101 protein-coding genes, 1 pseudogene, 1 riboswitch and 1 other annotated feature (2 of these 104 cut by a window edge) are annotated in these 115,343 nt (G+C 53.2%); of the genes and pseudogenes, 86 read left to right on the plus strand and 16 right to left on the minus strand.

The genetic code is table 11. The features are described from left to right. The 3 genes from MKY58_RS10865 to MKY58_RS10875 form a co-directional block, all read left to right on the plus strand. Positions 1-212, plus strand: the final stretch of a protein-coding gene (locus MKY58_RS10865; RefSeq protein WP_339324529.1) for a dihydrofolate reductase. Its footprint begins 274 nt before the window's first position; 212 of the gene's 486 nt are visible here — the last part of the coding sequence; the start codon falls outside the window, past its left edge; the stop codon is at positions 210-212. A gap of 175 nt (positions 213-387) precedes the next feature. Next, positions 388-1,875 (plus strand): glutamate synthase subunit beta, encoded by a 1,488-nt coding sequence (locus tag MKY58_RS10870; RefSeq protein WP_212948515.1) that lies wholly within the window; start codon positions 388-390, stop codon positions 1,873-1,875. Between the two features lie 377 nt (positions 1,876-2,252). Further along, the gene (locus MKY58_RS10875) at positions 2,253-4,595 is read left to right on the plus strand and encodes a DNA topoisomerase 3 (protein ID WP_339324530.1); all 2,343 of its coding nucleotides are present in this window, start codon (positions 2,253-2,255) and stop codon (positions 4,593-4,595) included. A 27-nt stretch (positions 4,596-4,622) separates the two neighbouring features. On the opposite strand, the gene MKY58_RS10880 is transcribed toward MKY58_RS10875, so the two are convergent. Then, positions 4,623-5,390, minus strand: coding sequence for an HAD family hydrolase (locus MKY58_RS10880; RefSeq protein WP_339324531.1), 768 nt, complete (start codon positions 5,388-5,390; stop codon positions 4,623-4,625). 13 nt (positions 5,391-5,403) lie between these two features. Beyond that, complete coding sequence (locus MKY58_RS10885) at positions 5,404-6,321, minus strand: ArsR family transcriptional regulator (protein ID WP_036711973.1); 918 nt, start codon at positions 6,319-6,321, stop codon at positions 5,404-5,406. 168 nt (positions 6,322-6,489) lie between these two features. Between MKY58_RS10885 and MKY58_RS10890 the strand changes: the two genes are divergently transcribed. The 5 genes from MKY58_RS10890 to MKY58_RS10910 are packed head-to-tail and all read left to right on the plus strand — an operon-like array spanning position 6,490 to position 11,949. Then, on the plus strand, positions 6,490-7,641 hold the full coding sequence (locus tag MKY58_RS10890; protein ID WP_339325117.1) for an MFS transporter: 1,152 nt from the start codon (positions 6,490-6,492) through the stop codon (positions 7,639-7,641). Positions 7,642-7,695: 54 nt separating this feature from the next. Further along, positions 7,696-8,421: an ATP-binding cassette domain-containing protein gene (locus MKY58_RS10895; RefSeq protein ID WP_339324532.1), complete on the plus strand. Its 726-nt coding sequence runs from the start codon at positions 7,696-7,698 to the stop codon at positions 8,419-8,421. 42 nt (positions 8,422-8,463) lie between these two features. After that, positions 8,464-9,810, plus strand: a complete 1,347-nt coding sequence (locus MKY58_RS10900) for a hypothetical protein (protein WP_339324533.1) — start codon at positions 8,464-8,466, stop codon at positions 9,808-9,810. Next, positions 9,803-10,501, plus strand: a complete 699-nt coding sequence (locus MKY58_RS10905) for a response regulator transcription factor (protein ID WP_036711982.1) — start codon at positions 9,803-9,805, stop codon at positions 10,499-10,501. Before MKY58_RS10900 ends, MKY58_RS10905 begins: the two co-directional genes overlap by 8 nt. Continuing rightward, positions 10,498-11,949, plus strand: a complete 1,452-nt coding sequence (locus tag MKY58_RS10910; RefSeq protein WP_339324534.1) for a HAMP domain-containing sensor histidine kinase — start codon at positions 10,498-10,500, stop codon at positions 11,947-11,949. The genes MKY58_RS10905 and MKY58_RS10910 overlap by 4 nt, the downstream gene beginning before the upstream one ends. Positions 11,950-12,058: 109 nt before the next feature. Here the strand turns inward: MKY58_RS10910 and MKY58_RS10915 are convergent, their stop codons facing one another. After that, complete coding sequence (locus MKY58_RS10915; protein WP_339324535.1) at positions 12,059-13,279, minus strand: glucose-1-phosphate adenylyltransferase; 1,221 nt, start codon at positions 13,277-13,279, stop codon at positions 12,059-12,061. Positions 13,280-13,488: 209 nt separating this feature from the next. Here MKY58_RS10915 and glgB point away from each other — a divergent pair, with 209 nt between their 5' ends. Next, a complete protein-coding gene (glgB, locus tag MKY58_RS10920; RefSeq protein WP_339325118.1) occupies positions 13,489-15,528 on the plus strand; it encodes a 1,4-alpha-glucan branching protein GlgB in 2,040 nt (679 codons plus the stop codon). After that, a complete protein-coding gene (gene glgA / locus MKY58_RS10925) occupies positions 15,525-16,961 on the plus strand; it encodes a glycogen synthase GlgA (RefSeq protein ID WP_339324536.1) in 1,437 nt (478 codons plus the stop codon). Before glgB ends, glgA begins: the two co-directional genes overlap by 4 nt. A gap of 74 nt (positions 16,962-17,035) precedes the next feature. On the opposite strand, the gene MKY58_RS10930 is transcribed toward glgA, so the two are convergent. After that, entirely contained in the window at positions 17,036-18,787 is a 1,752-nt protein-coding gene (locus MKY58_RS10930) for an alpha-glycosidase (RefSeq protein WP_339324537.1), read from the minus strand. Between the two features lie 313 nt (positions 18,788-19,100). Between MKY58_RS10930 and MKY58_RS10935 the strand changes: the two genes are divergently transcribed. The 4 genes and pseudogenes from MKY58_RS10935 to MKY58_RS10950 all read left to right on the plus strand — a co-directional run bounded on the left by MKY58_RS10935 (position 19,101) and on the right by MKY58_RS10950 (position 22,437). After that, on the plus strand, positions 19,101-19,907 hold the full coding sequence (locus MKY58_RS10935; RefSeq protein ID WP_339324538.1) for a transporter substrate-binding domain-containing protein: 807 nt from the start codon (positions 19,101-19,103) through the stop codon (positions 19,905-19,907). Between the two features lie 166 nt (positions 19,908-20,073). Continuing rightward, a pseudogene (locus MKY58_RS10940) lies at positions 20,074-20,727 on the plus strand (amino acid ABC transporter permease); the annotation flags it as partial. Next, positions 20,714-21,436: an amino acid ABC transporter ATP-binding protein gene (locus MKY58_RS10945; RefSeq protein ID WP_339324539.1), complete on the plus strand. Its 723-nt coding sequence runs from the start codon at positions 20,714-20,716 to the stop codon at positions 21,434-21,436. The pseudogene MKY58_RS10940 and the gene MKY58_RS10945, both read left to right, overlap by 14 nt. 182 nt (positions 21,437-21,618) lie before the next feature. Further along, positions 21,619-21,773: riboswitch (cyclic di-AMP (ydaO/yuaA leader) on the plus strand. 28 nt (positions 21,774-21,801) lie between these two features. Continuing rightward, the gene (locus MKY58_RS10950) at positions 21,802-22,437 is read left to right on the plus strand and encodes a 3D domain-containing protein (RefSeq protein WP_339325119.1); all 636 of its coding nucleotides are present in this window, start codon (positions 21,802-21,804) and stop codon (positions 22,435-22,437) included. A gap of 87 nt (positions 22,438-22,524) precedes the next feature. Here the strand turns inward: MKY58_RS10950 and MKY58_RS10955 are convergent, their stop codons facing one another. After that, positions 22,525-23,346, minus strand: a complete 822-nt coding sequence (locus tag MKY58_RS10955) for a polysaccharide deacetylase family protein (protein WP_339324540.1) — start codon at positions 23,344-23,346, stop codon at positions 22,525-22,527. A 217-nt stretch (positions 23,347-23,563) separates the two neighbouring features. Between MKY58_RS10955 and MKY58_RS10960 the strand changes: the two genes are divergently transcribed. From MKY58_RS10960 to mobB, 7 genes are all read left to right on the plus strand, one after another. After that, positions 23,564-24,586, plus strand: coding sequence for an NADH:flavin oxidoreductase/NADH oxidase (locus MKY58_RS10960; RefSeq protein ID WP_339324541.1), 1,023 nt, complete (start codon positions 23,564-23,566; stop codon positions 24,584-24,586). A 102-nt stretch (positions 24,587-24,688) separates the two neighbouring features. Beyond that, a complete protein-coding gene (locus tag MKY58_RS10965) occupies positions 24,689-25,357 on the plus strand; it encodes a PspA/IM30 family protein (protein ID WP_036711989.1) in 669 nt (222 codons plus the stop codon). Positions 25,358-25,478: 121 nt separating this feature from the next. Then, positions 25,479-25,883 carry a DUF350 domain-containing protein gene (locus MKY58_RS10970; RefSeq protein WP_339324542.1) on the plus strand — a complete coding sequence of 135 codons (405 nt, stop codon included), beginning with the start codon at positions 25,479-25,481 and terminating at the stop codon, positions 25,881-25,883. Between the two features lie 50 nt (positions 25,884-25,933). After that, positions 25,934-26,440 carry a DUF4178 domain-containing protein gene (locus MKY58_RS10975; RefSeq protein ID WP_339324543.1) on the plus strand — a complete coding sequence of 169 codons (507 nt, stop codon included), beginning with the start codon at positions 25,934-25,936 and terminating at the stop codon, positions 26,438-26,440. A 10-nt stretch (positions 26,441-26,450) separates the two neighbouring features. After that, on the plus strand, positions 26,451-27,215 hold the full coding sequence (locus MKY58_RS10980; RefSeq protein WP_339324544.1) for a DUF4247 domain-containing protein: 765 nt from the start codon (positions 26,451-26,453) through the stop codon (positions 27,213-27,215). A 101-nt stretch (positions 27,216-27,316) separates the two neighbouring features. Further along, positions 27,317-28,594 (plus strand): gephyrin-like molybdotransferase Glp, encoded by a 1,278-nt coding sequence (glp, locus tag MKY58_RS10985; RefSeq protein ID WP_339324545.1) that lies wholly within the window; start codon positions 27,317-27,319, stop codon positions 28,592-28,594. Then, positions 28,591-29,109 carry a molybdopterin-guanine dinucleotide biosynthesis protein B gene (gene mobB / locus MKY58_RS10990; RefSeq protein WP_339324546.1) on the plus strand — a complete coding sequence of 173 codons (519 nt, stop codon included), beginning with the start codon at positions 28,591-28,593 and terminating at the stop codon, positions 29,107-29,109. Before glp ends, mobB begins: the two co-directional genes overlap by 4 nt. Before the next feature lie 134 nt (positions 29,110-29,243). Here the strand turns inward: mobB and xerS are convergent, their stop codons facing one another. Next, entirely contained in the window at positions 29,244-30,326 is a 1,083-nt protein-coding gene (xerS, locus tag MKY58_RS10995) for a tyrosine recombinase XerS (RefSeq protein ID WP_339324547.1), read from the minus strand. Positions 30,327-30,564: 238 nt separating this feature from the next. Between xerS and MKY58_RS11000 the strand changes: the two genes are divergently transcribed. From MKY58_RS11000 to MKY58_RS11020, 5 genes are all read left to right on the plus strand, one after another. Next, the gene (locus MKY58_RS11000) at positions 30,565-31,014 is read left to right on the plus strand and encodes a GNAT family N-acetyltransferase (protein ID WP_339325120.1); all 450 of its coding nucleotides are present in this window, start codon (positions 30,565-30,567) and stop codon (positions 31,012-31,014) included. A 32-nt stretch (positions 31,015-31,046) separates the two neighbouring features. After that, positions 31,047-31,820 carry a glucose 1-dehydrogenase gene (locus tag MKY58_RS11005; RefSeq protein ID WP_339324548.1) on the plus strand — a complete coding sequence of 258 codons (774 nt, stop codon included), beginning with the start codon at positions 31,047-31,049 and terminating at the stop codon, positions 31,818-31,820. A 90-nt stretch (positions 31,821-31,910) separates the two neighbouring features. Next, positions 31,911-32,801 (plus strand): aldo/keto reductase, encoded by an 891-nt coding sequence (locus tag MKY58_RS11010; RefSeq protein WP_339324549.1) that lies wholly within the window; start codon positions 31,911-31,913, stop codon positions 32,799-32,801. Positions 32,802-32,962: 161 nt separating this feature from the next. Further along, complete coding sequence (locus tag MKY58_RS11015; protein WP_339324550.1) at positions 32,963-34,567, plus strand: amidohydrolase; 1,605 nt, start codon at positions 32,963-32,965, stop codon at positions 34,565-34,567. Between the two features lie 287 nt (positions 34,568-34,854). Next, positions 34,855-35,205: a hypothetical protein gene (locus tag MKY58_RS11020; RefSeq protein ID WP_339324551.1), complete on the plus strand. Its 351-nt coding sequence runs from the start codon at positions 34,855-34,857 to the stop codon at positions 35,203-35,205. 57 nt (positions 35,206-35,262) lie between these two features. On the opposite strand, the gene MKY58_RS11025 is transcribed toward MKY58_RS11020, so the two are convergent. Further along, the gene (locus MKY58_RS11025; protein WP_339324552.1) at positions 35,263-40,104 is read right to left on the minus strand and encodes a S8 family serine peptidase; all 4,842 of its coding nucleotides are present in this window, start codon (positions 40,102-40,104) and stop codon (positions 35,263-35,265) included. 437 nt (positions 40,105-40,541) lie between these two features. On the opposite strand from MKY58_RS11025, the gene MKY58_RS11030 reads away from it, so the two are divergent. The 3 genes from MKY58_RS11030 (at position 40,542) to MKY58_RS11040 (ending at position 43,787) form a co-directional block, all read left to right on the plus strand. Further along, positions 40,542-41,960, plus strand: a complete 1,419-nt coding sequence (locus MKY58_RS11030; RefSeq protein ID WP_339324553.1) for an ABC transporter substrate-binding protein — start codon at positions 40,542-40,544, stop codon at positions 41,958-41,960. A gap of 90 nt (positions 41,961-42,050) precedes the next feature. Continuing rightward, positions 42,051-42,941, plus strand: coding sequence for a sugar ABC transporter permease (locus MKY58_RS11035; protein ID WP_339324554.1), 891 nt, complete (start codon positions 42,051-42,053; stop codon positions 42,939-42,941). A gap of 12 nt (positions 42,942-42,953) precedes the next feature. Then, the gene (locus MKY58_RS11040) at positions 42,954-43,787 is read left to right on the plus strand and encodes a carbohydrate ABC transporter permease (RefSeq protein WP_339324555.1); all 834 of its coding nucleotides are present in this window, start codon (positions 42,954-42,956) and stop codon (positions 43,785-43,787) included. Positions 43,788-43,895: 108 nt separating this feature from the next. Here MKY58_RS11040 and MKY58_RS11045 read toward each other — a convergent pair whose 3' ends face one another. After that, positions 43,896-44,438: a DUF1697 domain-containing protein gene (locus tag MKY58_RS11045; RefSeq protein WP_339324556.1), complete on the minus strand. Its 543-nt coding sequence runs from the start codon at positions 44,436-44,438 to the stop codon at positions 43,896-43,898. 203 nt (positions 44,439-44,641) lie between these two features. Between MKY58_RS11045 and MKY58_RS11050 the strand changes: the two genes are divergently transcribed. The 3 genes from MKY58_RS11050 to MKY58_RS11060 all read left to right on the plus strand — a co-directional run bounded on the left by MKY58_RS11050 (position 44,642) and on the right by MKY58_RS11060 (position 47,291). Next, the gene (locus tag MKY58_RS11050; RefSeq protein WP_339324557.1) at positions 44,642-45,442 is read left to right on the plus strand and encodes an alpha/beta hydrolase; all 801 of its coding nucleotides are present in this window, start codon (positions 44,642-44,644) and stop codon (positions 45,440-45,442) included. 301 nt (positions 45,443-45,743) lie between these two features. Beyond that, the gene (gene vat(I) / locus MKY58_RS11055) at positions 45,744-46,376 is read left to right on the plus strand and encodes a streptogramin A O-acetyltransferase Vat(I) (protein WP_339324558.1); all 633 of its coding nucleotides are present in this window, start codon (positions 45,744-45,746) and stop codon (positions 46,374-46,376) included. Between the two features lie 24 nt (positions 46,377-46,400). Then, positions 46,401-47,291: a Virginiamycin B lyase gene (locus tag MKY58_RS11060; RefSeq protein WP_339324559.1), complete on the plus strand. Its 891-nt coding sequence runs from the start codon at positions 46,401-46,403 to the stop codon at positions 47,289-47,291. 19 nt (positions 47,292-47,310) lie between these two features. Here the strand turns inward: MKY58_RS11060 and MKY58_RS11065 are convergent, their stop codons facing one another. After that, positions 47,311-47,577, minus strand: coding sequence for a LysR family transcriptional regulator substrate-binding protein (locus MKY58_RS11065; protein ID WP_339324560.1), 267 nt, complete (start codon positions 47,575-47,577; stop codon positions 47,311-47,313). Between the two features lie 104 nt (positions 47,578-47,681). On the opposite strand from MKY58_RS11065, the gene MKY58_RS11070 reads away from it, so the two are divergent. The 15 genes from MKY58_RS11070 to MKY58_RS11140 all read left to right on the plus strand — a co-directional run bounded on the left by MKY58_RS11070 (position 47,682) and on the right by MKY58_RS11140 (position 65,456). Next, positions 47,682-48,359, plus strand: coding sequence for an SOS response-associated peptidase (locus MKY58_RS11070; RefSeq protein WP_212948564.1), 678 nt, complete (start codon positions 47,682-47,684; stop codon positions 48,357-48,359). A 274-nt stretch (positions 48,360-48,633) separates the two neighbouring features. Next, positions 48,634-49,923, plus strand: coding sequence for a hypothetical protein (locus MKY58_RS11075; RefSeq protein WP_339324561.1), 1,290 nt, complete (start codon positions 48,634-48,636; stop codon positions 49,921-49,923). A 211-nt stretch (positions 49,924-50,134) separates the two neighbouring features. Further along, positions 50,135-50,572: a DUF2500 domain-containing protein gene (locus MKY58_RS11080; RefSeq protein ID WP_339324562.1), complete on the plus strand. Its 438-nt coding sequence runs from the start codon at positions 50,135-50,137 to the stop codon at positions 50,570-50,572. 144 nt (positions 50,573-50,716) lie between these two features. Further along, positions 50,717-51,466: a glucose 1-dehydrogenase gene (locus MKY58_RS11085; protein WP_339324563.1), complete on the plus strand. Its 750-nt coding sequence runs from the start codon at positions 50,717-50,719 to the stop codon at positions 51,464-51,466. A 233-nt stretch (positions 51,467-51,699) separates the two neighbouring features. Further along, positions 51,700-53,472 carry a hypothetical protein gene (locus MKY58_RS11090; RefSeq protein WP_339324564.1) on the plus strand — a complete coding sequence of 591 codons (1,773 nt, stop codon included), beginning with the start codon at positions 51,700-51,702 and terminating at the stop codon, positions 53,470-53,472. Between the two features lie 196 nt (positions 53,473-53,668). Then, the gene (locus MKY58_RS11095; RefSeq protein ID WP_339324565.1) at positions 53,669-54,763 is read left to right on the plus strand and encodes a hypothetical protein; all 1,095 of its coding nucleotides are present in this window, start codon (positions 53,669-53,671) and stop codon (positions 54,761-54,763) included. A 256-nt stretch (positions 54,764-55,019) separates the two neighbouring features. After that, positions 55,020-55,442, plus strand: a complete 423-nt coding sequence (locus MKY58_RS11100) for a cell wall hydrolase (protein WP_339324566.1) — start codon at positions 55,020-55,022, stop codon at positions 55,440-55,442. Between the two features lie 95 nt (positions 55,443-55,537). Then, complete coding sequence (gene gerQ / locus MKY58_RS11105; RefSeq protein ID WP_339325121.1) at positions 55,538-55,957, plus strand: spore coat protein GerQ; 420 nt, start codon at positions 55,538-55,540, stop codon at positions 55,955-55,957. Between the two features lie 396 nt (positions 55,958-56,353). Further along, a complete protein-coding gene (locus MKY58_RS11110) occupies positions 56,354-57,670 on the plus strand; it encodes a hemolysin family protein (RefSeq protein ID WP_036715662.1) in 1,317 nt (438 codons plus the stop codon). 325 nt (positions 57,671-57,995) lie between these two features. Beyond that, positions 57,996-58,910, plus strand: coding sequence for a winged helix-turn-helix domain-containing protein (locus tag MKY58_RS11115; RefSeq protein WP_339324567.1), 915 nt, complete (start codon positions 57,996-57,998; stop codon positions 58,908-58,910). Between the two features lie 861 nt (positions 58,911-59,771). Next, the gene (locus MKY58_RS11120; protein WP_339324568.1) at positions 59,772-61,520 is read left to right on the plus strand and encodes an ABC transporter substrate-binding protein; all 1,749 of its coding nucleotides are present in this window, start codon (positions 59,772-59,774) and stop codon (positions 61,518-61,520) included. Between the two features lie 79 nt (positions 61,521-61,599). Further along, positions 61,600-62,556: an ABC transporter permease gene (locus MKY58_RS11125; RefSeq protein ID WP_339324569.1), complete on the plus strand. Its 957-nt coding sequence runs from the start codon at positions 61,600-61,602 to the stop codon at positions 62,554-62,556. 14 nt (positions 62,557-62,570) lie between these two features. After that, on the plus strand, positions 62,571-63,500 hold the full coding sequence (gene opp4C / locus MKY58_RS11130) for an oligopeptide ABC transporter permease (RefSeq protein WP_339324570.1): 930 nt from the start codon (positions 62,571-62,573) through the stop codon (positions 63,498-63,500). 14 nt (positions 63,501-63,514) lie between these two features. Further along, complete coding sequence (locus MKY58_RS11135; protein ID WP_339324571.1) at positions 63,515-64,498, plus strand: ABC transporter ATP-binding protein; 984 nt, start codon at positions 63,515-63,517, stop codon at positions 64,496-64,498. Continuing rightward, complete coding sequence (locus MKY58_RS11140; protein WP_339324572.1) at positions 64,491-65,456, plus strand: ABC transporter ATP-binding protein; 966 nt, start codon at positions 64,491-64,493, stop codon at positions 65,454-65,456. The genes MKY58_RS11135 and MKY58_RS11140 overlap by 8 nt, the downstream gene beginning before the upstream one ends. A gap of 79 nt (positions 65,457-65,535) precedes the next feature. On the opposite strand, the gene MKY58_RS11145 is transcribed toward MKY58_RS11140, so the two are convergent. Beyond that, complete coding sequence (locus MKY58_RS11145; RefSeq protein ID WP_339324573.1) at positions 65,536-66,111, minus strand: nucleotidyltransferase family protein; 576 nt, start codon at positions 66,109-66,111, stop codon at positions 65,536-65,538. A 210-nt stretch (positions 66,112-66,321) separates the two neighbouring features. Between MKY58_RS11145 and MKY58_RS11150 the strand changes: the two genes are divergently transcribed. Both MKY58_RS11150 and MKY58_RS11155 read left to right on the plus strand, forming a co-directional pair. Continuing rightward, positions 66,322-66,834: a hypothetical protein gene (locus tag MKY58_RS11150; RefSeq protein ID WP_156124737.1), complete on the plus strand. Its 513-nt coding sequence runs from the start codon at positions 66,322-66,324 to the stop codon at positions 66,832-66,834. Between the two features lie 330 nt (positions 66,835-67,164). Beyond that, a complete protein-coding gene (locus MKY58_RS11155; RefSeq protein ID WP_339324574.1) occupies positions 67,165-68,718 on the plus strand; it encodes a glycosyl hydrolase family 18 protein in 1,554 nt (517 codons plus the stop codon). Positions 68,719-68,875: 157 nt separating this feature from the next. Here MKY58_RS11155 and MKY58_RS11160 read toward each other — a convergent pair whose 3' ends face one another. Beyond that, the gene (locus MKY58_RS11160; RefSeq protein ID WP_036715116.1) at positions 68,876-69,415 is read right to left on the minus strand and encodes an NAD(P)H-dependent oxidoreductase; all 540 of its coding nucleotides are present in this window, start codon (positions 69,413-69,415) and stop codon (positions 68,876-68,878) included. Between the two features lie 416 nt (positions 69,416-69,831). On the opposite strand from MKY58_RS11160, the gene MKY58_RS11165 reads away from it, so the two are divergent. The 14 genes from MKY58_RS11165 (at position 69,832) to asd (ending at position 85,944) form a co-directional block, all read left to right on the plus strand. After that, the gene (locus MKY58_RS11165) at positions 69,832-71,634 is read left to right on the plus strand and encodes a glycoside hydrolase (RefSeq protein WP_339324575.1); all 1,803 of its coding nucleotides are present in this window, start codon (positions 69,832-69,834) and stop codon (positions 71,632-71,634) included. A gap of 148 nt (positions 71,635-71,782) precedes the next feature. Continuing rightward, positions 71,783-74,071 carry a 5-methyltetrahydropteroyltriglutamate--homocysteine S-methyltransferase gene (metE, locus tag MKY58_RS11170; RefSeq protein WP_339324576.1) on the plus strand — a complete coding sequence of 763 codons (2,289 nt, stop codon included), beginning with the start codon at positions 71,783-71,785 and terminating at the stop codon, positions 74,069-74,071. Positions 74,072-74,404: 333 nt separating this feature from the next. Continuing rightward, positions 74,405-75,352, plus strand: coding sequence for a bifunctional riboflavin kinase/FAD synthetase (locus MKY58_RS11175; RefSeq protein ID WP_339324577.1), 948 nt, complete (start codon positions 74,405-74,407; stop codon positions 75,350-75,352). Positions 75,353-75,390: 38 nt separating this feature from the next. After that, complete coding sequence (locus MKY58_RS11180; RefSeq protein WP_339324578.1) at positions 75,391-75,642, plus strand: DUF1450 domain-containing protein; 252 nt, start codon at positions 75,391-75,393, stop codon at positions 75,640-75,642. Positions 75,643-75,845: 203 nt separating this feature from the next. Further along, the gene (locus MKY58_RS11185) at positions 75,846-76,781 is read left to right on the plus strand and encodes a cation diffusion facilitator family transporter (RefSeq protein ID WP_339324579.1); all 936 of its coding nucleotides are present in this window, start codon (positions 75,846-75,848) and stop codon (positions 76,779-76,781) included. A gap of 269 nt (positions 76,782-77,050) precedes the next feature. After that, a complete protein-coding gene (locus MKY58_RS11190) occupies positions 77,051-77,875 on the plus strand; it encodes an N-acetyltransferase (protein ID WP_339324580.1) in 825 nt (274 codons plus the stop codon). Between the two features lie 223 nt (positions 77,876-78,098). Further along, positions 78,099-79,403, plus strand: a complete 1,305-nt coding sequence (locus MKY58_RS11195; protein WP_339324581.1) for a discoidin domain-containing protein — start codon at positions 78,099-78,101, stop codon at positions 79,401-79,403. 197 nt (positions 79,404-79,600) lie between these two features. Beyond that, complete coding sequence (locus MKY58_RS11200) at positions 79,601-80,839, plus strand: MFS transporter (RefSeq protein WP_339324582.1); 1,239 nt, start codon at positions 79,601-79,603, stop codon at positions 80,837-80,839. Positions 80,840-81,000: 161 nt separating this feature from the next. Continuing rightward, positions 81,001-81,348: a metalloregulator ArsR/SmtB family transcription factor gene (locus tag MKY58_RS11205; protein WP_339324583.1), complete on the plus strand. Its 348-nt coding sequence runs from the start codon at positions 81,001-81,003 to the stop codon at positions 81,346-81,348. A gap of 15 nt (positions 81,349-81,363) precedes the next feature. Beyond that, entirely contained in the window at positions 81,364-82,659 is a 1,296-nt protein-coding gene (locus MKY58_RS11210) for an arsenic transporter (RefSeq protein WP_339324584.1), read from the plus strand. A 25-nt stretch (positions 82,660-82,684) separates the two neighbouring features. Then, the gene (gene arsC / locus MKY58_RS11215; RefSeq protein ID WP_339324585.1) at positions 82,685-83,104 is read left to right on the plus strand and encodes an arsenate reductase (thioredoxin); all 420 of its coding nucleotides are present in this window, start codon (positions 82,685-82,687) and stop codon (positions 83,102-83,104) included. Between the two features lie 164 nt (positions 83,105-83,268). Further along, a complete protein-coding gene (locus MKY58_RS11220) occupies positions 83,269-83,604 on the plus strand; it encodes a metalloregulator ArsR/SmtB family transcription factor (RefSeq protein WP_339324586.1) in 336 nt (111 codons plus the stop codon). 203 nt (positions 83,605-83,807) lie between these two features. After that, the gene (locus MKY58_RS11225; protein ID WP_339324587.1) at positions 83,808-84,278 is read left to right on the plus strand and encodes a pyridoxamine 5'-phosphate oxidase family protein; all 471 of its coding nucleotides are present in this window, start codon (positions 83,808-83,810) and stop codon (positions 84,276-84,278) included. A gap of 130 nt (positions 84,279-84,408) precedes the next feature. Further along, positions 84,409-84,670: a binding site (T-box leader), on the plus strand. Between the two features lie 188 nt (positions 84,671-84,858). Further along, a complete protein-coding gene (gene asd, locus MKY58_RS11230; RefSeq protein ID WP_339324588.1) occupies positions 84,859-85,944 on the plus strand; it encodes an aspartate-semialdehyde dehydrogenase in 1,086 nt (361 codons plus the stop codon). A gap of 49 nt (positions 85,945-85,993) precedes the next feature. Here asd and MKY58_RS11235 read toward each other — a convergent pair whose 3' ends face one another. Next, positions 85,994-86,926 (minus strand): VanZ family protein, encoded by a 933-nt coding sequence (locus tag MKY58_RS11235; protein WP_339324589.1) that lies wholly within the window; start codon positions 86,924-86,926, stop codon positions 85,994-85,996. 414 nt (positions 86,927-87,340) lie between these two features. Between MKY58_RS11235 and MKY58_RS11240 the strand changes: the two genes are divergently transcribed. From MKY58_RS11240 to MKY58_RS11270, 7 genes are all read left to right on the plus strand, one after another. Next, a complete protein-coding gene (locus MKY58_RS11240) occupies positions 87,341-87,823 on the plus strand; it encodes a DUF2975 domain-containing protein (RefSeq protein WP_339324590.1) in 483 nt (160 codons plus the stop codon). 10 nt (positions 87,824-87,833) lie between these two features. After that, positions 87,834-88,073, plus strand: coding sequence for a helix-turn-helix transcriptional regulator (locus MKY58_RS11245; RefSeq protein WP_036713996.1), 240 nt, complete (start codon positions 87,834-87,836; stop codon positions 88,071-88,073). 23 nt (positions 88,074-88,096) lie between these two features. Next, on the plus strand, positions 88,097-88,924 hold the full coding sequence (locus tag MKY58_RS11250; RefSeq protein ID WP_339324591.1) for a DUF817 domain-containing protein: 828 nt from the start codon (positions 88,097-88,099) through the stop codon (positions 88,922-88,924). A gap of 97 nt (positions 88,925-89,021) precedes the next feature. Further along, the gene (locus MKY58_RS11255) at positions 89,022-89,816 is read left to right on the plus strand and encodes a carbohydrate-binding protein (RefSeq protein WP_339325122.1); all 795 of its coding nucleotides are present in this window, start codon (positions 89,022-89,024) and stop codon (positions 89,814-89,816) included. Between the two features lie 59 nt (positions 89,817-89,875). Then, complete coding sequence (locus MKY58_RS11260; RefSeq protein WP_339324592.1) at positions 89,876-90,070, plus strand: small acid-soluble spore protein H; 195 nt, start codon at positions 89,876-89,878, stop codon at positions 90,068-90,070. Between the two features lie 269 nt (positions 90,071-90,339). Next, positions 90,340-91,473, plus strand: a complete 1,134-nt coding sequence (locus tag MKY58_RS11265) for a DUF2264 domain-containing protein (RefSeq protein ID WP_339325123.1) — start codon at positions 90,340-90,342, stop codon at positions 91,471-91,473. Positions 91,474-91,499: 26 nt separating this feature from the next. After that, positions 91,500-93,029, plus strand: coding sequence for a glycoside hydrolase family 31 protein (locus MKY58_RS11270; protein WP_339324593.1), 1,530 nt, complete (start codon positions 91,500-91,502; stop codon positions 93,027-93,029). Positions 93,030-93,132: 103 nt separating this feature from the next. On the opposite strand, the gene MKY58_RS11275 is transcribed toward MKY58_RS11270, so the two are convergent. After that, complete coding sequence (locus tag MKY58_RS11275) at positions 93,133-94,314, minus strand: multidrug effflux MFS transporter (RefSeq protein WP_339324594.1); 1,182 nt, start codon at positions 94,312-94,314, stop codon at positions 93,133-93,135. A 355-nt stretch (positions 94,315-94,669) separates the two neighbouring features. Here MKY58_RS11275 and MKY58_RS11280 point away from each other — a divergent pair, with 355 nt between their 5' ends. Beyond that, a complete protein-coding gene (locus MKY58_RS11280; RefSeq protein WP_339324595.1) occupies positions 94,670-95,653 on the plus strand; it encodes an NAD(P)H-quinone oxidoreductase in 984 nt (327 codons plus the stop codon). Positions 95,654-95,741: 88 nt separating this feature from the next. Here the strand turns inward: MKY58_RS11280 and MKY58_RS11285 are convergent, their stop codons facing one another. Then, positions 95,742-96,638 carry a LysR family transcriptional regulator gene (locus MKY58_RS11285; protein ID WP_339324596.1) on the minus strand — a complete coding sequence of 299 codons (897 nt, stop codon included), beginning with the start codon at positions 96,636-96,638 and terminating at the stop codon, positions 95,742-95,744. A gap of 108 nt (positions 96,639-96,746) precedes the next feature. On the opposite strand from MKY58_RS11285, the gene aroC reads away from it, so the two are divergent. After that, a complete protein-coding gene (gene aroC, locus MKY58_RS11290; RefSeq protein WP_212950705.1) occupies positions 96,747-97,805 on the plus strand; it encodes a chorismate synthase in 1,059 nt (352 codons plus the stop codon). Between the two features lie 76 nt (positions 97,806-97,881). After that, on the plus strand, positions 97,882-98,382 hold the full coding sequence (locus MKY58_RS11295) for a GNAT family N-acetyltransferase (RefSeq protein WP_339324597.1): 501 nt from the start codon (positions 97,882-97,884) through the stop codon (positions 98,380-98,382). Positions 98,383-98,452: 70 nt separating this feature from the next. Here MKY58_RS11295 and MKY58_RS11300 read toward each other — a convergent pair whose 3' ends face one another. Next, a complete protein-coding gene (locus tag MKY58_RS11300; protein ID WP_339324598.1) occupies positions 98,453-100,414 on the minus strand; it encodes a translation factor GTPase family protein in 1,962 nt (653 codons plus the stop codon). A 332-nt stretch (positions 100,415-100,746) separates the two neighbouring features. Between MKY58_RS11300 and MKY58_RS11305 the strand changes: the two genes are divergently transcribed. The 7 genes from MKY58_RS11305 to MKY58_RS11335 all read left to right on the plus strand — a co-directional run bounded on the left by MKY58_RS11305 (position 100,747) and on the right by MKY58_RS11335 (position 107,562). Next, entirely contained in the window at positions 100,747-100,914 is a 168-nt protein-coding gene (locus MKY58_RS11305) for a hypothetical protein (RefSeq protein ID WP_339324599.1), read from the plus strand. Positions 100,915-101,144: 230 nt separating this feature from the next. Next, positions 101,145-102,524: an amidase gene (locus MKY58_RS11310; protein ID WP_339324600.1), complete on the plus strand. Its 1,380-nt coding sequence runs from the start codon at positions 101,145-101,147 to the stop codon at positions 102,522-102,524. A gap of 242 nt (positions 102,525-102,766) precedes the next feature. After that, the gene (locus MKY58_RS11315) at positions 102,767-104,266 is read left to right on the plus strand and encodes a spore germination protein (protein WP_339324601.1); all 1,500 of its coding nucleotides are present in this window, start codon (positions 102,767-102,769) and stop codon (positions 104,264-104,266) included. Beyond that, positions 104,263-105,441: a Ger(x)C family spore germination protein gene (locus MKY58_RS11320; protein WP_339324602.1), complete on the plus strand. Its 1,179-nt coding sequence runs from the start codon at positions 104,263-104,265 to the stop codon at positions 105,439-105,441. Before MKY58_RS11315 ends, MKY58_RS11320 begins: the two co-directional genes overlap by 4 nt. Before the next feature lie 11 nt (positions 105,442-105,452). Further along, positions 105,453-105,686, plus strand: coding sequence for a hypothetical protein (locus tag MKY58_RS11325; protein ID WP_339324603.1), 234 nt, complete (start codon positions 105,453-105,455; stop codon positions 105,684-105,686). Between the two features lie 15 nt (positions 105,687-105,701). Further along, a complete protein-coding gene (locus MKY58_RS11330; protein ID WP_339324604.1) occupies positions 105,702-106,787 on the plus strand; it encodes an endospore germination permease in 1,086 nt (361 codons plus the stop codon). 208 nt (positions 106,788-106,995) lie between these two features. Then, positions 106,996-107,562 (plus strand): SMI1/KNR4 family protein, encoded by a 567-nt coding sequence (locus MKY58_RS11335; protein WP_339324605.1) that lies wholly within the window; start codon positions 106,996-106,998, stop codon positions 107,560-107,562. A gap of 46 nt (positions 107,563-107,608) precedes the next feature. On the opposite strand, the gene MKY58_RS11340 is transcribed toward MKY58_RS11335, so the two are convergent. Next, a complete protein-coding gene (locus tag MKY58_RS11340; RefSeq protein ID WP_339324606.1) occupies positions 107,609-108,172 on the minus strand; it encodes a hypothetical protein in 564 nt (187 codons plus the stop codon). Between the two features lie 163 nt (positions 108,173-108,335). Between MKY58_RS11340 and MKY58_RS11345 the strand changes: the two genes are divergently transcribed. The 6 genes from MKY58_RS11345 to MKY58_RS11370 form a co-directional block, all read left to right on the plus strand. Beyond that, positions 108,336-109,217 (plus strand): class I SAM-dependent methyltransferase, encoded by an 882-nt coding sequence (locus MKY58_RS11345; protein ID WP_339324607.1) that lies wholly within the window; start codon positions 108,336-108,338, stop codon positions 109,215-109,217. A 110-nt stretch (positions 109,218-109,327) separates the two neighbouring features. Continuing rightward, positions 109,328-110,437, plus strand: a complete 1,110-nt coding sequence (locus MKY58_RS11350; RefSeq protein ID WP_339324608.1) for an aminoglycoside phosphotransferase family protein — start codon at positions 109,328-109,330, stop codon at positions 110,435-110,437. 441 nt (positions 110,438-110,878) lie between these two features. Next, a complete protein-coding gene (locus MKY58_RS11355) occupies positions 110,879-111,793 on the plus strand; it encodes an ABC transporter permease subunit (RefSeq protein WP_339324609.1) in 915 nt (304 codons plus the stop codon). 16 nt (positions 111,794-111,809) lie between these two features. Beyond that, positions 111,810-112,688, plus strand: a complete 879-nt coding sequence (locus tag MKY58_RS11360; protein WP_339324610.1) for a carbohydrate ABC transporter permease — start codon at positions 111,810-111,812, stop codon at positions 112,686-112,688. Between the two features lie 67 nt (positions 112,689-112,755). Beyond that, the gene (locus MKY58_RS11365) at positions 112,756-114,315 is read left to right on the plus strand and encodes an ABC transporter substrate-binding protein (protein WP_339324611.1); all 1,560 of its coding nucleotides are present in this window, start codon (positions 112,756-112,758) and stop codon (positions 114,313-114,315) included. Between the two features lie 45 nt (positions 114,316-114,360). After that, positions 114,361-115,343 carry the 5' portion of a discoidin domain-containing protein gene (locus MKY58_RS11370; protein WP_339324612.1) on the plus strand. The gene runs 4,666 nt beyond the window's last position, so the window shows 983 of its 5,649 coding nt (coding positions 1-983); the start codon lies at positions 114,361-114,363; its stop codon lies off the right edge, out of view.

A 115,343-nucleotide genomic window follows, 5' to 3' on the forward strand; every position in this document is an offset into this window, starting at 1 on the left:
AAGTGATGGTCATCGGCGGCGAGGAGATTTACCGGCTGCTGATGCCCTACGCCGACCGCCTGCTCATTACGGAAATCGACGAGACGTTCGAGGGGGATACGTTCTTTCCGGAACTCGACGAAAACGAATGGGAATGTATTCAGGAAGTACAAGGAATCCGTGACGAAAAAAATCCGTATGATTACCGTTTTTGCACGTATGAGCGACGGTAGCCTCGACGCATAACTGGCATCGCAATGTAAACAGCATGTTAATTAGTACAAATAATTATTCGGATAATCCATTTAATATTCAAAGAATGGGATGCTACTATAATTGAAATATCATTGCGTCGTTCTCATAGATGCGTAGAATCAACAGGAAAAGAACGGATGGGGGAAACACGTCATGTCTACACCTACTGGATTTATGGAATACAGCCGCCAGCTGCCGGCCGACCGCGAACCGGCTGAACGCATAAAAGACTGGGAAGAATTCCACAAGCATTTGTCCGAAGAAGAGCTGCGTACGCAAGGCGCGCGCTGCATGGATTGCGGCACGCCGTACTGCCATACAGGAATCGACATGGCCGGAGGCACTTCGGGATGTCCGGTAAACAACCTGATTCCGGAATGGAACAACTTGGTTTACCGCGGATTGTGGAAGGAAGCGCTCGACCGTCTGCTAAAAACCAACAACTTTCCGGAATTTACCGGCCGCATTTGCCCGGCTCCGTGCGAAGGCTCTTGCACCGTGGGCCTGATCGGCCAGCCGGTAACGATCAAAACGATCGAGCAGGCGATCATCGACAAAGGTTTTGAAGAAGGCTGGATCGTTCCGACCCCGCCGGAAAAACGGACCGGCAAACGCGTGGCCGTCGTCGGCTCGGGCCCTGCGGGGCTGGCCGCCGCAGCCCAGTTGAACAAGGCCGGCCATCACGTGACCGTCTATGAACGCGCCGACCGGATCGGCGGACTCCTGATGTACGGCATTCCGTCCATGAAGCTGGACAAAGCGGTCGTGCAGCGCCGTGTCGACCTTATGGCTGCCGAAGGCATCCGCTTTGTGACGAATACCGAAATCGGCAAGGATATTTCTTCGCAGCAGCTGGTGGACGATTACGATGCTGTCGTGCTTTGCGGCGGCGCAACCAAGCCGCGTGAATTCAATATCGAAGGCAGCGATCTGAACGGCGTCCACTACGCGATGACTTATTTGAACGGCACCATCAAAAGCCTGCTGGATTCCGGGTTATCCGACGGCAAGTACATTTCCGCGGAAGGCAAAGACGTCATCGTCATCGGCGGCGGCGATACCGGCTCCGACTGCGTGGCGACGGCGCTCCGCCATGGCTGCCGCAGCGTAACCCAGTTCGGTACGCATCCGATGGCCCCGCTCGAACGCGATCCGATCAACAACCCGTGGCCGCAGTTCCCGAACGTGTATACGCTCGATTATGCACAGGAGGAAGCCAAGGCGGTATATGGCAAAGATCCTCGGGAGTTTTCCATCATGACGACCAAATTCGTCGGCGACGACAACGGCAACCTCAAGGAGCTGCATACCGTGCAAATCGAGCGGATCGTGGACGAAAACGGACGTAAAATCTACCAGCCGATTCCCGGCACGGAAAAAGTGTTCCCGGCGCAAATGGCGCTGATTGCCATCGGGTTCGACGGACCGGAGCAAACGATCGTGAACCAGCTTGGTTTGGAAACCGACCGCAGATCGAACGTCAAAGCCGCTTACGGCAAATATCAGACGAACGTCGATAAGGTGTTCGCCGCAGGCGATATGCGCCGCGGTCAAAGTTTGGTCGTTTGGGCGATCAACGAAGGCCGTCAGGCTGCGCGCGAGGTCGATAAATACCTGATGGGCGCAACGGTCCTCGTATAAATCCAAATCCATGTATTCCTTATCGAGAGAAGACTTCCCTATTTTTCAGGGAGGTCTTTTTCTGTTTCAACGGATGGAAACCACCGCTAAAGACATAAAAAGAATGGCCTGTAAGACGTGCCTCCAGCCATCCGTTTGGAATGGCGAGCCGGCGGGCTTCATTGAAAAAAAGACGATTTTATGCTATTCTATGACTATTCGAATCTATCAAATGAACGATCCGCGGCCCGAGGAAACTCCCTTTTCTGGGCCTTTTGCATTCATAATAGCCTATTTTACCGGAGCCCCGGAAAGAAGCCTGCTTGCGCAAGCTTGAGCTTCCATTTGCGGGGGTATTGCCGTGGAAACGGAACGTCCACATGAGGAGAGACGGTAGTTTGAAAACACTTGTAATTGCAGAAAAACCCGACATGGGGCGCAACATCGCGGCCGTAATCGAACCGAAGGCAAAAAATGCCCGCACGTACATCGAAGGGGAAAAGTACATCATTACCTGGGCGATCGGGCATCTGATCGGTCTGGCCGAACCGGACGCTTACGACGACAAGTATAAAAAATGGAACATCCAGGACCTGCCGATCATTCCCGAACAATTCAAGCTGAAGCCCAATCCGAAAACGAAGGATCAGCTCAAGGTGATCGCCGAACTTGCCAAACGAAGCGATTTGCTGATCAACGCATGCGACGCAGGAAGGGAAGGGCAGCATATTTTTTGCCTGATCCAGCAGCATTTGAAGCTGCGGCAGCCCGTCAAGCGGCTCTGGATTTCGGACCTTACGCCCGAAACGATACGGAAGGGGTTCGAAGAGCTGAAGGACGGAAGCGAATACGAAAACCTGTCCAAAGCGGCGCGGGCAAGAAGCGAAGCGGACTGGCTGATCGGCATGAACGGCTCGCGCGCCTTTACGACGAAACATAACGTGCTGCTGTCGGTGGGCAGGGTGCAGACGCCCGTGCTTGCGCTGGTCTATGACCGGCAAAAGGAAATCGACGCGTTCAGCTCGGCCAAGTTTTACGACGTGGAGGCGACATTCAAGCAGGGAGATACCGAATACAAAGGTTTGTGGCAGGGCGAACGGATTCAGGACGAAGAAAAAGCAAAGGCGATTGCCGCCAAAGTCCAGGGGAAAGACGGCATCATCCAGAGCTATGAAGTGAAAGATACGAGAGAATATCCGTTTAAGCTGTACGACCTTACGCTCCTTCAACGGGAGGCAAACGCCAAATTCGGTTTTTCCGCCAAAAAAACGCTGGACCTGGCCCAAGCGCTGTACGAAAAACATAAGGTCATCAGTTATCCGAGAACGACTTCGAACTATGTGACCGAGCAAAACATTCCGCAGATGCACAAATCCCTGGATCAGCTCCGGGGGACGGATTATGCGAAATTCGCGGAGCAGGCCGACAAAAAAATCGTACATAAAAACAACAAGTCGGTGTGCAATCCAGCCAAGGTGGAGGATCACCACGCGATTTTGCCGACCAACAAAACGGCTCGGAACCTTGCTCCGGACGAGGCCAAAATTTATGATCTGATCGTACGGCGTTTTTTGTCCCATTTTTATCCTCCGGCCGAATACAAGGTTCACACCGTCATGACGGAAGTGGAGAAGGAATCGTTTAAGACGACGGTAAAACAGCTGTTGTCCGAGGGCTGGAAGGTGATTTATGCCGATCAGAAGAAAGACGGCAAAAAAAGCCGGTCCAAAAAAGACAAGGATGACGAGGACGAATCGCAAGCGGAAGAAGAGGTTACGACGCCTTTTCACCTGAATGCCAAAGAAGGCGTCCGCTGCCTCCGCAGCAAAGCGAAAGAAAAAGAAACGCAGCCGCCCAAGCCATACACCGAAGGAACGCTCCTGAAAGCGATGGAAAGCGCAGGCAAACAGATCGAAGACGAGGAGCTCCGGGATGCGATGAAGGACTCGGGGCTCGGTACGCCGGCAACGCGCGCCGCCATCATCGAACGGCTGAAGCAGGTCGGTTATATCGTGATGAAAGGCAAGCGGATCGTCATTACGCAAAAAGGCAAAATGGCCGTCGAGGTTATTCGCGGGGCAGGGGTCGACCTGCTGACTTCGCCGGAAATGACGGGACAATGGGAACGCCGGCTGAACGAAATCGCCAAAGGTTCGGCTTCGGACGAAGCGTTTATGGCCAACGTGAAAAAGTTTGCGACCATGATCATCAGCAAAGTGAAAATGCAGTCCAGAGTCGCGAAAGAATCCTTTGAGGAAAAGCCCGCAGGGGAGACCAAACCATCCCGGAGCCGTAAAAAAACAACGGGAAATGACGGGGACGGCGCATCCGGCGGCAAAACCAAAACCGCAAACCAAGCGGCTCCGAAAAAAGCCGCAGACCCAAAAGCTGCAGGCAAACAAGCCGAATCCGCGTCGGAAGCGGCGAAAAATACAGGACCGAAACCACCTGCGCCGGAGGTCCGAACGGTTTCCGGAATCGCCCCTTGCCCAAGACCCGGCTGCCAAGGCACGCTGATCATGGGCCGGCGGGGATATGGCTGCTCCCATTACAAAACGGGCTGCACGTTCGTCATTTGGAAGGATCAATTCGGCGTCTCGCTCGAACCGGAAGACATTGCGTCGCTGGCGTTGAAGGGGAAAACCGCAAGGAGTTTTCGGATCGAAGACGACGGAGGGCCGCGTCAAGCCGCTTTCGTGCTGCTGGATCGGGAGAAGGGCGAAATTTCCGTGGAGGAATAATGCGTACCCAAAAAAAACAACGGACTCTTAGTTTAGAGCCCGTTGTTTGCGTTCCTCGCTGAGTTTGCGCTCGATGATGCCCGGCACTTCCCCGATCGAGGAGATGGTGTAAAAGGAACTGTCGGGTTTGTGACGCAGTTCCACCATATTATATACCCACTCGTTGGACTGTTTGATGTAAATGCTGTTCAGTCCGGCGGAAAGCGCAGGCATGACATCGGTTCGCAGCGAATTTCCGATCATCCAGGTGCGGGAGCGGTCAAACGCGCCGGCCTGCAAAATATGTTCTAGCGTCGCTTCGTTTTTATGCTGCGTGATGTAAATCCGGTCGTCGAAGTAGTCGCTGAGCTTCATTTGATCGATTTTACGCTGCTGGATCGCGGTCTCCCCTCCGGTGTACAGGTAAAGCCGATGTCCTTCGTTCTGCAGCGTTTCCAGCGTTTCGACCATGCCGGGATAAGGCTCCACTTCGCGTTCGTATACGCTCAGCCCGAGCTTGTTCAGTTCTTGTTCTTCATCCAGGCGGATGGGACGGCCCAATTTGCGGCAGAAAAACCGGTAGGTTTCGATCAGGGATTTGGGGAAGTTGCCGCTGCTGAAGCCGGTGCGTTTTACCTGTTCGACGTCGATGTCGATTTGTTTCTGCCGGATTTCGTCGGTCGTAAGCGTCTGGGCTCCGAACCAGTGATGCATCATTTCATAGAATTCGCCCAACACAAGGCCGAAATATTTATTGCAATGGATGAGCGTGTCATCCAGGTCGAACAAAATATGCTGTTTGAATGTCTGACTCAAAGCGGTTCACTCCTTATAGACGCATGTAAGATTCCAGGAACATTTGGAGCTCCGATGCACCGTCCGGACGGATGCTGAATTTTTCCTTCTCCTCCACGCCGAGATGAATCCGGAGAAGCCCGGCCACCCGCAAAATCATCAAATGGTGCTTAAGCAGTTCCTCGGATTGATCCAGGTCCCGGATCATTTCTTTGAGGGAATGCGGTTTTTCCGCCACATAGCGGAGCAGGCGCAGCCGTTTCGGATCGGAAAGCGCGTGGGTCATCCGCAGCAGGCAGGTTGGCGGCTCGTCCTCGTCTTCTTCCGGCACGTCGACGGGATATTGGATCAGCATCATTTTTTTATAATAGCAATAGGCGTTAATCGGCCGATTATGAACGGTCGGGAAGAGCACAATCGTTTGCACTTCGGGCGCGTTTTCGATGACCAGTCCGCCCGAAGCGTATTCGACGAGGCTCAGCGGGTCCATTTTGGTGAGCAGGATCCGTTTCTCTTTGGCATCTTCTTCGATGAGCGGGATAATGTCGGGTTCGATGTTCTTAAAATAATGCTCATACCATAATTCTAACAGTGGCGTATATTGATCGCGGATCCGCCGGGCTTCCTCGACCGTCAGGTCCGGAAGGTACGGGGACGCCGCCTTGTGGAGCACATCGTCGGGCGTTTCGTATAAGCATTCCAGGAAGCAAGGAACGGAATCGCCGTTGTTCCGGTGGATCGCCCAGGCATAAAGCACGTCGTAATCGTCGAAAGGCCAAGCCGACGCTTGCGACAGGGCGGCCGACACGTCCGGCGGGAGCTTGCTTGCGACTTCGCTGATCCATTCCGGCCCGATGTCCAGATTGCGGACCCATTTCTTCGATATATATACCATGAAACTGCCCAGCAGCTCATATATGGGTGAAACGTCTACTTTCACTTCATAGTTCATGAAACTGACAACCTCCTATGAAATCAGTGCACCTTCTTCATTATGGCTTGTTGAGTAGCGGGTTGTCCACTATAATGTTCAAGTAGTTTGCCCGGAAGTATAGAAGGAGGAAGTATATTCGTGTCACGATCCAACAGCAGGAAACGCAGCTCGTCATCTTTAAATTACATGATTTTGCTTACCGTTATCGTTGCGGCAGGGGTCAGCCAAGGGCTGCTTTTGCCGCTTTTGGCGATTTTTCTCGAACGGATGGGGGTATCGTCCTCCATGAACGGATTGAATGCGGCAGCCCTGTACGTAGGCTCCTTTGCCATGACGCTCATCGCCGAGCGGACGCTTGGGAAGCTCGGCTTTAAAAAGCTTGCGAGCGCAGGGCTCGTGCTCGTGCTGGTTTCCGTCATATTGTTCCCTCTTGTGCCAAACGTCACGTTCTGGTTCGTTCTCCGGCTGCTGGTCGGCATCGGAGACAGCGCGGTCCATTACACGGCGCAGCTTTGGGTATTGATGGTGACGCCGGAAGAGAAACGGGGGAGAAACCTTTCCATTTACGGCATGTCCTATGGCCTCGGTTTCAGCCTGGGGCCGCTCGGCATTCCGCTGCTTCAGCTCGGCGACAACGCGCCGTTCATCGTGCTTGCCGTGCTTGTCCTGTTGGTGCTGGTGCTGGTGCTTGTCAAACTCCCGGATCTGCGCGCCGAAAAACTGGATGCGGAGGACCGTCCGGTCAAACGGTTCCGCCGCAGCTATGCGTTGGCATGGTACGCGCTGATCCCTGCCTTGCTTTATGGTTACATGGAATCGGGAATCAACAGCAACTTTCCGGTATACGGCCTGCGCGTCGGGCTAAGCGAGCAGCAGATCGCCTTTTTGCTGCCGTTTATCGGGGTGGGAGGTTTGATCCTTCAGCTCCCGCTGGGCATGCTCAGCGACCGTTTCGAACGTAAACGGATCCTCATGATCACCGGCATCCTTGGCGGCCTGGCGTTTATGCTCGTGCCGCTTGCGGGAACGTCGACGGCCGCGATTTTGGCGCTGCTTCTTCTTGCCGGCGGCATGATCGGTTCCTTTTTTTCGCTTGGGCTTGCTTATGCGGCCGACATTCTTCCGAAAGCGCTCCTGCCCGCCGCGAACGTGGTCGCGTCATTTCATTTCAACGCCGGCAGCATCGCCGGGCCAAACGTCGGGGGCACGCTGATGCAGTACGGCTGGAACGGGGGGCTGTTTTTCGCGCTCGGCCTGGGTTTTGTCCTCTTCGGATTCCTCGGTTTCGCTTTCAGGAAAAGGCCGGATTCCGAATCCGGCGTATCGCTGTACTCCTGAATGCGAATGCATTATGATAGAAGAAAGAGAACGAGAGACAAGAGGAGAAATGTCATGATCAGAATCCAGCATTTAACCAAGTCCGTCGGAGTCGATAAAATTCCCGTTTTAAAAGGCGTCTCTCTCGATTTTCAGCGTGGGGAAATGATTGCGCTCGTAGGAGCAAGCGGAAGCGGCAAAAGCACCCTCCTGCGCTGTCTGGCGCTGAAGGAAAAATGGGATCAGGGCAGCTTCGTCGTCGACGGCACCGACATTTTGAAAGATCCGCTTGCCGGAAAAAGAAAAATCAGGCGGGAATGGGCATACTTAGAACAGAATCCGCAATTGAACCTGAAACGGACCGCTTTGAAAAACGTTCTGATCGGACAGGCCGGCCAAACGCCGCTGTGGCGGATGGCGACAGGCATGGTGAGGTCGGACGATTACATGGGCGCCATGGACGTCATCGAGCAGCTTGGCCTGTTGGAGAAGGCGCATGACAAATGCGAAAAGCTGAGCGGCGGCGAACGCCAGCGCATCGCAATCGCGCGCGCATTGGTGCATGGGGCCAAGGTGATCCTGGCGGATGAGCCCGTCATCGGACTGGATCCTAAATCGCAGGAGAGCGTCATGGAGACGTTGAAAAAGCTCTGCGAAGAAGAGCGGGCGACCGTGCTCACCGTCATCCCGATCGAACTTGCCGAACGTTACGCGACGCGGATCGTCGCTTTATCCGGCGGCGAAATCGCCTTCGATATTTCCGGGCGCCGGCTGACGGTTCGCGAACGAAATATGCTATAAAGCCTGTTAAGCATGGCTTTGGATAGAAAAGAGTGATCATGTTTGGTAAAACGCAATTGGTTTTATATTCCCGCTGCTTTGCTGCTGGTGATGATGCTTAGCGGCTGCTCGTTTATCACCGACCCGGTGCAGCTGATGAAAACGCCGGAGCTTTCGGCTGAAAAGGAATCATTGCGCTCGATTATCGAGGCGAACCGTCCGGAAAACTCCACCCTGATTCGTGCCAACGCGGAAGAGGATACTAATATTATCCATTTCGTGGATTTGGATAATGACGGCGTAAACGAAGCCGTCGTATTTTACGAGACATCGGAGCAAAATATCGGCATTCACGGCATGATTTTCAAAAAAATCGGCGACGCTTGGGAAAAACAAACCACGTTTGACGGCGAAGGCAAGGTGCTCGAGTCTTTATATTTCAAAGACATGACCAATGACGGCCATATGGACATCGTCGCCGGTTTTTCCGGGAAAAGCGACAACGAAACCGAAGAGGACCTGCAAAACGGACTCATCATTTACAGCTACAACGGCAAAAACGTCGAACGGATTCTCGAGCTTCCGTACACCAATTACGTCATCAGCGACATGAACCGGGATCACCTGTATGACTTGACCGTCGTCAACCTGAAACGCGGGGAAAGCAACTTCATAACGACGTATCAATATAAGGACGGCAGTTTTATCGAACTGGATAAGCTTGAGATGAAGCCGTACATTTACAATTACTACAACGTTGCCGCAGGCAAGGTGTACGCCGATCAAGAAGGAAACAGCGTGGAAGGCATCGTGCTGGACGCTTCGCTTTCCCCGGTCGGAGAATCCTCGATTACGAGCATTATCGTGATGGAAGACGGCAAACTGAAATCGGTGCTTCCGAAAGAGGATCAAACCTTGCGAATGTACCGGGTGTACAGCGAGGACATCAACGGCGACGGGATCATCGAAATTCCGCTGCTGGAGCCGCCTGTCGGCTGGTCGTATTTTAAGAATCAGGATGATGTTCCGTATTTTTACGCGTATTATCAATGGGACGGCAAAAGCGGACTGAAGTTCGTGGCCGAAAAATTCCACGATTTCAAAAATGATTTCGATTTCGGATATTTCCCTCCGCAGCTTCATAACAAAATTACGGTGGACACCAAGTCGCAGCTGGGCAAATATTTGCGGTTCGTGGCGACGGACACCGGAAAAACGATTGCGGAGATCAAATATTTCACGCAAAGCGAATGGGATAAGCAGAGCGATGACTGGAAGTACCTGTACCGGACGAACGGCAAAGTCATCGGTTACAAGAAAAACTTCGACTTTGACGTCATGAACAACAACAAAAACAAGTCCAAGGACGAAGTACCGCCAATAGAAAGGAAGGACAGGCAAAGTGAGTAAAGTTTTAATTTTGGAAGACGAAGATTCGATCCGCGGGTTTACCGTGATCAACTTGAAACGCAACGGATTTGAAGTGCTTGAAGCGACAAACGGCAACGAAGCGCTGGATATTTTGCTGAATACGCCGGACATCGATATTGCCTTGCTAGACGTCATGGTGCCGGGAATCGACGGGTTTGAGGTCTGCCGCCGGATCCGCGAAACCAATCAGCGCCTCGGCATCATTTTCCTGACGGCCAAAGTGCAGGAGCAGGACAAGGTATACGCGCTGTCGGTAGGGGCGGACGACCATGTCAGCAAGCCGTTCAGCCCGACGGAACTGATTGCAAGAATCCAATCGCTGCTGCGCAGGGTGAACATTCACCGCGAAACGTCCGCGAAGGTGACTTTCCAATCCGGGCCGTTTTCGCTGGATTTGATTTCGAAGCAGTTTCGGAAAAACGGGCATACGATCGAACTTACGCCGACGGAATTTTCATTGGTACAATTTTTCCTGGAAAAAGAAAATACCCCGCTCAGCCGGGATGTGCTGTTGGATCACGTTTGGGGCAAGGATTACATGGGCGATCCGAAAATCGTGGACGTCAACATCCGCCGTCTTCGCCAGAAGATCGAGGATAATCCTTCCGAACCCGAATTCCTCCAGACCGTTTGGGGTCACGGGTATAAATGGAAGGGTCAGGGACAATGATCAAAAAAGGCATTCGCCGGCAGATCGTGATGCACTACTTCATCGTGGTGTTTTCGACGCTGCTCCTGGCCGAAGTCATTTTTTTGCTTGCGATACGAAGCTATTATTATGACAGCATATACAGCCATATTAAGCAGCATATAACGTTGATGGAGGAATACCAGAAATTCATCACGACGTCGGATGACGGCAGGACCGATTTGACCAATCTGCTCTCCAACTATAAATTGAAATTCACGGAGCTGCAGATTTTGAATACGCAGGGAGAGGTCCTCATCAACTCCTCGGAGTTTCAGCCCGACGTGTCGATCAAAACAAGCGACATTTCCCAAGCCCAATCGGGCAATATCGGGCGATGGGTCGGCCGCCAGCCGATTACGGGCGAAGACGTCATGGCCGTGTCGAAAATGGAGCAGACGAACGGGCAGGACGCGTACATCGTCCGATACGTCACTTCGCTGGAAAGAGTGAACGAGAAACTGCTGAACGTCACGCTCCTCGCCACCGGCGTGGCCGCCGCGGTCCTTGCGCTCGTTCTTGCCTTCAGCCTGGGGCTTGCCAACTCGATCGTCAAGCCGTTGAATACGATCACCGCGATTTCGGCGCAGATGGCCAAAGGCAAATTCAACGTCCGCATCAAAGGCGACTACAAATACGAATTGGGCGAACTCGCTTCGACGTTGAACTACATGGCGCAGGAGATCGTGCGCAGCAACCAGGTAAAAGACGATTTCATCTCCTCGATTTCCCATGAGCTGCGAACGCCGCTCACCAGCATCAAGGGCTGGAGCGAAACGATCAATTCCGGCGGATACGATCCGGAGGAAACGAAAATCGGGATGGAAATCATCACGAAAGAAACCGAGCGCCTGATCGGCCTCGTCGAAGAAATCCTCGATTTCTCGAAGCTGCAGCAAAACGAGATGAAGGTCGTGTTCGGCCGCGTGGATTTGAAGGAGCTTCTCCAGGAGATCATGCTGAATTTGTGGACCAAAGCGGAAAAACGTTCCATTCAGCTTCGGCTCGATTCGGTTGACAAACCACTCGTGGAAGGGGACGCCAACCGGCTTAAGCAGGTATTTTTGAACCTGGTGGACAACGCCATCAAGTTTTCGCACGAAAATTCGTTTATCGATTTGCAGGTTACGTTCGAAGGCAACAACGTCGTCGTTCAAGTCCATGATACGGGGATCGGCATCAGCGAAGACCACTTGGTGAAGGTCAAGGACCGGTTTTTCCAGGTCGATCCGCTGAATGGCGGTACGGGCCTGGGGCTGGCCATCTCGCAGCAGCTGGTCGAGCTGCATCACGGCATTCTGCTGATCCAAAGCGAGCTGGGCGTGGGCACGACGATTGTCGTCCGTTTGCCGAGATTGCTTGAGGAGGAGACTGCGGTCCAAGCGGAGGAAACGCAGACGCAGCTTCCGGAAGGCTCCCGGAACGAATAAAAACCGCAAAGAGCGAAATCCATTTCCATGGATCTCGCTCTTTTTGCTTTTTCTCCTTGTTTGCAGCTTCGCGAAAATTAGTAAACAAGCTTTGGGCTTTGCTTGAATATTATGAAGATAAGCCTCCCGCACGCAGTCGCCCGGTTTTTTCGTATACTTCCTGCAAAAGGCGGGCAGGCTGTGTACGAATCGTCGGTTTGGGCAGCACCGTTTCGTGGGGACCTACCACAAGCACCTGATCCGGAGAGCCTTTGAGTATGGTGCCGTCCTTGATGACGGCGCCTTCCCCGATAATGGCGCGTTCGATGTAGACGTTCCGTCCGATTCTTACGTTCGGCATCACGATGCTGTCCTTGATTTCCGAATATTTTCCGATTTCGACGCCGCAAAAAATAACGGATTGATGGGCCGTGCCGTCGATGGAGGAAGCTTCGGACACGAGGCAGTTCGCCGCCGCTCCGGCCCGCATGCGATGCCCTGCCGATTTTGCGGCCCAAGGGCGGGTGTACATCGGCCAATCGCTGTTGTGGAGCTTCCATGCGTTATCGTCCGACAATAAGTCCATGTGCGCTTCCCACAGGCTGTGAACGGTTCCGACATCCTTCCAATACCCGTCAAAACGGTAAGCGAACAACCGGTTCTGTTCGGCAAGCATTTTCGGGATGACGTCTTTGCCGAAGTCATGGCTGGAATGGGCATCCTCGGCATCTTCGATCAAATGGCGGCGGAGGTAATCCCATTGAAACAGATAGATGCCCATCGAAGCCAAATTGCTTTGCGGCACGGCCGGCTTTTCGGCAAATTCGGAAATGCGGTGATTTCCGTCCACGCTCATGACACCGAAGCGGCTCGCTTCCTCCCAAGGCACCTCCATGACCGAAATGGTCGCTTCGGAACGCTGCTCTTTATGGAACCGGAGCATTTTTTTGTAATCCATATGGTAAATATGATCACCCGAAAGGACGAGGACATGTTCGGGCTTTTGGCGATCAATGTATTCCAGATTTTTGTAAATCGCGTCTGCCGTCCCTAAGTATGTCGCAGAGCTTGCACTGGATGCAGGCAGAAGCGTGATGCCGTCTTCTCCGCTGCGTTTCAGGCCCCAAGGTTCGCCTTCTCCAATGTGGTTGTGAAGCGATTCCGCCTCATATTGCGTGAGAACACCGATCGTGTCAATCCCCGAATTCACGCAGTTGCTGAGAGGAAAGTCGATGATACGGTAACGGCCGCCAAAAGGAACGGCTGGCTTTGCCTGTTTGGATGTCAAAGGAGCCAGCCTGCGGCCCTCGCCCCCGGCAAGCAACATGGCGATGCATTCTTTCTTTTTCATGTCGTTTCCCTCCCAAAAATTTGTCAAGGTAATTACTGCTTAAACGGGGCCTCGCCCATCTGAAACAATTGTATTGAAAAAAATTTGGAAAATTACGAATTTATTTTTCAAAAGTCATTTTTATGTTTAATCTGGCTACAATGGGGTAATGGTACACGTCCACTCTTTTTAATAAAAGAAGGTGATCTTGATTGGCAAAAACGAATGGGATGCCCGGGGCTGCGCCTACAGAAAAAGACATATACTTATTCCATGAAGGGACCTCCTACCACAGTTACAGAATATTGGGCGCTCATCCTGCTGTGGAAGATGGTCTGGAAGGCGTCCGGTTTACCGTCTGGGCTCCGCATGCGCGGCATGTCGGTCTGGCTTCCGACTTCAACGGTTGGAACGGAGCGAAGGATTCATTACATAAGATACCCGATTCGGGCATTTGGACTCGTTTTTTTCCGGGGATCGGGACAGGTACTTTTTACAAATTCGATATCGAGGGACCGCATCGCGAACGTTTTCTCAAAGCGGATCCGTATGCTTTTCAGGCGGAGCTTCGTCCCGCAACGGCTTCCGTCGTCACGGACCTCAGCGGGTATGAATGGGGCGATGCGGCATGGCGGCGGAAAAAAAGAGGGCCGTACGCCAAGCCCGTCAACATTTACGAGATGCACCTGGGAACCTGGCGGCGGAAGGAAGACGGATCGCTGTATTCGTACAGGGAAATCGCCGATCTGCTGATCCCTTATTTGAAACGGATGAACTATACGCACGTGGAATTTATGCCGCTGGCCGAACATCCTTACGACTTGTCATGGGGGTATCAATGCACGGGGTATTACGCGGTGACGAGCCGTTTTGGTTCGCCGCATGATTTTATGTATCTCGTCGATGCCTGCCATCAGGCCGATATCGGGGTCATTTTGGACTGGGTTCCCGCCCACTTCACGAAAGACGCCCACGGGCTGCGCATGTTCGACGGCACGCCGTTGTTTGAATACGCCGATCCTTTAAAGGCCGAAAAACCCGGCTGGGGGACGCTCAGCTTCGATTACGGCAAACCAGAGGTCCGTTCTTTTTTGATTTCCAATGCGTTGTTTTGGCTCGACGTATTCCATATCGACGGACTCCGCGTGGATGCCGTGACCAGCATGATCCGGCTTGATTTCGAAAAAAAGGAAGGCCAGTTTCCGCTCAACGAACGCGGCGGCGTGGAAAATTTGGAGGCCATCCGTTTTTTGCAGCAGCTGAACACAACCGTGTTTGCCTATTTTCCCCACACGCTCATGATGGCCGAAGAGTCCAGCGCCTGGCCGGGCGTCACGGCCCCGGTCAGCGAAAACGGGCTCGGGTTCAACTACAAATGGAATATGGGCTGGATGAACGACACGCTCGATTACGTCGAGGCCCCCTTTGAGCAAAGGCCGTCGAAGCATAACCTGCTGACGTTCCCGATCGCCTACGCCTATTCGGAAAATTTTGCTTTACCGCTGAGCCATGACGAAGTCGTCCACGGCAAAAAATCGCTGCTTGGCCGAATGCCCGGCAGTTATGACCAGCAGTTCGCCGGACTTCGCATTTTGCTCGGGTATCAAATGACGCATCCGGGAAAAAAGCTGCTGTTCATGGGCGGCGAATTCGGCCAATTCATCGAATGGCGCGACCAGCATGAGCTGGATTGGCTGCTGCTGGAGTACGAAAGACACCGTCAGCTGCAGCAATACGCGGCCGACTTGAACCGGCTTTATCTCCAGGAGAAGGCGCTGTGGGAGCTGGATCATGAGCCCGAAGGATATCGGTGGATCAGTCCGCACGATTTTTCGCAAAGCGTCATTTCCTTTATGAGAAAAGGGAAAAAACAAGCCGACACGCTCATCGTCCTCATTAATTTTCTTCCCGTACGTCGCGAGCATTACCGGATTGGCGTGCCTCGTCCCGGGACTTATGTTCCGTTGTTCCAAAGCGAAGATCAAACGTACGGGGGGCAGGGCGTATCGGTCAACGGCCCGATCCGGTCGGAAGGAATCCCCTGGCATGATGAGCCAAACAGCTTGGAGCTGACGCTTGCACCGCTGAGCCTGATCATTCTGAAGCGGGCACCGGCCGCCAAGAAAGACAGGAACATCCCATCCAAGAGAAGGCGGCAAAACCGCCGCGCTGAGGCCGCCAGGCCGATTCCAGAGCCCGAAACCGGCAAAAAAGGAAGCCGGACCCTTGTCGAGAGTTTAATGGCAGAGGAAGGAGACAACGAAGCATGAACGTATTATTTGCTGCCGCGGAAGCCGTCCCGTTCATCAAAACCGGGGGGTTGGCCGACGTGATCGGAGCATTGCCCCAAGCGCTTGCGGCAAACGGGGTGGATGTCCGCGTCGTGCTTCCGAAATACCGGGGCATCCCGGAACAATACAGGGAACAAATGGAGCATGTCGGCGAGATTTACGTTCCGGTCGGCTGGCGAAGCCAATATTGCGGCATCGAAACGTTAAATCACGACGGCATCACCTATTATTTCGTGGACAACGAATATTACTTCGGCCGCGACGCCGTATACGGCTACATGGATGACGGGGAGAGGTTCGCTTTTTTGAACCGGGCGGTGTTGCAGCTGCTGCAGGCGATCGATTTCCGGCCCGACGTCATTCACTGCCATGACTGGCATACGGCGCTCATTCCCGTCCTGCTGCATGCCCATTACAGGCATGACCCCCTTTACGAAGGCATCCGGACGGTATATACGATCCACAATCTGCTTTACCAGGGCATTTTTCCGTATGAAGTACTGGGAGAGCTGCTGGAGCTGGATGACCGGTATTTTACGATGGATGGACTCGAATATTACGGAAAAGTCAATTACATGAAAGGCGGCATCGTGTATTCGGATCATGTGACGACGGTCAGCCCGACGTATGCCCGGGAAATCCAAACCGCGTATTACGGTTACGGTTTGGATGGGCTTCTGCGCGCATTGGGACCGAAGCTTAGCGGGATCGTGAACGGGATCGATACGAAAAGCTATAATCCGGCAACCGATCCGCATATCGCCAAGCAATACCGTTCAAGCCTTGCCAAGAAAAAAGAAAATAAAATCCGGCTTCAACAAGAGCTGGATTTGCCGGTATCGGCCGATACGCCCCTCATCGCCATGGTGACCCGTTTGGTGGAACCGAAAGGCCTGGAGCTGGTGATCCGGGTGCTGGATGAAATGCTCACTTTCGATGACATCCAGTTCGTGATCCTGGGCACCGGAGACGGCAAATATGAGCATTGGTTCAAGGAGGCGGAGCGGCGCCACCCCCAAAAGATGTCCGCCCGGATTACGTTCAGCGAGGCGCTATCGCGCAAATTTTACGCCTCCAGCGACATGTTCCTGATGCCGTCGAGTTTTGAGCCGTGCGGGATCAGCCAACTGCTCGCGCTGCGGTACGGAAGCATTCCGATCGTCCGGGAAACGGGCGGACTGAATGACACGGTGCAGGCCTACAATGAATATACGGGGGAAGGGAACGGCTTCAGCTTCGCCCATATCAACGCCCATGACATGATGCACACGATCCGCCGGGCGGTGTCGTTTTACCGGCAGCCCCGGCACTGGAGCCAAATCGTCAAAAACGCCGTCAGCGGCGATTACAGCTGGAACGTATCGGCCCGGGCTTACCAGGAAATCTACGATCGCGTGACGATCGGAACTTAGGTCGGCCGGATAAAAAAAGGAGCGCTCAAAGTCTTGATCCAAGACTTCGAGCGCTTCTTTTTCGTTCAGCCGAATTACTTTTTGGCGATGCGCCGGTATAAAATGCGGTACCCGTAAGGATCCAGGGCCACGTTCATGACGCCGTTTTCGGGCGAGACCTTTTCCCCGCTTAACGCGTCCTGCCAATCCGTGGCCTCCATCGGATGCGACAGCGTTTGCTTTTGCGCCGTATTGTTCATCCAGATCGTGAAATGATCCTGGTCGTCGGCGCGTTCGTAGATGATGCACGGGTTTCCCGGCTCGGCTTTGAGGAACCGGAATCTGCCTTCGCGCAGCGCCTTATGGGTTTTGCGGAGACCGATCATCAATTTGTAAAAATCGTATAGGTCGCGGTCCTGCTTGTCCTTTTCCCAAATCATGCATTTGCGGCAGTCCGGATCTCCGTCGCCGGCAAGGCCGACTTCATCGCCGTAAAAGATGCAGGGCGTCCCCATATACGTAAAAAGAAACACGACGGAAAGCTTCATTTTTCGTTTGTCCCCGCCGAGCCGGGTTAATAAACGCGGCGTGTCATGGCTGCACAGCATGTTAAAAACGACCTCGTTCGTCTGCTGGGGATAACGCATCAGAAGCGAACTCATGCGATCGGAAAAAGCCGCGCCGTCCATGCCGCCGTTAAAAAATTCGAGCACTTTGTCGGCAAACGGGTAATTCATCACCGAATCGAATTGGTCGCCCATAAGCCAAGCGAGCGAATCGCTCCATACTTCTCCAACGATATACGCCTCCGGATTCGCTTTTTTGACCACGTTTCGGAAATCGCGCCAGAAATGATGGTCGATTTCGTTTGCGACGTCCAGGCGCCAGCCGTCCAGGTTGATTTCTTTGATCCAATATTCGGCCACGTCGAGCAAATAGGCTTTGACTTCGGGATTGGCCGTGTTGAATTTCGGCATGTTCCCGAAAAAGCCGAAGGTATCGTACGTCGCGATTCCGTTTTCGACCCGGACCGGAAATTTGTTGATATGGAACCAGTCCTTATATTTCGATTTTTCCCCGTTTCGGATCACGTCCTGGAACGGCGGGAACTGCTCGCTGCAATGATTGAACACGGCGTCGAGCATGACCCGGATGCCTTTGGCGTGGCATGCGTCGACCACCCGCTTGAGCAGCTCATTGTCCCCAAAGTGCGGGTCGACCTGCTTATAATCGACGATGTCGTATTTGTGGTTGGACGGCGACTTGAACAGCGGCGTAAAATAAATGGCGTTAATGCCCAGGTCCGCCAGATCGTCCAGATGGTCCAGCACCCCTTGGAGGTCTCCACCGAAGTAGTTGTCCGTTTTCGGCTTGCCGCCCCAGGCTTCGGTTCCCGGCGGATCGTTGCGCGGGTCGCCGTTCGCGAACCGTTCGGGCATGATTTGATAGAACACGGCATCCTTGGCCCAATCCGGCACTTTGAACACATCGATTTCATGTATGTACGGGAATTCGTAATATCCACCCGGCGGAGGCGGACAATTGCGGTAAATGCCGCTGTCGACCATGTACACCGTTTCGGAGCCGGCCGAAATGCGGAACCCGTAAGATAAACGTTTGTATTTGGGTTTGACCGCCGCCTCCCAATAATCGAACATTTCGTCGGAGGCCGCCTTGTCCATCGTAATTTCAAAATAGGTGGCCTTCCAGTCGTATTTGTCCCCGGTCATTGCGACGACCGAAGTCACGTCGTTTTTTTTCGTTCGGAATCTCAAATGAATGGTCCGCGGATCGTAAGCATAAGCCCACTTGTTGCGGGGCACGTGGTATAAAGCCTCCAATAGCATGACACTGCACCTCCAATAAATCCTCTATATGCTGCCAATCATGCGGTCGGTCGTAACGGTAGTATGCTCCGAAGCATGATTCGGCAATGTATCATGTAGGTTAATTACCAATCTAAAGTCGAAATGAAACGGATAGGTCCAAGTGTCTGGAAATATATTGTAATTAGATGAAATTACGTGAAAATACATTGCATAAAAATGCAGTTTGTTGTACGATAAAACATGTTTTCTGAAAGCTGATTGCGACATGCCATCAAGTCCATACTAGCGTTAATCCAATCAAACAAAGACAAAGAACAAGGGGAGATAGATCATGAAAAAATGGGGTATTTTAACGGTATGCCTGGTGTTGGCGGGAAGTTTGATCGCCGGCTGCGGCAATAAATCGTCCGAGCAGGACGCCGGCCAAACCGGCAGCAAAACGGAAGGGAAAACGATCGTTCTCGGAACAAGCGCCGATTTTCCGCCTTACGAATTCCACAAAATGATTGACGGCAAAGACCAGATCGTCGGTTTCGACATCGAAATCGCCAAAGAAATCGCCTCCGACATGGGCGCGACGCTGGAAGTGAAGGACATGGATTTCAAAGCGCTGCTCGGCGAATTGTCCACGGGCCGCGTCGATTTCGTCATTTCCGGGATGACCCCGGACGAAACCCGCAGAAAACAGGTGGATTTCTCCAACAACTATTATAAAGCGCAGCAAGCCGTCGTCGTCCGCGAAGCAGACAAAGACAAATACAAAACGATGGACTCGCTTAAGGGCGTATCCTTCGGCATCCAGACCGGTTCGATCCAGGAAGATATCGCCAAATCCATTCCTGGGGCCCAAATCACCGGCCTCGGCAAAATCAACGACATCATCATGCAGCTGAACTCCGGCCGCGTCGACGCGTCTATCATGGAAAAGCCGGTTGCGGAAGCTTTCATTAAAAACGTCAAAGGTCTGACGATTGCCGAAGCCGTGCCGGAATACGAAGAAGACGGTTATGCCATCGGCGTGAAAAAAGGCAACAAAGAGCTTCTCGACCAGATCAACAAAACGCTGGACCGCCTGAAATCGGAAAACAAAATCGATCAATTCGTATCCGAGGCAAGCGACCTCGCCGCGCAAAAATAAATTCGGCGACATAATAAATAGGCACGGAGGAAAAATATGCGGAAGCCATTTCCGCTATTTTTTCTGCCCCGGGGTGCCGGCGGCATGTCGAATCTATGAGGGATTCCGTGCTGCTTAATAGGCTCCGGTCCCAGTAATATAAGGAGGAACAGACCGTTACATGGACATTTTTAATATTTTTTGGACGTATCGCTCCTATTTCTTCACGGGAGTTCAATACACGCTGCTGCTTGCGGTCATCGGCGTTTTTTGCGGTTTTATACTCGGCATGCTGGTTTCGCTGCTGCGGATGTCCCGGATTCGGGTTCTTCGCTTCATCGGATCCATCTGGGTTGAGTTTTTGAGGGGAACGCCGATGCTCGTGCAGCTGTTCATCATCCATTACGGGCTCGTCTCGTTCGGCATCAAATTTTCAGCCATTGAGTCGGGCGCGATTACGTTAACGATCAACAGCTCCGCTTATTTGGCGGAAATTTTTCGGGCGGGCATTCAAGGCGTCGACAAAGGGCAGGCCGAAGCCGCCCGTTCGCTCGGGATGAGCAAAGCCATGACGATGAGGCATATCGTCCTTCCACAAGCTGTTAAAAGCGTGCTGCCGGCGATCGGCAACGAATTCATTACCATTATCAAAGAATCTTCGATCGTGTCCTTTATCGGGGTCGGCGATTTGATGTATCAAGCCGGGGCCGTCAACACCATCACGTATGATTACCTTAAACCGCTGCTGATCATCGCCGTGATTTATTTCATCATGACGTTTTTGCTTTCCAAGCTGCTTGGTTTGTTCGAAAGGAGGTTGAGAACGGATGATCACCGTTAAAGATCTGCATAAATCGTACGGAAAACTGGAGATTTTGAAGGGCGTCGACATCGAAATCGCGAAGGGGGAGGTCGTCGTCGTCATCGGCCCGAGCGGATCGGGGAAAAGCACCTTCCTCCGCTGCCTGAACTTGCTGGAAGTTCCCACGAGCGGCGAAATCATGTTTGAAGGCGAGTCGATCACCGGAAAACGGCATAACATCAACCTGACCCGCGAAAAAATGGGCATGGTGTTCCAGCAGTTTAACCTGTTCCCGCATAAAACGGTGCTGCAAAACATTACGCTGGCTCCGGTCAAAGTGAAAAAGATGCCGCAGGGCGAAGCTGAAAAAATCGCGATGGACCTGCTGCGGACCGTCGGGCTGGAAGACAAAAAGGATGCTTATCCTTCCCAGCTTTCCGGAGGGCAGAAGCAGCGGATCGCCATCGCGCGGGCGCTGGCCATGCAGCCTCACGTGATGCTGTTCGACGAACCGACGTCGGCGCTGGATCCCGAGATGGTCGGCGAGGTGCTCGAGGTCATGAAAAAGCTTGCCGAAGGCGGCATGACGATGGTCATCGTGACGCACGAGATGGGCTTCGCCAGAGAGGTCGGGGACCGCATTATCTTTATGGACGGCGGTAAAATCATGGAAGAAGGAACGCCTGCCGAGGTGTTCAACAATCCGCAAAATCCGCGAACCAAAGACTTTTTGAGCAAGGTACTATAGAGATCCCATATTTTCAAGCTTCGGGCTTCGTTTGCTGCCCGGGGCTTTTTTTGTGCGATTGTAACTTTTGCTTCATTTTTTTCGAAATCTTTTTGCGCGAAAACGCCTTGATAATGGCACTTTTTTGGTGGGAGATTGCAATTTGGTAACATTTTCATGCGCACAGGTTACAAAATTGTGATATATTGAATGAGCCAAAACTTTGGAACGAAAAGTGCGGGGGACCATTTCCACCGTGAATCACCATGTTCACTTGGGGTGAATCGTATTCGATCGTAGGGTTGTCTCCTCAATCCGAACCCGACAGCTAACCTCGCAGGCATGAAGGATTTTAAGGAGGAACTATGAAAAAGAGATTTATGAAAATGAAGTTTTTTGCAGCGGCGCTGGGCATTGCATTGGCGGTACAGGCCGTGCCGGTCCATGCGGATTCCGTCCATGTAGCCAAGGAAGGCGACACTTACTATACGCTTTCGAAACAATACGGCGTGAACCTGAACCAATTGATGAACGCAAATCCGAACATACCGGCAACCAACATTTACGCCGGATTGAAGCTGAACATACCTGCAAGCGAAACGATGAAAGCCTATGCCGATCCTGCTCCGGTGGCGATTTCAGCATCGCTTAACGTCGATTCCGGCGAAAAAGTCGTCGAAGCTTGGGGCAAGACCTTCGCTTACAACAAAACGCTGAAAGTCAAAGCGACGGCATATTCCTCGGCCGCCAGCGAAAACGGCAAATGGGGAGCCGTCGACTATTTCGGGAACCCCTTGGAGCTCGGCACGATCGCGGTCGACCCGTCCGTCATTCCGCTCGGCACGAAAGTGCTCGTAACGGGGCACAGCTTCCCGGGCCTTCCGAAAAAAGCATTCGTGGCGACAGCCAGCGATACCGGCAGCGCGATCAAAGGCAACCGCATCGACATTTTCGTGCCGGGAAGCCCTCAGTCGGTCAGCAACTTCGGTTTCCAGGACGTCGAACTGTATTTCATTAAATAAGATGGCATCCCGTCATCTGCCAATATACCGGAACGCTAAAACAGCCTCTGCGATGAATTCGCGGAGGCTGTTTTGCGGTTGAAGCCGTCATTTGTCTTTTTGGATTTTCAGCAGCTTCGGCACGGTCACGAACGTGTATCCCTTTTGCTTCAGTTCTCGAATGACTTCCGGCAAGGCTTCGATTGTTCCGGTCAAATCGGAAGTGCTTCCGCCTCCGGCATGCTGCAGGATGATGGAGCCTTGCCCGGCCGCGGTCATGATGTTTTTTTTGACGGTGTTTTTGCCGATGCCTTTCCAATCCAGCGAATCCACGTTCCAGTTCACGATCTTGTATCCTTCCCGCTTGGCCCAGCGCAGCTGGCTTTCGGTAATGTCCCCGTAAGGCGGCCGGATGAGCTTCGGCTTGTAGCCGGTCAGGCCGTACAAAATGTTTTCCGTTCGGATGATTTGGTCCATGTATTCGGACATGGTCAACTTGTGGAACTGGGGATGGTTGTAGGAATGATTTCCGATGACATGTCCCTCCCGCACGATGCGGGCGACAAGGTCGGGGTGTTTTTTGGCCCGGCTGCCGACGACAAAAAACGTCGCTTTCACTTTGTTTTCGGACAAGATGCGGAGCACCTGCGGCGTAAACCGGGGATCCGGGACGTCGTCGAACGTGAGGGCGATTTGCTTGACGCGGGGGCCGTGGATTTTGAACGTATCCGGATATTTTTTGATCAGCTGACCCAAGGTCAGCGTCTGGTTCTCCTGTCCTTTTTCCGCCCGGCTGGTTGCGCCGGTTTCCTTGGCGGGATGGGAGGGAGAGGGTTCTGTCAGCTTTGCCGCTTGAAGGCCGGGGTCTGGGCAAAGGAGGCTGATCAGAAGCAGCCCCAAACAGGCTTTGCCGAGATAGGCGTTTCTCATAACGGTAATCGGCTCCTTTCGGCGGTGTGCTCATAAATGAAACGGTCTCTACTGTTATGTCCCGAATTGGAAGGAATTATGATGGATGGGCCAAATCCATGCCGCATATTGCCAACATTCCGGGCCGAAGGTGTATAATAATGTGTGCAAACTTGTCCTGTTGAGCAAGATATAGGCATAACCACAAGACTAAAGCTCGCTGAAAGGAGACTTAAGCATGGCGGATTTATTTACACCTTACGTATTAAAGGGATTGTCATTAAAAAATCGGATCGTGATGCCTCCGATGTGCCAATATTCGGTACAGGCTGAAGATGGCGTTCCTAACAACTGGCATTTTGTGCATTATGTTTCCAGGGCGGTCGGCGGAACAGGACTGATCATCGTCGAGATGACGGCAGTGCATCCGGATGGGCGCATCACGAACCGGGATACGGGAATTTGGAGCGACGAGCAGATCCCCGCATACCGCAAAATCGTAAACGAAGTACATACGTACGGCACGCGGATCGGCATTCAGCTGGGGCACGCCGGACGAAAAGCCGAAGACGCGAACCCGCCGGTAGCGCCTTCCGCGATCCGTTTTGACGAGAAATACCGCACCCCCCGAGCGCTGACCACCGAAGAAGTAAAGGAACTTGTGCAGGCTTATAAGGAAGCTGCGAGAAGGGCCGTGGAAGCGGGCTTCGACACGGTTGAAATCCACGGCGCGCACGGGTATCTGATCCATCAATTCCATTCCCCGCTGACGAACCGGCGCGATGATGCCTACGGGCAGGATTTGCCCCTTTTTGGCGAAGAGGTCGTCAAAGCCGTCAAGGAGGCGGTGCCCGAAGAGATGCCCGTCATTATGCGCGTTTCTGCGCAGGAGTACGTCGACGGGGGATACGGCATAGAATACATTGCCGAAGTATGCCGCCGTTACCGGGATGCGGGAGTGGATATTTTTCACGTGTCGTCCGGTGGGGAAGGTCCGGTCGGTTCCAACGGAGGGCCGAAATCCGGTCCCGGTTACCAAGTGAATCTGGCCGAACAGCTGAAGGAAAAGCTGAACGTGCCGGTCATTGCCGTCGGACGGCTTGAAGGTTTCGAGGATGCCCAGAACGTGGTGCTGAACGGGCAGGCGGATTTGGTCGCGGTCGGACGCGGCATGCTGAAGGACCCTTATTGGGCGTTGCATGCTTCGCAGGCGCTGGAGGGCAGCGCCAAAATTCCGAAACAGTACCTTCGCGGTTTCTGAGCAGCGAAAAAAATTTTTTCGATTTTTGAAACGACTTCGGTTTTGCGCCGTAAAAGAATATCATAAAGAACAAACTCAAACCTTTTAGGAGGAAATGACACGATGGCAATTTTTAAAAGATTACGCGACCTGACGATGTCCAACATTAACGCTATTATCGATAAAGCGGAAGATCCGGTGAAAATGACCGACCAATACATCCGCGATATGACGGAAGATCTTGAGGATGCGGAGAAAGCGGTAGCCGCGCAAATCGCGATCGAGAAAAAATTCAAGCAGCTCTACGAAGAACAACAAGCGCTCGTCGAAAAGCGCACCCAGCAAGCCCATACGGCCGCACAGGCCCAAAACGTGGAACTGGCGCGCCGCGCCCTGGAAGAAAAGAAAGCCGCGGAACAAAAAATGGCGGAATACAAAGCAAGCTACGACCAAAACAAAGCTGCTGCCGACAACCTTCGGAACAAGCTGGACGAAATGCGCAAACAGCTGACCGAAATGAAAAACAAGCGCGAGACGCTGGTAGCCCGTTATAACGCAGCGAAAGCGCAAACCGAAATCAACAAAGCGATGCAGGGCTTCAGCACGGACAGCGCTACAAGCGGCATGAAGCGCATGGAAGAAAAAATGCTGCAAATGGAGGCGCAAGCCGAAGCAAGCAACGAAATGTCCTCCAAAGGCAAATCCCTTGACGACGAGTTCGAACAGCTCGGCAAAGACAAAGCCGTGGAAGACGAGCTTGCCGCTCTGATGAAACAATACGAAAACAAGTAATACCGTCCGTAATTGAAGCGTAAGTTTGTAAAAGCAGCGAAGGGGATTGTGCACCATCCATGTCCCCCTTCGCTGCTCTGTTGTAACAACGAAAAAAGCTGACCTGTGGAGGCACGTGTCAATGGATTTTAACACGATTATGGCGATCCTCGTTTGGACAGGATCCGGAGCCCTGCTCCTGTTTATTCTTATGTTTGTGGACTCGCTGTTCACGAGATACAAGGACTTTGAGGAAGTCAAGGCGGGCAACATGGCGGTGACGACAAGACTTGTGCTAAAGCTGCTTGCGCAAGGTTACATTTTGTCCGCATCCATTAGCACATCCAACAATTTGCTGGATGCCATCATGGTTTCCATCATTTCGTTCCTGATCTTGCTTGTATTGGAGGCCATCGTCCGGGTGCTTCTCCGGGTATGGGCCAAACTGGAGCTGGACGTCGGCACGCAGCAGGGAAAGATCGGTTACGGCTTGTTTGCAGGTTCGCTCCATCTGGTGGGGGCGTTAATTATTACCGCCTGCCTATAATTTAGAGTTTCGTCGCAGACTAAGTATGGAACGTAAGGAGTTATCACATTATGAGCGTATTTAAACGTATCGGCAACCTGTTTGCCAAACCCGAGCCGCCGAAAGCGGAAAAAAGCATGCTTTCCCTGATGCCGGGGGATATTTGCGAAGTGTCCCTGGTGACGTACGAAGTGACGGGAAGGGTCCATAACCGCGGACGCAACGCCGTTGTTCTTACGCTTCAGGACGGCAACACCATCATGTATTTGCACATCGAAGAGCGCGAAACGCTGCAGTATGCGCTGTACAGTCCGCTCGACGGACGGCTCGACAATCCGAGCGAGGTTCCGACCGAGCTGGAATTGGACGACAACGTTTTTTATCTGGAAGAAGAATACGAAGGCCATGTCATGATCAGCGGCAAAACGCCGTTTACCCAAAGCGGAGCGCAACACGTCTGGCAGTACCAATCGGACGATTACCGGCTGGTGCGGATCGAATGGCAGAACGGGCGTTTCATGCTTTACGAAGGAGAGAAAGTGCTGCCGGGAGACGTAAGGGTCATCCGGGCCAATTAGGAGTGATCGTATGAAAGGACGACACGGGCGGTCGCTGCTCAGCTTGAAAATCCTGCTTGTCATCAGCCTTGTCATGTCGCTTTTGACCGGGTGCGGAATCGGCGCTCCGAACGTGAAGGAAACGTATCCTTTGGAATCGGTGAACCGAAGCGGCAATGCGACCTCGTACGTATACCGCGCAGCGGATAAAACCGTCCCGGAAGTAGCGAAGGAACTATCGGACGAGAAAACGCCGGACCAAATGTCCAAAGAGGACGCCGAGCACATGTTTCTCGTTTACGGCCATGATTATTATCATCTGCAAAAGGATCCCAAAAAGGCAACCGACACGCTGATCGAAGTGGATTCCCAGGAATACGTCCAGAAAAACTACGATTCAAGCTTCCTGCAGGGCTATCTGACGGCAGCGCTCATCGGGCACCTATTCGACTCGTTCGGCGGGGGCGGCGGATACCGGGGGTATTCCAGCCGCGACATTTACCAGCCGAAGCAAGGGACGTACCACGCCCCGACTTCCAGCGACAAAAAGGTAGCGCCTCCGCTGACGGTGGAGAAAAAGGGTTCGATCTTCCGCCGGGGTTCGAGCGGAGGGGATTCGAGCGTCGGCTCGGGGGGCAGCATCTTTGACCGCAAACCGGATTCGACCACCCCATCGAGGGGGAAAATATCCCGTGGAGGCGGGTCGGGCGGCTTGTTCGAATCACCGAAAAAGTCGTACACCAAGCCGAAAACGAGGGTCGGTTCGGGAAAAATAACGCGAAGGTCGCGGAGATGACGGGAAAAGCAACGCACGAAGCATGGATTCGTGCGTTTTTTTGTGTCATGATAGAGGCATGAGTGTATTGGGTGAACGAGAAGAGGAAGGTGTTTTACGACATGAACATGCAAACGAAAGACGAACGCGATAAATTCCATCGCAAACCGCTGCAAGTCAAGGCCGCCCAGCAATTGCTCGCGGCGTACGGGAAACCCGGTCCCATCGAAACGGTTCCTTTGGAAGAAAGCGATGGCCGGTATTTGGCGGAGGAAATCCGGGCCCCGCATCCGTTTCCGCGTTTCCGCCGTTCCGGCATGGACGGGTACGCCGTCCGATCGGAGGATACGGCAAGCGCCGGCTCGGATCGAATGGTCTGGCTGGACGTCATCGACGAGATCCCTTGCGGCTCCGTCTCCGGGAAAACGATCACGCCGGGAACCGCGGCCCGCATCATGACGGGAGCCCAGGTGCCGGAAGGCGCGGATGCGGTGGTGATGCTGGAAATGACCGAGCTTCGCGAACATGGGGGACGGGTGCAAATGGGACTCAAGCGAAGCATCGAACCCGGGAAAAATGTGACGCCGATCGGCTTTGAAGTGCAGGAAGGGGAGATCCTGCTCCGACCCGGACGCCGGATCCAGGCCGGCGAAATTTCGGTGCTCGCTTCGTTTGGCGTTCACCGGGTGCCCGTCTATCGGAAACCGCGCATCGCCATTTTTTCGACCGGCTCCGAACTCTTAACCGTGGACGAGCCGCTTCAGCCGGGAAAAATCCGCAACAGCAATACGTATATGTTAGCCTCCCAAGTGCGCGAGGCCGGTGGCGAGCCGTTTATATTGGAAGCCGTCATGGACGAGCTCCCGCTTGCCAAAGCCAAGGTGGAAAAAGCGCTGCAGGAATATGACGCGGTCGTGACAAGCGGCGGCGTGTCCGTCGGCGACTACGATATCATGGGCGACTTCGTGCGGAGCGGCAGCGTGGACATGCTGTATAACAAAATCGCGATGCGTCCCGGAAGCGTCACGACGGCTGCGGTGAAAAACGGAAAGCTTTTGTTTGCCCTATCCGGCAATCCCGGGGCGTGTTTCGTCGGCTTTGAGCTGTTTGTGCGGCCATTCATCCAGCAGGCGCTGGGAAGCGAGCAGCCTTATCTTACGGAATGGACGGCGGTGCTGGACCGCGACTATACGAAAGTGAACGCTTTTACGCGTTACGTTCGGGGGAGAGTTGAAGCCAGGGACGGCGTGTTGTACGCCATACCGGCAGCGGTCGACGAATCGAGCGTCATGGTGACGATCAAGGACAGCGATTGCCTTATCGTCGTTCCGCCGGCCAAAGAGGCGACGCCTGCCGGCTCGAAGGTGAACATATTGATGCTGAAAGGAAACAGGCTGTGAAAAAACCGTTTGTGTGCCAAATCGTCGGCTACAAAAACAGCGGCAAAACGACGCTCGTCTGCGCGCTGGTCGAAAGGCTGAAGGCGGAGGGCCGCCGCGTGGCGGTCATCAAACATGACGCCCATGATTTCGAAATGGATCATCCGGGCACCGATTCCTACCGCCACCGGGCCGCGGGGGCAGCGGCGATCGCGCTCGTGTCCCCGCGGCAAACGGCGGTCATCCGCGAAGAAGAAACGTCTTTGGAGAAGCTCATCGAAGATTTTGGCGGCTATGAGGTCATTCTGGTGGAAGGCTTCAAGAAGGAGCGTTATCCCAAGCTTGTCATGGTAAGAAGAGCCGAAGATACGGAGCTGATTTGGGAGTTGGAAAACGTAGCGGGCGTCGTCAGTTGGCTGCCGGAGGCGCAGGTATTCCCGGCCGGGGAACCTCGCGAACATCTTGTGCGGTTTGGCAAAGACGATCATGAGGGGATCGCCGATTGGGTTATCCGGCAGGTCACCGATCCGGCTTGATTGCCGATTCGTTGGTTGGTGTGGGGGTATCCAAACTAGATATCGGGCAGTGGGCTCGTTCATTCACGAGGTATTTGGCTAGCTGAAAAAGGGAAAACCTGTTGTTAAGGTTCTCCCTTTTTTTGATATACGGATCAAGCATCCACGCGCCGTTCAATGGCTTCGGACATCGTTTTGTCGGTCAGATGGGCGTATACTTCGGTCGTTTCGGTCGAAGCGTGCCCGAGCTGTTCTTTCGTTTTATAAATGTCGTTTTGCAAGTAATAGTCCGTGGCAAAAGAATGGCGGAGCTTATGGACCGTTAAATAAGGTTTGCCGAACCGTTTGGCGTATTTGATGATCATCGCCTGGATCGCCCGTTTCGTCATGCGTCTGCCTTCGTTTTGGCCGTTGGCGAGAGCGAGGAACAGCGCTTTTTCTTTTTTTGGCGCCTTATAGCGGGTTTGCCGCAGATTCAGGTAGGCCATCAAATCGTCTTTGGCTTGCTCCCGGAAATAAACCGGGGTTTTGAAGGTTTCGTCGTTGTTGCCCTTGCGGTAAACGTACAGCATTTTGTTGTTCAAATCGATATCGTCCACGTTCAAGTTCACGACCTCGGACACCCGCAGGCCGGAATTCAAAATGAGGCTCGTAATGCTGGCATCCCGTTCTTTGTTCAGCTCATGGGCATACAGCGCCTGTTTATTGTTTTCGACGTCCTTGGCGTAGCCTTCGAGAATGTAGCCGATAAACTCGAGCAGCTCGTCTTCTTCGAGAATTTTGCCTTTCAGCTTGGCGGCGGTATCTTTCGGTTTGTGGATCCGTTTGATTTCGATTTTTGCCATGATGTTTCGTTTCAGCAAAGGATAAAACTCCTCGTCCTCCGCAATTTGGCTTAAATAATGAAACAACGATCGGAGGGAGGAAAGCTTCCGGGACACGGTTATGCGGGAATTGGCCCCTTCCCGTTTGGTCGCGAGAAAAATCCGGTAGCTGGTGACGTTCTCCATCCGGAGCACTTCCAGCTCCTGCAGCGTGACGCCTTTGTTGTCCGATGCGCTCGAAAGCCCTTCGGAACGCAACCAGCCAAAAAACGTTTCATAGTCCCTCACATATTCGAGAAGCGTGGAGGGGGACAGATCCGGCAGCTTGTAGTCGATAAACTGCTGGACAAACCACGGCATGCCCAGTACTTTTTCGTCAAGCTTGATCCGGTCGATTTCTTTTTGTACGTTCATGCGGGCATCACCTCGAGTCTAGTTGGTCTTCACAAGATTATTTTACCATAGGATCCGTTCGGGCGGCTCGCAAGACCTTTGAATGATCGGCAAAAATGGTTCACCTTGCTCCGCGGCGGCCAAAGTTATATATTGGATATGATACGATCTACATACCTGCATGATAAAAAGAGGTGAATTCGTGGATTTCAGATTGGATCTCGTGCCCGCGCGGCGAAAACAGGTCATTGCCGGCCTGATGCAGCTGTATTTATATGATTTCACCCTTTATACGGATTTGGAAGTGAACCAGGACGGCGTGTTTCCCGGCTATCCGGGCCTGGACGACTATTGGAGAAGGGGGACGGGGAAATATCCTTTTCTGATGACGCATGGGGGACATCCCGCCGGCTTTGCGCTCGTGGACCGTTTAACCGAACCGGAGGAAGGCGACTATTACATGACCGAATTTTTCGTTATGCAAAAATACCGCCGCTGCGGATTGGGAAGCTGGGCTGCATGCGAGCTCTTCGACCGCTTCCAGGGACGGTGGAAAGTGACCCAGGTGAAAAAAAACCTGCCCGCCCAGGCATTTTGGCGGAAAGTGATCGGCGGATATACGGATCAGCAATTCGAGGAGAAAATCCATCCGTCGAGCGGGAACGTCAGCCAATATTTTACGTCGCACAAAGTTCATGCCATAAATTAAAACAGGACAGGATGGAGAGGAGCGTTTACAGCATGTATTTGCCATCGTTTAAGCTGGAAGGAAAAACGGCGCTCGTGACGGGCGCGGGACGCGGCATCGGCCGCGCGCTTGCGGTCGGGCTGGCGGAATCGGGATGCGACGTCGCTTTGGTGTCGCGGACGGCAGCCGATTTGGAGGAAACGGCGGAACTCATCCGCAAACATACGAATGCAAAGCCTTATGTCATTCCTGCGGACATTACGGTGCGGGAGGAAATCGAAGGCGCTTTTGACAAGCTGATCGCCGAAGCCGGACGACTCGATATTTTGGTGAACAATGCGGGAATGAACATCCGCACGCCGGCGCTGGAGGTGACGGACGACGAATGGGAGACGATCATGCAGACGAATCTGAAGTCCGCGTTTATCGCGTCGCAGACGGCGGGACGTTACATGAAAGACCATGGCGGCGGCAAAATCATCAACATTTCGTCCGTCGGGGGCCATACTGCGCTTCGCACCGGCGTGGTGTACGGCTCAACCAAGGCGGCGCTGATCCATATGACGAAAATTTTGGCGCTGGAATGGGGAAAGTACGGGATTTTGGTCAATGCCGTCGGACCGTGGTATTTCCGGACGCCGCTGACCGAAAAGCTTTTAAGCGACGAACAATATTTGCAGGACATTCTGGACCGCACGCCGCTCAATCGGGTGGGACAGCTGGAGGAGGTCGTCGGGCCCGTCGTGTTCCTGGCTTCGGACGCGGCCAACTACATGACCGGGCAAACCCTCCTTGTCGATGGAGGCATGAGCATATACGGTTTTTAACGAATGGATGCTGCAGGATTGATCAGCAAGACGCTCTCGCCGGAAGGATACCTGGTTCACATCACGTATGATGAATAAGGAGGCTGGAAGATGGAAAAGCGTATTTTTGGCAAAACGGGGATGGAAGTCAGCATTCTTGGCTTCGGCGGCTCGGAAATCGGGTCCGAAACCGACTTGGCCAAGGTTGAAAAGCTGCTGAACGAAGCGCTGGACGCCGGACTGAACGTCATTGACACGGCGGAATGCTACGGCGACAGCGAGGAACTGATCGGCAAGGCGTTATCCCGCCGCAGGGACGATTATTATTTGTTCACGAAATGCGGCCATTCGGCCGGTTTCGAAGACGAGGACTGGAACCCCGCGATGCTGGAAAAAAGCATTGACCGCAGCCTGAAGCGACTCCGCACGGATTACGTGGACGTCATCCACCTGCACAGCTGCTCGGAAAAAATACTGCGCCAAGGCGCGGTGATCGAGGTGCTGCAAAAGGCGAAGCAGCAGGGGAAAACGCGGTTTATCGGCTACAGCGGCGACCGGACCGATGCCCGTTACGCGGTGCAAACCGGCTTGTTCGACAGCTTGATGATATCGCTCAACATTGCCGACCAGGAAGGGATCGATTTGGTGCTGCCGGAGGCCGTGGAGCGGCAAATGGGCGTGGTCGCGAAAAGGCCCGTGGCCAATGTCGCCTGGACATACGAGACGTTGTCCGAAAAAGCATATCCTTACGTCTACTGGCAACGGCTGAAAGAGCTCGGATATGACTTCCTGGCGGATCATGATCGGGCCGTCGCAACGGCGCTTCGTTTTGCTTTGACCGTACCCGGCGTGCATACGGCGGTGGTCGGCACGCAAAAGCCGGGAAGATGGGCGGAAAACGCGGAGCTGCTGCGCACGAGCACGTTGTCCGGCCCGGAATACGAAAACATACGTGCCCGCTGGAAGCAGGTCGCCGGAGAAGATTGGGTGGGTAAAACCTGATCGGCCGGCGGGCTGACGAATGCGCAAAAAAGCGGCCCTAACAGGCCGCTTTTTTGTTTGCAGGCGGGGCATACGGACACGGGGGCCGGTCCTTTGATTAATATTTCAACATATGAAAAATTCACAATAGTTAAAAGAGATCAGAGCAAAGGAGGAATACGATGGGGACGTTGTGGAAGGGCGGCACCATCTACACGATGTTGCGGGAATCCCATACGGTGGAAGCGGTGTACACCGAAGGCGGAGCGATCCGGGATGCCGGGCGGTTGGACGAGCTGGAAAGAACATATCGCGGAAAGATCGATGAGGTTCGGGATTTGGGAGGCGCGGCGATGTTCCCGGGGTTCGTGGACAGCCATATGCATTTGATCGGTCACGGCGAAACCTTCCTCAAGCTCCAGCTGGGAGGCTGCCGCAGCCGAGACGATGTGCTCGAAGCCGTTAAGAAACAGGCGTCGGTGCTCCCGAAAGGGATGTGGATCCTGGGCGAAGGCTGGAACGAAAACGAATGGGATGACTCCGGAAAGCCGGAGAGGGGACTTTTGGACGCCGCGGCTCCCGAGCATCCCGTGCTGCTGCGCAGGGTGTGCAGGCATATGATGGCCGCCAATACGGCGGCTTTGCAGGCAGCAGGCATCGACGATGACCTGCCGGATCCGGCGGGAGGCGTGCTGGAAAGGGATGCGCACGGACGGCTGAACGGTATTTTGAAGGAGTCCGCCCAGGATCTTGTCCTGCGTGCCGTGCCGGGCCCGACGGATGAATATTTGGAAGCGGCGCTTGCGGCAGCCATCGAAGATTGCTGGGCCAAGGGGCTGACGGGCGGCCATACGGAGGATTTAAGTTATTATGGCAGCTGCAGCCGGACCATGCGCGCATTCGACACGGTGATTCATGGGCGGCAAAAACATTTCAGGGCCCATCTGCTCGTTCATCATTTGGCATTGGACGAATGGCTCGCCGCGGGACGGGGGGAGCAGATCCGGTCGCCGCTGCTCGAGTTCGGGGCCATGAAGCTGTTTGCCGACGGGGCGTTGGGCGGCAGAACCGCGCTGCTCAGCCGGCCGTATGCGGATGACCCGTCGACTTCGGGCGTCGCCGTTCATGCGGAGCCTGAGCTGGATCGCTTGGTCATGAAAGCAAGAGCTCACGGCATGGCGGTTGCCGCGCATGCGATCGGGGATGGGGCGGCGGAATTGGTGCTCGCGCATTTGGAGAAACACCCTTGCCCGGACGGGAAAAGGGATCGCCTGATTCACGGCCAAATATTGCGCCCCGGGTTGGTGGCGCGGATGAAACGGCTGCCGGTCATCACGGACATTCAGCCGAGTTTTGTCGCGTCCGACTTTCCATGGGTCATGGAACGGATCGGCGATCCCGGGGAGAGGCTGGTGTATGCCTGGCGGACGCTGCTGGAGCAGGGCATCCCATGTGCCGGAGGTTCCGACGCGCCCATCGAAAAGGTGTCCCCGCTCGAAGGCATCCATGCGGCCGTCACCCGCACCAAACCGTTTCAGGATACCGTTTATGGCGAAAATGAGCGGTTAAGCATGTACGAGGCGATTGCGTTGTATACGAGAGGGAGCGCGTATGCTGGCGGCCATGAATCGGATCGGGGGATGATCGAAAAAGGATATGCGGCGGATTTCACGATTTTGCGCCGCGATCCGTTTCATGAAGATCCGGATGTGCTGCTGCAGGATATCGTCCAAATGACGGTAGTGAACGGAAACGTCGTGTACGAGGGCCGAGGCGGGGCGGAATAAAGGAAACATCCGAATCTCGTCCGGATCGGTTTAGCTTGTGGCAACAACAGTTAGCCATATATGATAAAATATCATCATATGAAAAATTCACAATAGAAAAACATCGTATCTGCCCATACCTTGACCATTCGATCACATCCTGCTTTTTCATAGTCTCTATCTACAGCTCAAGGGTCTAAAAAAGGAGGGCAGATCTACCGCAAGATTTATAGGCGAGCCGCGCCAGGCGTCCTAATCCGTGCCTTTTGCTGCATACACATGTAGTAGAAGGGGAGAGTGATCAGGACATGGAAAAGATCGTCAAAAGGTATTTTCAGCTGAAACAGCAGCAAAAAGAAACCGAGCAGGAGCTTAAAGAGCTTCGCGATGAAATCATCGGCTATTGCAGGGAACAAGGGACGGCGGACTTCATCTCCGGGCCTTACCGGGTCAAACTGGTCTCGCAAACGCGCAAGGAATACGACGACGAGAAATTGTTCGAAGCGCTTCCGGATCTGGAAGTGTGGAAGCTGCTCTCCAAATCCGACCCCGGCAAAATCGCCGGACTGGTCAAGCTGGGGGTCGTCAAAGAAGAAGCGCTCCAAGACACGTATGAATGCAAAGAGATCACGTTGCTGCAGGTGGATCGGGTAAAATGAAAAAACGGCGGGCGTTGCGGAGAATCCTCTCCGCTGCCTGCCGTTTTTAGCGTGGTTTTATTTGGATTGCAGCTCTTGAAGAATGCGGTACAAGATGATACCGGCTTCAGCCCGGGTCAATTTGCCTTTCGGATTGAAGGTTCCGTTCGGATTGCCTTTCAAATACCCTTTTTCAACGGCATAGGAAACGGCTCCTTTGGCGGAATCCCGGATATCGTCCCCATCCTTGAAGGCAAGATCAGAGCCTCCCCCGGTCGAACCGGCGCCTAATGCTTGAGCAAGCAATGCGGCGAGCTCCTCCCGGCTTAACGGATGGCTGGAACCTGTCTCGGCCGCGCGGTCGCTCCATGTTTTGCCCGTGCCAAGAAGCCGGTCAAGCAGGGACAGGAATTCCGCTTGCGTCACGGGGTCATTCGGTTTATAAGTATCCGTTGCGTCCTTGCCGTTCGCCAGGTAATGGGAAGCGATCACTTCGATTTCGTTTTTGGCCCAATGATGGACGATGTCGTTAAAGGTTTTGAGGGCTTCAACCGCGCTGAACGCGCCAAGTTTGGATGTTTGGAACGTGACAAATCCGGTTTGGTTATTGCCCGAAGCGGCATAGGTCCATACGCCTTCCTTGTTTTTCGTGAAGATGCCGACTTTGCCGCGGTTTTTCACCTTCCCGGCATCGAGCGCCAGCGTAATGGACAACGGGGAAGTCAGGGCCGTCGCCGGATCGTTGATCGTCAGGGCGCCTGAAACGAAACCTGCGCTGCCTCCGGCCGGGGCTTGAATCGTTCCTGCAGCGGTACCGCTAAAGCTGAACGAGACGGAAAGCCCGTCTTTCGCCACGAAGCTTTTGAGGGTGCCGGCCGGAACGTGGATCTCAAAACCTTTGCCTTTGATGATCAATGGCTTGCCCGATTTCAGCAGCTGCTCCGTCAGCGTACTGCTGATCTTCAGGGTGAACGGATGATAGGAATCGAACGATGCGTCGCTAAGGTCTACCGTCACGTTTTTGCTGTCCGATTTGTTGAGCTGTCCTATCAGATATGAGGCATCAACGTTCAGTTCGGCTGTTTTTTGCTCGCCGGTACCTTTTTCAGTCAACACGCCGGCAGCCAGTTTCGTGCCGGGTGGCGTGCTTGGCGTTTGGGATGCCGATCCTCCGCCGGACCATGAACCGCCTCCGCTACCGCCTCCGTTACCGCCTCCGTTCCCGCTGCCTGGATTCGGATCGGGATCCGGGCTGCCTGGATTCGGGTTAGGTTTCGAGCAAGGCATTCGGTTCGGCACCGGTTTTTCGGATGTTTCCACGGATGGAGCCGATTGGAATTTCTCTCTGGTGACCTGCAAGGAGCCAGATGTTTGGTTGTCCTTGGAAGGTTCAGCGGACGGGTTGCCGCCCGGCTGTTCCGATCCCTTGTCAGGCTCGGTCACCGGATTGTTTTGGTCAGGATTCTGAGAATCATCCGAAACGTTCCGGTCGGTTACTTTAACTTGGATCCCGGTTAACGTCGATGCAGCAACTTCTTTTTGTTCGGCATTCCACAATTTTACATTACTGAGATCCAGCGAGAAAATTCCAGGTTCGGATGGCGTAAACGTGAAATGGGCCAACGTGCCGGTTTTCGCCGGTTGGTCCAGCTCGAAGCCGAAAGTCACGGTTTTTTTGCCGTCGGCATGGCCGGCTGCGGCGACGTTTTGCTGCGATTCGACTTGAATGTCTTTGGCGCCCGGCGTTACTTGATTCAGTTTCAGTTCGGCATCGTACGTGACGTCGACGGTCATGCGTTGAACGTCTTCGGCACCCTCGAAATGAACGTTAACGTCAAAAGGTTCGTTCGTATACACGCTTTCTTGGACCGTAGCGAGTCCAACGGCCGTACTGCCGTCTTTTAATGCGTACTCATAGGTTTTGGCCGGCACGGCCGAACCGTTTCCGGCATCGTCGTAGACGAAGAGCTGGATTTTGTTCGATCCCTGCGTTAACGGGAACTTGACGGTAAAGTTGTCTTTAGCATCGATCGTGCCCGCAAATTCCTGGTTATTGGCCGTATCCACGACCGCTTTCACATGGACGTATTCTTGGGCGGTACCGAGATATTGCAGCAACAAGTCGTCTTCAATGCTGCCTTGCAATATGCCTTCATTTGGTTTCTCGGCATTTACCGTCACTTTCTCGGGAAGCACGGCTGTAGGCGCCGTATTGTCCAAAAGGAATTCCTTGAGCGAGTCCTCCAACAGAATCGGTTCCTCTTCGCCCGCTTGGAAGACGACCGGAACCAGGGCATAAATCCCGTCAGGGTTGGCGTCCTTGTTCAACTTCGTCTCTTTTCCGTTCAAACCGATGATCGTCCCATCCCAATCAAACGAATAGTAGAACGGATCGAGTTTATTTTGGAAATCCTCTCTGTAAATTAGGCCAAGCAGCGATAAGTTATCGTCGTTCGCGGTTGGGCCAAATAGGTAGAAGCCATAATCCTCGACCTTCTCATTCAACGAGTAATACACCGTAGCCATCCCATTGCCGCCTTCGGCCGTAGAGAGATAAATCGGATCCACTTCTACGGATGTCATGGCTGGCTGTTCGAAGGTTTCGCCGACGTATACGCTGAAAGGCACATGGAGCTGATGTCCGGTTTTCATCTGCGTGAACTGGATATGACCTTGATAGATGCCTTCCGGCGTTCCTTCCGGAATGGTTAGCGTAACCGGCAGGTCATATGAAGACTCGTTGGCCTTCAGATGGATATCGCACAGCTCGGGGATCAGCTGCAGACCGCTGTTGCTCGCCCAATCGACGTATACGGCGTAGTGCTGGTTGCTGCCTGCGATATTATCGATGCTCAGCTTCCGTGTCACCGTCGATCCAGCATTTAGCAGGCCGAAGGAGAGGCTGCCGGAATAGGAAGTTTGGTGCGTTTCGTCCTGAAGCGGAACCGGCAACGGCTCTTCGACTTTGACGATCGCTTGGGCATCGGCGGTATGTTTCAAATCGACGCGGCCGGCGCCTTGTTCGTTTACGCCGTATGGGTTGCCTTGACGGTCTTTCATCAGCACCGCGTTGTTCGTCAACCACGCTTTGATTTGATCCGGCTTCAAGCTGAGGCCGTCTTTGCGGCTTTTCTCGAGCAAGAGCGCGGCCGAACCGGCTACGTGAGGCGTTGCCATACTGGTTCCCTGCAATTCCTCATACGCATTGGCATAGTCTCCGTCAAACGCCGGAATGGAAGATTTGATGCCGACGCCCGGGGCGGCGATGTCCGGTTTGATGCCGTAATGCGGCAGGGAAGGGCCTCTTGAGCTTAAGTCGGCGAGCAAATCCTGCTCCTTCTTGTAATTGAAGGCGACCTGATTATCTCCCTTTTCGACGGCCGCTTTCAGCTTCAGTCCGCTGTCCTGGGAAATGGTATAGGTTGGCACGGATTGTTTGGCGCCTGCGATCGTGGCGTTGATTTCCCCCGCCGTATTGTTATAAATGATGAGTGCTTTTGCGCCGTTTTTGGCGGCGTTTTCGGATTTTTCGGCAAAAGAGATTTCGCCTCGGGAGACGAGAACCGTTTTTCCGGCGACATTCACGTTTTTGTAATCATCCGCTTTGCCGAGTCCCGCGTTTACCAGCTCCAGCTTTTCATCCGTATTGTCCAGTTTGGCCGAACCGGCCGCCAGTTGGGCGAAGACCGTGCCTAAGCTGTCCGATATGAAAATAGGCGTGTTGAGCGGCGGCGTCGAAGCGCCGACCGAAATCGCCAGCTGGGCGGAAGCCGGGCTGCCCACGGTTTCGGCTCCGGGACCGTCGTTGCCGTTGGCCACGACGACGGTGACGCCGGCTAATGCCGCATTATCCACGGCGATCGAATCCGGCGTATACGGATTGTTCTGGGAGGATCCCAGCGACAGGTTGATGACATCCACGCCGTCGCTGACCGCTTTTTCGATCCCCGCGATGACGTTTTCCGTGCTGCCCGAGCCGTAAGGGCCGAGAACGCGGTAGGCGTACAGGTCGGAAGCGGGAGCTACCCCGCGGACCCAACCTTTGCCCGTATCGGGATGTTCCGGGTTTCCGCGGCCGGCAATGGTGCCGGATACGTGTGTACCGTGGGAGGTATCGTAAGGTTTGCCGTTTTTAACCGGTTTGCTGGGATCCGGCAGCGTCTCCATCGGATCGGCATCGTTGTCCACAAAATCGTATCCGCCTTTGTAGGCATCCTTCAAGCTGGGATGGTTGTAATCGATGCCCGTATCGATAACGGCTACTTTAATCCCCTTGCCGTCATATCCCGAGTCCCACATTTCGTTTGCGCCGATGAGCGGGGCGCTTTCGTCCATGTAAGGAGTCATTTCCGGCTTCTCTTCGATCGGGAGCGCATGGACCTCCTCGTTCGGGAACACCGCCTTGACTCCGGGCAGCGCCAACAGCTGGTCGACCTGATTGGCCGGCAGGGTGACGGCGTAACCGTTGAACACTTTCGAATATTCCTTGGTGAATTGGGCGGAAGTTTTGGCAAGCGCCGCGGATTTGAACTTCAGGTGCTCCTGGTTCAGTTGTGCCTGATAGCTGCCGATCGAAGAGCGTGCACGGGTCGACGGTTTGACTTCGTATACTTTCAGCGGATCGTTCTGCAGCTGAACGATGACCGAAATGGGCTCGCTGCTGTCCGATTCCTCCACCAAATTAAGAGGCTGCTTCGATGCAGAAAATGCACGAAGATCCGGCGCTTTCTGTTTTAGCAAATCCTTTGCCGTTTGCCCTTGCTTCAGCAGGGAGTCGAGACTGATTTGGGTTTGTTCCGGAAGCTTTAACCGATCCGGCGATGCGAAGACCGCGCTGGGGGAGGTGATTCCTACCGCAAGCACGGTGCTCAGCGCAAGCATGGAATAGCTGCGAACTTTAGACGGCTTTTTTCTGCTCAATTCATATCCTCCTTAGAATCGATAATGAAATGCTGCGAATGCGGCCCTCCTTTGCTCCTTGCGATAATTGAACACTAGTAAAATACATTTACATTTTACAATTTTTACATTTCTCTGGTATGAGACCGAAGAGGGACAGCCTTTAGAATCAGGCCTGGCGAACGCCGTCGTTTTCGAGGTGTCGAAATCGGTTGCCTATCTTCCTCTGCGGGGACGAACGCTCCGAACCGTCCGTTGTTTCGTCTTTTCATCTCTTCCTGTCGTTCGGGATAGGTTTCAGGACATGGGGGAGGGCGAAAACGATCCTGCAAAAATCGGCCGGATTCTCCAGAGATCGTTCTCTGAACTTTTGCGGCCTGCCTGAATATTTGCGGACAAAGCGCAATAAAGATGAATTACGGAATCGCTTTCAAAGCGAACGAAGGAGGGATATGAAGATGCTCGCAAAAAGTAAATGGGCGCTGATGTCGTCGGCCTTGCTGCTTGCGGTGACGGTGGGCTGCTCAAACTCGGGTTCAAGCTCGGCCCCTCAAGCACAAGGGAATGATCCTGCCCCATCCCAGGGCGGCGGGGATAAAGCCGCGACCGAAAAGAAAACGATTACGATCACTTACCGCGACGACGGCACCGGGGAAAAAGGAACGTTATACAAATGGATCAAAGAGGTGTCCGCGTCCTATCCGAATAAAAACGTCGAAATCAAGCCGACGCCGATTCAGGCTTCGGAAGGGGATTATTTTGCCAAAATCGCACTGGCTCTCAAATCGAAAGACACCGCACCGGACATCGTGACCGAAGATACGTTCATGCTGAATTCGGATGCCAGCGCCGGCTTCCTGGAGCCGCTGGACGACAGGCTGAAAGGTTGGGAGGACTGGAGCAACGGCTCGTTCATCGAAGCCATGAAAAAAGGCGTGACCGCCAGCGACGGCAAAGTATACGGCGTGCCGTACAATACGGACTCGAGGGGGCTTTGGTACAACAAAGAGATTTTCAAGAAGGCAGGCCTTCCCGAAGACTGGAAGCCGAAATCGTGGGATGAGGTGCTCGCCGCGGCCAGAACGATCAAGGAAAAAGCAGGCAGCGACGTCGTTCCGATCTGGATGAACCTTGGCAAGGCAACGGGGGAAGCCACCTCGATGCAGACCTACGAAATGCTGCTGTACGGAACGGGCGAACGCCTCTACGATGACGCCAGCAAAAAATGGATCGTCAAAAGCCAAGGCATCAACGATGCGCTTGCTTTTATCGAGACGGTCGCGAAGGAAAAGCTGGGCCCGCCGCTCTCCAAAGTGTTGAACGGGCAGGCCGGCAATACGGCGACGCGCGAATATCTCCCCAAAGGAAAGCTGGCGATTTCGCTCGACGGTTCCTGGATTACGGGCAATTACCTGGAAGGCGGGGCTTCCCCGTGGCCCGAGTACAAAGACGTGCTCGGTTTTGCCCCGATGCCGACCAGCAAAGGCCAGGCGCCGGGAACGATCACGCTGGCGGGCGGCTGGGCGCTCTCCATTCCGAGCAACGCGAAGAACAAAGACGAGGCATGGGATTTTATCAAATTCGCTTTGAATAAGGAAAACACGCAAAAGCTCGTCATGTCGTCCGGCAACATCACGGTGCGCGCCGATGTCGCCAAAGATCCGGAATACACCCAAATGCCGTTTAACGAAATCGCGACCGAATATTTGAAAAACGCCGAATTCCGGCCGGCCCAGGACAAATATCCCGAAGTGTCGACGCAAATCCAAACGATGGTCGAATCGGTCGCCACGGGCACATCCGCGGCCGATGCCGCCAACAAGTACGCGCAGGACGTCACCCGCATCGTCGGGCAGGATCATGCAATAGAAAAATAAACGGCACCGCATGCCTGCGCTGAACCGTCATCCGGTGCGAAGCGCGGGCATGCGGTGTTCGCATTCATCCGAGAAAGGAGAGGCTTCAACATGGGAGGGATTTCGGCATCATCCCCGCAGCTTCAAAAAAGAAACTGGACTTGGCTCTATTTCCTGCTGCCGTCCATCGTCATCATGCTGCTGTTTTTTATCTATCCGATCCTGCTGACGTTTTTTTATTCCTTTACGAATTTGGCATTGACCGGTGAAGCGGCCAAAGAGCTGAAATTTGTCGGTTTGGACAATTATACCCGGATGTTTCAAGACCCGACGGTCCGGATCAGCATATGGAACACGCTTGTCTTTTTGATCGGATCGGCCGTGATCGGCCAGCAGGTGCTCGGTTTTCTGATCGCCCTGCTAATGAAGCATAAAAACAAGACGTTCCGGCGCGTCATCGGCACCGTCGTATTGGCCGGATGGGTCACGCCCGAGATCGTGTGCGCCTTATGCTTGTACAGCTTTTTTGGGGACGAAGGCACGCTGAACGCGATCATATCGTTTTTTGGCATCTCTCCGGTCACCTGGCTGTTTACCGTTCCGATGCTGACCGTCATCCTTGCGAACATATGGCACGGTACCGCTTTTTCCATGCTCGTTTTTCAGGCGGCGCTGGATGACGTGCCAAGCGAAATCGAAGAGGCCGCCGTCGTGGACGGCGCGTCCAAGCTGCAAATCTTGCTGCGCATCACCATCCCTTACATCCGCGAAACGATCACGACCAACGCGATGCTCGTCACGCTGCAAACGCTGGGCGTGTTCGGTCTCATCTATGCCATGACGGGCGGCGGTCCGGGCACCAAAACGACGACGCTCCCGATTTTTATGTACAACCAGGCTTTCGTGAACTACCAGCTCGGTTACGGCACGGCCATTTCGCTTCTCCTGCTGCTGCTCGGCATCGTGCTCAGCTTGTTTTATATCCGTTCGTTCAAAAAGTAAAGGAGATTTCGTATGAACGCCAAACAGCGCAAAATTATCTATCGAATCCTTCCTTATGTCGTCTTGTCGCTCATCGGGATTTGTTTTCTGCTGCCGCTATTGTGGGTGCTCGTGGCTTCCGTCGATCCGAATGCGATGCAATCGCTCAAAATGCCCAAGCAGGTAACCCCTGGGAACTACGTGGATGTGCTGACGAACCGCGAAAACCAGCGGGCGTTTGCCATCGGCCTGTTGATGTCGCTCGGGCAAGCGGTGATCGTCGTTCTTCTGGCGCTGCTGGCGGCCTATCCGTTGTCCCGCTATCAGTTGAAGTTCAAAAAACCGTTCATGCTGACCATTCTGTTTATGACCTCGCTGCCGATCACCGCGGTGATGGTCCCCGTCTATCAGCTGTTTTTGACCTTAAAGCTGTACGATAACGTGGTCGGCGTCGTGCTTTTTTACGTGGCTTCGTCCATGCCTTACGGCATTTGGATGATCAAAAACTTTATGGACTCCGTTCCCGAAGATTTGGAGGAGGCGGCATGGGTGGACGGCGCTTCGGTGTTTACGGGCATCCGGAAAATCGTGGCGCCCCTGATGGTGCCGGGGATTTGCACGGTGGCGATTTTTACGTTCTCCGGCAGCTGGGGCAACTTTTTTGTCCCTTACATTTTGCTGCAAAGCCCGGAAAATTTCCCCGCTTCCTTGAAGTTATACCAGTTCTTCGGCCAATACGGCATGGTGGACTACGGCAGGCTGGCGGCGTTTTCGGTGCTTTACGCGATTCCGTCGATCGTGCTGTACATTCTTTCGCAGCGGTTTATGTCCAAAGGATTCAGCATGCAGGGAGGAACGAAGGGATAGAGGAGTTTCATTTCAACGGTGTGGCTGACGGGTTAGCCCTGCAGGAAAAACCTAAAAAAGCGAAGGAACGCCAGGCGATCCGCCCGTTGAATTCCTTCGCTTTTTTTATTACGGCTGCAGCTCTTGAACCATGCTCTCCAGCTTTCGTATCGTCTTCCAATTCCTCACCGTGCCGGGGGTGCCCAACTTGCCCAAACTGTCCGCCAGCTTGGATTCGTTGAATTTGTTGCGGACGAACATGTAGAGTTCGGTGCCGATGATCGTATATTCGTCGATGCCGCGATCCACCGCCGCCAGCTTTTCCATGCCTTCAGCCGAGGGGATGCCTGAAAGCATCGATACATGGAGCGTTTCTCCTTCCTGCAGCGAGGCGTCGTCATAAGGACAATTTTTTATCATCGCTTCAAACTCTTCCTTGCTGCGGATGATCACTTGAACGTTAAGGCCGAACGCGGCGTTGATTTCCCTTTCGATCAGCTCTCGCAAAGACGTTCCGTCCAGCCCGGAGGCCAACACCACGTTTCCGCTTTGGATATAAGTCCGTACCTGCCGGCAGCCCGCTTTTTCGAGAACTTCCCGAAGCTCGGCCATCTTGATTTTGTTATGTCCGCCGACGTTGATGCCCCGGAGCAAAACGACATAAATGGTCATGCTCTGCAATTCATCTCCCGTCAAAAATAGGTTTATGGAAATGGTACAATCTGTATGTATGGATTTTACAGAATCTTTATTAACGTTGCAATAAAAATGGCTTTGGAAGCATCCAATCGTTCACAAAGTTCAAGCGGCCTGCAATGGGCGCTAGTAGTTTTCTCACCCGCCAGCAGCTCCAATTCATGCTGAGGAGAGATATGATGAATAAGATCATTTCAAAAGACGGTACGGAAATCGCATTCGAGCAATCGGGAAGAGGGGACGCGGTGATTATCGTCCCAGGTGCGCTGGGTACGCGTCACCACCCGCAATGGATCCAGCTGGCCGGACTGCTGTCAGGGCATTTCACCGTGATAAACTACGATCGGAGGGGACGCGGGGATAGCGGCGATACGCTTCCTTATACGGTGCAGCGGGAAATCGAAGATATCGAGGCGTTGATTGATTCAGCAGGCGGGTCCGCATACGTTTACGGAATTTCTTCGGGAGCGATCCTGGCGCTCGAGGCTGCCGACCGCCTTGCGGGCAAAGTGCGGAAACTGGCTTTGTATGAGCCTCCGCTTATTTTGGATGACAGCCGTCCACCGCTGCCGGAAGATTATGTCGAGCAAATCCAGGCTGCCATCGGCGCGGGGAACCGGGGAAAAGCCATCGAGGTATTTATGACGCAAGCGCTGCTCATTCCCGAAGAATACCTGGCTCCAATGAAAGCGGACCCGATGTGGCAGGAGATGGAGGAAACGGCGCATACGCTGACCTATGACGGCATGATCTCCCGGGAGGTCATGGCGGGCAAACCTTTGCCGGCCGGTAAATGGTCTTCCATAACCGCTGCCACGCTGGCGATCCACGGCGACCAAAGCGAACCGATGTTTCGCGATGCGGCACAAGCCGTTGCGGATCGCGTCAAACATGCCGAATATACGGCTTTGACAGGTCAAGGACACGATGTATCCCCTGATGCGATTGCCCCCGTGTTGGCGGATTTTTTCAAAGCGTAGTTGATTCCTTTTCAAGCGTGTGATATGGTTAATCCAACCAGTATTGAAAGGGTGAACCCAAGACCAATGATCTACTAATCCTATTCCAGCGAAAAATCGAGATCGACGATCATTTTTCCGGATAGGATTAGTGCGGGCTTTTATAGATATGGACGTGCAGCGAGACGTTCCCTTTGAGGGAACGAACCGCGGCTTGCGTCTGCCTGCCCCTGTCCGGATGTCCGGAACAGGGGCTTTTTTTATGATTGGTTGTCCCTGGGTCGGGCGGTTTTCATCTATTATGACGGAGGATGATTGTTCAATGACAGGACCGAACCCCAGCGAAAAATACCCGATTCCCGGATACCGCAATGTGCAGTTTATTAAAAATACGATTACGAAGCCCAACATCATCGCAGGCGATTATTCTTATTACGATTCGGCGAACGGCGAGTCCTTTGAGGACCAAGTCCTGTACCATTACGAAGTGATCGGGACCAAGCTGATCATCGGCAAGTTTTGCTCCATTGCCCCGGAAACGCGGTTTATGATGGATGGCGGCAATCACAGGATGGATGGTTCGACCTATCCGTTTAACCTCTTTGGCCACGGATGGGAGCAATACGCGCCGACGTTGGAGCAGCTGAGGATCAAAGGCGATACGATCGTCGGCAACGATGTATGGATCGGCAGGCGGGCAACGATTATGCCGGGCGTGCGGATCGGCGACGGGGCGGTCATCGGGGCGGAAGCCGTCGTCACGAAGGATGTTGCGCCGTACACGATTGTAGGTGGGAATCCGGCAAAGGAAATACGGAAGCGCTTTTCGCCGGAGATCATAGAAGAGCTGCTTGACCTGAGATGGTGGGACTTGGAGATCGCCGTCATCCAAAAGTTCATGGGTGCGATCGTCAGCGGAGATATCGAGACGATGCGTACCATGAAGCAGCAATGATGAACTTCTAAGGAGGGTAATCCCATGAAAACGACCTTTGTTGAATATGCGGTTTCGAAACCCGAATCGGGCCCGTACGGCATCGCCTGCGGCAAAGACGGTGCCTTATGGTTCACGGAGCAAAAAGGAAACCGGATCGGGCGAATCACGGACGGCGGCGAGATGTCATCGTTTGAAGTCCCGACCCCGCAAGCGGGCGTGATGTCGATCATTTCGGATGTTCGGGGGGACATATGGTTCACCGAATATCATGCGAATCGCATCGGGAAATTGCAGGCGAACGGTTCCTTGAAGGAGTACACGCTTCCGGGAGCCAACGCGGCGCCTTTCGGAATCGCGGAAGGACCGGACGGAGCCGTATGGTTCACGGAGATGAATGCAGGCAAAATCGGCAAAATCACTTCGTCGGGGGAGATCACGGAATACGAACTGCCCGATGCCAAAGCATATCCTTCCTTTATCACCCAAGGGCCGGACGGAGCGCTCTGGTTTTCGGAAAACCAGGGAAATAAAATCGGCAGGATCACCACGGCAGGCGAAATAACCGAATATGACATTCCGACGCCACAATCCGGCCCGGTTGGACTTGCATGCGGACCCGACGGAGCGATCTGGTTCGTGGAGATTATGGGAAATAAAATCGGGAAAATGACCCCCGGCGGCGCGATCACGGAATATGACATCCCGACGCCGAATGCGCGCCCGCACGCCATCGCGCCGGGAATACGGGGGGATTTCTGGTTTACCGAGTGGGCGGGCAATAAAATCGGCAGGATCACGATCGATGGAAAAATCACGGAATATGCGATCCCAACCGCGAAAGCGGAACCGCATGGCATTGCGGTATCCGCCGGCGGGGACGTCTGGTTCGCCGAGGAATGCGACCGGATCGGGCGACTGATGGTTGCCGAATGAACCGGGAAATACATCGGACTTATGGCAAGGATTGAATAAAATGTTTCGAAGCCGCCGAAAGCAGGACTCCCTTCAGGGTCGCTATGCCGACATGGCGCTCGGGGATGGGCGGCACCAGCGGCACTTCGACCAGTTTGCCCGAGGCGAGTTCCTCCGTGATAAAATGGCGCGCGATGATCGTAAGCCCAAAGCCGCTTGGGGTGAATTGGATCAAATTCCGGTCTGCGCCGCCTACGAGCTGCAGGACGGACCGGTTTCCGGTAAGCGCCGAGCTGGAGCATGCCAAACCGGTCATCCAGACGTTCAGGTTTAACGACGTTTTCTCATGGAATCATGCATAATTTTCCTCTTTTGGCGGAAACTAACGTCCAAAGAGGAGGGTGATGCTGCATGTGCCAGCGTTATTCAATGGCTGCCGACCTGCCGATGATCATGGATCATTTTCAGGTTGACCGCGTGATGTATTACTACAAAAACCGATACAACGTCAGTCCGACCCAGTTCACGCCGGTCATACTTCAGCAAAACGGCGAACGCGTCCTGGACGAATTCCGCTGGGGCTTCATTCCCTATTGGGGGAAGGATGCGGTCAATGCCGATCTGCATACGGTAAAGGAAAATCCCACGTACCGCAAAATGATCGAAAAACAGCGGTGCGTCATTCCGTGCAACGGCTTTTATTATTGGAAAAAGGAAGGCAAAAAAGCTTACCCCGTCCGCGTCGTGCTGAAAAACCGCGGGATGTTCGGAGTCGCCGGCTTGTATGAAATCTGGAAGGACCATCACGGCGAGCCGCTGCGGACGTTCACGCTGGTCATGACCGGGGCTAACGGACTGATCGGGGACTTCGAGGAATCCCGCATGCCCGCCATTTTGCCGGAGGAAGCGATGAAGGACTGGCTGAATGAAGAAAACACGGCTTTTCATTCGTTAAGCTCGCTCCTGCAAACCTATTCCGACGAAGAGATGGAGGCATATCCGGTTACGCCGCTCATCGGCAACGACGGGCATGACAGCGAAGAATGCATCCGCGAGATGGATTTGCGTACCGCCTGGGTGAAGCAATAGGCCGAAGCACTCCTTAAAATTCAGCGATCGAAGCGGTCAAACAGCTGACCATAGTTTACGTTTTACGTGACAAGCGTCTACATCCCGACCGGGAAGTTTAGGCGCTTTTTACGTTTGCTTCCAGACGCCTCCGAATCCTTTTTTTGGGATTGCGTATCTGATGGTCCTGCCGACGACCCGCCGGAATTGGCTCAACTCTGCCGATATGTTATATTAATTGAGTTGGGGGCTTCTTTGAAAGGACAGGCTGTCCTCAGGAGAGGAGGAACTTAGGATGAAGTGGGGCAGACAACTCGTTGGCATCGCTTTGCTATGCAGCCTATTGTTAAGCGCATGTTCTTCCGAGGAGGGACAGACCGCGGAGCCGGCGTCGGCTCCCGCATTGCAGGATTCCGCCGAATCGGCGGCCGGTGACGGCCAGACCCTAACGGTGGTGGCGCCGAGCGAAGCGAACAAGGTAAACCATGATGCAGGCAAATATAAAATTCATACCAAACTTACGGAATTCCAGCTTCTAAGCGAAACTCAAGGCATTGCCTGGGGATTAACCCGCAATGAACTTCGCATGTATTTGACCGAGGACAACGGCCGGACCTGGGTTAACATTTCGCCGTCGGCGAACGTGCAGTTCGCAGCGAATCCCAGGTATGGAAAGGACGTCTATTTTACGGATCCGCAAAACGGCTGGATCGTCCGCGATCCCGCAGGCATGTCGGAGACGATCGTGCTTCATACGAGCGACGGGGGAGAAAATTGGAACATCTCCTCGATCCCCCAAAAAAACAAGGTTTCCGCGATCCATTTCAATTCGCCGCAGCACGGCTGGCTCATGACGACGGAAGAGTCGTCGACGGGCAAGGAGCTCAAGGTGCTTTACCGCACCGATGACGGCGGGGCCGTCTGGAATATCGCGATGCAGAACACGGTGTACGATCCGGGAAGATCCGACACCGGCGCCCCGATCCCTCATCTGGGTTATACGGTAGGCATAAACTTTACCGACTCCATGAACGGATACGCCATGATTCAGGAATTGGGGGAACCCAAGCTCTACCGGACGAAGGACGGGGGCAAAAAATGGACTTCGGGCCCGGCGTTTTTTGACCGGGAAAAGCTGAAGCCGTGCATTTCCTATGCGGCCGGCAACCTTCAATTTTTCGGGTCGCATAAGGACGGATGGATTCCGATCGGCTGCAAGCTTGGAGACAGTACGAAATACAACGGTTATTTCACGGAAGACGGCGGCGACACGTGGAAATTCGTCAACTTCGGCCTTCCCTCGAGCGAAGGATTGAACCAATCCCTGCGGCCTACTTTCATCAATCCCGCTGAAGGCTGGGCGCTTGTCGGCAGTACGCTGTACCATACGGTGGACCAGGGCAAGACTTGGCTTGCAATCACGAAGAACGAGGTGCTGCAGCAAAAGCTTCAGGAGTATCCCGAAGTCGTGAAGCTGCAATTTACGTCGCCGCATGTAGGCTGGCTTTTGATCGGAAACAGCGAGCAGCGGAGCTCGAGGCTTTTGCAAACGACGGACGGCGGTGCAACGTGGAGAGTGTTGTAAGTTGTAAAAGGAAGCGAAGAACGGTGGTTCTTCGCTTTTTTGCGTTCGGCAGGGAAACGGTTGTCCGGTTCGAATACCAGGGAAAAAGTTCGGGAAAGGCTTGTCTGACAAGGACTAGTGGTTTTTTTGTCATATCCCCCGCATATACTTGTTATGAACAGGCCCGCTAGAGGAGCATCGCTCAGCCTAAAGTCGAAAAGGAGGGGGAAGCATGCCAGGAGATTCGTCATTTTGGATGTTCGACTTCTTCGGAAAAGTCATGCCGATCTTTTTTGTCGCCGTGATCGGTATCATTGCCGTGTCTGTCGGCAGAGGATTGCTGCAGTGGGGGCGGAACAACAAACAGCCTGTTCTCACGGTCGACTCCCGGATCGTCAGCAAACGGACCGAAATCAACCAGCGCCATACGCATGAGCCGAATGATCAGATGACCAGCCATACGAATACGGTCTACTATATTACGTTCGAAGTGGAAAGCGGGGACCGCATGGAGTTTCCCGTCAGCGGAAAACAGTTCGGATTATGCGCGGAAGGGGATACGGGAAGGCTTACGTTTCAAGGCACCCGGTTCAAAGGTTTTGAGCGCCGTATGCGGTTTGCCGGCGAAGCCGAGACGGGGGCGCGTTATCGGAATTATGAGCGTTTATGACGCGTACCGATGGCAAAATCAAATGAGTGGACTGCATCTTCCAAAGGATGTGGTCTTTTTGTTTTTGCTAATATGCTTGAATGGGAAGACAATTGAATCTAAAGTAGAAGCATCGGGTAAGGTTAGACTAAAGGAGGAATCCATATGACATTTCAAAATATCGTCGTGGTTGTCACCGGTGCGGCCCAAGGCATCGGCTTCGGCGTCGCCAAAGCATTTGCCGAGCAAGGCGCCAAACTCGTCATGGCGGATCTGAACGAAGATCAAGGCGCAGCAGCTGCGGCTGCGATCCGCAACGAAGGCAGACAAGCCATCTTCGTGCCATGCGATGTGCGCAAAGAAGAGGATATCCGGCAGCTGATGAAAGCCGCGGAGGACGAATACGGCAGAATCGATGTGCTGATCAACAACGCCGGGGTGTCCCGCTGGAAATCCCCGCTTGAGCTGTCCGTCGGCGAATGGGACGACGTGCTGAACACGAACGTGCGAAGCTGCTTTCTGGCGACCCGCGAAGCGGCCCGCTCCATGAAAAGGAACGGCGTATCGGGAGCCGTCGTCAACATCGCATCCACGCGCGCGCTGATGTCGGAACCGAATTCGGAGGCATATGCCGCTTCGAAAGGGGCCATCGTAGCCCTGACCCATGCCATGGCCGTTTCCCTCGGACCGGACCATATCCGCGTCAATTGCGTAAGCCCCGGCTGGATTGAAACGCAAAACTACAACTCGCTAAAACCGGCCGATCATGAACAACATCCGGCAGGCAGGGTAGGCAGACCGGAGGATATCGCCAAGGCTTGCCTCTATTTGGCAGACCCGGACAATTCCTTCGTAACCGGGACTCATTTGGTGATCGACGGGGGCATGACGCGGAAAATGATCTATGAACCGTAACTTTTCTCCTGCGCAGTTGGCCCTAATGCCTTCCAGTATTTCTCTTTCTCCGACCATTCCGGGCCGTCTTCCGCGGCCGGCATAGTTCCTTTTAGGCATTTTTGATTTTGCGCGACTTGCATGAGCCCGTTCTTTAAGGACTTGGGCTCATCTTTTTTTGGGGGATCAATGCTATAATTACTCCGTTTACTACATGAGGATTGCAAGTCCTCGCATAGGAATGGAGGGAAATTATGTTTGTCAAAAATTCTCGATGGCTCACTGCCCTGCTGTTTCTGGCGGCGATCCTGCTTACGGGATTCAGCGCCCCGTCGAAGGACGTCAAGGCCACTTGGGTATGGCAGACGGAACTGATCGAGGATGGCGGAGAAAAATTGCTAGAGTTTGCCCGCAACGAAGGCATTAATCTGATTTACCTGCAAATCAACCGGGATTTGCCTAAAAAGACCTATGAAACGTTCGTGCAGCACGCGCATGAGGAACGCGTCGCCGTCCATGCGCTCGGCGGCGATCCGGGATGGGCCCTGACGGAACATCGGGACCGCATGTTAGGACTTGCCGAATGGACGATGGAGTATAATGCCGGCGCTTCGCCCGAAAGCCGGTTCGATGGAATCCATCTCGATATAGAACCTTATGTTCTTCCCCAGTGGGCAGCGGATCATGATGCAGTCATCCAAACGTGGGAGAGCAACCTGTCGGCTTTTCTCGGCAAAACCTCCGGCTCGGGGCTCGAACTCGGAATCGACATTCCCTTCTGGTTTGACGGTTACAGCGCCTCCGGGGGCGAAGCGCTCAATGAATGGCTGATGCGGCAATTCGATCATGTCACGGTGCTGGCTTACCGGAATGACGTCGATTCGGAACATGGCATTATCGCTTTGTCCCAAGACGAGCTCAACCTAGCCGACCGACTCGGCAAAAAAGTGCTGATCGGCGTCAACACGAAGGAAATGCCGGGCGAAAGCTACACGACCTTTTACGGGCAGCAAAAAGAGCAGATGAACCAGTCCTTATCTGATCTGACGGGCCGGTTGGACGCTCATTCCTCTTTTGCGGGACTGGCCATCCATGACTTCCGTTATTGGGAAAACATGCCTAGCGGCGGCGGGGGCGGCGATCAGCCGGGACCCGGCCCGGACCCCGAACCAGTCCCGGACCCCGGCCCGGAAGGCAACGTTCCCGATGCGGACCCGGTCGTTCGGGATTCCATGGTAAGGGGCACCTATATTTGGGAAGCAAACCAGGTGCTTCAGAACGGTCAGGAGATCATCGGCTTCGCCAAAGAGAAAAAGCTGAACTGGCTTTACGTCAGGTTGGATTTGCAGCAGCCTTTCAGCGCGTATCAAGCTTTCGTCAAACAGGCTTCGGCCGCAGGCATTGAAGTGCACGCCATGGGGGGGCACCCGATTTGGGCGCTGCAGGAAAGCCGTCCCAAAATGATGAAGCTGGTCAAATACGTCAAGGACTACAACCGCTCGGTTCAGGGAGATGAACGTTTCCATGGCATCCATTTGGATATCGAGCCCTACGTGCTTCCGGAATGGAGGTCCGACACGCAGCGGGTCCTTTCGGAATGGACCTCCAACCTGGATGCGTTCGTCACGGAGCTGAAAAAGGACTCCCGTTTGCAAGCGAGCATGGATTTGGCGGTTTGGCTCGACAAATATAAAGTCCCGGGCGAGGACATATCGATCAGCAAATGGATGATCCGGCGCATGGACCATGTGTCATTGATGGCTTTTCGGGATTCCGCTGCCGGTTCGAACGGCATCGTTAACGTCGCCAAAGAGGAAATCGGTTTTGCGGACGAATTGGGCAAGCCGATCCTCCTTTCGGTCGAAATGAAAGAAAGCCATGAAGGCAACCACATTACCTTCTTCGAGGAAGGGGCGGAATACATGGAGGGAGAGCTGGCGAAGCTGCCCGGTTTGTTGAAAGATTCCCCCTCCTACGCAGGCAACGTGGTGCACGCTTACGATTATTGGAGGAACGCAAAACCTTGAACTTGAATCGCTAATGAGCAAAATGTTCTGCTTGCGCCGAATAGGCGGCAAGCAGATTTTTTTATTCGGGCCGGCATCCCCCGTGAGGGCGAGCCGAGGGCATACCGGCCGGCGGGCTGGGCATTCACACAGAAACGGCTGCCGGCATACCATAAGGTGTTGGCAACGCGAGTGAGATAAAGGAGCGTGAACGAAAATGGCAGGTCTGGAAAAGCATTATTTCGGGCGCGGCAATACGGCGGCGGGGTTGTACACGTTGTACGATTCCATTTTAAACGGACTGGACACCGTATTTGTCATCGACGGACGGATCGGATCGGGGACTTCGCAGGTGTTTGCGGAGCTGGCGGAAACATGGAAAGATAATGACTGGACGAAGCACTTTATACATGAAACGTTGGACAGTGATCGGCTGGAGGGCATCATTTTGGAGGAAGCTCGGATCGGCATCATTGACGGGAACGCCTGGAGCGCCGATCCCGTTCTGGAGGGTACGGAAATTCGGGTCATTGACGCTGCTGCGGCGTTGCGAAGCGGTTTCATCGACGATGTGGAAGCGCGGACGAAAGATCGGGAGCAGGAAATCGCCTCGCTTTACGCGAAGGCCTTCGACTCCTTTTTAAAAACGCTGCGCATCCATGACGAATGGGAGAAATTTTACATCGACAATTTAGACCGCGAACGGGCCAATCAAATCACGGCGGATTTTGCCGACGAATATTTGGTTCCATTCCGCTCGAAGAAAGCGAACGTCACCCGCCGGTTTCTCGGCGCTGCTACGTGGCAAGGAGCCCTCGATTACGTTCCGAACTTGACGGAAAACCTTCGCACGCGGATTTTCGTCAAGGGCCGCCCGGGCTCCGGAAAATCCACCATGTTCAAAAAATTGGCCAAAGAAGCGGAAGCGCGGGGAATCGACACCGAAATCTACCACTGCGGGTTTGATCCGAACAGTCTCGATATGCTTATCTTTCCTGAGCTTAGCCTGGGCATCTTCGACAGTACGGCACCGCATGAGCATTTTCCGAGCCGGGAAGGGGACAGCATCCTCGACGTTTACGAACTGGCCATTAAGGAAGGCACGGACGAGGCGTTCGCCGAGGAAATCGCCGAGATTCGCAGCAGATATACGGCTTCCATGAAACATTCAATTTCCATCCTGGCGGACATTAAGCGGATACGGGACGAGGTATGGTCGGTGTATGACGCTGCGGTCGATCCGGAGGCGTTGCGCGCCGTCGCAACCCAAGTCGTCCGCCAAATAGACGCATTGACGAACTCCTCCGTATAACCGAACTACCCCATGCCCGAAAATTAGACGCAATCCCAGTTTTTTGCGTAAGCGCCTTTTTCGCAAACGAATGCGGAATGGCGCTTATTTTGTTGTTTTCCCTATGAACACGCATTCCCGTTTGGATCGAAACAAGGCGTCAAACGAACCGCGTCCATGTCGCAATAGGGTACAAGTTGTAAAGATTTGTTGTCACTCAACTGGGCGAATGCACATACACTTATAAGGAAAATCATTCATGCAGGGAGGTAGACACTTGGCTGTTATCAAAACGAACACGGAGCAAACAAGACTGCTCGCTCGTTTGATGAGGGCTGAAGCTGAAGGTGAAGGGAGTCTCGGCATGCTGATGGTCGGCAACGTCGGCGTGAACAGGATTCTGGGAAATTGTCTGGATTTCAACAATATCCGCAGCATCAGGGATATGGTTTACCAAAGCCCAGGCGGTTTTGAAGCCCCGCAGAAGTCGTATTTTTATCAAAGGGCCAGAGAACAGGATATCAGGCTTGCGCAACGCGCCATTAACGGCGAACGGTTTTGGCCGGCTTCGAATGCTTTATGGTTTTTTCGCCCCACGGGCGGCTGTCCGGCAACTTGGTTCAATCAATCGAATACGGGACGATACAAAAGCCATTGCTTCTTCAGTCCCTCCAGCGCGGATTGTCCTAACGTGTTTTGATTGGGCAAAAAACAGAATGAAACATGATTTCGTACTTAATTGAAGGAGGATTTGAAAGTATGGTGCCTCAGTTTTTTCGTCCATCGCCTTATCAAATGGGGGGTTATCCAGGAGTGTCGGGAAGCGGCACGGGAACTCCCGGCAGCATGGGAACGCCCGGAAGCATGGGCGCAGTTCCGCCCCAAGTCACGAGCGGCAGTCCGATGACTCCGACGGGAGCGGTGATCCAAGCTCCGCAGCAGCAATTCGAGCAATCGTACGTGGAGAACATTTTGCGTTTGAATTTGGGGAAAACGGGAACCTTTTACATGACGTACGAAAACAATTCCCAATGGAACGCCAAAATATTTACCGGCGTCATCGAAGCCGCAGGCCGGGACCATATCATTATCTCCGAACGTTCCACCGGACAGCGAATCCTCCTGCTGACGCTTAATCTGGATTACATCGTATTCAACGAACCTCTGGTTTACCAATATCCCGGCGTCGTCGGCAATCCGCCTCAAGGCCGGTAACAAAACGCTGACGAACTCAACATTTAGAGGTTTGCAGCCTTTTTAACTCCATATTTTGATTTCAACGCCGAAAAGACCGCCTTTCATGTCATAAATGACAAAAGGCGGCTCTTTTTGCCTGTATATCGGAGTTTTGCTTGCAATAACAACGGGTCCCTTTCGTATGCAGTCATACCCGATGGTTTGACTGTATAGTGTATAATTATATAATTAAAGATATATTCCAAAATCATACACAAGCTGATTTTGCAAAAAATCTTGACTTAAGATAGGAGATGGATCCATTGGGAAGTTGACGGCAAACGCGATTTTTATGCATCACAGGACTCATGATCTCAAAATACGAAGGAGGTGTACCTATTTGCCGGTCAAGACGTACGGTGAATAGGAAAAAGATTGACTGACCCCTTACCGAGTTTGATCAATTTGATTTGGGTAGTAATACTCGTTTTATTGAACGGGTTTTTCGTTTCCGCGGAGTTTGCCATGGTGAAAATCAGAAGCAGCCGCGTGGAAACGCTGGTTGACGAAGGCCGCAAAGGCGCGGTGTTCGCCCGCAGCATCGTCAACAATTTGGACGCTTATTTGTCCGCCTGCCAGCTTGGCATCACGTTGGCATCACTGGGGCTTGGATGGCTCGGGGAACCGGCCGTAGCAACCCTCGTCAGACCTCTGATTCACGCCTTGGGCTTCGGAGAAGCCGCTGTTCACGGGATCGCCGTGGCCATCGCGTTTCTCATCATTACCATTCTTCATATCGTGCTTGGTGAATTGGCGCCGAAATCGATGGCGATCCGCAAGTCGGAATCCGTCGCGCTGATGTCGGCCGCTCCCATGGTTTATTTTAATAAGCTGATGTATCCTTTCATCTGGGTATTAAACGGGCTTGCCAATGCGTTGCTGCGCCTTTTCGGGATCGCCCCGGCATCGGAATCCGAATCCGCCCATACGGAGGAAGAAATACGGATTTTGATGAAGGAAAGCAACAAAAACGGCTTGATCGACAATACGGAACTTGCGCTGGTGGACAATATTTTCGATTTTGCGGAAACGACCGGACGGGAAATCATGATTCCCCGGACGGAAATGATCTGCCTGAACACGCAGCTTTCCCGAGAAGAAAATCTTGAAATTGCTTACGAAGGCATGAGAACAAGATACCCGGTTTGCGATGGTGACAAGGATCATATTATCGGATTCATTCATATTAAGGACTTATTGCGTTCTACGGCTACCGAATATAATACTTTAATTCGTCCGATCCTGGCTGTACCGGAATCCATTCAGATCAGCGCATTGCTGAAGCTGATGCAGCGGGGAAAGACCCAGATCGCCATTTTGATCGATGAATACGGCGGCACATCCGGGCTCGTAACCCTGGAAGACATTATGGAAGAAATCGTCGGTGAAATTCAGGATGAATTCGACGAGGAACGTCCCGGCATCGAAAAAATTCAGGAACATGAATATTCGATTGACGGCTTGATGCTCATTGAAGAAATCAACGACCGATTCGGGCTTGATTTGGATACGACCGACTACGACACCGTAGGCGGCTGGCTGTATTCCCATATCGAGACGATCCCGCCGCATAAGGGGCAATCGGCCGAAGTCGACGGGCATGTTTTCATAGTGGAGGAAACGGATCATAAGCGCATCTCAAGGATTAAGCTTCTGGTTCCGCAGGTGATGGCGGAGGAAGCGGGCGCATAAAGTGTGAAATAGATGAAAGGCACGGGGCATCCGCCCCGTGTCTTTTTGTTGTTAAGATGGGGAAAACGCAAAGTTCTGAATCGAAATTGGGGGCTTAAAAGGCCCGGCGTTCGGCGTTGCGGGATGTTTTTGGATTGTTGAAGGGGCGGCGGAATATCTGGTATGATGGCAACGGTCTTCATCCAACCGCCAAAAGGATGCATGCTTTTGCATAAAAATGTTATGCATTCCTAAGTTATACGATGGAAATAGTGGATTGCTTTAAAGTGTTCACGTTATAATGAAGTCAATTTCGTTTCGTAAAATGGGAGGGAGGAGAGAGAAGTTGGCGTTTGATTTAGAAATTGCGTTCGAGCCCGTTCACGAGTTTATGAATAGCTTGCATTCCTACATATGTCGAAAGTCGCACAAAAAGATAGATCTTGCCCCATGCTGGGCACAAGAAACAAAGGAGCGGCTCACCCCTGAATTCGCCCGCCTGCTGGATGACATGCTCGTTAACGGAGACTGGGGATTCGCGTATTTGACCGCTTTCGTTGCTCCCGAAGGGTTGGGGGTCGACGGCTTTCTCGATTGGTTCGGGCAATTGAGCACCCATGATTTGATCGAGCTTTTCGCCGCCAACGGCAATGAATTTCCGGAGGAAGACATCGAGGTTTTCCATGAAAAAACGATTCACCTGTTCCGGCAGTGGCATGAGCAATATTTCGAACATGTCGATCCGGCCATCCTGCTCGCTTTAGAGCAAGAAAAACAAGACCGGCTTCGGCGTTTGACCGAAATCGATGGCGAAGAATTCGTCGACGAAACGACCAACGGCATGCTTTTCAAGCCGCTTCCCGAAATCGAGAAGCTCGTGCTTGTGCCGCAATATCATTTTCAACCGCTGAATATGGTGGCCCAATACGGGAGCATGCTCGTCTGCCATTATAATGCGCGCATCTATTTGGGGGATGAGGACCTCATTCCGACGCATGATCTCCGTTTGCTGCGCAGCCTGGGCGAAAAAAACCGGATGAAAATTTTGAAATTCTTGAACCAGGGACCGCGCACGTTCACGGAAATCGTCAGCCATCTGAAGCTTTCCAAAGGCATCACGCATGACCATATCTCGAAACTCCGCAGCGCCGGCGTGCTTTACGCGCATTTCGAAGGCGAAAACCTGACGGAGTACAGCTTGAGAAGACGGGCTTTGGATCAGCTTCAAGAGCGGATCTACCGTTATATTGAAGAGGGATAAGTTCCGGGACCTCCTTATTTGCCTGGCGGGCAGTAAGGAGGTTTTTTGATCGTTCGATAGGTAGTGATAACGCATGTTTGGTATCAGCTAGTCATAATTATTTGCTTATTCGAACATTATCGGACTTAATAATATCGCTCCCTCTTACCTTTCTCTATAGTAATAGTTCAAAAATATAAAAAGTAAAAAATCGCATTTGACAACATAATAATATCCTAATATACTAAATTTTGTATTACAAATATTTTACATAGGAGGTAATAGTTTGAGAAAATCCTTCAAAGCTCTTCTGGCGCTTTCTTTGGTAATTGGAACCTCTCCCCTTCTGCCAACTACCTCTAAAGCTTATGATTATTATGACCCTTGCCGTCCGATTAGAAATTGCGATTCGTACGGAGACCCTAAACCAATTTGTGTCACATTACCAAGTGGGCGTAAAGTCTGCGAACCAGGATATGATCCTTGGAGTTAATTCACTACACGCCTGTTAAGCTTTGACTTAGTAGAAATCTTAACTCTAATTTATTGTAAGTTATGATTTTCAACTTCGAGTAATTTAGGAAAAAATAAAATAAGCCACACTAGTATTAACCGAGCAGGCCCTTATCTTAATATCGACTTGGATTTTGTCTTTCAGTTTTTAGGCCGAATTTCCAGTGAAACTCTGTGTTTGCATTCAGGCAAATACAGAGTTTTTATTTTTCGGTTTCTAATAAAATGAACTATTCAAATAAAAATTTCAGTTCTCTATTTACAGAACTCGGTTTGCTTCCTATAATAGACAATAATTAATGGAATCTTAATTCATACTTATCTTATAGGAATGATCGAGATGGGTACAAAACGGGAGGTTAGAGTTTCATGAAAAAAGGTGTCATTTTATTAACGTCGCTCATGCTCGTCGGTTCGCTGCTGATGTCGGCGTGCTCGAACAACAACGATGCGGGGCAGGCTCCAAGCGGCAATGCCGCGCAAACCGATCAAGGCGCGAAAGAGCATACGACAGCGCCGGGCGGCGAATCCGGGTTAACGGAACCTTACACGGCAGCGGACATGTCCAAACTTCCGGCGGTCGCCAAGCAGCGAACCGATACGATTATCGTCGGGCTCACCGATCCGAGCGGCGCGTTTACGCCATACTTTACCCAAAGCGGATACGACGGCAACGTCAATTCCCTGTTGTTCAGCTCTTTGGTAACCGTTGATGATAAAGGGCTGCCAATTCCTGATTTGGCCGAAAAATGGGACGTATCGGACGATCAGCTCACTTATACATACCATTTGCGCAAAGACTTGAAATTCAGCGACGGATCGCCGCTGACGGCGGACGATGTCGCGTTTACGTGGACGATTCAGTTTGACAAAGCGTACGACGGGGATTCCATGGTTCCGACACTCGCCGTCAAAGGGGCGCAGGCTTATAAGGAAGGCAAAGCGCAAAGCATCGAAGGAATCAAAGTCATCGATCCGCAGACGATTTCTGTGACGCTCGAGAAGCCGAACGCCACCGCGCTCTTTATGTTGGGAGGACAGGTTTTGTCCAAAGCTTATTACGGCAAAGACTACAAATTCGGACAATTGGATTACATCAAAAAACTTCATTCGAACCCGGTCGGCAGCGGTCCGTACAAGCTGGAAAAATTCATTCCGGGACAGGAAGTCCGCTTCGTGGCCAACGAAAATTATTACAAAGGCAAACCGAAAACGGAACGTTTTATTTATAAAACGTCCGAAGGCGACACTTGGCAGTACCTCGAAACCGGCGAAGTCGACTACGCTTCGTTCAGCGCCACGACGGAAAACATCGAGAAGCTGAAAAGCCTGGGTTTCGTAAACATCATCCCTTACACGCCTAGTTCCTATGGATACCTTCAGGTTAACCTGGAGCACGATGTGCTTAAGGACAAAAAAGTGCGGCAAGCGCTCACGTACGGTTTGGACCGCCAAAGCATCTATGTGGACGCCAACCAGGGAGCAGGTTCGGTTGCAAACATTCCGGCTTCCCCGATCTCCTGGGCGTACACGGAAGAAGGCATCAACCCGTATAAATTCGATACGGAAAAAGCGAAGCAGCTTCTGGACGAAGCCGGATGGAAGGAAGGAGCGGATGGTATCCGTGAAAAAGACGGCAAACCGCTAACTATCCATTATTTAGGGTCCAAAAACAAGCAGACCGACATTTTCATCGCGGTGGCGAAGGAAAACTTCCAGGCATTGGGCGTAAAATTCGAGCCGGAAGTGTTCGCGGACTTCAACTCGCTCGAATCGAAAGTGGAGAGCGGAGACTACGATCTCGTGTCCTTCTCCACGCCGATGCTGGCCGATCCTTCAGACGGTATCGTGCAGTTCATGAACGGCGAGATCAAAGGCTACGACAATCCGAAATTCAAAGAATTGTATGAAAAAGGTTTGGCGACGACCGACATCGAGCAGCGGAAACAGGTTTACAAAGAAATCTTCCAGCTGCTGAACGACGAACTGCCGATCATCTTCACGAGCTACAAAAAAACCGTCTATGGATACAATGGAAGAATCGACAATCTTTCCGTTAGCCCGTTCGTCGGGTTGGCCAACAGTCTTCCGGACTGGACGCTGAAACCGGCGCAATAATCCGTAACAACCATCCCGTCCCTCGCTTATCGCGGCATGATCGCCGCGGGCGGGGGACCATGCGATTAGGAGGCTAATGATGAGTGCGTATTTAACGAAACGGATCAGCTACATGGTGATCATTTTGCTGGCCGCGTCGCTGTTGATTTTTTGCCTGTATGCGCTGACGCCCGGGGATTTCATCAGCAGCAATATCAAATTGAGCCCCGAGCGCAAGGCCGAGCTGCGAGAAATTTACGGGCTCAACAAACCGCTGCTCGAGCGATACGGCATTTGGATGGAAAACGCGCTGCACGGCGATTTCGGGTTCTCGCTGGCGCAGCAGAAGCCGGTGTTGACGCTGTTTAACGAGTACATATGGAACTCCTTCCTGCTTGCGGCCGTGTCGACGTTTTTTACCTGGCTGATCGCCGTCATCATCGGCGTTGTTTCCGCGTACAAGCAGTATTCCTGGTTCGACACGCTCGTGATGGTTTTGATTTTTGCGGCCATGTCGCTACCGTCGTTTTTTATCGGTTTGTTCCTGATCAAAATATGCGCCGTCGACCTGAAGTGGCTGCCGCCGGGCGGCATGCTGACGACGGGCAGCAACGCGACGGGGCTGGCGTACGTCAAGGAAGTCATTCATCATATGACGCTCCCTGTCATTGTCATGACGCTGCTGGGCGTCGGTTCCTTGACCCGTTATTTCCGCAGCAACATGATTGACGTCATCAAGCAGGATTATATCCGCACGGCGCGGGCCAAAGGATTGAAGGAAAACAAGGTGCTGTTCAGACACGCGCTTCGAAATGCGCTCCTGCCGGCCATTACGCTGGTGGGGTTCGAACTTCCTTCCTTGTTCGGCGGATCGCTGATCATTGAGAAAATTTTTAACTGGCCGGGGATCGGGCAGCTGTACATCCAGTCCTTTGGGATGCGGGATTACCCGCTGCTCATGGGCTTTACGATGTTGCTGGCGGTGCTAACCGTCATCGGGACGCTGCTATCCGACATTTTGTACCATATCGCCGATCCGCGCGTCCGGCTGCATTAGAGGGGGGACCAGACATGTCACTGAACAGCACTCCGCTACCGGAGGCGGTCGGGGCGAAAAACGCTCCTGCCAAATCATCATCCCTTTTCAAGCAATCGATGCGCAGGCTGATGAAAAACAAGCTCGCGGTTTCGGGGCTCGTCGTTGTCGTTATTATGTTTTTGGCTTGTTTCATCGGGCCGTTTTTCTCGCCTTATACGGACAATAAAGTCAACATGGCCTTAATGAATAAACCGCCGAGCCTCAAGCATTGGCTGGGAACGGACGCCCTTGGCCGGGATGTCCTCACCCGCGTGCTCCAGGCCGGGCGCATTTCGTTGACCGTCGGCCTGGCCTCCATGGTTCTGTCCGTTTTTATCGGTTCGCTTCTTGGAGCGATCGCAGGGTATTACAGGGGCATCGTCGACCAAATCATCATGCGGATCGCCGATTTGCTGCTGACGATTCCGGGACTGCCGCTGCTGTTTATTTTCGGGGCGCTGCTTTCCGATTGGAAGGTACCGACCGAGTACCGGATGTACATCGTCATGGTGATGCTCGGTTTGGTCAACTGGCCGGGCCTTGCCCGGATGGTACGGGGCCAGATGTTGAGCCTGCGGGAGCGGGAATTCATGCAGGCCGCCGTCGTGCTCGGGCTCCGGGACCGTCGCAAACTGTTCAACCATTTGCTGCCGAACATCGTCCCGTTATTGATCGTAATCGCGACCCTGAACATCGGCGGATCGATTCTCAGCGAATCGGCGCTCAGCTTCTTCGGGCTTGGGGTCATGGCGCCGACGCCGACATGGGGGAACATGATCGACGCGGCAAACAACCTGATCGATTTTCAGGAGCATCCATGGCTGTGGGTTCCTCCGGGCTTTTCAATTTTCGCCACCGTCATCGCGATCAACATTTTCGGGGACGGCCTCAGAGACGTTCTTGATCCTAAACAGAAGAGGTAGGTGGGGAACTTCCGATGAAAGATTTAATGAAAATAAATCATCTCAGCACGCATTTTAATACCGAAAACGGCACGGTCAAAGCCGTCAACGATGTCAGCTTCCGCGTTCGCGAGGGCGAAACGGTATGCATCGTGGGGGAATCCGGCTGCGGAAAAAGCGTGACCGCCATGTCGATCATGGGTTTGGTCGAGGAGCCCGGCGGCAAAGTCGTGGACGGCCAAATCGAATTTGAGGGCCGGGATCTTTTGAAATTGAGCAAAAACGAGCTGCGCTCCCTTCGCGGCAACGAAATATCGATGATTTTTCAGGAGCCGATGTCTTCGCTTAATCCCGTCCTGAAGATCGGCCAGCAAATCATGGAGCCGCTGCTCGTCCATCAGAAGCTGAGCAAAAAGGAAGCGCGGAAACGGGCGATCGAACTGATCGAAAAAGTCGGCATTTCGCGCGCGGAGCAAATTGCGGATTCTTACCCGCATGAGCTGAGCGGAGGCATGCTCCAGCGGATCATGATCGCAATCGCGATTTCGGGCAATCCGAAGCTGCTGATCGCCGACGAACCGACGACCGCGCTCGATGTAACGATCCAGGCGCAAATCCTGGATATTCTCCGCCAGTTCAAAGAACAAAACAACATGTCCATCATGCTGATCACCCACGACCTCGGCGTCGTGGCCGAAATGGCGGATTACGTCATCGTCATGTACGCGGGCAAAATCGTGGAAGAAGGCGAAGTCGTCCAGCTGTTCCAATCGCCGAAACACCCGTATACCCAAGGGTTGCTGAAATCCAAGCCGATCATCAACCAGCGCACGGATGAGCTGTATTCGATTCCGGGCCAGGTCCCGAATCCTCTGGAGTTGACGGAATCCTGCTATTTCCATGACCGCTGCCAGCACTGCATGGACATTTGCAGAACGAAGCAGCCTGTATTGAAAGAAGTCGGCGAGCAGCAGAAGGCTGCCTGCTGGTTGTACGAGGAGGCGCTGCTCCATGCCTGAGGCATTGCTTGAAGTCAATCACTTAAAAAAATATTTCCCCATACAAAAAGGGCTGCTGAACCGGACGGTCGGGCACGTGAAAGCCGTCGACGACATCAGCTTGACGATTCAGAAAGGGGAAACCTTCGGCCTCGTCGGCGAATCCGGAAGCGGGAAAAGCACGGTCGGGAAAACGATCATCCGCCTTACCGAGAAAACCGACGGCGAAGTGAAGTTCAAAGGCATCGACCTGTACGGTTTGTCTTCGGATGAGCTCCGCAAAATCCGTCCGAGCATGCAGCTTATCTTCCAGGATCCGTACAGCTCGCTGAATCCGCGAATCCGCGTCGGAGACGCCATCGGCGAGGCGCTGCTGGACCACGGCCTCGTGCCCAAGGATGAAATCCGCGACCGGGTGCTTGAAGTATTGCAATCCTGCGGCTTGTCGTCCTATCACATCGACCGCTTTCCGCACGAGTTTTCGGGAGGGCAGCGCCAGCGGATCGGGATTGCGCGGGCGCTCATTCTGAACCCGGACCTGATCATTGCGGACGAACCGGTATCCGCGCTGGACGTGTCGATCCAGGCCCAGATCATCAATCTGTTCCGGAAGCTGCAGGAGACGCGGGGGCTGACGTACCTGTTCATCTCCCATGACCTTAGCGTGGTCGAGCATTTGTGCACCCGGATCGGGGTGATGTATTTGGGTTCGATGATGGAAACCGCATCGCGGGACGAACTTTTCAAAAATCCGCTTCATCCGTATACCAAAGCGCTGCTGTCGGCGGTGCCGATTCCGATTCCGAAGCTGAAACGCGAGCGGATCGTCCTGAAAGGGGACATCCCCAATCCGGCGGACCCGCCGGCCGGGTGCAAATTCCATACGCGTTGCCCGTTTGCCGTGGCCCGCTGCAAAGAAGAGGTGCCGGAGTTCCGCGACGCAGGCGGCGGCCATTTCGTGGCTTGCCATCTGGCGTAGGTTTGAATCTTGAATATGAAAAAGGCATGGCTCCTTCGGGAACCATGCCTTTTTAGCGAAAACATCCAGGGGGAATACGTTAAACCATCCGAATATGCTCGATCACGACGCGGTGCCAGGTCTCGCTCCACCGTTTTTTCGAGACGCGGTTCTCGTAGATTCGTGCCCGATCCGGAGATTGCATGTAATAGGGAGTCGGCCGAACGACCAGGTTGACGGCGTCCTCTATGCCGTGCGGAGCCGTCAGCCGAACGCGGTCCTGTTCGTCCAACGTCAGGCCAAGAGCCGTCGCGGTTTCCGTGAAATTCGCAATGGCGTCGGTGGACGAGATAAAAGGGGGCATTTGGTTGATCATGTGCATTCTGGCTTCGTTTTTGACCGACCACGGGACGTTCGGACGGATGGCATATAGCTTGCGCTCCAGTTCTTTTTCGGCAGCCTCGTCCAGGTGACCCGGGTCAAAATAGACCACGTCGACATCGGGTAAGGGCGTTCTTTCGGCAAAGCCGTGCAACACGTCCCATATTTTCGAGCGGACGAAGCCGGCGCAAACCCACCAGTCGGGCAGATGCAGCGTTTTGGCGGCATGAAGAATGTCCATCATCCAGTCGTCCTGCTGCACGAGGCGGATCAGATCTTGTTCGGATTGGATCATGTTTTCCCTCCTTGATCGAACATAACCGTATAAAATAGCCACTTCGCGAAACGAAACCCTATTATACTACACGAACAGACGGCGAAATCGAAAAAGAAGCAAATTTCACAAAATTTCACAAAAAAATTCGCGTAACAGCGAAACTTGTCCACGTTTCAAACGTTATACATATTGTATTCCAATATTAACCATTTAAGGACAGGTGAGAGTATGAAGAAATCCAATGTTCGCAAGCTATTAACCATGACCGTTGCCGTCTCTGCGCTCAGCATGCTGCTGGCGACCGGGGCGGGAGCCGAATCGTACGCAGCCGACAATACCGCTACTTCTTCTGCAGTGACCGAGCCGGGCGCTCTCACACCACCACCTCCGGAAACATTGAATAGCTTGAGCATTAACGGCAATTATTTGTATCTGGCTGGCGGGAATGCAAACATTTCTGCCATCGGCAACGGGAAGTTAAGCGTGAACGCCGATACGACCGCTACCACGGTGGTTGATGTCATTAAAGCCGACGTAACCCTGCAGCGGTTCACGGGAACCGGTTGGGTGAACGTCAATTCCACCCTGTTCTCCAAAAATTCGTCCGATTTCGTTGTTGGAGATGCCGTCTTTACCGGAGTGAAAGGCTTTTATTACCGCGTTGCTTGCATTCATTCGATCAATAAAAACGGTGTTTTCGAACAAAGCATTGAATATACATCCAGCGTGTTGGCCTATTAATCGTCATCGTCAAGCGGCAAACCGACTCCGGTTTGCCGTTTGTCGCGTTTATTGCGCGACAAAACCGAAAAGGCGAGAACTCCAATCCGTGCCCCTATTTCTGCGGACTACCCTTTTAAAAATACATAAAATGGGAATTTACCCCTTTATATAGTATATTATCCCTTCTGCTCGGCATCCCTTTTCCTGATAATGGAGAGGTAAGCAATCGCTCAAAGGAGATGGCCGGTAAACGCCTCGGGAGAAGGGAGGGGCAGCCAGGCGGTTCAAGCCGAGAACCATCCTTTGGAAGCGGTATCATTCATTCCATGACAAGGAGGAATATGCCCGATGATCCTCAAACGTATCGCGTTCCGGAAAACGTGGAGCATGGTCTTGATTGCATTGACGTTTTGCTTTTTGATCCAAGGATTCGGGGCAGCCGTACCCAAAGCCCATGCGGCCGTAGGGAGCAAAACGATGGTAGGGTATTGGCACAACTTCGACAACGGCTCCGGATTTATCAGGCTCCGCGACGTTTCGCCCAAGTTTGACGTCGTCAACGTCGCTTTCGCGGAACCAGCCGCCGGGGCGACCAACGGGACGATCGGTTTTACGCCCTACAATTACACGGAAGCGGATTTTAAGGCGGACGTTGCCTATCTGCAGAGCCAAGGGAAAAAGGTCCTCATTTCCATCGGAGGCGCGAACGGGCAGGTGCAGCTTGCAAGCGCGCAAGCCCGCGATAATTTCGTGGCTTCCGTCACGGCGATCATCGAAAAATACGGCTTTGACGGATTGGACGTCGATTTTGAAGGCCATTCGCTTTATTTGAATGCAGGGGACACCGATTTTAAGCATCCGACAACGCCGGTCATCGTCAACCTGATCTCGGCGCTGCGCACGATCAACGATCATTTCGGGACGGAGTCGTTTTATTTGACGATGGCGCCCGAGACTTTTTTCGTGCAGCTGGGGTATTCGTTTTACGGGGGGAGCTGCATCAGCTGCGACAACCGCGCGGGTGCTTATTTGCCGGTCATTGACGCGACGCGGGATGTACTCGACTGGCTCCAAGTGCAGAACTATAATTCGGGGCCGATCACAGGATTGGATGATCAGTTTCACAATATGGGAACGGCGGATTTTCATGTCGCGATGGCGGACATGGTGCTGACCGGTTTTCCGGTTGCGAAAAATCCGAACCGCTTCTTTTCGGGGCTGCGTCCGGATCAGGTGGTGTTGGGGCTGCCGGCGAACGCGAATGCGGGAGGGGGATTCACATCCGTCAGCGAAGTCCATAAAGCGCTCGATGCCTTGATCAAAGGGGTTCAGCTGCCCGGTTATACGATGCGGGGGAATGCCGGAGGATATCCGGATTTCCGGGGGATGATGACATGGTCCATCAACTGGGACCGCTTCAACCAGTTCGAATTTTCGAACAGCCACCGCGCCTATCTGGACGGGTTAAGTCCGCCGATGCCGGATTCCGTGCCGCCTACGGCTCCTTCGAACGTCATCGTCACGTCCCAAACGGCAACCAGCGTATCGTTGAGCTGGACCGCTTCGACGGATAACGTCGGCGTTGCCGGTTATACCGTATCCTATGGAACGGGGAGCGTTACCGTAAGCGGGACCAGCGCCGTCATCGGCGGTTTGACGCCAAATACAAGCTACAGGTTTACGGTGACCGCAAGGGATGCGGCAGGTAACCTGTCGCCAGGCACCGTGATTGCCGTCACGACGGATGCACAGGGCGGCGCTCAAGCTTGGGCCCCGAATGTCGGCTATACATCCGGCGACGAAGTTACTTACGGAGGGAAAACCTATGTCTGCCGCCAGCCCCATACCTCGTTGACGGGGTGGGAGCCGCCGAACGTACCGGCCCTTTGGCAGATGAAATAAACGACACCCTTAAGCGGCATGCCTGCACGGGAAAACGAAGCCCGGCGGCGCCGCTTTTTTTTGATGATGACACCGAGTTTGGCGTCGGCAAAAGGCATATAAAAAACCGCCCCTTTCGGCATCTTTCGATGACCGATCAGGACGGTTTCCGCATTGTTTATCGCAACGTCTTCAAAGCGCCGCTCCATGCCAGCACTTGATCCAACATTCCGTTCAGGTTCGTCAGATGCAGGTCGGCAGGTTTGAAGGTGGAGAAATTTTCGAAGTCGGTGAACAGCGAAAGCGCCGGGTGAACGCGAACGTCCGCCACGGACAATTCGCCCAAAATGCCGCGCAGATGCTCGGCCGCACGGGCGCCGCCCACGGAACCGTAGCTCACGATGCCCGCTGCTTTATTAAACCAGGCGTCGCGCGCGTAATCCAGTGCGTTTTTCAGGGAAGCCGAGATGCTGTGGTTGTACTCTTGCACGATAAACACGAAGCCGTCCAGGCTGAAAAGCTTTTGGTTCCATGCTTCGGCTTGCTCGGCAGCGTCTGCTTCACCCAAAAGTGGCAGTTTGTAGTCCGCGATGTCCACGATTTCGTAGTTTGCGTCGCCGCGCTCATCCGCGATTTTTTTGACCCATTCCCCAACCTGCGGGCTCAAACGTCCTTCGCGGGTGCTTCCCAAAATAATGCCGATGTTCAATTTGGACATATTGTTTTCTCTCCTTATCATTCGTTTTTATTCGTCACTTATGAGGTATGCATGATCAGTTGTCAGTATCATAAACTCTGTGCATATATTTTGTCAAGCCACTTACAAAAAGTTTGTGAGTTAAATTTTTTTGGCTTGGCTTCGGTTCCATGACCCTATTTTGTTATATGAAAGGGGAGCGCGAAAAAGTCACGGGAATGTTAGAAACAGGTCATGATCGTGGTAGCGGCCTTCAAGGAGGATGGATATAATCTAGATGCAAGCGCTTACATTATTTTGGGCGGGAAGGAGGATGGAAGGACGGAGATAAGACAACGAGCTCGGCACAAGGAGCAGCAGCGTGGTTTTGCGAGCATGATACCGCATACGTTTTGTTTTTTAGGATTTCATGACAACGATTCGAAAGGTGGTTTGTTATGAGGACAACATTCGCCAAAAAACTGATGGGCTTGACGATGAGCGTGATGCTGACGGCTTTCGCGGCCGTACCTTTTACCGCGCATGCAGCATCGGACGTTACGATCAACTGGAATGACGTTAAGCAGGAAATCGACGGCTTCGGGGTGTCGCAGGCTGGCTGGTCCGACGCCATCTATGATTTGCAGGAGCCCGTCCGCAGCGAGATCATGGATCTGCTGTTCAAACCGGACACCGGCATCGGCATTTCGATTTTCCGCGGCGCGTTGTTCCCGCAGTTTAATCCTGCCCCGGGACAATACGATTTCAACGCCAGACCGGACCAGGTTTGGGTGATGCAGCAGGCGAAAGCAAGAGGCGTGGATAAGCTGATCGCCAGCACGTGGAGCCCGCCGGCATGGATGAAAACGAACAACTCCACGACGCACGGCGGGTACCTGAAGCAGGAAAATTACGGCGACTACGCGCTGCTCATGTCCAAATTCATCAAAGAATACAAACGGCAATTCGGTCTTGACCTCTACGCCGTCTCCATTGCCAACGAGCCGAACTCCATGACGTTCCTGACCTGGGATTCGAGCGAATGGAATTCGACGAACTTCCAGGTGTTCCTGAAGGATTATTTGAAGCAAGCGATGATCAACGAAGGCGTGGCATCGACCAAAGTCATCGCCGGCGAATCGTCCTGGTGGTCGGAGGATCTGATCAAGGACTCCCTGAACGACCCGGCTTCCGCCGAAAGGCTGGACATCGTGGCCGGACATAACTACCCCGTGCCGATCATCAATGCGGAGTTGCCGACAACCCCGTTTACGACCGCCCAATCCAAAGGGAAAAAGGTATGGATGACGGAAGTGTCCAAAGTCGACTCTTACGATCCGGGCATGGGTTCCGGCCTCAAGTTCGCGAAGCAGACCCATAATTTCATGACCAAGGCGGGCGTCAACGCTTGGATGTATTGGACGGGCGCGATCCCGGGCAATAACGACGAAGGTTTGATCAACGTCGACAAAGCCGCCAACACCTACGCGCTGACGAAACGCTACTTTACCTTCGGCAACTTCAGCAAATTCATCAAACCCGGCTACGTGAGGATCGGAGCCCCTGACAATCCCCAGTCCGGCGTATACACCTCGGCTTACAAAGATCCGGCAACCGGAAAGTTCGCCATCGTCGCCATCAACGATACCGATGCCACGGCAGAGCTTGGCTTTGTGCCCAACGGCTTCACGGCTGGACGGCTCACTCCCTACACCACCAACGATAACCTCAATTTAGCCGAAGGCCCCGCCGTTCCTTTGCAAAACGGGAAATTCAACGTCTCCCTTCCTCCAAAAAGCGTCGTGACCTACACGGGGGAAAACGGCTCGCCGTCCCTTCAGGAGCAAACCTTGACGGACGACCTGAACGATTGGTCCAAAACCTTTTCCCATACAAGCGGCCTGGTCATGGATTCCTCCAACAGCGGATATTTTAACGGCGATACGTCCCGCGTGAAACGGAGCAGCGGCACGACCGAAAACTTCGTTTATCGCGTTCCCAACATCACGAATTTTAAAGCGGACTTGTATCAATTCAGCGTGTGGGACGGCGTCGCGTTTTATGCGTCGGCCGACAATCAGCATTGGACCCCAGTCGCGCACACGAGCACGCCGGGAAGTTATACCGGAAGCAAATGGTACAAAAAAACGTACACGCCGCTGCAAGTCCCCGCAGGAACGCAGTACCTGAAAATCGAGTTGTCCGGCAGCGACTCCTGGGAAAAGCAAGTATCCAGAGTGGTTATTAACTCTTTATTATAATCTAAAATCGGCATCCTTGTAATATAGCTTTTGGCTATAACTGGATATAGGATAATACAGTTACACTATATCGCTGAATCCGTGATATCTTTCTTGTAACCATTTGGATTGGAATTTTCGCAATATCCATGATTAGGAGTGTTACAAGATGACAAAAAGCAGTATTTTGGGATATCCGCGTATCGGCGATAACCGCGAATGGAAAAAAGCGCTTGAGGCGTTTTGGGCGGGAAAGATCGAAGAATCGGAATTTCAGAGCCGGATGCAGGACATTCGGTTGAACCATTTGCGCAAGCTTCAGGAAAAGGGCATCGATCTGATCCCGGTGAACGATTTCAGCTATTACGATCACGTCCTGGATACGGCCGCGATGTTCGGCATCGTTCCGAAACGGTTTCCTTATGATGGAGGACCCGTGCCGCTCTCCGTTTATTACGGAGTCGCGCGGGGAACGACGGATGCGGCGGCAAGCGAAATGACGAAGTGGTTCAATACCAATTACCACTACATCGTCCCTGAATTGGACGGAGCGGAGCCCGCCGTTACGGAAAACAAGCCTTTGGCTGCCTACCGCGAAGCGAAGGAACGCCTTGGCATCGAAGGAAAGCCGGTCATTCTCGGGCCGCTCACCTTCCTTAAATTGTCCAAAGGTTATGCCGAATCCGAAACGGATGCCTGGCTGGAGCGCCTTGTTCCGCTTTACGTCCGGATTCTTCGGGAACTGGCCCTGGAAGGCGCGGAGTGGGTGCAAATCGACGAGCCGATTCTGGTTACCGGCCTAAGCGATGCCGACATCCGGCGGTTACACAGCATCTACGGCACGTTTGCCGCAGAGGTCCCAACCCTCAACATCATGCTGCAAACCTATTTTGAAGCCGTCGAAAGCTACAGCGACATCGTCTCCCTTCCGGTCAAAGGGATCGGCCTCGATTTTGTCCATGGTTATGCGGGTAATATCCGGTCGATCCAGGCATCGGGATTCCCGCAAGACAAAGTGTTGGGGGCGGGCGTCGTGGATGGGCGCGGCATTTGGAAGGCATCGCTCCGAGAGAAGGCCGCGCTGCTGGAGACGCTTCAATCCTTCGTTCCGGCGGACCGGATCATCGTGCAGTCTTCGTGCAGTTTGCTGCATGTCCCGGTGACCGCGAGCAGCGAAACGAAGCTATTGCCGGAATTAAAGGGGGCGCTTGCATTTGCCGACGAAAAGCTGGACGAACTGGTTCTTTTGACGAAGGCCGTCTCTTCGGGAACGGACGCGATCGGTAAAGAACTGGACGAATGCGACCTTGCCATCCGCGCGCTGGAGCGGTCCAAGGAACGCAACCGGAACGACGTCCAGCAGGCCGTTGCCGCCATCAGCAAGCAAGACGCCAAACGCAGCCTTCCTTTTGCCGAGCGCCACGCCGTGCAACAGAAAAAATGGCAGCTCCCGGTGCTGCCGACGACGACCATCGGAAGTTTCCCTCAATCCGTAGAAGTGCGCAAAGCAAGGCAGCTGTGGAGAAAAGGGGAATGGAGCGGCGAGCAGTATGCCGGCTTCATCCGGGAACAGATCGACACCTGGATCGGTTTACAGGAGGAAATCGGGCTGGACGTCCTCGTGCACGGCGAATTCGAGCGGACGGACATGGTGGAGTTTTTCGGGGAGAAGCTTGCGGGGTTTGCCTTTACCCAGTATGGCTGGGTACAGTCGTACGGCTCCCGGTGCGTCAAACCGCCGATCATTTTCGGGGACGTCGCGTTCGAAAAGCCGATGACCGTCGAGGAAACGCAATATGCCCAGTCGAAAACGACCCGGCCCGTCAAAGGGATGCTTACCGGTCCGATCACGATCATGAACTGGTCGTTCGTCCGCGAGGATATTTCGCGCGAGCAGATCGCTTATCAATTGGCTTATGCTTTGAGGCAAGAAGTAGAAGCATTGGAGAAGGCCGGCATCGGCATGATCCAGGTGGACGAACCTGCCGTCCGCGAAGGGCTTCCCCTGAAAGAAAAAGATCAGGCCGAATATCTGGCATGGGCCGTCAAAGCGTTCCGCCTGACCACCTGCACGGTGCAGGATACGACGCAAATTCACACGCATATGTGTTATTGCGAGTTCCATGACATGATCGATTCGATTTCGGCGATGGACGCGGACGTCATTTCGATCGAAACCTCCCGCAGTCACGGCGAGCTGATCCATAGCTTTGAAGAGAACACTTACGGGCTCGGCATCGGACTTGGCGTGTACGATATCCACAGCCCGCGCGTTCCCGGCGTCGAGGAAATGACAGGCATGATCGACCGCGCGCTGCGGGTCCTCGATCCGAAGCTGTTCTGGATCAATCCGGACTGCGGACTGAAAACCCGAGGCATGGAAGAAACGGTGGCCTCCTTGCGCAACATGGTGGAAGCGACCAAGATCGCACGAGAAAAATATGCCGTACAAGTGTGATTTCATATGCAACGCCCATGGACCCGCAGGATTGCGGGTCTCTTTTTTTTTCGGGCGAAAAGTTCGGTACTTTAGTTTTCCCCGGTTTGTTAGTATAATTAAATAAGCAGCTAACGAAACGTATGTTTGATGCACCGCAACGCGGATCACCATGGCCCTATGCGCACGGTCCGTATTGAAAATAAGCGATTGATTTTTTCAATCCATTATGTTCTAATGAAATCACCAATTTTTTATACATTCTACTATACTAAGTGTAGTATGTTTTCTTGAATACGATATTCGCTTTTTAGAAACAATCCATCATATTAAAGGATAAAGCGGGGTATTTTCATGGAAGTCATCGACATCGCGTCACAACCTCCTTATGATTCCATGCCGATCGTGCTGATGATCGGAAAATTCGACGGAATCCATAAAGGACATCAGGCGATCCTCCAAACGGCCAACGAACTGAAAAGGGAAGGGGAAGCGCTCGCCGTCATGAGTTTTTCGGAGCATCCGTTGTGGGTGTTGAAGCAGGATGAAGCGTTCAAGCGAAAAATAACGCCTGAGGACGAGAAAATTCGCATCCTTGGGCAATTTGGCGTCGAGCGTTATTACCGGATCCGTTTTTCGAAGGAATACGCCCAAATCTCGGCGGAAGAATTCGTCATGGAGCATCTTTCAAGGCTGAACGTCAAGCGCATCGTGGTCGGCGAAGGTTTTCATTTCGGGCACGGGCAAGGGGGAGGCACGAAGGAACTCGGCGAGCTATGTGCCCGCATCGGCGCGGAAGTGACGGTGATTCCGCTCGTGACCGATAGCGGGGTAAAAATCGGCAGCTCGGAGATCCGAACCGACATTTCCGAAGGCCGCGTGGAAACGGCGTTTTCGCTTTTAGGCCGGCCTTATTCGGTTACCGGAATCGTCATACACGGCCAGAAGCTGGGCAGAAAGCTGGGTTTTCCTACTATTAATATGGGCGGGGTGGACGACTATGTTTTCCCGAAGCCCGGCGTTTACGTGGGGACGGCCGATATCCATGGCGAACCGGAAGGGAAAAGCCGGTATCACGTCCTGATCAGCGCAGGGTACCGGCCCACCGTCGATGGTCAGGGGTATTTGATCGAAGGTTACCTGCTGGATTTCTCCGGAGATTTGTATGATCGGACGGTGACGCTGACTTTCATGCATTATTTGCGCGGCGAAATCAAATTTACGGGTCTGGATGCGCTGATCGAGCAAATGAAACAGGATGAAGTGAATGCCAGAAGGTTGCTTAGCGTCGCTCCCGCCTGAATCGGCGGATCGGCCTGCTTGAAGGGAGGCGAAGCGGCATGGGGATCATAATCGTCGAAATTTGCGACGGCAGCCTGATTCAAGAGATCGAGATCGAACAAATTTTGGAGGCCGAATATCCGGAAGTGGCCGTGCTTGAAAGTACCTGCCTTTCGTTTTGCGGGATATGCGCGAGAAGGCCTTATGCGATCGTCAACGGCAAGCGGATCTTTGCCGAAACGGCCGCCGAATGCCTAGATCTCATCAGGCAGCGTATCGACCTGGAATTAGCCGTCTACGCATCCATTTAGCCATGACAATATCATTTTCGGAGATCTTAAAGCAAAGCTGTGCGAGACAAAATCTCGGCAGCTTTTTTTGCGTTTTGCGGCCATGAACATCCTCCGTGGTATCCATTAAAAGTTCAATTGACGGGAGACACAAAAACGGGTATATTATTTATATAAATTATCAGATTAGAATAATTCTAATTAAGATACAGGAGGACGCAGACATGAAAAATTACGACTATCACCACCTCGACCACGTGAAAGAACAGCAAACCTCGAAAAAAACGCTTTGGATCACCCTGCTGCTTACGTTGTTTTTTACCATCGTCGAAGTCGCCGGAGGTTTGATCTCCCATTCCTTGGCCTTGTTATCCGATTCGGCGCATATGATCTCCGACGTCTTGGCCTTGGGGTTAAGCATGGCGGCCATTTACATGGCCACGCGTAAACCGAACCGGAAATATACGTTTGGTTTTCTCCGTTTCGAGATCATCGCGTCGTTTCTGAACGGCCTGGCATTGGCCGTCATTGCATTGGGCATTTTTGTGGAAGGCATTCAGCGCATGATCCATCCGGTGGAAGTGAAGCTGCCTACGATGCTGACCATCGCGGTGATCGGTCTCATCGTCAACGTCGTCCTTACGATTGTTCTGAGCCGCAGCATGAAGGAAGAAGAGAATCTTAACGTCAAAAGCGCGCTTTGGCATTTTATCGGGGACCTGTTAAGCTCCGTCGGGATTATCGTGTCGGCCGTGCTGATTTATTTTACCGGTTATCACTTTTTGGATCCGCTCATCAGTATGGTCATCGGGGGAATCATTTTTACCGGCGGGGCCAAAATTATCCGCGAGTCTTACCTGGTGCTGATGGAATCCGTGCCCGACCAATTCGATTTGGACGCCATTCGCAGCGATATCCGCGCCCTGGAAGGCATCAATGACGTGCACGAGCTCCATTTATGGGCCGTATCCACCGATCATTATTCGCTTACTGCGCATGTGTTCATCCGGAAAGACATGCAGGCGTTCCAGGTGATCTCGGCGATCAATCAACTCCTCCTAGAAAAATACGGCATCGCACATTCGACCATTCAAATCGAACATCCGTCGATCCATGACCATGGGGAATACGGAAAGCAGTTTTTGTTGAAGCACGCGTGAGGGAAACGAATGGAGCCTAAAAAATAGATTGACGTTAAAAATGCAACGAAATACAATATAGGAAAATATGTGAAATCGCAGCTTATTATTTTTATCCCGGGTGTTTGACCGATGTCTAAAGCCGTAGATGGGCCGTTGTTCATCTGCGGCTTTTTGGTTCCCGGTCGTTCGATGATTTTTTCATGGCGCCTGACAAGCGATGATTGAAGTACCCCTTTGGGATGGAATGTCTTCAAAATGGATGACATAAAAAAAGCGGGAGGGATCGCATGCAAGCATTACCGGTAATCCGTGAAGCATTGGCCAAGCGAATCCGGCAGTCGGAAATCGACTTCACGACTTCGCGGATCCGCTCGATTGGCGAACAAGAAGGCAACCCGCAAGGGGTCGAAATCCATACCTTCGGAAATGCGGTGTCCTATTATATCCGGACGATGCCGTGGGGCGTATTTAATTCCGTCAAGGGTTTGACCGATGAGGACATGGACCGCGTGGCAGAAATCATTCAATTTTACCGCGAACGGGACCGCGCGTTCGGGTTGGATATCGATCCGGTAGGGACAAGCCCGGAGCTGCTCCGCCATTTAACCGAAAACGGGCTTGCCCATCAACATTTCCATTCCGTTTTGTACGGGCTGCCAGCCCCGGAAGCGCCTGATCTGCCTTCGGGCATTACGATCCGTCCGGTCGAAAACGAGGCGGATTTTGACGTTTACGCAGGCATTCATTGCGTCGGCTCCGGCATGGATATCGCGCATAAACATCATTTCATCCAAAACAACATCGGCTTGCTGAACCGCCCCGGCTGGAAATTGTTTATGGCGTCATGGCACGGCCGGCCTGCGGCCGTCGGCGTCATGCATTTCAGCGGCCGGACGGCCTCGTTGACCTTGGCGGCAACGCATCCCGAGTTCAGGAACAACGGACTCCAGACGTCGCTGTTGAAGTGGCGTTTGCATGAAGCCTATAAGGCCGAATGCGAGCTGGTTGCCGCCCAAGCCGCTTTCGGAAGCTCGAGCCAAAACAACATGGAGCGGGCAGGGCTGCGGATCGCATGGACGCGGGCCGTTTGGGCGCCGATCGCGGGACGCTGAATTTCAGCTTATCGATAAGCCAATCTGGGCGGATGACCATGCTTTCAAAGGCCAAGCGAATCGCTTTGATCAAGGAGTCCCGCCTTTTTGCCGGCTGATTTTGTAAAAAAGTGAAAATTTGTGCAAGCGGTACGATTCTAAAAACCGGGAACTGACACATATCGTTAGATAGTTTCAGTTCTGCATGCACAGAACATTTTTACAAATCCCCGGAGGTGAATCGATGAAAAGAAAACCGTTTTATTGGCTGCTAAGCTGCCTGATGATGATCGGGTTGTTTCCGGCGGGCGCATCGGCCCAAACGGAACCGGAATCCGTCATTTACGGGGGAGGCCCGTTTTATTCCGGCGGAACGCAGACGATGGACATCCTGAAGCAATCCGGCTTCACGACCGTCATGTTATGGACGATCCATGTTCACGGCAATGGAGATCTCTACTACAATGATCAGCTCGTCGTTTCGAACGGAGCTTACGTGGGCGATTCGGCCTGGCCGGCCCAACTCGCCACGCTCAAGCAAGCCCCGACTTCGGTGAAACGCTTGGAGATCAGCGTCGGTTCCTGGGGCGTCAGCGATTTCCAGAACATCAAAAACCTGATTGCCGCCCAGGGCACCGGTACGAACAGCATTCTGTATAAAAACTTTGCGGCCCTGAAAACCGCAACCATGGCGGATGCCGTCAGCTTCGACAACGAGGATTTGTACGACGTCAGTTCATCGGTATCGTTTGGCAGCATGCTGGCCGGCCTCGGATACAAAATCACCTTATGCCCTTATACCAACGTCAGCTACTGGAAAAGCGTCAAATCCCAGCTCGGGGCTAACGTGGACCGCATTTACTTGCAGGTGTATGACGGCGGAGCGGGGAATGATCCAGCGTACTGGAACAGCCAAATGGGCATGACCGTCATGCCGGGACTTGACAGCAAAACGTCCGGCGGCGGCCATACCCCGGGCCAAGTCGCCTCCCGCATGGCCGAATGGAAGGCGCAAGCGGGCATTCAAGGCGGATTCATCTGGTATTATGACGCGATTTTGAACAACCCAAGCGCCGGGTCGGCGGCCGATTATGCCGCTGCCATCAACAATGCGCTGTCTTCGCCTAATGCCGGGTCGTTGACGACTGGCGGAACGGTTGCGGCGAGTTCTTCCAACAGCCCGTCCGGGGAAGGGAAGGAAAAAGCGTTTGACGGCAGCAGCGCAACGAAATGGCTGATTTTCGCGAATTCCGGATGGATTCAGTACCAGTTCGGAAACAACGTTTCCCATGCAGCCGCAACGTATTCGATCACGTCCGCCAACGACTTTCCGTCAAGAGACCCGAAAAATTGGACGCTCCTCGGTTCCAACGACGGGACGAATTGGACGACGCTCGATACCCGTTCGAACGAAGCTTTCGCCAGCCGGTTTTTGACCAAAACCTATGCCATTAACCAGCCGTCCGCCTTTAAATATTACCGGCTCCACGTCACGGCGAACAACGGCGGGGCGGAGCTTCAAATCGCGGAAATCGGTTTGTATCCTTAAAATGCGCATACTCCGGCGGGACTGCTGCGGCATTCCGCCGGAGTTTTTATTGAGGCTCGAACGTAGTTCGATATATTTGTTATATCTTATATTTACATATGGCCGCTTTTCTTTTATCATTAGTCCATTATTGCATGTATGCCGTTCCCGTTTTCAGAGTGCGGCCGCTCGCGCAATCGGCTTGGAGGTTAAGCGGAGTGGAGAAACGTTTGAAAAAAACGAATAGCAGGTATGTCATTCAATTGGTGACCATTTTTTTAGGTTTTATTATCTTTGGATTTTCGGAAAACATCAAAGGGCCGGCCATTCCCCGGATTCAGATCGACTTTATGCTGGACGAATCCCAGATCGGCACTTTGTTGTCGCTGAACGCGCTTGGATATTTGATCGCCTGTTCGTTTACTAATGCGTTGACGCGATGGTGGGGGATTAAAATCGTCAGCAGCCTTTCCTTTGGCGCGATGATTCTTTCAGGCGTATTCATTTATTTGTCCCGCAGTTACCCGGCCTTTTCGGCTTCGTATTTCTTCATGTATATCGGCAACGGCATGCTTGAGATTGCGCTGGCCATTCTGGGGGCGAGAATTTTCGTGAAAAACACTGGAACGATGATGAATTTGGCTCACGGATTTTATGGGCTCAGCTCGACCGTGGCTCCCATGATCGCAACCGGTTTCATGTCGGCAAGCCTTTTCGGCCATCCCCTGGATTGGCGCGGCATGTATCTCTTTATGCTGTCGCTTTCCGTTTTGCCGATGATATTTGCTTTGTGCGGGACGTTTCCCGGCGATCAGCTGTCCCATGAGGACCGGGTTCCGTTAAAAACGCTGCTGCGGGACCGGGTGTTATGGTTCACGGTGCTGATCCTTTCGTTTGGCGTCGTCTCGGAGCTGGCGGTCGGCGGCTGGCTGGTCAATTTTCTTGAGAAGGCATACGGCTGGGAGCCGGTCAAAGCCTCGGGCATGCTGTCCGGGTTCTTTTTATGTTTTACGCTGGCGAGGCTGCTTTTGGGACCGGTTACCGATAAAATCGGCTTCACGTTATCGCTGGTTATTTTTCCGGCGTTTTCGGCCGTTTGCACGTTTGCGGCGATCGCGGGCGGGGAGTCTTTTGCGTTTTTGTTCGCCGCGGCGGGCATTGGGGTGGCGATGATTTATCCAACGGTGATGGCTTTTATCGCCAAGAGGTTTCCGGGAGGCAGCGATACCGCAATTACCTTTACGGTTACGCTGATGGGCATCGGCAGCGTGATCGGCAATTACCTGATCGGAGGCGTGATCGAAAGCGCCAAAGCGATCTTTGGAGGCGAAACCGAAACCGGATTGTTGCGCGGTTTGCAGGCCGGATACGGGTTTATCGGGCTGTGCGCGGCCGTCTGCGCCGTTTGCAGCGCAGTTTTGTATCGGTTTTTAAAGAAAAGAAACGAGCTGATTTAATGCAGGCAGTTGTCCCCGAGATTCCGGGGGCTTTTTTCGTACCGGCCCGTCCATGGGTGCCAAGCGTCTCTTTCCGCTAACAGGCGCAACAAGTCTATTGTCTATATAAGCATATGCTTATATAATGATGAAGTTCATCAATGAATCGAGGATGTGAGGAGATGCCAAAAACAGTGTCCGACGAAGCGGGCGGGATCGCCCAAATTCTGAAGCTGCTGGGTGATCCGACCCGGCTTACGATCATCAAACTGCTTCAATACAGGGAATGCTGCGTATGCGAGCTGGTCGAATTTTTTGAAGTGAGCCAGCCTGCGATCAGCCAGCATCTAAGGAAATTAAAGGATGCGGGGCTTTTAAAGGAAAGAAAGGCAGGGCAGTGGGTCCACTACGCTTGGAATCCCCAAAGCAGGCATCATGCGCTTGTTGCGGACATCATGGCCCATGTGCCGGCTCAAGACCAGGAATTCAAGGCGTTAGAAGATCAAGGGATCACGCCTAATTGTTGTTAATTGGAGGGTATACTTTTGCTATCAGTCATTCTAGCCGTCATCATTTTTCTCATTACGCTTACGTTTGTCATTTGGCAGCCCAAAAATCTGTCCATCGGCTGGTCGGCCTGCGGCGGGGCGGTTTTGGCGCTGCTTTTTGGCGTAGTCACGTTCGGGGACGTGTGGGACGTCACCCAGATCGTCTGGAACGCGACGCTGACGTTTATCGCGATCATCATTATTTCGCTGGTTCTGGACAGCATCGGTTTTTTCGAGTGGGCTGCGCTGCATATGGCGCGGGCCGCCCGAGGCAACGGCATTCGGATGTTCGTATACGTGACCGTTCTCGGAGCCGTCGTATCGGCATTTTTCGCCAATGACGGAGCCGCCCTGATCCTTACGCCGATCGTTCTTGCGATGGTCCGGGCGCTTCGTTTCGACGAGAAAAAAGTGTTTCCGTTTATCATCGCCTGCGGCTTCATTGCGGATACGACCTCGTTGCCGCTTGTCGTCAGCAATCTGGTCAATATCGTGTCGGCGGATTTTTTCGGAATCACGTTTATGGAATATGCCGGCCGCATGATCGTTCCGGACCTGTTTGCGCTGGGCGCCAGCATGCTGGTGCTGTATTTGTTTTTCCGGAGAAGCATCCCCAAGAAGTATGATTTGGCATATGTTAAAACGCCATCCGACGCGATCAAGGATCCGGTGATGTTCCGATGGTCGTGGATCGTGTTGGGCGTGCTGCTCGTCGGTTATTTTGTCAGCGAATTTTTGGACATGCCGGTATGCATCATTGCGGGAATCATTGCGGTATTCTTTTTGCTGATGGCGCGGAAAAGCCCGATGGTTCCCGTAAAGGACGTCATCAAAGGGGCGCCGTGGGCCATCGTGTTTTTTTCGATCGGGATGTACGTCGTCGTTTACGGACTCAGAAACGCCGGGTTGACCGATTGGCTTGCCGAATTGATCCGGGCTGCGGCCAACCAAGGCATGTTTGTCTCGACGATCTCGATGGGATTCCTATCGGCATTTCTGTCCTCGGTGATGAACAATTTGCCGACGGTCATGATCGACGCGTTGGCCATCCATGCGGTTCACGCCACGGACGCGGTCAAAGAAGCGCTGGTATACGCGAACGTCATCGGTTCGGATCTCGGACCGAAAATCACGCCGATCGGCTCGCTGGCTACGCTGCTGTGGCTTCACGTGCTCGGCACCAAAGGCGTTAAAATCTCTTGGGGGACCTACTTCAAAACGGGGATTATCCTGACCATCCCGACCTTATTCATCACGCTTGTCGGGCTTTATCTGTGGTTGATGGTGGTTTAAATCCATTCAAAAAGGAGAAAACATGATGAGGAAAAAATCCATTTATTTTTTATGCACCGGCAATTCATGCCGAAGCCAGATGGCGGAGGGTTGGGCCAAAACCTATTTGGGGGACAAGTGGCAGGTCAGCAGCGCCGGCATTGAGGCACATGGCCTTAACCCGCTAGCAGTCAAAGCCATGATGGAAGTGGGTATCGATATCTCGGGTCAAACCTCGAATGTTATCGATCCCGTACGTTTGAAGGAAGCGGACCTGGTGGTTACCTTATGTGGCGATGCTTTTGATCGCTGCCCGGTGACGCCGCCTCATGTTCGACGCGAACATTGGGGATTTGATGATCCTGCCAAAGCTCAGGGGACGGATCAAGAAAAATGGGCCGTATTTCAGCGAGTACGCGACCAGATTGGGGAACGCATCAAAACATTCTCTGAGACCGGGGAATGAGGACTTAAGAAACACCGGCCGATGCCATCAAGCGGAACGCCGGAAACATTCCCGCGGTCGAAAAAAGGAAGAAAGACATTTGGCATTTAATATTCCCTTGAAGGAATATTCCCGTTGTGATACATTAAGTTCAGAGAATGTTGCAAAGAAAGGAAGCGGGTTCAGTGAACAACACGAATGTATTCAGCGCACTAGCCGAACCCAACCGGTTTCAAATCGTCGAACTGCTCCGGCGCGGCCCCTTGACCGTCGGGGAGATCAGCGAACGTCTTGCCATACGGCAGCCGCAAGCCTCGAAGCACCTCCGCGTGCTTCTTGAAGCAGGGGTCGTCGAAGTCCATGCGGAAGCGAACCGCCGGTTTTACGGTTTGCGCCGGGAGCCCTTTCAAGAGATGGAGGATTGGCTGAAATCGATCACCGAGGTCTGGGAGGAACGGTTGGATCGGCTGGAGCAATATTTGCAGGTCATGAAGGAGAATCAGAAACAACGTCCCGAATAGGGAACACCTGAGACAATGGAGGATTGGGCTAACGGGGTGGAAACGGAGCACACGTACAGGACCGGGAAATCGCATTCAACCGCACTTATGATGCGCCGCGCGAATTGGTGTGGCAGGCATGGACGGTAACCGGGCATCTGGTTTGCTGGTGGGGCCCTGTCCCGTTGGTCGGTTGACTTCGTTTTTTGAAAGGATGTAGGGAAATGCAGCATGGGAACGGTTCCGAGCTTTCGGATGACCTTTTCGAGCTTTTAAACGGCGAACATCTCGAACGGAAACAGCACGAGGCGATGTTTTTGATGACCGTAACCGAAGACGGATGGCCGCACAACGCCATGGTCAGCGTCGGCGAAGTCGTCGCCATTGATAAAAAAACGCTGCGGATCGCATTGTGGCCGGAAACGAACACGACCCAAAATTGCATCCGGCGCGGCAAGGCCGTTCTCGTCGCCGTCTATAAAGGCAAGGTGAATTACGTAAGGCTTTCGCTTCATCACATCGGCATATTGGAAGGCGCAAAACATCCGTTGGAACGGTTTTCGGCCGCCGTCGAATCGTTTAAAGAGGATCAGGCCAAATATGCGGACATTACCTCGGGCATTCAAATCCGGTTGAAGCATGAAGGCGAAGTGCTCGAGCGTTGGAACGAAACGGTAAAGGAAACCAAGCGTTAAGCGGGCCGTCCCGCAAGCGCCAAGGCATTCGACAGGGAAATTTGATCCATCGCGCGAAAAATTCAAAAAACATATTTACCTTCAAACGATTTTTTTATATTATTAACGTAATATCTAATGAAGCGTCATATCAAATGCGATGAAGAGAAGAGTAGATAAGCCGATTCTTTCCCAGAGAGCTCCGTCCGCTGAAAAGGAGCAAAGAAGCGTTTATTGAACAAAGCCTCCGAGCAGCACATTGGAACCGCAAGCCGCGGGGATAGTGTGCCAGGTGCTCCTGTTACAGAGCTAGAGTATATGCATGGTTTGCATGCCGTACTTGAAGAGGCCAATATGGCGACATATTGGCGAATTTGGGGTGGTACCACGAGTGTTCGAATCTCGTCCCTAAGACTACGGTCTTGGGGGTGGGATTTTTTATTGTATCAAGCATTCATACAGGTCATGTACGCCATGTACGCGGCAAAGATGCATTGAATAGTTATTGAGTAAGGGAACTACGCAACAATACGAGTCCGGTACACGGACGATCCAAACAAACCTGAAGCCAGATGACACAATCGAAAGGAATTGAAAATTTATGTCTGAAAAACTTAAAGCGGGTATTGTCGGAGGAACGGGAATGGTTGGCCAGCGTTTTGTGCAGCTGCTGGATCAACATCCTTGGTTTGAAGTGACTGCGATTGCGGCGAGCAAAAACTCGGCGGGCAAAACGTACGAGGAATCCGTGCTGGGCAGATGGAAAATGGCCGGTCCCATTCCGGAGCCGGTCAAAACAATCCTCGTGCAGGATGCTTCGCAGGTGGAGGAATTCGCTTCGCAGGTCGATTTTATTTTCTGCGCGGTGGATATGAGCAAGGATCAAATCAAAGCGCTGGAGGAAGCCTACGCCAAGACGGGAACTCCGGTCATTTCCAATAACTCGGCCCATCGCTGGACGCCTGACGTTCCGATGGTCATTCCGGAGATCAACCCGGACCATATCGGCGTGATTGAAGCGCAAAGAAAACGTCTGGGCACCAAAACCGGTTTTATCGCGGTAAAACCGAACTGCTCCATTCAGAGCTACGTGCCGGCGCTTCATGCCTTGCTTGATTTCAAACCGGAAAAAGTGGTCGCATCGACGTATCAAGCCATCTCCGGCGCAGGCAAAAACTTTACCGATTGGCCGGAAATGCTCGACAACGTGATCCCTTACATCGGGGGCGAGGAGGAAAAAAGCGAGCAGGAGCCGCTGCGCATTTGGGGCAGCCTTCAAAACGGCGAAATCGTCAAAGCAAGCTCGCCGCTCATTACGACCCAATGTATCCGCGTTCCGGTCACGGACGGACATTTGGCCACCGTCTTCGTCTCCTTTGAAAACAAACCGTCGAAAGAGGAAATCATCACGCGCTGGCGCGAGTTCAAAGGCCGTCCGCAGGAGCTTGGCCTCCCGAGCGCGCCGCAGCAGTTCATCACGTATTTTGAAGAAGAAAACCGTCCGCAGACGAAGCTGGACCGCGACATCGAACGCGGCATGGGCGTTTCGGTGGGCAGACTTCGCGAGGATTCCATTTACGATTACAAATTCGTCGGCCTTTCGCACAACACGCTCCGCGGAGCGGCAGGCGGCGCCGTACTGATTGCCGAATTGCTGAAAGCGGAAGGGTATATTCAAGCAAAATAGATGCATAAAAAAGCAGCAGGCATCCTGATTTCAGGAGCTTGCTGCTTTTTTATTCCCACCGATGCTTTTTTTCTTTGAACGTGACGTCCCACAGCTTTTGATCGCTTTCAAGGGTAATCGTCAGCTCATCGACTTTTTCGAGCGGAAGTTCAAACTTGATGATTTGACCGTTTTCCCATTCGGCCGACTCGTTTAGGATTTCGATGCCGTCGGCGAAAATGGTTAGTTTGCCGCTGCCGGATCCATCGGGGATGCCGTAATGACCGGCAAGGATCACTTCTTTTTTTCCAAAATGATACGTATAGGTTTCGGTATGTTTGTCATGGATTGCGTATAGGTTTATGGCGGGGGTGACGGTTTTGCCGCCAATCGAAAAAGGCGGGGATGCCTTTGGGGCGGACGCCTTTCCGTTCGCTTCCTGCAGTTCCGTTAAAGCGATGGCCGGGCCGTCTACTTTGGCGAATGTCGCGCGAACCGCCTCCGAAAGGCCCAAAACGCCTACGATCAGAACCACCGCCGACAACCCGGTCCTGATGAGCTTGCTCCACGTTTTGGCCGAACGAAATCCGAGTTTGCTCGCCCCGTAACCGATGGCGGCCCCCATCGTATTTTGGATTGCGTCATTGATGTCGAAGCTTCCGAGCAGCGTAAGCGCCTGCAGCGTCTCGAGCAATAAGATAGCGGCGAAAAACATAGAAACAAACGGGATGAACTTTAGGCGAAACAGCAACGGAATCAAGATCCCGAAAGGGATAAACGCCGTCAGATTGCCGAAGTCGAACAACCACAGCATAAAAAAATCCAGATCTGAAGCCCTCGGGAATCGTAAGCTGAACACGCTGTCCGGTACCCATATAAACGTAAATTCATCCATGCGCCGTGCCGCGTCGATCCGGCCGAAACCGAGAAACATGAAATACAGAATGATCATTGCATATAAAATGGTAATGGAGAGAATGATCTTTCGCTTTTTGGTTTCCATATGTGCTCCTTTGCAGTATGTCGATGTTGATATCGGTATTTCCAAGTATAAGCATCGCGCCTGCAAAAACCTATCGGTTTAACTTACACGAATCTTACGGGTTCGAAAGGTTTGAAGAGCCCAATCCTTTCGCGAAGATCTCTGTATGGACATGGACTAGCCGATCCGGCGAGTACAGCGAATGACATGATGTGTACGAAATGAATATGAACCTATAGCAAATGATACGGCGCCATCGTGCGCACTTGAAAAACCGCGATCGATCGCGGTTTTTTCTTTTGCAAACATGGGTCGTCCGGTTGGTCACATTTCTAAATGACAACAAAAACATGATCTTAAACGGTAATTATTTATTGTAAAACGATAAATAATATGCTAAATTCAAGTTGATAATCAATGAGTGAGGTGCTTTTTATGCAACGGGTGTCAACGCTTTTTTTGAAAATAGCCCTGTTTTTCATTGGAGTTCCGATCCTTGCCTTGTGCATCTTTTTGGTGCCTGAGTTAGGGAAGCTTGCGGCGGAGTTGCTTCCGGAATTCGCACTCGTCAAATATCTGGTTTTCGCCGTCTTTTACGCGTCGGCCATTCCTTTTTACATTGCTTTGTACCAAGCCTTCAAGCTTTTGCAGTACATCGATCAAAGCAAGGCGTTCTCCGATTTGGCCGTCATGGCTCTAAAGAACATCAAACGCTGCGCCATCGCCATCAGTATTTTGCACGTGCTGGTCCTGCCGCTGTTTTATCTCTTTGCGGAGAAGGACGACGCCCCGGGCGTAATCTTCGTCGGCTTGGTGGTTCCTTTCGCTTCCATGGTCATTGCGGTGTTTGCGGCCGTGCTTCAAAAATTGCTGAAAGAAGCGATCGACATCAAATCTGAAAATGATTTAACGGTCTGAGGTGAAAACAATGGCAATCATCATCAATATTGACGTCATGCTGGCCAAAAGGAAAATGAGCGTCACGGAACTGTCGGAGAGGGTCGGGATCACGATGGCCAACCTTTCGATATTGAAAAACGGGAAGGCAAAAGCGATTCGTTTATCCACTTTGGAGGCGATTTGCAAGGCTTTGGACTGTCAGCCAGGAGATATTCTGGAATACCGGAGCGACGAAGACTCCCGTGATTCATCCAAAGGAGATTTTTAAACTCACGCATGGGGGGACGAATTTTGAGAGCACTAAAGCAACTCGTCCGTTTCGGTTGGGAGCAGGCCCTTTCATGTTTGTTTCCCGTCGTTATTTTCGCCTCTTTGGCTCTTACGCAGATCATTCCGCTTCCCTTCCTGCCGCGGTATGACTGGCTGCTCATCATCTGTCTTTTGATGCAGTGGTGGATGGTCCGTTCGGGGCTTGAAACGCGGGATGAACTGAAAGTCATCACCTTGTTCCACCTGATCGGCTTGGCCCTGGAGCTTTTTAAGGTACATATGGGCTCGTGGTCCTATCCGGAGGAAGGATATTTCAAAATTTACGGAGTGCCTTTGTACAGCGGATTCATGTACGCAAGCGTAGCGAGTTATCTTTGCCAGGCATGGAGAAGGCTGAAGGTTGAACTGGTCCGGTGGCCTCCGTTTATGGCGGTTGTATCCCTGGCGGCGGCGATATATTTGAATTTTTTCACCCACCATTATTGGATTGACGTTCGTTGGTGGTTGTCGGGACTGGTCATCGTCGTCTTTTGGAAATCCTGGGTCGTTTACGAGGTCAATGGAACCCGTTACCGGATGCCGCTCGCGCTTTCCTTCGTGCTGATCGGATTTTTTATATGGATCGCCGAAAATATCGCAACGTTTTTTGGAGCTTGGAAATATCCGAATCAGGCGGAAGCGTGGAGTTTGGTCCATCTCGGGAAGGTGAGTTCATGGCTTTTGTTGGTGATCGTTAGCTTTTTGATCGTAGCGACGTTAAAGCAGGTGAAGGGGAATCAACCCGCCGGGACGGATGCCGCTCCATTGTTGAAACGCCATGGCCATTCTTTTAAAAAGTCCGATTCTTGACTTGTTCCAAACGTCAGTATCCAGGTTCAGGAAGATGTGATATGGTGGTAGAGAATGACAGCAAACATGAAAATGGGGAGGATGCCAATTGAACCGAATGACCCTCGAAGTTCGCGGCAACGACGGGACCGTCAAGGCAGCCGGCTCGGATGACGGCCAAGCCCAACTCGTATATTCGGGTGCCTATCAGCCAGGGGACGAAATCATTTTACGAAGCGAATCGAAAAACGTTTATCTCATCCTTCAGCTTGACGATGCCATGGGGCCGGCTTTCGTCTATTTAGCAGAAACCGAATACCGCTTTGCCGTACCGTTTGGCGAAAAAAAGTTTTCCTATTCCCCGAAAGCCTTTTCGGGCGAATTGCATGTGTTGACCGCGCGCTTGGCAACGGAAGATGAAATCGGCGCTTACAAGGATGTAGCGCTCAATGTGTACGACCAGCATGAAAACAATGCGTGTTTCCCGCATGCTTGCGCCAACGTGGAAACGCGCGGCGAATCCGTGTTTGCGGCCCGAAACGTGATTAATGGCAACGGCGTGAACTTCTCGCACGGAAAGTGGCCGTTCGAATCCTGGGGGATCAACCAGCGGCCGGATGCGGAGCTTACCGTCCATTTTGGCAGGCTCGTCGATATCGATAAGGTCGCGTTAACGATCCGGGCCGATTTCCCGCATGACAGTTATTGGGAGCGGGCTACGTTGGCATTTTCGGACGGAAGCTGGCATACGGCGGATTTGATCAAAACCCATAAGAAGCAAACGATCGTTTTGGAGCCGCGCAACGTGGAATGGGTCACGTTAAAAGAACTGATAAAAGCAGAAGATCCGTCCCCGTTCCCGGCGCTGAGCCAGATTGAAATTTTCGGCCGCGAAGGGGCAAAACGCGAATAGCGAATATTGGCTTTGCGCATAGTAAAGGGCGTACCGATCAAGCAAGGAGGCCTTTTCGCATGAATGTTCAAAGGGCAAAAGAAATCGCTGCGTCTCCCGTCATGGCGAACGTGCTGTGCGAAGGCACGCAGATCTACATCCAGCACGTAAACGAGCAAACGGAAACGGCCCGCATCTATCCGCTCGGCAATCCGGAAGAGGAACGGGAAGTGCCGTTATATTCGTTATCGGAGCAAAATGGAGCGCTGGAATAAAAACGCGATACCAACCTGCAATATCCCGGCGCGAAACAGCGTGTAAGGAACCTTCAGCGGTTCGGGGAAATGCCCGGCGTCGGCCATAGCTGCAATGAAATCCCCTGTCGGATGAATCCGGCGGGGGATTTTTTTTGACGCGTTTTTGTCGAATAAATTTGAAGTTAGAAAAGGAAATGGGCGGATCGCGAAGAAATGAGTTAATTGGTTGTAGATGATTTGGCAAGGGATGACATCATTTCGATAAAAATGAGGTGCGACTGTTGGATATGGTACTGGACAGCAGAAAGTATTGGGTGGAGACGCTGTGCCGCATTGCGGACCCGGTTTTGAATGCGCTTTCCGAAAAACGGTTGAAAGCCGTAATGCCGATTAAAGGGGATCCTTCGCGGATTCGGTATATGCATTTGGAGGCGCTTGGCCGATTGCTGGCCGGCATGGCTCCTTGGCTGGAATCGGGCGCACGGTCGGGAGAGGAAGGGGAGCTGCGCGGGCGGTACGCGGCGTTGGCGCGGATGGCGATCGATGCCGGGACGGATCCGGATTCCCCGGATTACGTCAACTTGACCGAAGGCGAGCAGCCGCTGGTCGACATCGCGTTTCTGGCCCAGGCGATTCTGCGTGCGCCTAACGAGCTGTGGGATCAGCTGGACGCCCGAGTCCAACGAAATGTGGCGCAAGCTTTGTATGCGCTTCGGCGAGTCAGGCCTTTTTACAACAACTGGCTGTTGTTTGCGGCGACGGTGGAGGCATGTTTGTTCCGGATCGGCGAGCAGTGGGACCCGATGCGGATCGACTACGCGCTAAAGCAGCATGAACATTGGTACGTGGGCGACGGGCTGTATTCGGACGGGGAGGAGTTCGCATGGGACTATTACAACGGGTTCGTCATTCATCCGATGCTGCTTGATATTCTGGAAACGGTCGGCGATCAATACGGGGATTGGGCTGCCCGGAAGGAAATAGCCGTTCAGAGAACAAAAAGGTATGCGGCGATCCAGGAAAGGTTGATTTCGCCGGAAGGGACGTTTCCTCCGATCGGCCGATCGCTGGCGTACCGTTTCGGCGCTTTTCAGCCGTTAAGCCATATGGCGCTCCGCGGCGAACTTCCCGACAAGCTTGCCCCGTCCCAAGTGCGCTGCGCATTGACGGCGGTCATGCGGCGAATGGCGGAAGCCCCGGGTTTTTATGACGAACAGGGGTGGCTGAACATCGGCTTTTGCGGCGACCAGCCGGAAATCGGCGAGTTATACATTTCGACAGGAAGCGTATATCTTTGTTCCCTTGTCTTTTTGCCGCTGGGGCTCCCGGCGGAGTCTCCGTTCTGGAGCGATCCGGACCAGGATTGGACCTCGCGCCGGGCATGGTCGGGACGTTCTTTTCCGATCGATAAAAGCTTGTAGGCGGCCGGGAAAGGGGAGGAAAATTCATGTATAACGAAACGATAACGATTCCTTTATTGCCCGGTGAATGTTGGTGGGGCGGGGCCGTTCAGGACGGGACGCATATGCCTTTCGGCGCGCTGCCGCATCGGCGCGATCTGTCGGGGGACCTGGCGTACAATCAAGGGAATCCGCTGCTTCTTTCAAACAAAGGGAGGTACGTCTGGTCGGATGAGCCCTTCCGTTTTGCGTTGGCCGAAGGCCAATTAACCATTGAAGGGGAGAAGGGAACATTGACGTTCGGAGCGGACGGAGGGAACTTGCGCGGCGCGTTCCTTCAGGCCTCCCGAAACCATTTCCCGCCATCCGGAACGTATCCGGACATCCAGTTTTTTAACGTTCCCCAGTACAACACCTGGATGGAAATGAGCTACGAGCCGACACAGGAGAAGGTGATAGCCTATGCGGAGGCGATCCTTGAACACGGGCTTCCGCCGGGGATTCTGATGATCGACGACAATTGGCATGAAGATTACGGAACGCTTGAATTCCACCCGGGCCGTTTCCCCGATCCGAGAGGCATGATCGACCGGCTCCATGAGCTCGGATTCCGCATCATGCTGTGGGTGTGCCCCTTTATCAGCCCGGACGGCGAGGTGTTCCGCATGCTCCGGCAGCGGGGGTATTTGCTGCGGGATTCCGCAGGAAGCCCGATCGTCAGAGAATGGTGGAACGGGTACAGCGCCGTTTTGGACGGATCGCATCCCGAAGCCGTCGATTGGTTTACTGGCGAACTGGACCGGCTTATCCATATTTACGGGGTAGACGGTTTTAAATTGGACGCGGGAGATCCCCAATATTACCGTGCCGATGATGTCAGCGCTCAGCCGATGACGCCGAACGGCCAATGCGAGGCTTGGGCCCGCATCGGATTGCGGTATGCCTTCAACGAATACCGGGCTTGCTGGAAATGCGCAGGGCAGCCGTTGGTGCAGCGGCTCAGCGACAAAAACCACAGCTGGGGAAACGACGGCCTGGCCAGCTTGATTCCGAACGGTCTGGCGCAGGGGCTTGCGGGGTATGCGTTTCATTGCCCGGACATGGTCGGCGGCGGGCAGTACGGGGACTTGATCCGGCCTGATTTTGAAGTCGATGCCGAGCTGTTCGTCCGTTACGCCCAGTGTTCGGCGTTGTTCCCGATGATGCAATTTTCTACCGCTCCGTGGAGGGTGCTGGATGAAACACATCTGAAGCATTGCATTGCAGCGGCGCATTTGCACTGCCGAATGGGAGAGGAAATCGCGGCTTTGGCCAAGTCCGCCGCAGCAACGGGAGAACCGATCATGAGGCATTTGGCCTATGTGTTTCCCGAAGAAGGATATGAGCAGGTAAACGATCAATTTATGCTGGGGGACGACATTTTGGTGGCTCCGGTAGTCAAAAAGGGCGCGGTAACGCGTAAAATAGTCTTCCCGTCCGGAACGTGGCAGGGGGATGACGGCAGCATCGTCATCGGACCGTGCGAACGGGAAGTTGCCGCACCGCTGTCGAGGCTTCCGTGGTACCGAAAGCAATAAACTGCCAAAAAAAGCAGTCCAGCCGCTTGATCTTCAAGCGCTGGACTGCCGATTGATTATGCCCCGGTCTATAACTCCTTATATCCGTGATAGAAAAACAAACTTACGGCGTTCGAATGAATTGGCGGCCGATCCACAACATGCCGATGCTGATCGCCAAGAAATAAAGCGGCATTGCCAGCAGCGAACCGTTATGCAAAAGGCTCATTCCCCACGTCGCCAAACTGACAAGCAAATAATATCCCAAACTGAATACGGCACCGGCGGTACCGATCACGTCCTTAAAATCCGCAAGCGCAAGGCTCAGGCAATTGGGCAGGGCAATGCCGGCCCCGGTCAACAACACAAACATCGCGACGATGATGCCGATCATAACCACAATGTCTGACAGCATCGACAAGCTGCTTGCGATCGTTAACAGAATCGCACCTATTGTCATGACGAGGCAGCCCAGATGAATGATCTTTTCGGGAGCGCGGGTGAGCAGCCATCGCTTGGAGATTATGGCACCCAAGACGGAGGCCAAAGCGACAAAAATGCCCAAACATCCATACACTCCCGGCGAAAGGCGAAAACGTTCGATGAACAGGAAGGGGGCCTCGGCATAGTAGCTGAATAAAACCCCGTTGATTCCGCCGATCAAGGCGCCGAACGCAATTACCCGCGGCAACGACAGCATCTTTTTGACGACAGGCCAAATAGCGGCTTTTCTCCTTATGGACGCATCCGCCGTTTCCGGCAGTTTCACGTAAGCATATGCAAACAGCAAGCAGCTCATGGTCACAAGCGAAAAAAAGACGGTTTCAAAACCGAACGCTTGGTCGATCCACCCGCCGATCAGCGGCCCGACTGCAGGCGTAAAGGCGATGACGGCTGATATTTGGGCGAACATCCCATGCCTTTTTTCTTCCGGAACGCTTTCGCGAAGCATCGTTTGCGTGATGACCGACCCCGTTGCCGCGCCGAATGCCTGAATGAACCGGCCGATCAGAAGCAAGGCAATGGATTCCGAGAAAAAGCACAATAAACTGCCGGCTCCGTAGACGACAAGGCCGCCGAGCATGGCCGGTCTGCGCCCGATCAGGTCGGATAACCATCCGAAGCCGAAAACGCCCAGCGCAAAACCGATAAAATATATGCTTAAAGTGAACTGGACGGAGCTGTTGGAAACGCCAAACGCTGCGGAGATATCCGGAAGCGATGGCGTATAGACGGTTTCGCTGATTTGCGGAAACGCTACAAGAACAATCATCAACAGTAATGACGGTGCTGCGTATGTTTTCATTTTATGTTAGCCCTCCTACAAGCTAAAGCTGATATTCCGATTCGACAAGAATAAGAGCCTAGCTAGGGAAAAGGGGGCATCATGATGGCGATACGGCTGTAAATCGACATGCTTCAAAAACCTTTCCTCAAAATAAAGTAGGAGGGGTTAAGCCTAAGAGACAAACTCCGGATAGAGTATCATTAAGAAGACCTGGAGTCAATCAATGGCGACTATTTCAGTGACGGCGGCCGGCAGCACTAGTTTGTGATGAAAAAAGCCGGGTACTATAATAAAAAAGGTAAGGATCATAGAATCGGCCATCTTGGCGATCATAATCTCATATACATCATGCTAAAACGCAGGAGGCTAAGCCATGTTAGGTGTCACGGTCAATCGATTGGACGAGCGTCGTTCGCTCGAAGTGAAAGAAGTGGAAGTTCCGCGTCCGGCTGCGGGCGAACTGCTGATTCAAGTGCATGCTGCAGCGGTCAACCGGACCGATATCGTTAACCGGCAGGGGAAGGCGGGTTATATGACCCATCCCATTTTAGGCGTTGAAGTCGCCGGAACGGTCACAGAGGCCAGCGGCGATACCGGATTTAAAGCCGGCGACCGCGTCATGGGGTTGGTCAATGGGGGAGGTTATGCGGAATATGCCGTTATGCCCGCGGATCGGGCGATGAAAATTCCGGAATCCTTCACGTTCGCGGAAGCGGCGGCGATCCCGGAGGTGTTCCTGACGGCTTATCAAACGTTGTTCTGGATCGGAAAGCTCCGGGAAAACGAATCGGTATTAATTCATGCCGGCGCAAGCGGGGTGGGCACGGCGGCGATTCAACTCGCAAAAAAGCTGCGCAACGCCAAAGTCATCGTGACGGCCGGCAGCCGGCAAAAGCTTGATTTTTGCCAAAAGCTCGGTGCCGACGTCCTTATCAACTATAAAGAGCAAAACTTCGACGAGGAAGTGCTGAAGGCCACGGAGGGCCAAGGGGTCGATGTCATCCTCGATTTCGTCGGAGCGGATTACTGGACCCGAAATTTGAACAGCATCAAAAAAGGCGGCCGCTGGGTGCTGATCGGCATTTTGGGAGGCAGCACCGTCGAGAAGGTGGACTTGTTTCCGCTGATGTCCAAAATGATCGAGATAACGGGAACGCTGCTGACGCCGCGGGATGACAATTACAAAGCCCGTTTGACGCGGGATTTTTACCAGGCGGTGCTGCCTTATTTCGAAAAAAGGGAGATTCTGCCCGTCGTCGATACGTCCTTTCCTTTGGAAAAAGCGGAGGAAGCGCACGAGCATATGCTGGGCAACCGGAATATCGGGAAAATCATCCTGGACGTGAATACACGGTAAAGATCGGAACATGTTGAAAACAGGAGGACAGCCCCGTAAGCGCGGGTTATCCTCCTGTTTTTTCTTTCGAATCTGAAGTTTGTTTACCTTAAGCCCGGTCTTTTTTGTCCTGAAGCAGCTCCAAAAACGCCCGCGCGGCCAACGACGGGGTCAGGGCTTTCGGGACCGCGATGCCGATCCGCCGGTCGGGCAAGGGGGTTTCCGTGACAAGTTCCAGCAGGGAACCGTCCGCGATATCGGAAGCGACAAACGTTCGGGGCAAAAAAGCAACCCCGTACCCGCGCCTTGCAAACTCGGCCAGCATGTCCAAATTGGTTAACTCGAAATCGGCTTCCGCTTCGAATCCCTGAGATCGAAACCATCCTTCGATAAAAGAGCGGGTCGAACTGTCGGGAGATAACATCAACAAAGGAAGCTTGGTTAGCGTTGCCGCCGATAGAGGCTGCCTGGCCCAATCGGCAAAGGCGGTTCCTGCCACCGCGCAATACGGGGACGCTTGGGTGGAATGGATCATGATCTCGTCGTCCGAAATCGGGAGATGGACGAACCCGAGATCGAGCGAACCGTTTTTCAGGCGCTCCAATATCCGGCTCGTTTTTTCCTGGGACATCTGGATTCGCACATGCGGATATCGGGCATGGTAAACGTCGAGCGACGGCAGGAGGAAATCCTTGATGATCGCTCCGTTTGCGCCGATGCGCAGCCTTCCTTCGCTGAAGCCCTTCAGCTTCTTCATGTGCCGTTCCGCGGAATCCAGTTCCGCAAAAGCCTGTCTCACGTGCAGGTACAAGGCATGGCCTTCCTGGGTCAGCCGCACGCCCTTCGACAGCCGGTCGAACAAAGCGACCCCGAGCGCATCTTCCAGCTGCTTGATGGCGTAACTAACGGAAGGCTGCGTCATATGCAAGGTTTGAGCCGCTTTGGTAAGGTTGGAATGTTCCGCAGCATGAAGGAAAATGCGGTACCATTCGGTATTGATGACCATTTGATATCAATCCTCTCTATGTCAAACAGGGAAAATTGCAATTTCATTTATTTCAAATATAACGCTAAACTATATAAAAAGGAATCCCAACAACATGGAGGAATCGATATGGCAGGAAGCACGTTTGGAGAACGATTAAAAATGACCACGTTCGGAGAATCCCATGGGGAGGCGGTAGGCGTCATCGTGGAAGGCGTTACGCCGGGGGTTGAGCTGGACGAAGCATACATTCAGGTTCAGATGGACCGGAGAAAGCCGGGGCAATCCTCCGTTACGACGCCGCGCAAGGAATATGACAAAATCCGGATCGTATCGGGAATATTCGAGGGACGCACGACCGGCACGCCGCTGTGCATTTTGTTGAACAACACGGACATGCGCCCTTCGGCGTACGATGACATCAAATCCATGTACAGACCGGGACATGCGGATTTCACCTACGACAAAAAATACGGGATCCGCGACTACCGCGGCAGCGGCAGAGCTTCGGGCAGAGAAACGGCAGGCCGGGTGGCCGCGGGCGCCGTGGCGCGGAAATTGCTGGAACGTCGGGGCGTTTCGGTCGTGGCCTACACGACCGAGATCGGCGGCATCCAATGCGACGTTTTCGATGAAAGCGCCATTGAACGCAACGCGGTGCGCGCATGCGATCCGGCGGCGGCCGAACGCATGATCGAACTTATCGAACGGTTGTCGGCCGAAGGCGACAGCTGCGGCGGCATCGTCGAATGCCGCATTCGCGGCGTCGCGCCGGGACTCGGGGAGCCCGTGTTCGACAAGCTGGATGCGGAGCTGGCCAAAGCCATGCTGTCGATCGGGGCGATCAAAGGCATCGAATTCGGCGCCGGTTTTCAGGCGGCCGCGATGCGGGGCAGCGAACACAACGACCAGATGGACGCGAGCGGGTTCCTCACCAACAACGCGGGAGGCATCATCGGCGGCATCAGCACGGGGGAAGAGATCGTGTTCCGGGTGGCCGTCAAGCCGACGTCGTCGATCTCCGCTCCGCAGCGGACCGTGGACGTGGAAGGGAACGAAAGGGAGATTCAGACGATCGGCAGACATGATCCGTGCATCTGTCCGCGCGTCGTGCCGGTAATCGAGGCGATGGCGTGCATGGTTGTCGAAGATCATTACAAACGTCAGGCAGCTCTGCTGGACGAATAGAAAGGGGGTCAGCCGACGAATTTTCGATCGGCTGGCCTTTTCCTTTTGCCATGCGCAAACACAGGAGGGGAAGATTATGGACTTGATACTGGCCAAAGTGGAAACGGAGAACGAAATAGCAACCGTGGCTGAAATGGCATCGCAAATTTGGTTCGAGTATTTCGTAAGCATCATCTCGAAGGAACAAATCGCATATATGGTGGAGAAATTCCAATCCGCTCCGGCCATGACGGAGCAAATCAAAAGGCAAGGATATGAATATTACGTCATGAAAGCAGAGGGCCGGAACGTCGGCTATTTGGCCGTCAAAGAAGATCAAGGCAAGCTGTTCCTGAGCAAATTCTACATCCGTAAGGAAGAGCGGGGAAAAGGATATGCCAGCCAAGCGATGGAACAACTGACCGGGCGCTGCAAAGAGCGAAAATTGGCCTCGATCTGGTTGACGGTCAACCGGCATAATCATTCGGCCATCGCCGTGTATAACAAAAAAGGCTTTAAAACCGTCAAGACCCAGGTGGCGGACATCGGGAACGGTTTTGTGATGGACGATTATGTCATGGAGAAAACGATCGGTTGATCTCCGAGTTGTAAAGAAAAAAGAGTCTCGATGGCCTAAGGCGGCGAACCGGGACTCTTTTTATTATTGATTACAGAATCTTGTTCAAACGCAGCAAGTATTCCCCTCGGTTCAAAGGATTCAACCGTCTGCGTTCATTTTCCGGATAAGCGGACCGGACTTCCGCGTATCCGCCCGGCTTCATCGACAGCAAGCCTTCGCCGTTGGTTAACGAGCTCAGCTCCGTCTGCAGCCGGTCTGCCGTACGCACCGGAATGGTCCCGTTCAAACGGACCGCCGTCCCTTGAAGCTCCGGCTCATGAAATGAGCCTTCAAGCTGCGCAAGCCGCGTAATCACTTTACTTAAAGCAGTCTCCGGCACGACCAAGTGAACGGCGTTCACAGGTTCGAAAACGGCCGTCCCAGCTTTGGATAACGCGTCCATCAACACGAGCGGGGCCAATCTCCGGAAATCCTTGGCGGTAGATACCGGGCTGGCGTATCCGGTATGCGTCAAAGTAACGGCGATATCGGTGACGGGCCAACCGTACAAACCTTCTTTCAACGTTTCCTCAACCGTCTCCCGGATGGCCTTCTGAAAAGAAAGGGGAAGGGACCCCAATTCAACAGCCAAGGAATAGGTGATCCCGCTGCCGGAAGTTCCCGGCTCGACTTTGAAACCGACGGTGGCCCAAAAGAGATTGCCCGGATCCCCCATCATTTCCGCGGATTCCCCTACACCGGCCGGTTTTTCGATGCACAGCACTTTTGGCGGGGAAAAAGTCACCTGTATCCCGTACTGCTCCCGGATGGTCTCGGCCAGCACTTCCTGCTGAACCCTGCCGAATACCCGGATCGTATGCTCGTTGGCGTACTGATCGTGTTGGTATTCCAAATAAGGATCCTCGACGGTCAGCCTGCTGAGCGACTGATGAAGCGTCGCTGAATGCTCCTTTTCATCGGCAAGTACCTGGACCTGGATCGGCGGTTTATGGAAGGAAAAGTCCTTGATTCGGTCGGAACGGAAGCCGAGCACATCGCCTATGAGCAATTCGCCGCCGGGAAGCACGGCGATGTCCCCCGCTTCGATGCAGCTGGCCGCTGTTTTTTTCCCGGCTTGCAAGGCGTACAGCTGCTTGACCTTCAAGAATCGGGTGTGCCCGGCCCTGGAAATGACCCGAACTTCATCCCGCAGCCGAAGCCGGCCCGCGAATAACCGGACGTAAGCAGCTTGTTCATCGGACGAATCTTTGATCACTTTAAACACGAACCCCGACAGCGGAGGAAGATCTTCGGCATTTGAAAACACGGCCGATCCGTTTGTCGGAATGAAATCGCCCAGACGGGACAGCAGCCGATCGACGCCAATGCCTTTGACCGCTGAACCGGCGAATAAAGGAAAGGCTTTTCCCGCCCTGGTTTGCCGGATCAATTCTTCATACAGCCTGTCTGCCGAAACCGGGATGTCCTCCGCATACATCCGCAGCAGTTCGTCGTCCTGAAGGGCCAGCGTTTCCAGCCATCCTGCGGATACCGGATCCGCAGGGCGAACCCCGGCGTTTTCGGATCCTTCGTTTTCCGTGACCGTCATGTCGCAGATATGGGGATCCAACAGGTTTTGGATCCGGGTCCGCACTTGCCCATAATTCGCGCCCCGGCGGTCGATTTTGTTCATGAATAAGAGCGTCGGTATGCGCAGCTCTTTTAACGTTTGCATGAGTACCCTCGTCTGCGCCTGAACGCCCTCCACCGCGGAGATGACGAGTATGACCCCGTCCAGCACGCTTAAAGCATGTTCGACTTCCGAAATAAAATCGGCGTGGCCCGGCGTATCGATTAAATTGACTTTCAAGCCGTCCACATCAAAAGATACCGCTGCGGATTTGACCGTAATGCCTCTTCTCCGTTCGATTTCCAGCGAATCGGTCGTCGTATCGCCCTGGTCGACGGACCCGGCCCGCTCCTTGACCCCCGTTTGGTACAGGATCTGCTCCGTCAGTGTTGTTTTGCCGGCGTCAACATGGGCCAACACCCCAATATTGATGATTTTCATATCGTTTAAACCTCGATTTCCTCATGTGAAATGGTCCTTTCGAATGGGTTGAATGTTTGAATTGCCGCATTGACAATCGCCTCCGTTTGTTTTATTGCTTCTTATTTTACCCGTGATGGCCGGGCGGTGAGGGGGAGAAATCGATTATAGATGATTTTTACCGCGGCACGGCTTACAAGGCTGTAAGATTGGCGTAAGCCAAATCAATAGGGGAAACCGGAAGGATCTTTTATACTAAAGCTGCGAATCATTCGGTCGCATCGTCATGCTCATGGTTGCATCAACATCCATTTTTGCAAGGCGAGATTCCTATTTTTGAAATGAAGGTGACTATGATGGAAGAGAAACAGGAAAAAGAGATTTGGTTGAACGTCCTTTTGGTCGTCATGGTATTATGCTGCCTGTCGCTGGCGATTGGTCATATGATGGATTGGTCCATGCACCTTGGGGAGCGATTATTCGCTTTTGTCGGCCGCGTACTTGAGCGTATCGCGATTTGATGTGCGGTTTTTTGCCGATGGAGGCACCGAACGGGAACGTTACATTCAAATCGACAAACCTGCGCAGGCGGTTCCTTTCGAAAGAGAGGTCCAGCCTTTTTCCGTCTGTATGAGTTTTTCCCCATACCAATCTATCAAATCCTGCATAAATTGATAGGGACGCAGGAAAAAAGCCGGATTGGAATCAGCTTTTTTCTATCCTTATTTTGGATTGAAGGGAGACAAAGGTCATGGGCAGAAAATCGATACAAGAACTGCAGGCGGGTTATGCGAACCATTCGTTTACGCCCCTGGAAATAACGAAACATTATTTGAAACGAATCAAATGCATGGACCCCGAACTGAACACTTATATCACGGTGGCAAAGCAAAGAGCGGTCAAAGAGGCGCGGATGGCCGAGGCCAAAGAAAACGCGGGCGAACAGACGGGGCTGCTCTACGGCATTCCGCTTTCGTATAAAGACAACATCGACACCAAAGGCATCCGCACGACTTACGGATCTTCGATCGATGCGAATCATGTTCCCGATCAAAACGCGGCGATCGTGCAGCGGCTTTACCGGGAGGATTCCATTCTCCTCGGAAAAAACAATATGCATGAATACGCCTTGGGCGTAACCTCCAACAATCCCCACTACGGTCCCGTCCATAATCCATGGAATCCGGAATATACGCCCGGGGGTTCGAGCGGCGGATCGGGAGCGGCCGTGGCCGCCGACTTGGCGGTTGCTTCGGTCGGAACGGATACCGGCGGTTCCGTGCGGATTCCGGCCGCATCATGCGGGGTCGTCGGATTGAAACCGACGTATGGCAAGGTTCCCACCAAGGGAGTCTTTAACGTTTCATGGACGCTGGATCATGTAGGTCCGCTGACCGCCAATATGACGGATATGGCCATCCTTGCGGGAGCCATGGCAAAGCAGTCTTATCTGCCGTACCTTAAGCAGGATATCCGGGGACTTCGGATCGGCGTGCCCACAAGTTATTTCAACGAGCATATCGAAGCCGAAACGTATGCGCTGTATGTGAAATCCCTGGAAGCGCTGGAGGCGCTTGGCGCAATCCTGATCGATACGGACGTGTCGTTTGTTGCGGGCAATGCCGGCGTCTCGTTAACGATCGCAGCGTCCGAAGCAGGATACGTCCACAAATCCAGGATGGAATGCTGCCTGTCGCAGTACGGGGCTGACGCGAGAGCTTTCCTTGAATCTTCGCGGGATATCACCGCGCTGCAATATATTGAAGCGCTGAAGATGAAGGAATTCTATATGAAGAAATTCAATCAACTGTTCAGGGAGAGCATCGATGTGCTCGCCACGCCGACGATACCGATTCCGGCAAGAAAAATCGGCGTGGACGAGGTCCAGATCGGGTCGTACAAGGAAAGCATTTTTGATGCCATGACCCGCTACACCGGCATATTCAATATGGTGGAGCTGCCTGCCCTGTCCATCCCGAACGGTCTGACGAGCGAAGGACTTCCGGTAGGGCTTCAGCTGGTCGCCGCGCGCTGCAGGGAAGATTTGCTGATTCGTGCCGGGTATGCGTACGAGCAGGATCAGCTGCAGGATTTTTACCGGCTGCGCGACGAAATATGCGCCGGATATTAAAACGAAATAACTACGTCTTACGATCGTTTCAACCGGCATCCGGACGCCTTGCGCGCGCCGGATGCTTTTTTTAGTTCCAGCACTCGCACGTGGTACATGGCGAATCATAGCCGTCGCCGGGGCGGCCTGAGCAGAGAAAAAAACGCAATATTTCCGTATTTTCTCAAGTCCGGAGGAACATACTAACCGAAAACCAGATTTTTTCCAATGCGTTAACGAATGATTTCCCGGGAGGCGTGAACATGAACAACAATAGCGAATCTGCAATTTCGCCGCGATTGACGGAAAATCTCGATCGGATCAAAGCGTTGTACGCAGATAGTTATGATGTCGTATTTCACCATCTCCAATGCGGCGAGAAGGCAGCGGCCGTCATCTATTTGACGGGTTTGACCGACAGCGATCAACTGAATCAGTTTGTTCTGGAGCCGGCGCTGCAAAAGATGAAGGACCAGGAGGGGGGACTTGGCGCATTATGCGAATGTCTGCCCGTATCGTCGTTCGCCAAGGCAGCAACGCTTGATCAACTGATCATGGAGATTGGAAACGGAAATCCGGTGCTGCTGATGGAAGATGAGGAGCAAGCGCTCACGTTTTCATTGGCCAAGTGGGAAAAACGGTCCATCACCGAACCGGAGGCCGAATCGGTCGTACGGGGTCCGCGCGAAGGATTCGTCGAGACGCTGATCGACAATGTTTCCCTGATTCGCCGAAAGCTGAAAACGCCGGCGCTGAAGATGAAATCAATGCGGATCGGGCGTTATTCGCAAACGGAGGTCGTGATCGCTTACCTGAACGATATCGTAGATCCGGCGCTGATTAAGGAAATCGAAGCCAGGCTCGGACGAATCGACGTCGACGGAATTTTGGAGAGCGGGAACATTGAGGAACTCATTGAGGACAATCCGTATTCGCCGTTTCCCCAAATGCAGACGACCGAACGTCCGGATGTCGTGGCATCCAATCTGCTTGAAGGAAGGGCGGCGGTCCTGGTTGAAGGGACTCCGATCGTCCTGGTCATGCCGACGTCGATCTTTACGTTTTTGCATTCGCCCGAGGATTACTACCAACGTTATTATATCGGCTCCGCCATCCGGTGGCTCCGTTATCTGTTTTCCCTTATTGCTTTGATCGGCCCTTCTTTTTATGTGGCTGTCGTCACGTTTCACCAGGAGATGATTCCGACTACTCTGCTGCTGAACATGACGAAATCGCGGGAACAAATTCCTTTCCCGGCGCTTGTCGAAGCCCTGCTGATGGAGATTACGTTCGAAGCGCTCCGTGAAGCGGGAGTGAGGCTGCCCAAACAGATCGGTGCGGCGGTCAGCATCGTAGGGGCGCTCGTCATCGGACAAGCTGCGATTGCGGCGGGCCTCGTTTCTTCCCCGATGGTTATGGTCGTTGCAATTACCGGCATTGCCTCCTTTTTGATTCCGCATTTCACCCTCGGGATAACCATCCGGCTGCTGAGATTTCCGATGATGCTCTTGGCAGGAACGCTCGGCTTTTTTGGCTTGATGATGGGGTTTGCGCTTATTTTGACCCATCTATTCTCGCTGCGGTCGTTTGGCACGCCGTATACTTCGATCGCCACCGTCACCCATTGGAATCAGTTGAAGGATGTCGCGGTCCGGGCACCGTTTTGGAAAATGAACAGAAGACCGAAGACGGGATTCTGGAACCGGTATCGGCAGGGCGCTCATCAACGTCCGGGTCCCCCCGATGGAGGGAACAAAACATGAGGCTGCTCCGAAAATTCGGCATGACCTGCCTTTTGCTCTGCATGCTGCCTCTGGTCGGAGGGTGCTGGGACCGGACGGAAGTCAACGATCTGGGTCTGATTATGGCGGCAGGGCTGGATCTCGCCGACAATGGAAACGTGGAACTTTCCGTGCAGGTTTTTACGCCCAGCCAATCCAGCAGCGAAGGGGGAAGCAACAGCTTAATGGGCGGAGGCTCGGGAGGAAGCAACTCGATTATCGTGCAAAGCGCCAGTGGAACCGATTTTGCCGATGCGGCGGCCAAGCTGCAGGAGCAGATGCCGCGAAAGGTTTTTTGGGGACACGGCGAGGTGTTTATTTTTGGCGAGAAACTTGCGCGGAAAGGCATCCTGAATCAAATGGATTTTATTTTCCGCCACCCGCAGCCGCGCGAGCGCGCTTACGTTTTCGTGAGCAAGGGGGATGCCAAAGAAATTTTGAAAATCATTCCGAAGGTCGAAAGGGATGTTGCGGAGACGCTGCGCGAGATGGCCATTTTGCCGTTCGGAATGGGCGTTTCGCTCAAAGATTTGAGCGAGATGCTTACGGGAAGATCCAAAGCGGCCGTCGTTCCGCTGGTGGATAGTAAAGTGGAAGCCGATGGAAACGCCTTTCCATATATCACCGGTGCGGCCGTGCTTAAGGATGGGAAACTGACGGGAACATTCGGCGACAAGGTCAAACGCGAAACGCTGCTGATCCGGAACAAACTGAAGAGGACCAATGTCACTTTTCCCGTTAGCGGCAACCGGGGGAAGGATGAAGGCAAGATAACCGCGCAGATCGTTAAAGGCCGAACGGCCCTCATTCCCGTCATCCGCGGTCATTCATGGAGCATCATCGTCCGTTTTGACGGGGAAGCAAGCATCCTGCAAAACGAAACCCGCATCAACGTGACGAAACCGCAGGAGCTGCGCGGCGTGGAAGAGCAACTGAACAAGGAAATCGAAAAACGGGTGGCAGAAACGTTCCGGCTCATTCAAAGGGAAACGGGTGCCGACATATTCGGAGCTTCGGACGCTTTTTGGCGGAAGTATCCCAAGGTATGGCTGAGGGAGCAGCGGCGCTGGGATGAAATTTTTCCTAACGTCAACGTTCGCGCCGAATCCCGAGTCAAAATTCTATCGCCGGGATTTTCAGGAAAAAGTTATAAATAAGGGGGAACTCGATGATTATTCTGAAAAACTTGGGGGTTACCCTGCTGGTTCTGCTGATGTTTTTTTACGAATATCCGAGATTTCGCCCCGAAAACAAGAAAGAAAAGGCGGCTTTTACGGTCTTGGCCTCGGCCGGGTGGGCATTGGCGATGCTTTTGATGTGGTTCCCCCGCCTTCCCGGTCCGACCGAATTCATCAATTACGTGACGAAGCCGATCTGGAGCATCTTTTATCCAGAAGGATAGGAGGGGACGAAAACGATGGAGAAGGAAAAAATCTCGAACATCCAATTGGGTTTGATGATGTATTTGATGATCGGCGGCACCTCGATCCTCATCGTACCGTCATTCACGGCTATGTATGCGAAACAGGATATGTGGTTGTCGCCTATCATCGGCTCGGTGTTTGGTTTCCTATGCGTGGGGCTTGCATGGATCATGAACCGATATTATCCGGGGGAAACGATCATCTGCCATTTGAACCGCGTGTTTGGCAAGTGGCTCGGGAGCGTGCTCGGGTTCATGCTCCTGTTTTTCCAGATCGATGCGACCGGATTGATTACGAGGGAATATGCCGAGTTTATCGTGCAGGCTTTTCTCTCGCAGACGCCGCTGACCGTGATCATCGGCTCCATCGTGGCCACGTCCTCGTTTGCCGTGCGTTCAGGCGTGGAAGTCATCGGGAGGTTTGCGATGATTTTTGCGCCGATATTCTTTTTGTTCGTCGCGGCCATTTTTTTGTTCCTTCTGCCCGAATACAACGTTTTGAACATGCTTCCGGTCTTCGGAACGGGGGTGCTCCCTTCGCTTAAAGGCTCCTTGGAGCCTGCCGTCTGGTTTATGGAATTTTTGCTGATCACGTCTTTTTATCCGTCGGTCCGGAAGGGGGACAAAGGGTTTAAAGGAGGGCTATTCGCCGTATTTCTCATGATGCTTACGATGGTGATCACCAACTTTACCTGCCTGTTTTTGTTCGGGGAAACCACGGCTAATTTGACGTTTCCTTTTCTGTCGGCTTCCCGGTATATCAGCATTTCCGACTTTTTCTCGCACGTGGAAGCGATCGTGATGGCCTTGTGGATTCTCGGCGGTTTCGTGCAAATTTCGATGTGGTATTACTCGCTGTCCCTGAATCTGGCCCAATGGCTAAACATCAAGGATTATCGTCCGCTGGTGTTTCCGGTCGGTCTGCTGATCTCGGTGTTCAGCATATGGGTGGCAAAAAACTTCCAGCAAATGCTCCACTATTTCCCTACGGGAGGGACAGGTTCGTCGGTGATCGTGCTCGTCCTGGTTCCGCTTCTCCTTGTGGCTGCCGCATGGCTGCGGCGGAAAATATCTTCCTGAATTCTTGCGGGCGGACAAGGGGAGGAAGCATAGCTTATACCCTTGAGCCATGTTTAACGAAAAGCCGCTTTCCAGCGGCTTTTTATTTTTTGTCTATCAGGGGTTTCTTTGGATTGCCGGCTTGGGTTACCATAAAAATACGAACCGGAGCGGCTAAAGGCTGCTGCATTTGAAGTTCGGATTTTTTCATATTGAAGGGGAACCCGCGATGAATATACGAGACTACATCAAATCAGGATTTGAAGCTTATTATGACCGGCACAGCGAGGTTGGGGAGGACGGGTTTTGCGTATGGATGCGTCCTGGCGTGCCTGCTCCGATGAAAGCGGATGACAGCCAAGAGGAATGGTCCGTGTGGAAGCTGGTGCCGTCAACGGTCTCCGCAGAGGATATATCGGCGCTGGAAAAAGAGTTCGGCTTGACGTTTCCGGAATGGTACAAGGCCTTCATCTCTACCTATCATCACTATTTCGACGATATTCCGGAGCAGGATACGAACGAGCCTTTGAAAAACATCCGGGACATGTACAACCCGTTGCTCTGCAGGCTTGGTTATCTTCCATTCGCATGGGATGCGGAGTACGGATGCATTTGGTGCATCGACGTAGGCAGCGGACCGGACGAAGATCAACAGGCGATTTACGAAATCGACCACGAAATTTTGTTCGGGATGGACGAAGTACATACGGATCGGAAGCAGCTCCAAGAGCACCTTGCATTGTTGTATCCGAATTTTAAAGCTTATTTTGACCATCATTTTGTGGAGAAAGGGTAAAAAGAAGAGCCGCCGGGAGGGGGGGGCATTGGCTGACGCGCTTTTTTTAGCGCTGTTTCTTCGCTTCCAGGATCAGCTTGGAATGCTTCAACACTTTGACGCGGTAGGTGCCGCCCTCTCTCATCTTGATCTTGCGGTCGGCAATCTCGTATTGCGTGCCCTCGCTTGTTTTCACCATGTCCCCGCCGCGTTTCGGATCCCATTTTTCCTCCACATGGATCACTTTGTCGATCGGGCCCTGCACGATATCTGCCGTTACCATTCCGAGCATGATCAGCGGGTAGAAGGACAGCAGGAAGAGGAACGCCATGAACCCGAGATCCGCTTTGGTCGGGCCTGCCTGCCGGTGGCGGATTCGATAAAAGACATATGTAGGAAAAAAACTGAAGAAAAACAGTACGCCGCTGTATCCCCCGATGCCGATCCATAAATGCTTGCGCACGTTGCCTCCGTATTTGAAGCATACGACCAGCATGCCGATCAAGCAAAACGCAATGAGGGCCATCCGCAGGATGTTTCTTTTTTTCTTGTACCAAACCCGCCCGTCAGGGGGGAAGAGATTCAAAGCCGAAATCAGCGCGGTCAAAGGCACTCGGGTCGTTTTGCTCATGTGACACTTCCTTTCCAAATAGCTCATGACATGATTATAATCAACCGGCTTCATGAATAAAATGGAATTTTAAAAGCAGCAACGAATTTACGGACGAAAGCGGAACGTGAAGAACAAAACAAGCCCGTTTCGTCATGATTATAAGTTAAGGGAGGCCGGCCCAGTGCAGAAGATCCGGAATTATTATGAAGGTTCCCGCGATAAATTCGTCATTGAATCCGTCTATGGTACCGAGCGCAACCTCAAAGCAAAGTACGAAGTCATGGAGAAATACCGCTTGCAGCAGGAATCGTTTGAAGAATGGGTCATAAGCAGGCTCTTGCTGTCGGGAACGGAGTACGTTCTGGATCTCGGCACGGGGAATGGGCGGTTTTCGTTGCCTGTGAGCCGGATCCTGAAGGGAAAAACGGGATTTTTGATCGGATGCGATCTGGCAGAGGGCGTGATGCTTCCGTCCTGCGTGCAAGCCCAAACGGAATCCCTCCCGATGCTTCATCTGGCGGCCGACGCGGAGAATCTTCCTTTTTTATCCGAACAATTCGACCTTGCGATGGCCAACCATATGTTATACCATCTCTCGAACTTGCACAGGGGACTTGCGGAATTGAGCCGGGTGTTAAAGAACACGGGAAAATTGCTCGCTACGACCAACAGCGAAAAAGGAATGCCCGAGCTGTTCCTGCTGCATCTGAGAACGATGGAGCTGCTGGGCATTCCTTTCGGCGTCAAGGAAGATCCGATTACCTTTTCATTGGAAAACGGAGAGCAAATATTAAGGGAACATTTCGAACAGGTCGAGTTATGGACCTATGAGGCGGGGTTTAAGGTGGCTGATCCGATGCCCGTATTTCAGTATTATGCGGCGACGCAGTTATACCAAGGTCCCATGAACGACGACAACCTGCCCAGAGAGGTGCGCGACGCTATCGCACCGTGTTTTATGTTATTGACGGAAGAGATGATTCGGTCAAACGGGGGCGAGCTGGTCATTTCCAAACCCGTCGGGGCATTTCTTTGCAAAAATAAGCGGAAAACATCCCAATAAAGCCTCATTGGACCTGTATGCGGCAGCACGCATCCGATGTTTTTGGCATTCATGCCGGGCCCTGACGGGGAGGGGCGATAAAATGCCCTTGTAAGGAGGATTTCATTTTTATGATCAAAGAAAGCGTATATTCCCAAATCGACGAAAAACGGCTGACCGAAATTTCGAAGCGTATCCTCCAAACCGAAGAGGGGGCGATGACCCGTTGGACTTGCGAACCGGTCGGGCCGAAGGCCCGTAATTTCGTGACCGACGGGGTGTACCGCGTTTACGGTACCAATGAGGTCAAAGGAACGGTTCGCGAATGGACCGTCATCCTTAAAATCATGTTGGCCGACCCGAATCGGAGCGACCCTTCGCACTACAATTATTGGCGCCGCGAAGTGTTGGCCTACGAGTCAGGTTTGCTGGAACATTTGCCGGAAGGTTTTCAGGCGCCGGTATGTTATGGGATCGATGAACAGGCTGACGGATCCGTATGGCTGTGGCTTGAGGAGATGCCGCATGAGTCCCAGAAATGGGAACTGGAGGACTATACTTTTGCAGCGAAAAAGCTGGGAGCGTTTCATGCCGTCTATCTCCTCGGAAAGGCGCTGCCTGAATATCCGTGGATCAACCGCGGCTGGATGCGGTCATGGATCCGGGAATGCCAGAAATACCGATCCTTGAATGTGGAAACAATAGCCCGTGATCCGGCGGTATCCCGCCATGGATTAGCTTCCCTGCTGGACAGGTTCGCGGAGCTGGAAACCTCCGTACCCCAGTGGATCGATGCGCTGGAGCGACTGCCCAGAACGTTTTCGCATCAGGATTATTATGAAGCCAACATTTTGTTCAGTCGCAATCGCTTGCGCGAAGGAAGTCTGGCGTTGATCGATTGGCAGTTTGCCAGCATTTCCGGCGTCGGGGAAGATTTGGGCCGCTTTTTCGGATTATCCGTCAGCAGAGGGCAAATGCAGCCGGAGTCAGGCAGGGACTTGCGCGAACAGTTCCTCTCCTCCTATATTGAAGGGCTGCGAGAGGCAGGCTGGCATGGCGACGAAATGCTTCCCCGTTTCGGTTTTCTGGCGGCTTTTGCGCTGCGTTCCGTATGGGAGGTCCCCAAGCTGCTGCAAAAGCTGAAGCAGGATTCAACATCGCCGCAGTGCGGCAAACTCGCGCTGATCGCCGAGATGCAGATGGAGGCTGCTGCCGAAGCGGAAGTGATTTTACGACGCTGAATGCCGCATGAAAGCGGTTAAGAACCGTCAGAAGCCATTATTTTTCGCGAAGATCATATTTTTTTACGAAAACAGATGAACCCGCCGCCGCTTGCAATCTTGGTCAGGCGAATTAGGTCATACCTAACGATGGTGGCGTTCGATTTTTGCGTAATCGCATGCCATATGAGATTGGCCCGCCTTAAAAATTTAAGGCGGTTTTTTTTGTGGAACAGCAATTGCAAGAAGAGGTGCGACTCCCGGCCGGTTAAAGCAAAATAGTGGCGTTTTCCCTGGCAAACTGCAAAAATCTGCATCCTAATTAAAAATTCAAAGGGCGTTTCGTAAATTTTTTATATCATCTTAACAAAGTGAAATTTCCTTTCCGGGGCAAACCTCCTATGATCGAAGTTGACAACGCTTACAAAAGCGGAATTTATGTTTGGGGAGCGATTCGATGGTATGAAGGGCATGTTCAAGGAACTGCGAAGCAACGGATGGTATTACCTCATGGCGTTGCCGGGACTGCTGTATTTCCTGGTGTTCTGTTATTTGCCGCTGCCCGGGATTCTGATTGCGTTCAAGGATTACAACTTCAAGGACGGCATTTTCGGAAGCCCGTGGGCGGGACTGCAAAATTTCGCTTTTTATTTCCACGGCGATTATGCGTGGAGAACGACGTTCAATACGCTGTTTATCAACGCCAACTATATTGTTTTCGGCACGGTGATCGCGGTCGGCTTTGCGATTTTGCTGAACGAGATCCGCAAAAGCTTTTTTCGCCGAACGTACCAAAGCCTGATGTTTCTGCCTTACTTTTTTTCGGCGGTCGTCGTCGGCAACTTCCTGTATCTGATGTTCAGCTCCAAATACGGGCTGGTGAACCAGTTGAGGGATCTCTTGCGCCTGGCGCCGGTCGACTGGTATTCCGCTCCGGGGTATTGGGTAGCCATCCTCGTCGGGGTCTACGTTTGGAAAAATACCGGGTATGCCGTCATTTTGTATCTGGCCACGATCGTTGGCATCGACGACGAATTGTACGAGGCGGCTGCGCTCGACGGCGCAAACCGCTGGCAAAGCATCCGCCACATTACGCTGCCGCTGCTTGTGCCGACCATCACGATCGTCACGCTGCTGGCGGTCGGGAAAATTTTCTACGGGGACTTTCAAACGATTTATTCGATCGTGGGCGATAACGGGCTGCTGTATGAAACGACGGATGTCATCGATACGTACGTCTTCCGCGCGGTCAAAAACGTCGGCGACATCAGCATGCCTGCGGCGGTAGGCCTCTACCAGTCGGTCTGCGGATTCCTGTTCGTGCTCGGCTGCAACTGGGCCGTCAAAAAAATCAACAACGATAACGCGCTGTTCTAACTGGAGGAAGGATCTTATGCACATCCAAAAACGAAGGTACTCGTTGTCTCAGGTCTTATTTCATCTGATCGCCATCGCCTTTTGCGCTTTTACGACCATTCCGTTTATTCTGACGATCATGGTCTCGGTCTCCGGCGAATCCTCGGTAATTAAGCACGGGTATTCGCTGTTTCCGGACACGTTTTCGTGGGATGCCTATCGCCTTATTTTCTCCGGAGACGAAATTTGGAGGGGGTACATGGTTTCCGTTACTGTGACGGCGATCGGGACGGGGGCCGGGCTGCTGCTTAGCGCCATGCTTGCCCACACGATGGCCAGGCAGAAAGTGAGATACCGCAACGGCATCGCCTTGTTTATTTTCATTACGATGATTTTTAACGCGGGGCTTGTCCCATGGTACATCTTCGTCACCAAATATTTGCATCTGAAGGATACGCTGGCCGCCTTAATCCTGCCGATGCTCATCAATCCATTCCATGTGTTCTTGATTCGCAATTACTTCAAATCGCTGCCGCCAGCGCTCCTGGAATCGGCCGAAATGGAGGGAGCGGGACCGCTCTATGTGTTTGCCAAAATCATGCTGCCGCTGTCCACGCCGATCATCGCGACGGTGGCCTTGTTCTACTCGCTCGCGTATTGGAACGATTGGGGGCTGGCGCTCTGGCTGATCGACAACCGGGAGCTGTATCCGCTTCAGTTCATCCTTTTCAAAATCCAATCCATGATCAATTACATGAGCACGCAGGGGAACCTGGTGTCTGGCAGCCAGACCCTGCCGTCGGAGACGGCGCAGATGGCCATGGTGCTGGTCACGATCGGCCCGATCATCCTCGTCTATCCGTTTATTCAGCGGTATTTCGTGAAAGGCATCATGATCGGCGCGGTCAAAGGATAGGTTGCAGCCGTCCGAAGACGGTTCAACATAGACAGCTTTTTCAACTTAATCGGGGAGGTTCTAAACGGTGACAAAAAAGAATGCATTTGCTACCATGCTCATCCTGGCAATGATGCTGAGCGGCCTGCTTGCGGCTTGTTCCGGTTCCGGCGGTTCAGCGACCGGAAAGGAGGAAAACCCGGGCGACAAGAAAACCGAGCAGGGAACGGGCGGAGAAGGCAAAACGCAAGTCGGCGGAACGGTCAAAATTGTGCTTCCCGGCGATGCGCCGAAAGATCTGGCGAACGTGCAGAAAGCGCTTGAAGACAAGTTGAACGCCGATGGGCTGCCGCTGAAGCTCGAATTCACGTATTTCCCGTGGGATCAGTATTCCAACAAGCTGAACCTGATCGCCGCTTCGGGCGAAAAATACGATTTGGCCTGGACGCATGTCAGCTGGCTGTCGCAAATCGTTTCCAAACATGTCGTGTCCCCGCTTGACGAATGGCTCGAAACGAACGGCAAAGACCTGAAGGCGAACATTCCTTCCGCCAACTGGCTCAGCGCTTCGATCGACAACAAGATTTACGGCATTCCCACGCTCGTGCCGACGGCGGAAAACAACAACTTCTTTGCGGTTCGGGGGGATCTGCGCAAAAAATACAACCTGCCCGAAATTCGCACGCTTGCCGACTTCGAGCATTACCTGGACACGATCAAGAAAAACGAACCGGGGATGATGCCGATCGCCAACGACGGTACCCGCGCGCTGCTGCGGGAGTTCGGCGACGTCTACTTGCCCGTCGGCGACATGGGAGCAGGGCCGGGATATGTGGATCCCGCCGATCCGGAGCTGAAGGTGCGCAATTTTTACGAATCCGAAATTTTTAAAAACATCGTAAACACGAAACGAAAATGGTATTTGAACGGATGGATGCCGAAGGACGCGCAGGAAATCAAAGACCCCGAAGCCGCGCTCAACAACGGGAAACTTGCGGCAATCTGGTCCAACGTGCTAAAAACGACGGAACGGATCGACGCATTCAAGAAAACGCTTCCTCAAGGGGAGCTGGAAGACGTGTTCCTAAACCCCGACAAGCCCAAGTACATTTTCGATGCCGCTTCCAACCTTTTGTCGGTATTTTCGACGAGCGAAAACCCGGAAGGGGCCATCGCTTTCGTCAGTTGGTTCCGCAGCCAACAGGAGAATTACGACCTCTTCTCTTACGGCGTGAAGGACGTCAACTTCAAACTGGACGGCAGCGCCATTACCCTCGAAGGCATCGGGGAGCAGCAAACCTATAATCAGGTGTATTGGGCTTGGGACGATATTCGCCTCAAACATTTCAGCAAGCACGTCAGCCCAGAACTCATCCAGTCGCTGCAGAAATGGGACGAAGGGGCAAAAGAGGCCCCGACCCTCGGCTTCCGGTTTAATGCCGACCCGGTCAAAGCCGAAATGGCCCAAATCAACGCCGTCGAGAAGGAATATGTCGATGCGGCGTACGCGGGATTTTCGGATTACGACCAGTTTTACCCGAAATTCGAAAACAAGCTCAAATCGGCGGGGATCGATAAAGTCATCGCGGAGATGCAGCGCCAGCTGGATGCATTTATCGCTTCTAAGCCCAAATCACCGCGAGGCTGAGGTACGCGCAGCGTAACATTTTGAATGTTGGAGGGATATCCGATCATGCTCAAGTTGAAATCATGGGCCATCGCGGCTTTGTCCGTTTCGCTAGTGCTTGGACCGTTTGCTGCCGCGCCGCTTTTTTCCCCCAGGGCCTATGCAGCCGTTTCAGGGACCGCAACGCAGGGTCCGGGAGAGGCCCCGCCGCAAGAAGGATGGCCTGAAGGCGAAGTACCGCCGGCGGCACAAGAACCGCCCGGCGAGCAGCCGCCCGGCGCGGAGCCGGAGCAGCCAGGGGAAAACCCTTCCCCTGCCGATGTCCAAGCGCCGCCCGGCACGGATGGGCAGGCCCCGCCGGAGGTTCGGCCGGGAGAGGAAGCGATGGCCCCCGGCAGCGGCGACGCGGCCGTACCCGGGGCAAACCTGGCGCTGAACAAGCCGGTAACGGCGAGCAGCGCGCTTCCGCAGCATCCGGGAGCGTATTTGACGGACGGCAGGCTGGACCTTATGTGGTCTACCAGCGATACCGGATGGCAAAGCAGCCCGCTGGCCGACGAATGGGCGATGGTGGATCTGGGCGCCGTTCAACCGATCATGCGCTGGACGGTCTATCACGGCGCGGCGGGAACATGGGCGACGAAGGATTTCCAATTGGAATACAGCACGGGGGATGCAAGCGGCCCCTGGCAAACGGCGGATTCGGTGGTCGGTAACATGGATGCCGTGACCGACCGGACGTTGCCGGATGCGATCTCGGCCCGGTATGTGCGTCTTCACGTCACGAAAAAAACGGCTGAAGGCGTCGACTGGCCGGCCGTACGGGTCAGCGAGCTGGAATTGTTCTCGAAGGCCGCGGTCATTCCCGTATTGACGGCCGCTCCGCCGTCCGGAACCGTGCTGCCGGGCACCCAAGTGAAGCTGTCCAGCTCTCCAGGCACGGCGGCCATCTATTACACGACGGACGGAACGGATCCGGTGACATCCGAGACCCGGCATCCATATACCGAACCGATTTCGGTCGGATCCGACCTGAACATAAAAGCGGT

The sequence above is a fragment of the Paenibacillus sp. FSL W8-0194 genome, assembly GCF_037969745.1.
GTDB classification, from domain to species: domain Bacteria; phylum Bacillota; class Bacilli; order Paenibacillales; family Paenibacillaceae; genus Paenibacillus_AQ; species Paenibacillus_AQ cookii.

Bases quoted from the DNA above. Each gene is read 5' to 3' on its own strand.
- MKY58_RS10870 (WP_212948515.1), top strand. From the start codon at position 388: ATGTCTACACCTACTGGATTTATGGAATACAGCCGCCAGCTGCCGGCC.
- MKY58_RS10885 (WP_036711973.1), bottom strand. From the start codon at position 6,321: ATGAACTATGAAGTGAAAGTAGACGTTTCACCCATATATGAGCTGCTG.
- MKY58_RS10890 (WP_339325117.1), top strand. From the start codon at position 6,490: ATGATTTTGCTTACCGTTATCGTTGCGGCAGGGGTCAGCCAAGGGCTG.
- MKY58_RS10895 (WP_339324532.1), top strand. From the start codon at position 7,696: ATGATCAGAATCCAGCATTTAACCAAGTCCGTCGGAGTCGATAAAATT.
- MKY58_RS10910 (WP_339324534.1), top strand. From the start codon at position 10,498: ATGATCAAAAAAGGCATTCGCCGGCAGATCGTGATGCACTACTTCATC.
- MKY58_RS10915 (WP_339324535.1), bottom strand. From the start codon at position 13,279: ATGAAAAAGAAAGAATGCATCGCCATGTTGCTTGCCGGGGGCGAGGGC.
- glgB (WP_339325118.1), top strand. From the start codon at position 13,489: ATGCCCGGGGCTGCGCCTACAGAAAAAGACATATACTTATTCCATGAA.
- glgA (WP_339324536.1), top strand. From the start codon at position 15,525: ATGAACGTATTATTTGCTGCCGCGGAAGCCGTCCCGTTCATCAAAACC.
- MKY58_RS10930 (WP_339324537.1), bottom strand. From the start codon at position 18,787: ATGCTATTGGAGGCTTTATACCACGTGCCCCGCAACAAGTGGGCTTAT.
- MKY58_RS10935 (WP_339324538.1), top strand. From the start codon at position 19,101: ATGAAAAAATGGGGTATTTTAACGGTATGCCTGGTGTTGGCGGGAAGT.
- MKY58_RS10945 (WP_339324539.1), top strand. From the start codon at position 20,714: ATGATCACCGTTAAAGATCTGCATAAATCGTACGGAAAACTGGAGATT.
- MKY58_RS10950 (WP_339325119.1), top strand. From the start codon at position 21,802: ATGAAGTTTTTTGCAGCGGCGCTGGGCATTGCATTGGCGGTACAGGCC.
- MKY58_RS10955 (WP_339324540.1), bottom strand. From the start codon at position 23,346: ATGAGAAACGCCTATCTCGGCAAAGCCTGTTTGGGGCTGCTTCTGATC.
- MKY58_RS10960 (WP_339324541.1), top strand. From the start codon at position 23,564: ATGGCGGATTTATTTACACCTTACGTATTAAAGGGATTGTCATTAAAA.
- MKY58_RS10965 (WP_036711989.1), top strand. From the start codon at position 24,689: ATGGCAATTTTTAAAAGATTACGCGACCTGACGATGTCCAACATTAAC.
- MKY58_RS10970 (WP_339324542.1), top strand. From the start codon at position 25,479: ATGGATTTTAACACGATTATGGCGATCCTCGTTTGGACAGGATCCGGA.
- MKY58_RS10975 (WP_339324543.1), top strand. From the start codon at position 25,934: ATGAGCGTATTTAAACGTATCGGCAACCTGTTTGCCAAACCCGAGCCG.
- MKY58_RS10980 (WP_339324544.1), top strand. From the start codon at position 26,451: ATGAAAGGACGACACGGGCGGTCGCTGCTCAGCTTGAAAATCCTGCTT.
- glp (WP_339324545.1), top strand. From the start codon at position 27,317: ATGAACATGCAAACGAAAGACGAACGCGATAAATTCCATCGCAAACCG.
- xerS (WP_339324547.1), bottom strand. From the start codon at position 30,326: ATGAACGTACAAAAAGAAATCGACCGGATCAAGCTTGACGAAAAAGTA.
- MKY58_RS11000 (WP_339325120.1), top strand. From the start codon at position 30,565: ATGCAGCTGTATTTATATGATTTCACCCTTTATACGGATTTGGAAGTG.
- MKY58_RS11005 (WP_339324548.1), top strand. From the start codon at position 31,047: ATGTATTTGCCATCGTTTAAGCTGGAAGGAAAAACGGCGCTCGTGACG.
- MKY58_RS11010 (WP_339324549.1), top strand. From the start codon at position 31,911: ATGGAAAAGCGTATTTTTGGCAAAACGGGGATGGAAGTCAGCATTCTT.
- MKY58_RS11015 (WP_339324550.1), top strand. From the start codon at position 32,963: ATGGGGACGTTGTGGAAGGGCGGCACCATCTACACGATGTTGCGGGAA.
- MKY58_RS11020 (WP_339324551.1), top strand. From the start codon at position 34,855: ATGGAAAAGATCGTCAAAAGGTATTTTCAGCTGAAACAGCAGCAAAAA.
- MKY58_RS11030 (WP_339324553.1), top strand. From the start codon at position 40,542: ATGCTCGCAAAAAGTAAATGGGCGCTGATGTCGTCGGCCTTGCTGCTT.
- MKY58_RS11035 (WP_339324554.1), top strand. From the start codon at position 42,051: ATGGGAGGGATTTCGGCATCATCCCCGCAGCTTCAAAAAAGAAACTGG.
- MKY58_RS11040 (WP_339324555.1), top strand. From the start codon at position 42,954: ATGAACGCCAAACAGCGCAAAATTATCTATCGAATCCTTCCTTATGTC.
- MKY58_RS11045 (WP_339324556.1), bottom strand. From the start codon at position 44,438: ATGACCATTTATGTCGTTTTGCTCCGGGGCATCAACGTCGGCGGACAT.
- MKY58_RS11050 (WP_339324557.1), top strand. From the start codon at position 44,642: ATGAATAAGATCATTTCAAAAGACGGTACGGAAATCGCATTCGAGCAA.
- MKY58_RS11060 (WP_339324559.1), top strand. From the start codon at position 46,401: ATGAAAACGACCTTTGTTGAATATGCGGTTTCGAAACCCGAATCGGGC.
- MKY58_RS11070 (WP_212948564.1), top strand. From the start codon at position 47,682: ATGTGCCAGCGTTATTCAATGGCTGCCGACCTGCCGATGATCATGGAT.
- MKY58_RS11075 (WP_339324561.1), top strand. From the start codon at position 48,634: ATGAAGTGGGGCAGACAACTCGTTGGCATCGCTTTGCTATGCAGCCTA.
- MKY58_RS11080 (WP_339324562.1), top strand. From the start codon at position 50,135: ATGCCAGGAGATTCGTCATTTTGGATGTTCGACTTCTTCGGAAAAGTC.
- MKY58_RS11085 (WP_339324563.1), top strand. From the start codon at position 50,717: ATGACATTTCAAAATATCGTCGTGGTTGTCACCGGTGCGGCCCAAGGC.
- MKY58_RS11090 (WP_339324564.1), top strand. From the start codon at position 51,700: ATGTTTGTCAAAAATTCTCGATGGCTCACTGCCCTGCTGTTTCTGGCG.
- MKY58_RS11095 (WP_339324565.1), top strand. From the start codon at position 53,669: ATGGCAGGTCTGGAAAAGCATTATTTCGGGCGCGGCAATACGGCGGCG.
- gerQ (WP_339325121.1), top strand. From the start codon at position 55,538: ATGGGGGGTTATCCAGGAGTGTCGGGAAGCGGCACGGGAACTCCCGGC.
- MKY58_RS11120 (WP_339324568.1), top strand. From the start codon at position 59,772: ATGAAAAAAGGTGTCATTTTATTAACGTCGCTCATGCTCGTCGGTTCG.
- MKY58_RS11125 (WP_339324569.1), top strand. From the start codon at position 61,600: ATGAGTGCGTATTTAACGAAACGGATCAGCTACATGGTGATCATTTTG.
- opp4C (WP_339324570.1), top strand. From the start codon at position 62,571: ATGTCACTGAACAGCACTCCGCTACCGGAGGCGGTCGGGGCGAAAAAC.
- MKY58_RS11135 (WP_339324571.1), top strand. From the start codon at position 63,515: ATGAAAGATTTAATGAAAATAAATCATCTCAGCACGCATTTTAATACC.
- MKY58_RS11140 (WP_339324572.1), top strand. From the start codon at position 64,491: ATGCCTGAGGCATTGCTTGAAGTCAATCACTTAAAAAAATATTTCCCC.
- MKY58_RS11145 (WP_339324573.1), bottom strand. From the start codon at position 66,111: ATGATCCAATCCGAACAAGATCTGATCCGCCTCGTGCAGCAGGACGAC.
- MKY58_RS11150 (WP_156124737.1), top strand. From the start codon at position 66,322: ATGAAGAAATCCAATGTTCGCAAGCTATTAACCATGACCGTTGCCGTC.
- MKY58_RS11155 (WP_339324574.1), top strand. From the start codon at position 67,165: ATGATCCTCAAACGTATCGCGTTCCGGAAAACGTGGAGCATGGTCTTG.
- MKY58_RS11160 (WP_036715116.1), bottom strand. From the start codon at position 69,415: ATGTCCAAATTGAACATCGGCATTATTTTGGGAAGCACCCGCGAAGGA.
- MKY58_RS11165 (WP_339324575.1), top strand. From the start codon at position 69,832: ATGAGGACAACATTCGCCAAAAAACTGATGGGCTTGACGATGAGCGTG.
- metE (WP_339324576.1), top strand. From the start codon at position 71,783: ATGACAAAAAGCAGTATTTTGGGATATCCGCGTATCGGCGATAACCGC.
- MKY58_RS11175 (WP_339324577.1), top strand. From the start codon at position 74,405: ATGGAAGTCATCGACATCGCGTCACAACCTCCTTATGATTCCATGCCG.
- MKY58_RS11180 (WP_339324578.1), top strand. From the start codon at position 75,391: ATGGGGATCATAATCGTCGAAATTTGCGACGGCAGCCTGATTCAAGAG.
- MKY58_RS11185 (WP_339324579.1), top strand. From the start codon at position 75,846: ATGAAAAATTACGACTATCACCACCTCGACCACGTGAAAGAACAGCAA.
- MKY58_RS11190 (WP_339324580.1), top strand. From the start codon at position 77,051: ATGCAAGCATTACCGGTAATCCGTGAAGCATTGGCCAAGCGAATCCGG.
- MKY58_RS11195 (WP_339324581.1), top strand. From the start codon at position 78,099: ATGAAAAGAAAACCGTTTTATTGGCTGCTAAGCTGCCTGATGATGATC.
- MKY58_RS11205 (WP_339324583.1), top strand. From the start codon at position 81,001: ATGCCAAAAACAGTGTCCGACGAAGCGGGCGGGATCGCCCAAATTCTG.
- arsC (WP_339324585.1), top strand. From the start codon at position 82,685: ATGAGGAAAAAATCCATTTATTTTTTATGCACCGGCAATTCATGCCGA.
- MKY58_RS11225 (WP_339324587.1), top strand. From the start codon at position 83,808: ATGCAGCATGGGAACGGTTCCGAGCTTTCGGATGACCTTTTCGAGCTT.
- asd (WP_339324588.1), top strand. From the start codon at position 84,859: ATGTCTGAAAAACTTAAAGCGGGTATTGTCGGAGGAACGGGAATGGTT.
- MKY58_RS11235 (WP_339324589.1), bottom strand. From the start codon at position 86,926: ATGGAAACCAAAAAGCGAAAGATCATTCTCTCCATTACCATTTTATAT.
- MKY58_RS11240 (WP_339324590.1), top strand. From the start codon at position 87,341: ATGCAACGGGTGTCAACGCTTTTTTTGAAAATAGCCCTGTTTTTCATT.
- MKY58_RS11245 (WP_036713996.1), top strand. From the start codon at position 87,834: ATGGCAATCATCATCAATATTGACGTCATGCTGGCCAAAAGGAAAATG.
- MKY58_RS11255 (WP_339325122.1), top strand. From the start codon at position 89,022: ATGACCCTCGAAGTTCGCGGCAACGACGGGACCGTCAAGGCAGCCGGC.
- MKY58_RS11260 (WP_339324592.1), top strand. From the start codon at position 89,876: ATGAATGTTCAAAGGGCAAAAGAAATCGCTGCGTCTCCCGTCATGGCG.
- MKY58_RS11265 (WP_339325123.1), top strand. From the start codon at position 90,340: ATGGTACTGGACAGCAGAAAGTATTGGGTGGAGACGCTGTGCCGCATT.
- MKY58_RS11270 (WP_339324593.1), top strand. From the start codon at position 91,500: ATGTATAACGAAACGATAACGATTCCTTTATTGCCCGGTGAATGTTGG.
- MKY58_RS11275 (WP_339324594.1), bottom strand. From the start codon at position 94,314: ATGAAAACATACGCAGCACCGTCATTACTGTTGATGATTGTTCTTGTA.
- MKY58_RS11280 (WP_339324595.1), top strand. From the start codon at position 94,670: ATGTTAGGTGTCACGGTCAATCGATTGGACGAGCGTCGTTCGCTCGAA.
- MKY58_RS11285 (WP_339324596.1), bottom strand. From the start codon at position 96,638: ATGGTCATCAATACCGAATGGTACCGCATTTTCCTTCATGCTGCGGAA.
- aroC (WP_212950705.1), top strand. From the start codon at position 96,747: ATGGCAGGAAGCACGTTTGGAGAACGATTAAAAATGACCACGTTCGGA.
- MKY58_RS11295 (WP_339324597.1), top strand. From the start codon at position 97,882: ATGGACTTGATACTGGCCAAAGTGGAAACGGAGAACGAAATAGCAACC.
- MKY58_RS11300 (WP_339324598.1), bottom strand. From the start codon at position 100,414: ATGAAAATCATCAATATTGGGGTGTTGGCCCATGTTGACGCCGGCAAA.
- MKY58_RS11305 (WP_339324599.1), top strand. From the start codon at position 100,747: ATGATGGAAGAGAAACAGGAAAAAGAGATTTGGTTGAACGTCCTTTTG.
- MKY58_RS11310 (WP_339324600.1), top strand. From the start codon at position 101,145: ATGGGCAGAAAATCGATACAAGAACTGCAGGCGGGTTATGCGAACCAT.
- MKY58_RS11315 (WP_339324601.1), top strand. From the start codon at position 102,767: ATGAACAACAATAGCGAATCTGCAATTTCGCCGCGATTGACGGAAAAT.
- MKY58_RS11320 (WP_339324602.1), top strand. From the start codon at position 104,263: ATGAGGCTGCTCCGAAAATTCGGCATGACCTGCCTTTTGCTCTGCATG.
- MKY58_RS11325 (WP_339324603.1), top strand. From the start codon at position 105,453: ATGATTATTCTGAAAAACTTGGGGGTTACCCTGCTGGTTCTGCTGATG.
- MKY58_RS11330 (WP_339324604.1), top strand. From the start codon at position 105,702: ATGGAGAAGGAAAAAATCTCGAACATCCAATTGGGTTTGATGATGTAT.
- MKY58_RS11335 (WP_339324605.1), top strand. From the start codon at position 106,996: ATGAATATACGAGACTACATCAAATCAGGATTTGAAGCTTATTATGAC.
- MKY58_RS11340 (WP_339324606.1), bottom strand. From the start codon at position 108,172: ATGAGCAAAACGACCCGAGTGCCTTTGACCGCGCTGATTTCGGCTTTG.
- MKY58_RS11350 (WP_339324608.1), top strand. From the start codon at position 109,328: ATGATCAAAGAAAGCGTATATTCCCAAATCGACGAAAAACGGCTGACC.
- MKY58_RS11355 (WP_339324609.1), top strand. From the start codon at position 110,879: ATGAAGGGCATGTTCAAGGAACTGCGAAGCAACGGATGGTATTACCTC.
- MKY58_RS11360 (WP_339324610.1), top strand. From the start codon at position 111,810: ATGCACATCCAAAAACGAAGGTACTCGTTGTCTCAGGTCTTATTTCAT.